Consider the following 112,376-nt stretch of genomic DNA (forward strand, 5'->3'; position numbering starts at 1 on the left):
GCGAACCCCACACCTCCCGGATCCCTCAAGCGCATCGTCACCGCCAGCCTCATCGGCACCACCATCGAGTGGTACGACAACTCATTCGGCCAGGGCTAGGACCTGCGATTCAGTGTTCATGAAAGGACCGGAACGCGCTCATGGCGGCGAGGTAGTCGGGGCGGGCACTGTCGTCGGCAGGGAGGGACGCAAGGGCCTCGACTGCCAGTTGTTCTGATGCTCGGAGAACTGTCTCCGCCAGCTCCTGTGCGCTGGCGGTGCCGATGGGGCCCGCTGCCGATGCGACTGAGACGTGCCGCTTCTCCTTGCGGAAGGTGAGGCCGAAGGAGGTGTCGGCGCCGATGAACTCGAGTGTCTTGGTCTGGCCTCGCAGCCATTCCCTGAGGCAGTCGAGCAGCAGGGGGACGGACAGGTAGATCATCATGCCCTGGTCCGGGGTGTGGCCGGTGGAACGGGCCTCCCCGAGCTCGCCCGAGCAGACCATGTCGCCCAGGTCGAAACCGCTGGCTTCGCCCTGACCCGGCCGCACTGAGAACTTCATGGTGATCACGGGGTGTAGCTCTTTCCTACCGGGAAGAAAGGTGATAATTCGGTTGCCGTCCTCGGAGTCGACGATGAGCCAGTAGCGAGCCTGGTGCCCGTTCGCGATCATGCGCTTCTCGAACGTCTGCATTCTGCGGGACGCATCTGGGGATGTGTCCTAAATCAATGAATCGACCGCAAGTTCGGCCAGCTGGACGTAGTTAACACCTCGTCCGCCCGACCTGGATGCCAGATTTCTGACGAACGTCGACACCCCGGGACGTGACGGACGTGATCCGTGCCCCGCGCTCCGTGAGGAGCACGACATCCATGCCGTACGAGTGGCGCCGGGGCCGAGCACCGGCTGGTCAGTCCAGGTGTAGTCGCCGTTCAGGCCGAGAGTGACGTCGACCGAGCCTTCGGCACCAGCGGGATGCCTGCCTTGCCACCAGCCTTCAGCGATAGCGCCCAGCCGAACTTGTCGGCGAACTGCCCCATCGCCGCGTACATGGCGGCATAGGTGTAGGTGAAGGTCACGGACTGGTCGTCGCCGACCCGCCGGACGTTGGCACCGGTCGAGTTGTCGGTCCACACGTCCTGGTACGTCACGATGGTGTCCGAGTACAGGACGTCCTGCCCGCCGTCGGGCACGGTGACTCCCGTGGACATCTTGTGCAGCAGCGGCATGCAGCCGTCTGGACCAGGTCGCCGGTGCCGCAGCCGGCGTCCAGCGCTCGGCCGCCACCGCCGGGGGCCGGGACGCGCCGGGTCAGCAGCTCCTGCTCTTCGTTGCTGATCAGCCGGACCCCCTGCCGTCGGCATAGTGCTTCTCCCACTCGGATCGCACGACATACATCCGTCATCTCCTCACACGACAAGGTCAGTTCAGCTCGTGGTGGGGCTGGCGGGTGTCGGCCCGGCGGTCACCCGTCCCAGTCCCAGGTGTCGAAGTAGGCCGTCCCCCCTGTCCGGCGGGCTTCCACGACGGCGGTCAACCGGGCGAAGTCCCGCTCCGGCATCAGCCCCCGCCAGCCCTCAAGCGGCAGCACCCGGACCTCGTCGTGCTCGTCGGGCGCCAGGGCGATGCCCGCGAGCTGCCGGCCCGAGAGCCGACCGCCGTCGAAGACGAATCCCGAGGTCGCACACGGCCATGCCGCGCCGGGCAGTCCGAAGACCGCCGCAAGCAGACGCGGCGGGCCGGACACCACAAGCCCGGTCTCCTCGAAGGTTTCGCGGACGGCCGTCTCCCAGGGCCGCTCGCCCGGCTCGGCCGTACCGCCCGGCCACTGCCAGGGATGCTCCGCGCTGTAGACGGCGTGAAGGTGCACCGGACGGTCGTCCTCGTCGGTGAAGAACACGCTGCCGAACACCGTGGCCTTCGGCAGCGTCGCCGCGTACTCCTCGGGAGGCAGCCACGTCGAGCTCATGCCCTTCCCTCCCCAGATGCGGGGGAGAGTCGTGTCATCCGCATCAGAGCCGACTGGCTCACGAACCCGAACTCCTCATACAGCGGGGCCGCGTCCTTGCTCGCGTGCAGCTCGAAGAGGGTGACGCCGTCCCGTGTCAGGTGGTCCAGCAGCGCGGACACGGTCGCCCGGGCGAGCCCGCGGCGCCGGAAGTCGGGGTGGGTGGCGACGAGATGGATGCGGGCGGCCAGGCCCTTGGGGTAGCGCGGGCCCGGCAGAACGGGGTGGATGAGACCGAGAGCGCAGGAAGCGAGCCCACCGGTCGGTGCGTCGACGACGTACGCGCGGGCGTCGCCCGTGGGGCCGAGCCGCCCGGCGAGGTGATTGCGCGTCCTGTCGAGCCACTCCTCGCCGAGAGGTTCGGACAGGACATAGGCCGAGCGCAGCCGACTGATCTCGGCGGCATCGTCCGGCGTGGCCTGCCGAACGGCCAGAGCCATGGCGGCCGTGCTGGTGTTGAGTGTCATGTCGGGGTGTCTCCATCGAGTGGTGTCGGGGAAGGGCAGAGCGTGCCGGCGCGGCTGCGGGCAAGGGTGCGGCGACCGCGCTCCACCAGCTCGGGATCACCGTGGGCGGTGCCGTAACCGATGCCGGAGACGGCGTCCAGGACTGCCTCCGTCGCCAGATGAGCCTGCTCAAGGGCGGTGAAGGGTCGGCCGTATCCGTCGAAGAAGGCCTGGCAGAGATCCTCTCGGCCGTCGAAGTGGTCAAGGAGGCGGACAAGATCCCGCACCACGGGCTGCGGTTCGGAGCGCTCAAAGTCCACCACTCGAAGGCTCCCGTCGGCCGCACGCAGGATGTTGCGAATCTGGAAGTCCCCATGGGTCACCACCAGCGGCAGCTGTTCCAGAGCCACGGCCCGTTCCACGACCGCCCGCACGTGCTCCTCATCACCAGGCGCCAGATGAGGCCGCGCCGCCCCCAGGTGCCGGTCCACCTTCACGTACCGCTCCGCGCGGGTGACCGGGGCGACGGCCGGAGGGGACGAGGGAAGAGGGCTGGCGTGAATCCGGGCAGCGAGCACGCCGAGCGACCGGAACACGGAGTTCTCCTCGGCGCCCGTCAGGACCGCGCCGTGCAGGGGACGGCCCTCGACGGCGGTCACCACGATCGCCAGGTGATCGGGGTCGGTGGCCACCAGGCGGGGCCCGGCGCCGCCCAAGCCCGGGACCCATGAACGCAGTGCCGCGGTCTCCCGGGCGTGGAATTTGGTGTTCTGGTGCACCTTGACGAACCACATCCCGCCGCCGGCGCCGGTGACACGCCACACCTGGCTGGTGTCCCTGGCCCAAGAGGCGTCGGACCAGCGGGTGATCCGGCCGACCGCCCCTTCAACGAAATCCCGCACTTCCTTGGCAGGCTGCGGCCCGTCTGGCCCAGGCGCGGGTACGAGGCGAAGCCGGTCGACGGCCGGGTCGTAGCCGATCGGGTCGCCGGGCTCCTGGAAATGCAGCGCCATCCTGGCTCCGGCCCGGTACGCGTCCAGCCCGGCCCGGCAGTAGGCCACCATCGGCTCCGGCAAGGAATCGAACCCGAACCACTCCATCCGGTCACAGACCAACCGCTCCATGACCTCCGGCGTCCCGGACCAGGAGCGGACCTCGAAGAACACGCCGATCCGCGCGTCTCCGGCCGGCGCGCGGTGATGCACGGTGACCGCGGCGCGCGCGTCTTCCGGATCCACGACAAGGCCTGTCTCCTCGACCGTCTCGCGGACGAGCGCGGTGACCACATCCTCGAAGGGACCGTCGAGATGCCCAGACGGAAGATGCCAGTGCCCCGCGGCGTAGACGGAGCCGGCCCGGCGCGACAGCAGAACCTGCGGCCCCGCCGCGCCGTCACGGACGGCGACCAGATGGACGTCGACAGGAACCATGTAACGCTCGCCGCCGGTCAACGGGCACCTTCCGGAGGGCGCGCGAGCAGCACCTCGAACACCGCGTCCTCGATCAGCCCGCCGTACGTGGCGTGCTGCTGCAGCAGCGCCAGCGCCTCGGCCTCGAACCGGGCATGCCGGTCCTTGAACAGGTCGGCGCGGGCGAAGCTGGTGCTGCGCAGGTAGGCGACCCCGCCGTCCGGCGTCCAGGTACGGCGGACCGGGAACCGGAGCTTGGTGATGTCGCTGAAGGCCGACTCGGCGAGGTCGTCCTCGTAGGAGCGCTTCGGTGCGCCGTACACGCCCGTGGTGCCGGCTCGGCGGTCGGCGCCGAGGTAGGACTGGATCAGGCGCTTCAGCCCGGCCGCCCACGGAGCCGTGTAAGTCCACAGACTGCCGTCGCCCATGATCGCCGCATTGGCGTTGGGAGCAGCGACGCGGTCCGCCATCGCGAGAAGTGCGGGGCGCGGCATCCAGTGAAAGGCACGCGCGCATGTGATCAGGTCCGCCTGATAGCCCTCGTACGGCGGTGTGACGTCCTGGGCGTAGACCGGGTGGAAGGTCGGGGGGCGGTCGCCGAGAAGGGGAGCGAGTGCGGAGGCGGCCTCGCGGAGCATGCCAGGGTCGGCATCCACCAGATCCACACGGGCGATCCGCGACACCGCGGGCAACAGCGCGGCCGGCACCTGCCCGGTGCCGGTGCCGAGATCAAGCAGCACCGGCCGCTCGACCTCGTTCACCACGTCCGCGAGAAGGGCGACCGGCTTGGCGGGAATACCCAGCCGGTGTCGCCGGTAGTCGGCCGCCACCGACGTGAAGAGATCCCGGGGCTGCCTCCCCGCGCGGGCGGTCACGTGTTCTCCAGCAGGGCACGCAGGGCCGCGGCGTCGGCCTGGAGCCGTACCTCGTCCTGGCGGCCGTCGTCGAGGAAGTTCCAGGGGAGCGGCCCGCCCGGCGCCGGATCCACGTCGGCCTCGGACAAGTCCGTGGGCTCGGCCAGGTGCGGGGGTGCCGCGGTGGATGAGGACGCAGTAACCGCGCACCTGTCCCCTACGCCAGAGGTAGGCGTTGGAGGCCTCGCCGCGTCGCAGGAGGACACCCCGGCCGATGTCGTCGATCGCGGAGCCGTTTCCCCACATGGGGCATCCATGGCGCGTGGCGGAGGAAGCTCTCCGGCCATGTGGTCGGCGTTGTAGAAGTGCCAGCGGGGGCTTGTGAATCGTGCTGGTGGGGCACGGGCAACTCCTGTCGCAGGGAATGGGGTTGACGGACACTGGGCGCGGTCAGGGGAGGCCGTGCTGGTAGCCGAGGGCCACTAGTTGGGTCCGGTTCTTCACCCCGAGACGGGTCTGCATGACGTGGATGATGTTCTTCACCGTGCGCTCGGCGCAGCAGACTTTCGCTGCGATGGCGTTGGTGTTGAGTCCTTCCGCCAGCAGGCGCAGGAGCTCGAGTTCCCGGTCGTCGAGCTCTGTCAGGCGCTGAGTCAAGGGGCTGGGCAGGCGCCCCGAAAGGTCCCGAACGCTCCCAGGACGCTGCCTATGAGGTCGTCCGGCAGGTAGCCGGCCCCGCGGGCGACGGTCGTGATGGTGGACGAGCCGATCCGGCGTGGCCTGGGCTCGGCGGATGACACCTGTGGCTCCGCACTGTGCGGCATCGGCGAGTCTCGGTCCGTCGATGTCCGCCACGACCAGAACACTGCGCGCAGGGGAGGCCCGTTTGGTCGCCCGCAACAGGCGCAGGACCGGCTCATCCGCGGTGTCGACCACGACCAGCGTGACCTGGGCATCCGCGGGTGGGGCAGCCGTCTTGAGCAGGGTGATCTCGGGGCGGTGCCGGAGCAGGCTGTTCACACCTGCCTGGTGAATCGGGTCGTGCGTGTGGAGGGCGACGAGGATCCGTTCGGGCGTGATCATGGTGCCTGCCGGGGGACGGCGGTGAGGGGCGGCGGTGCCCAGGTCAGTGCGTGCGGCCCTGCGCCGGCCGTCACCACGTGAGGACCAGCGAGATCGGAGAGGTCGACCACGTACTGGTCCGGGCGGCCCGCCCCTTCCCAACGGGCTTGGACGTCTTCGAGTTCGGCCCAGACGTCGCGTGGCCCGTGCACGCGGACTGTGCCGTCGCCGGGGCCCGCTACGGCCCAGGAGTCGTCTTCGGGGGCCACGAGGGTCATCGTCTCGGCCTGGAAGTCCCGTACCACATTCGGCATCAGGTACGCCGCCGCGATCCAGAAGCCGTAGGCGTCGTCAGCCGGCGGCACGAGCCGCGTGGGGCGCGGCGTGCCCGGATCCTCCTTGATGCGGGCGCGATGACCAACCGCGTTCAGCCACCGGTATCCGAGCATGGGGCGGTATCCGCGCGGCCTGCCTGTGAGGACCGCCTCGATCCGGCCGGTCTCGGTGCGGGTGACGAGGAGCTGGCCGGGCCAGCTCGGGGTGCGGGTGGCGAGTGTTGTCAGCAGGCGTCCGCCCGGCGCGAGTTGCTCCACCCACGCCTGTGGGACGCGGGGGACGCCGATGCCGGAGTGGATCCGGTCGAACATGCCGCCGGCCGGATGCCCTTCGAGTGCGTCGCCCTGAATCACGGCCGCGTCCAAGCCGAGCCGGTCGAGGTTGTGTTGCGCAAAGGCGGCCATGCGTCCGTCGCGTTCGACGCCAGCGGCGAGTCCGGGGCCCGTGACGGCGGCGGCGAGCGCGAGGGAGACCCCAGGCCCTGGCCCGAGCTCCAGATACCGCTGTCCCGGCTCCAGCCGCATGGCCTGGAGGGTTTCGACCGTGGCGGGGGTGTAGGTGGACATGGACGTCATGTGTCCGCCGGTCACTGGCCCGCGGGGGAGAGCGTCGAGGGGTTCGCCGTCGCGCTGGAGCAGGATCGACTCGTCGCTGTGGATCAGCTCCAGCCACTCCTCCCGGTCGTCGGGGTGGGAGCCGTCGAGGAGGCGCCAGTCGATCGGATCGGCGCCCGGCCCGCTGACCCGGACGTACGCGTGGGGGAGGAGCACCTCCCGGCGCACGGACAGGAAGGCCTCCCGCAGACGGGGGTCGGTCAGACCGCTGTCGGTCTCGAGGCGGCGGACCATCGCGGCGCGTCGTGCCGCCGTCGGGGCGTGGGTGTCAGGGGACATGGGGACGGCCCTTCTGCGGGGTCGGCATCGGGGTGAGGCCCCCGGCCAGCGCCCGCCGGTCCGCCTTCCAGTCGGTACGCAGCACCATGCCCATCATGCGCGGCAGCGCGGCCACCATCTGGCCGAACCCCAGACTGGTCAGCGGGCCTTGATGGCGAACGCAGGACTGGTCGTAGCGAAGCCGCCCTCCGTACAGTTCACGTTCCGCAGCGGAGATAGCCTCCGTGGCCTGCTTCTTTTTCTCGTTCCGGGTCTCGTTGCTGCTGGGTCCGGCTGACGTCAACGTGCCTCCTTCTGGGAAGTCGTGGCGGTGTTGCCGGGTCTAACGACGCCGCCACGATTTCGAACGCATGTCTCTCGGTCAGGTTGCGGACCCCGGGGTTGAGCGGTTCGCTAAAGGTGCACAGTGCACCGACCCTTGCCGCGCAAGCGCACCTCGATGAGGCCCGGTTGGCCGAAACGTCGACGTTCAGGCCTCCCGCCCTCAAGTCGGTCAGTGGATGCACGGATCTTGAGGATCGTCTTGTCGGGCTTTGCCGGAAGGCGTCGGCGAGGGCGGCGTCCTTGAAGCTGTCGTAGAACGCGTAGTCCCATGCGTCGAACGCTTTGTTCGTCAGCTGGTGGGCGCGGACGGGTATCTGTAGTCGGCTGGCCAGGGCCTTGGGCTAGGTGCCGGTGCGCTGCGCGGTCAGCATGACCGCCGCGAGGGTGCCGGCTTCGGTGATCTGGCCGTTGCCGCACATCGCTACGGCCTCCTCCAACGCGACCCAGCGCAGTTCCATGTCGGCCTCGCTCGCTTCCCGTTGGTGCTCGCCGAGGCTCAGGCCCCGGGCGAGGTACAGGTGCTCACGGGTTCGCGCGCCGGCAGGCATCCGCCACATCATCGTCAGCAGCTCGACCTCGGCGGCGCGGATGCCTGCCTCCTCGGCCAGTTCCCGGCGGGCCGCCGACAGCGGGTCCTCGCCTGGGGCGCATCCGCCACCGGGACACATCAGCAGCCGCTGACCGCATGCGTAGACGTTCTCTTCCACCAGGGCGACATGCCCCCGGTCGTCGAGGGCGACGACGCGCACGCCGTCGACGGACTCGGTGTACTCGTAGGTTCCCAGGCTCTGGTCGGCGCGCCGGACCGAGTCGCGGCGCACCACCACCCGGACTCCTGTGTACTCGACGGTCGACGAGACCGTACTCCAGCCGTCGATCATGCTGAATCCTCCTTCAGACTGTTCTGTGCCGACCGGAGGCACAAGGCTCCTTGGAGCCCGTCCGCACGGCGGAGCCGTTCTGATCAGGCAGGGCGGTTGGTGATGCGGAGCAGGGCTGGGGGGTGGCGGCGGCCGTTGACCTGGAGGGCAAGCTGGTAGCTGCCCGGGGCGAGGGTGGAGGCTCCGCTGGACCTCAGGGTGTGGGTCTTGGCCAGGTGCAGTGGCGAGCCCGCCTCGACGGTGGCCCGGGTGAGGTGGGCGACCTTCTCTCCGGCCGTGGTGTCGGGGTCGGTGCGGGTCAGGACATACATCACGTGCACCGGGGTGTCGGTGGGGGCGGTGAGGTCGGCTTCGAAGGTGAGGCCGTCGCCGAGTCGGTACGGCGGTGAAGGAGACGGCGTCGAAGCCGGGGCAGGCGGCCTGCATCTCGCGCCCGATCCGGGCGATCCGGTCGGGGTTCAATGCCCGCTCTTTCATGGGCACTTGGGTACTCATTGGTCCACCTTAGTGGCGGTTTGATCCGGAGGAGGGTGGATCGGCTGCGATTCCCCCGTCGGGGGTATGGGAGCGGTGTGCCTGATGGCGGACGGCGGCGCGCACCAGCAGCCGAGGGTGGTGTGAGCTGTCGCACGGAGAGGCGGTGCAGGACGGTGAGGTTGTCCCAGACGACCAGGTCGCCCTGCCTCCAGCGGTGGGTGTAGAGGTAGTCGGCACCTGTGGCGTGGGCGAGGAGTTCGGCCAACAGCGTCTGGCCGTCGGCCTGCGGCAGTCCCTCAACTCGGCCACAGGCAAAGGGGAGTTGTCGAGCTAGGGAGTTGCTGGGCTTCTCGGAGCGCCTCAAGGTGGCCGCACGCCGCCGAAGGGCATAAGACCGGGCAACCAGCCGAGCGGTCCAATGGCGGTAGGTGGCCGCGATTCCGGCGGCTCGCAGGGCGTTTCCCCAGGTCAGCAACAGGGCGGACGCAACGGATTCGAAACGTCCCGACGCACCAGGCGCAACGCCATGCCCCGTTGCCGCTGCCCTTGGTGCGGCGCTCCCAGCGTCGGGCTGCGGGACGTCGCGTGCGATGTCGGTGTGACCGTCGCAGCGGCGCTGGTTGGTTCCCCGGTCGGGCACATCGTCGGGCCGCCACTCGCGGTGCTGTACATCGGGGTGCGCCAGCGGCACCTGTCAAACCTGGCGCATGAGGGCGTCGACGCGAGACTTCTGGCCACGTCGCGCGGAATCCGTCTGGTGGGTGCTGACCGGGATGCTCGGTAAGGGACTTCGGCCCTACCGGGTCACCAGCGACCTCCGTCTGCGCCCCGCATGGTGCCCGCCCGCACCCTCGCGCCCCGAACTATGGTGTCCCACCACATACGCGCCTGACCTGCCCGTTCCTACGGTGTGGCGACACGAACTCGTCCCCCTCACCGCTCGGAAGTGGTGCACATGGCCGCCGCAACACACGCCCCCGCGAACCCCACACCTCCCGGATCCCTCAAGCGCATCGTCGCCGCCAGTCTCATCGGCACCACCATCGAGTGGTACGACTTCTTCCTCTACGGGTCGGCCGCCGCGCTGGTGTTCAACAAGCTGTTCTTCCCGGAGTCGGACCCGCTCGTCGGGACGCTGCTCTCCTTCCTCACGTATGCCGTCGGCTTCGCCGCGCGGCCGCTCGGGGCGCTCGTGTTCGGGCACTACGGGGACCGGTTGGGGCGGAAGAAGCTGCTGGTGCTGAGCCTGCTGATGATGGGTGGGGCGACGTTCGCGATCGGGTTGTTGCCGACGCACGCGAGCGTGGGGTCCGCGGCGCCGGTGCTGCTCACGGTGTTGCGGCTGGTGCAGGGGTTCGCGCTCGGTGGGGAGTGGGGCGGGGCCGTACTGCTGGTGTCGGAGCACGGGGACGCGAAGCGGCGCGGGTTCTGGGCGTCGTGGCCGCAGACCGGGGCGCCGGCGGGGCAGTTGCTGGCGACCGGAGTGCTGTCGGCGCTGACGGCGCTGCTGTCGGACGAGGCGTTCGGGTCGTGGGGCTGGCGGGTGCCGTTCCTGCTGTCCGGCGTGCTCGTGATCGTGGGTCTGTGGATCCGGCTGTCCGTCGACGAGTCGCCCGTCTTCAAGGCCGCGCTCGCCGCCGCCGAGCAGCGCAAGGCGGACGCCGGCAAGCCGGCCGAGAAGCTGCCGCTCGTCGCCGTGCTGCGGCACCACTGGCGTGACGTGCTGATCGCGATGGGCGCCCGGATGGCCGAGAACATCTCGTACTACGTCATCACCGCGTTCATCCTCGTCTACGCGATCACCCACGCCGGCCTCTCCAAGCAGACCGCCCTCAACGCCGTCCTCATCGGCTCGGCCGTCCACTTCGCCGTCATCCCGCTCTGGGGCGCGCTCTCCGACCGGATCGGGCGCCGGCCCGTCTATCTGATCGGCGCGGTCGGCGTCGGGCTCTGGATGTTCCCGTTCTTCGCGCTCATCGACCGTGCTTCCTTCGGCAGCCTGCTGCTCGCGGTCACCGTCGGGCTGGTCCTGCACGGCGCCATGTACGCCCCGCAGGCCGCGTTCTTCTCCGAGATGTTCGCGACCCGGATGCGCTACTCGGGAGCCTCCATCGGCGCCCAGTTCTCCTCCGTCGCCGCCGGCGCGCCCGCCCCGCTCATCGCCACCGCGCTGCTCGCCGACTACGACAGCTCCACGCCGATCGCCCTCTACGTGATCGCCGCGGCGCTGCTCACCGTCATCGCCCTCGCCTGCGCCCGCGAGACCCGTCACCGGGATCTCGCCGAGGTCGCCGAGGACGCTCCGGCCGCGGCCCCGGCGCGCGCCGAGGTCTGACCCGCACGCACAGCGGAAAGGGCCCCTCCGCACGGAGGGGCCCTTCGTCACACGCGGATCGGCCTACTCGCAGATCACCTTGTCGCGCGGCGTGTAGTGCGTGCTGAACGTCTCCCGCTTCACCTCGGCGCCGCCGTTCTTGAAGACCCGGTCCACCTTGATGTCGAAGCCCTCCAGCGGATCCTGCACCTCGCACTTCTCACCCAGCTTGCCCTTGCGTTCGCCGGGCGGCGTGATGTTCGTGCGCGGCCCCGCGACCGCCTCCACCGAGTCGTACTTCTTGGTGCCGAGGAAGCTCACCGTCACCGACGAGTCCGTCGCGCTCGCCTTGATGTAGATCGGGTGGCCCGAGTCGTTGCGGAACTTCAGGTCCAGCGTGCCCCAGGCCACCGTCGCCTCCCGGCCGGCCGGGTAGCGCTCGATGTAGAAGGAGTGCGCGCCGTGCTCGACCGGCTGCACGCCCGCGAAGAACAGCGCGTTGTAGACGGTCGTGGCCACGGAGGAGACACCGCCGCCCGGCGCCTTCTGGTACTGGCCGTCCATGATCATGGTGCCGTCGACGAAGCCGTTGGCCTCGGTGCGCTCGCCGACCGTGCGGTTGAAGCTCCACACCTCGCCCGGCTGGACCAGGGAGCCGTTGATCAGCTCGGCCGCGCGGCCGATGTTGACCGTGCGGTACGGCGCGGTCGGGAAGTGCACCGTGAACGTCGACATCTGTTCCTTGATGCCGAGGTCGGCGAGGCTCTTCGCGGTCACCTTGGGCTCGGTCAGGGTGGTGGCGACCGGGGCGGTACGGGCCGCGGTGCCCTCCTTGACGAGCAGCGGCTCCACGGCCTCGCCCAGCGCCTTCGCCGAGACCTGGCGGCCGGTGCGGCCGTCGCGTTCCACGACGACCTTGCCGTCCTTGACGCCGAGGCGGGCCTCGACCGGGCCGCCGGTGAAGGCGTGCAGCGGGCGGGCCACGTCCGGGTCGCGCAGCAGCGAGCGGGAGTCGAGCGAGGGCGTGAGCCGGCCGCCGTCGGCCGTCACCTTGAGGTGGTCGCCGAGCGTGGCCGCCGGGATGGCGAGCCGCTGGTCACCCGAGGTGAGGGTGACCGGGCCGGACATCGCGGGGGCCGCGAAGTCCCGTACGAAGCGGGACACTTCGGCCGCCGACACCTTCGGCTGCGTGAGGGAGACCGGCAGCGCGACGGCCGCCGAGCCGCCCGAGCCGACGCCGGTGCCGGTGCTGGTGCCCGTGTCCGTACCGGTGCCGGTTGCGGTCCCGTCCCCGGAGGCCGTGCCCGTTCCGGAGCCGGCGGGGTACGCGGCGCGCAGCGCCTCCACCGCCTTCTCCGTGTCCAGCTTCTGCCCTGTCCGTGGCTGGGTCACGACCGGCTTGCCGTCCGCGAAGGAGACCGCGCCCTCGCGGGCCGTGCGGTCGTGCTGCTTCGCCGCCTCCGCGACCACGGCGTGCGCCTTCGCGCCGTCGAAGGAGACGACCGGCTCGATGTCCCGGCTGCCGGAGGAGAACAGCCGGCCGATCACGGTGAACGGGTCGCGGGACGGGTCGGCCGCGCGGTCGGCGGTGGCCTTCACGTCGACCGTGAGGCCCGCCGTCGCCGGGTCGACCGTCGTCGCGGCGTCGCCGATGGTGACCCGGACCGGGTCCTTCCAGGCGGCCGGCGCGGCGGAGGTCAGCCTGGCGGCGGCCTCGGCGCGGCTCAGACCGCCGATGTCGATCCCGCTCACCCGGGTGCCGTCGGAGATGTCGTTCCCGGTGGCGACGAGGCCCGCCACATACAGTCCGCCGGCGGCGGCCGCGACCGCGCCGGTCGCGAGCGCCGCCTTCCGTATGTGGCCGCGGCGCCCGTTCGGGCCCGCGGCGGCGTGGTCGGTGGTGGAGCGGCGCACACAGCCTCCCGGTGCGGTGAGGAACAAGGGGAAAGCAAGGGAAAGCAAGGGAAAACAAGGGAGAAAATCCCGATGAGCCCCTTTCGGGGCATCCCTCGACGGTACGCCGAATAGGGCAAAGGGTCTATAAGATCCCTTTTCTTCCTGTGGTGAGACTGCTCTCATCCCTCGTGAACCAAGGCGGATCCTCGTGAGCGAAGGTGGATCCTCGCGAACTAAGGTGGATCGGTGCCCACCCCCGCCACCGGCCCCCAGTCCGTCGACCGCGCGCTCGCCCTGCTCGACGCCGTCGCCGACGCCGGTCGGCCCGTCGGGGCCAAGGTCCTGGCCCGCACCCTCGGCTGCGCCCTGTCGACCGTCTACCACCTCGCCGGCCCGCTGATCGCCCGCGGCCACCTCGTCCGCACCCCGGAGGGGTACGCGCCCGGGCCGCGCGTCCCGGCCCTGCACCGCGTCTACCAGCGCCACCACGGCATCGCCGGCGGTACGGACCACCCCGGCGCCTCCCTCGCGTCCCTCCCGTCCCTCACCGGACTCCTCGGGCACCTGCGCCGCACCGCCGGCGCCGAGGCGTACTTCACCGCCTACCGGGGCGGCCGGATCACCGTCGTCGACACCACCGCACCCGTCACCGACACCGCCCACCCCTTCACCCCCGGCCCCGAGCCGCGCGCCCACGCCACCGCCCACGGCAAGGCACTGCTCGCCGGACTGCCCCGGGAGCGGCGCCGCCGCTACCTCGACGAGCACGGCATGGCCCGCTTCACCGACCGCACGATCACCAGCGCCGAGCGCTTCGAGGCGGAGCTGGCCCGGGTGCGCGAGCGGGGCTTCGCGGTCTCGGTGGGGGAGGCGGACCCCGCGTACACCTGCCTCGCCACCGTGCTTCCCGAGCGCGGCGACGGGATCGTGCAGGCCCTGTCCGTCTCCCTCCCCACCGCCGACTTCCGGCGCCGGCACGGCGAGGTCCGAGCCGCGCTCGCCCGCGCCGTTCCGCTCTTCGCCGCGGTGGCCGGGGACGGGATTCCGGCCCTGCCGGAATCCTGAGCCGCCGCGCTGGCCGGATCCGGCGGCCGCGGCCACCCTGGACGCATGATCTTCATCGCCGTGCGTTTCACCGCCCGCCCCGAGTACGCCGACACCTGGCTGGAGCGCGTCGCCGACTTCACCCGCGCCACCCGCGCGGAGTCCGGCAACCTCTTCTTCGACTGGTCCCGCAGCGTCGACGACCCGAACCAGTACGTCCTCCTGGAGGGCTTCGCCGACGCCGAGGCCGGCGCGGTGCACGTCGCCTCCGACCACTTCAAGGCCGGTCTGGAGACCATGGCCGGTCTCATCGCCGCCACCCCCGAGATCATCAACGTCGACACCCCGCAGCAGGGTTGGGGCCCGATGGGCGAGCTCACCGTCTGACCTCCCCGCCCCCGGTCCGGGGCACCGCGCCCTGTGGCATGATCACGCCGAACGGGCGCGGTGCCCGGACAAGAGGGGGACGAACGTGTCGCCGTACATCGCCATGGCCAGCGCCGTCGTCGGGATCGCCCTGGCGATCTGCGGCACCGCCGCGCTCAGTACCGGCTGGATCCTCCCGTGGCTGCGCGGCCAGGTCGTGCGCCCGAGGCTGCACGGATCCGCCCAACTGGTCATGGCCGCCGCGCTGCTGACCCAGGCCGGCAGCGCACTGGCGGACGATCCCGACCTCCGCGTGAACGCCTCCGTCATCGGGACGGGCACCCTGCTCGTCGGCCTGCTCCTGCTCTTCGCCTCCCAGCTCAGGCCCTTCCGGCGCTGAGGCACGTCCGACGCTGACCCACCCCGGCCCGCCGCCGCGCTCCCACCCCGTCCCGCCCACGCGTCCCCACCCCGGGCCCGCGCCCCCGCGTCCCCTCCCAGCCCGCCGCCACCTGCGCCGTTCGGGTGCCTCCAGCGGGCGCCCCGCGGTACGGCGGGGTCGAATCGAGGCATGGCACCCTTCGACAGGCCCCGTACCGGCGGCGCCGCGCGAAGCATCGCCGCCGGTGACACGTGGTGGTACGCCGCCATCGCCGGTGAGGCCGCCGGATCGTTCAGCGCCCGCATACGCATACGCATGCGGCGCGCCTGCCTCACCGCGACGCTGCTGCTGACCCTCACCTACGCCGGACTCGTGCTCACCGCCACCGGCCGGCGCTGGGGCGAGGCCGCGATCGCCGGCCGGCTCGCCGATCCCGTCGTCGCGCGCGTCCTGCGCGAGCATCCCGTGCTCCAGGGCGTCTCGACGGCCTCTCCGGTCCTCGCCGTGCTGCTGCTCGCCGGCATCGGCGCCCTGCGCAAGCGGTACGCGCTCACCGGCGCCGCCCTCGGCACCCTGGCCGCCGCCCTGCTCATCGCCGAGCTCCTCCAGCGGTACGCGCCCGGCCCCCGGCTCGTCGACTCCTCCGGCGCCGCCCTGGAGAGCGGCTTCCCCGGCAGCGCCTCCGTGCTCGCCACCGGCGCCGCCCTCGGTCTCGTCCTCGTGGTCCCGCACCGGCTGCGCAGCGCCGTCGTCGGCCTCGCCGCCCTGTGGGCCGCCGCACTCGGCGCGTACACGATCGCCGCCGGACACCACCGCCCCGGCGACGTCATCGCCGCCGACCTGCTCGTGCTCGCCGCCTTCGCCGCCCTGATCGCGCTGCTCGCCCGCAGGGGCAAGGTGCGGCCCGCACGCCGGCGCGGCCTGCCGGCGCAGCGGTTCCTGGTCACCGTGCCGCTGGCCGCGCTCGCGCTCGGCGGGCTGGCCGCCGGCGCGTACCTGCTCGTCCACTGCCTGCCCGGCACCGGCCCGCTCCCCGCCGAGCTGCCCCGGATCGCCCACCGCTGCGGCCAGGCCCTCGCCGCCGGCACCGGCGCCGCCGTCGCGCTCGCCCTGCTCGGGCTCCTGCGCCACGTCGACCTGGACCCGGGCCCCGCCCCGTACCGCCTCGCGGGGCTCGTTCCCGAAGATCGGGAGGACCCCTTTCCCGAGGAGCCCGATCACGAGATATCTTGATGTCGAGCAATCTTGAGACGAGACGCAGACGTGGAGCGGAGCACACCCGGTGACTGACTCGACCATCATCTACACGCACACTGACGAGGCGCCCGCCCTGGCGACCTACTCGTTCCTGCCCGTGATCCAGGCGTACGCCTCGACCGCCGGCGTCAACGTCGAGACGCGTGACATCTCCCTGGCCGGGCGCATCATCGCCTCCTTCCCCGAGCGTCTCGAGGAGGGCCAGCGCATCGCCGACGCCCTCGCCGAGCTGGGCGAGCTGGCGAAGAAGCCCGAGGCCAACATCATCAAGCTGCCGAACATCTCGGCCTCGATCCCGCAGCTGAAGGCCGCGATCGCCGAGCTCCAGGCCCAGGGCTACGCGCTGCCGGACTACCCGGACGACCCGAAGTCCGACGAGGACAAGGACGTCCGCGCCCGCTACGACAAGATCAAGGGCTCGGCCGTCAACCCGGTCCTGCGCGAGGGCAACTCCGACCGCCGCGCGCCCGGCGCCGTGAAGAACTACGCCAAGACCCACCCGCACCGCATGGGCGCCTGGACCTCCGAGTCCAAGACCAACGTCGCCACCATGGCCGAGAACGACTTCGCCTCCACCGAGAAGTCGACGGTCATCGCCGAGGACACCACCCTCCGCTTCGAGCACGTCGCCACCGACGGCACCGTCACCGAGCTGCGCGGCCCGCTCAAGGTCATCGCCGGCGAGGTCGTCGACGCCTCCGTGATGCGCGCCGCCGCCCTCAACACCTTCCTCGCCGAGCAGGTCGCCCGCGCCAAGGCCGAGGGCGTGCTGTTCTCCGTGCACCTCAAGGCCACCATGATGAAGGTCTCCGACCCGATCATCTTCGGCCACGTCGTGCGCGCCTTCTTCCCGCAGACCTTCGCCAAGTACGGCGAGGTCATCGCCGGCGCCGGCCTCTCCCCGAACGACGGTCTCGGCACCATCCTCAAGGGCCTGGAGACCATCCCGCACGGCCTCGGCGACGAGATCAAGGCGTCCTTCGACGCCGAGATCGCCGCGGGCCCGGCCCTCGCCATGGTCGACTCCGACAAGGGCATCACCAACCTGCACGTGCCGTCCGACGTCATCGTCGACGCCTCGATGCCGGCCATGATCCGCACCTCCGGCCACATGTGGGGCCCGGACGGCCAGGAGGCCGACACCCTCGCGGTCCTCCCGGACCACTCCTACTCCGGTGTCTACCAGGCCGTCATCGAGGACTGCCGCGCCCACGGCGCCTTCGACCCGGCCACCATGGGCTCCGTCCCGAACGTCGGCCTGATGGCGCAGAAGGCCGAGGAGTACGGCTCCCACGACAAGACCTTCGAGATCGCCGCGGCCGGCACCGTCCGCCTCGTCGACCCCGCCGGCAACACGGTCCTGGAGCAGGAGGTCGCCGAGGGCGACATCTTCCGCTCCTGCCAGACCAAGGACCTGCCGATCCAGGACTGGGTCAAGCTCGCCGTCACCCGCGCCCGCGCCACCGGCGCCCCGGCCGTCTTCTGGCTGGACGAGAACCGCGCCCACGACGCCCAGCTGATCGCCAAGGTCAAGACGTACCTCGCGGAGCACGACACCGAGGGCCTGGAGATCAAGATCCTCTCCCCGGTCGAGGCCACCAAGTTCTCCCTGGAGCGCATCCGCCGCGGCGAGGACACCATCTCGGTCACCGGCAACGTCCTGCGCGACTACCTGACCGACCTCTTCCCGATCCTGGAGCTGGGCACCAGCGCCAAGATGCTCTCCGTCGTCCCGCTGATGGCGGGCGGCGGCCTCTTCGAGACGGGCGCCGGCGGCTCCGCCCCGAAGCACGTCCAGCAGCTCGTCAAGGAGAACTACCTGCGCTGGGACTCGCTCGGCGAGTTCTTCGCGCTGGCCGCCTCCTTCGAGCACCTGGCCACCACCACGGGCAACGCCCGCGCCCAGGTCCTCGCCGACACGCTGGACCGCGCGACCGGCACCTTCCTCAACGAGGACAAGTCGCCGACCCGTCGCCTCGGCGGCATCGACAACCGCGGCAGCCACTTCTACCTGGCCTTCTACTGGGCCCAGGAGCTCGCCCAGCAGACCGAGGACGCGGAGCTCGCCAAGGCGTTCGCCCCGCTCGCCGAGGCGCTCGCGGCCAACGAGCAGAAGATCGTCGACGAGCTGATCGCCGTGCAGGGCTCGCCGGCCGAGATCGGTGGCTACTACCAGCCCGACCCGGCCAAGGCCGCCGCCGTGATGCGCCCGTCCGCCACCTTCAACGAGGCCATCGCGTCCCTCGCCTGAAGGCCCGTGCGACGCCCATCGTGACGTCGCGCGCGAACGTGGCGCCACGGTGAAGTGACGCCGCGGTGACGCTCGACCGCCCCGGCCGGACCGCTTCCGGCCGGGGCGGTCGTGTCGGTGGCGCATCCGCCGGACGGGTGTGACTCTGGATGGATGAGCTGGGCATCATGGACGACCGCCGGTGTCTACACCGGGCGTGGCGGGGTGCTGACCGACGAGGCGGGTGTGCTCACGGGCGATCTGACCGTGCACACCACCTACATCGACGGCGAGGCACGCGTGGCCGTGCAGTACAGCGGCGCATCCGACTGGTTCACCATGTCGGGCAGTCCGGTCCCCTGCGGGTCGGAGGAGGAGAGCCGAGACCTGCACGACATGGTGGTCGCGGCCGTGAGGGAAGGGGGCGGGGCGACCGTCCCGACCCTGCCGCACCTGTCGGGGTAGGAAAAAGTGTTGTCGTGACCGCTCCCGGTGGTCTCCTGACCGGCGGGCCGCACCCGGCGGCCGGCGCGGTGGGAGACCAGGGGAGAGTCGGGACATGAAGAACGCGGAGGACCGCGCTGCCGCACTCGTCGAAGCGGCGCGGGCGGGTGACGAACGCGCCGGTGACGAGCTGGTACGGGCGTTCCTGCCGCTCGTCTACAACATCGTCGGCCGCGCCCTGGACGGCCACGCAGACGTCGACGACGTGGTCCAGGAGACGATGGTCCGCGCCCTCGACGGCCTGCCCGGACTGCGCGACCCGGCCCGCTTCCGGTCCTGGGTCGTCGCCATCGCCATGAACCGGATACGGCACCGCTGGCGGGAACGGCAGCAGGCACCGCTGCCCGGCCTCGACCGGGCCGCGGCCCTCGCCGACCCGGCCGGCGACTTCACCGGTCTCGCCATCCTGCGCCTCGGCCTCAGCGGCCAGCGCCGCGAGGTCGCCGAGGCCACCCGCTGGCTCGACGAGGACGACCGCGAGCTGCTCTCGCTGTGGTGGCTGGAGGCGGCCGGCGACATCGGTCGCGCCGAACTGGCCGCCGCCCTCGACGTCCCGCCCCGGCACGCCGCCGTCCGCGTCCAGCGGATGAAGGAGCGCCTGGAGACCGGCCGCGCCGTCGTACGGGCACTCGCCGCCGTGCCGCCCTGCCCCGCGCTGGCCGAGACCACCGCGGCCTGGGACGGCCGGCCCTCCCCGCTCTGGCGCAAACGCCTCGCCCGCCACCTCGACGGCTGCCGCCACTGCGCTCCGGCCCGCAGCGGCCTCGCCCCGGCCGAGGGCCTGCTCGTCGGCCTCGCGCTGGTGCCCCCGCTGGTGGCGTGGGCCGGGCGGGGCGGGCCGGCGGTGGGGACGGTGGCGTACGAGGCGATGCCGGCGTCCGCCCAGCCGCAGCCGCAGCCGCCGGCGTCCGCTCAGCCGCAGCCGCCGGCGTCCGCTCAGGCTCCCGCCCAGACTCAGGCTCCCGCCCAGACTCCCGCTCCCGATTCGCCTCCGGCGCCGGTCCCCGCTCAGGCTCAGCCTCCCACCCCGGCTCAGACGCCCGATCCCGCTTCCGTTCCGGCCGCCGTGCCCGCGAAGGCCGGGGCCGGCGGCGGGGGCCTCGGGGCGCGGCGCGGGCTGCTCGTCGTGGCAGGGGCGGTCGCGGTGCTCGGCGCGGTCGTGCTCCTCGTGCCCGGGACCGGGCCCGCAGAGCGCGGCGCGCAGCGGGCGGCGGCGGTGCCTGAGCCCGCCGTCGTCGCACCGTCGACCGTGCCCGTCCCGACCCCCCGGCCGTCGACCACCCCGCCGCCCTCGCCCCGGCCCACGCCCCGCCCCAGCCGGACCCGGGCGCCGGAGCCGAGTCCTGAGGAGCGGGTGAACCAGCTGGTCAACCGGCACCGGGCGGCCGCCGGATGCGGCCCGCTGCGCGCCGATCCCGAGCTGACGGCCGTCGCCCGCGCGTACGGCGGGGAGATGGTCCGGCGCGGCTTCTACGGGCACGAAGGCCCCGGCGGCTCGGACCCGGGCGGCCGGATGACGGCCGGTGGCTACACCTGGAGCGCCTGGGCCGAGAACCTGGCCCGGGGCCAGGCCGACCCGACCTCCGTCGTGGCCGACTGGATGGCCGACCCGCCGCACCGCGCCAATCTGCTCGACTGCCGGTTCCGGGACACCGGTGTCGCCGCCGTGCCCGGGCCCGACGGCACGGTCTGGGTGCAGGAGCTCGCCACGCCGCTCGGCTGACCAGGCCCGTCAGCCCCATCGGCCCCATCGGACCCATCGGCCCCAGCAGTCCCACCAGGCCCATCAGCCCCGTCGACCCCGTCACCCCTATCGGCCTCATCTGCCATCAGCGCGCGGAGTGGCGAAGTCCTGCACCCACCAGGGGCCGTCCCCGGACAGGTTGACGCCCACGCCGACGTCCCGGAACGCGCAGTCGAGGATGTTCTTGCGGTGCCCCTCACTATTCATCCAGTCGTCGACCACCTCGTCCGGCGTGTGCGGGCCGCGATGGATGTTCTCGCCCCAGGTCTCCCAGGCGTAGTGGGCGGCGGTGATCCGGTCGCCCCCGTTCCGGCCGTCCGGGGTGTCATGGGCGTAGTAGTCGTGGCCCGCCATCTCGTCGGCGTACGCCTGCGCCGCCTTCCGCAGCTCGGGGTCGGCGCGCAGCGGTTCGCAACCAGCCCTCTCGCGCGCGGTGTTGACCAGGCTGACCACGCGGGAGGCGTACTTCGCGACGGTCCCGGCGGCGGCCGTGTCCGGCGCGGACACCCAGGCGGCGACGGGGCGGACGAACGGCGCCCCGGGCTTCCCGGGCATCGCCGGCATCGCGGGCATCCCGGGTGCCGCGGGCCGCGGCGGTGCCGGGGCCGCGCCCGCGTCCGCCGGGGCGCCGAGCGTCATCACGTACACCCCGGCCGCCACGGTCAACGCCGCCGCCAGCGTCCCGGTCGTCGTCACGGCCGTACGGAACGGCAGGCCGCGCAGGACGGCACGCCGCCGGTGCCGGCCGCGCCCGGCCCGTCTGCGGGCGGGGGACGTGTCGTCGGGGGTGGCGTCGGGGTCGTGTGCGTCGTGCCGCATGGGGCTCCGTTCCCGGTGTCAGACGGATCGGACGGATGAGACGGCGATATCACTTTCCGGTCCCGGCGGGCGCGACACCGTTCGTCAACCGCACGTGTCAATCCCGCACGTCAAACCCGTGCGTCGAACGCACGGATCCAACCCACGCCGAACCCTTCCCCGCGCCCCTCCTCCGTGCCCCTCCGCCGGGCCGCCTCAGGCCTCCTGGTGCGGCACGACGACGACCGGGCAGGGCGCCAGGTGCAGCGCCGCGTGGGCCACCGAGCCGATCCGCTGTCCGAGTGCCCCGCGCCGTGCGCGCCGCCCCACCACGAGCAGCCGGGCGGCCCCGGACCGCGAGAGCAGCACCTGCCCGGCGCTGCCCAGCTCGACGTGCTCGGTCACCGGCACGTCCGGGAAGCGCTCCCGCCACGGCGCCAGGGCCTCGCCCAGCGCCTTCTCCTCGAAGGGGACGAGTCCGCCGGCCTCGTCGGCGAGCGCGAGCGACGACGGGCTGTACGCGATCAGCGGCGGCAGGCTCCAGGCCCGTACCGCCTGGATCGAGGCCCCGCGTGCCGCCGCCGTCTCGAAGGCGACCTTCAGGACGGGCGCGCTGTCCTCGGGGCTGCCGTCCTGGCCGACCAGGATCTCCCCGGGCGTCTCCTCGACGGCCTCATCGCCCGCCGCGCCGTCGGTCGCCGGCCCGGTGCCGCGGGAGCGGACGGCGACGACCGGCACCGGAGAGGCGGCGATGATCTGCTGTCCGTACGAGCCGAGCAGGAAGCCGGCCAGCGCGCCCTGGCCGCGGGAGCCGATCACGAGCAGTTCGGCCTCGTCCACCGTGCCGAGCAGCGCGGCCACCGGCGTGTCGCCGATGACCTGCGCGGACAGCGGCAGCCCCGGATGGCGTCCGGCGACGGCGTTCTCGGCCTCGCGCAGCACCTCGCGCGCCACTTGCTGCTGCGCGGTCGGGTCCTGGTCGAGCGGCAGGGCCAGCGGCTCCCAGCGCCACGCGTGGACCAGCCGCAGCGGCAGGCCCCGGTGCGCGGCCTCGCGCGCGGCCCAGTCCGCCGCGGCGAGGCTCTCCGGGGAACCGTCCACTCCCGCGACGATCTCACGACTCATCAGGCTGCCTCCGTCGGTCCGGCGTCGGGCCCGCCCGGGTGCGGGCCTCGTCCGACTCCAGCTTGGGGCGTCGGACCGGGCGGCGAGAGGGCCGGACGTCCCGACTTCACCCGCCGTCCGGCCCTGATCCGCCAGGTGGGTCACGCCAGCAGGGTGAGCCGGGCGTGGGTGCCGTGCAGGTAGTGGTCGCCGATGTCGCGCAGCCGGTGGTCGGGGGAGACCGGGGCGGTGAGGGCGCGGACGTTGCGCCAGAAGCGGTCGAAGCCGGGTCCGCCGGGTGCGCTGCCGTGCGGGTCGGCGGCGGTGCCGGTCACGGTCCGGTCGCCGCCGGGCGGCGGCGCCTGGTCGACGAGTTCCAGGATGCGGGTGGTGATGTCCATGGCCGCGCGGTTGGCGACCGTCTCGGCCGCCGCGACCAGGACGGCGATGTCGGCGCGCTCCTCGACGCCGAGGTCCCCTTCGGCGAGCAGCCCGTGCGCGAGGGCGTCGGTGGCGCGTTCCACAACGGTGGCGGCGGTGTGCGCGGCCGTCGCCAACTCCCCGTAGGCGAGCAGGAGGTACGGATCGTCCCCCGGCCCCGGCTCGACCGCACCGTCCGGCCGCCCGGCCCCGGCGACGGGCGGCGGCCCGGCCTGGCCGGCCCGGCTGATGTCCCGGGCCTCGGCGAGCGCCCCCTCGGCGATCCCGAGCCCGACGTGCACCAGGAGCAGCCGCAGGGCGAGCGGGGCGAGCGTGGCGTACGGGGAGACGGCGTGCTCGTCGGTGGGGAGCGCGCCGAGCACATCGGCGGCCGCGACCGGCACCCGGTCGAAGGCGACGGTGCCGGCCCCGGCGAGGCGCTGGCCCACCCGTTCGGCGTAGGGCTCCGTGAAAACCGCCGGGTGCGCCGGGTCCACCAGGACGAGCAGCAGGTCGCCGGTCTCCGTACAGCGCGCCCCGACGACGAGCCGGTCGGCGACCGTCACGCCGGAGGCGAAGGCGCGGCGCCCGTCGAGGACGTAGGCGCCGCCGCCGGCGGGGGTCAGGTCGAGTCCGGCAGGGCCGGGTTCGACCGCCCCGGCGAGCAGCCAGGCCCCGTCGACGGTGCGGGCGGGCAGGTCCGTGGCGGCGGTCCCGGGGCCGGGGCCGAGGAAGCGCGAGGTCCAGGACAGGACGCAGTGGTGGGCGAGGAGTTCGCCGATCGAGCCGTCCGCGGCCGAGATCTCCCGGACCACCCCGCACGCGGTGTGCCAGTCCGCGCCGCGCCCGCTGGGTCCCGGCGCCGTGAGCAGGGCCGGCAGGCCCGCCTCCTGGAGCCGGGCCACCTCGTCGAACGGCGCCTTGCCGGCCCGGTCGCGGGCGAGCGCGTCGACGGCGAGGTCGTCGGCGAGCTCGCGGGTGACACGGGGCCAGATGGCGTCGTCGCCGGGGCGGCCGAGCGGTGCGGAGGCGGTTCGTCGCGTGGACTTCTTCGGCGTTCTCACGTCACCTCACCGGATCCCCTCGTATCCCCACTGGATTAGTAGGGATAGTGACAGAGGGGCGTCCCGACCCCCAAGAGGCGTCCGTATCGCGGACATCGAGGTCTCAGTGGATGGATGTAACGCTCATGACCTGGGTGTTTCCAGGGACTTGACGCTCAGGGGTTGGTCCAGGCGTCCGGGGCCTCCGCGAGCGCGACGACCTGCGGCGGCAGCTTCGCCGCGGCGATGTCGGCCAGCGAGACGCCTTCGAGCACCTGGCGGACGTTCGCCCGCAGCGCCACCCACAAGGTCAGCAGCGACTCGGCCGGACCCGTGTACGACAGCTCCGGCGGCCGCACCCCGCGCACCGACACCAGCGGCCCCTCCACGCACCGGATCACGTCGGCGACCGAGATCTCCGAGGCGGGCTTGGCGAGCCAGTAGCCGCCGTTGCCGCCGCGCTGGCTCTGCACCAGACCGCCCTTGCGCATGTCGCCGAGGATGCCCTCCAGGAACTTGTGGGAGATCCCCTGGTTCTCGGCGATGGCCTCGGCCTTCACCGGCCCGGCGTCCTGGGCCGCGGCGAGCTGGAGCGCGGCGCGCACCGCGTAGTCGGCCCTGGCTGAAATGCGCATACGCGCATTATGACTGGCCGTCCCGTTCCGCACCCTTGACGAGCGCCACGACCGCTCCCACACTCGAAGACGGGAATCCGAGCGAACAGGTAGGGAAGCATGAGCGCCAGGCCCGCACCGGACACGGCAGCCGCCGTCCGGCCGCCGCGCCCGCTGGCCCTGACCTCCCGCCGTCACATCGACCTGCTGCGGGTCTGCGCCCAGGCGTAGCCGCCCCCGTACGACCTCGCCCGCACCCGGCCCGCCGGCATCCCCCGTCCATCGGCCTTCCCGCCGGCCGGCACGCCTTCCCGTACCTCTGCTGCCTCCCGGCGCGCGCAGACCTCTGCCCGCGCCCCGGCGACCCAGCACCGAGCACCCAGGGAGAACCATGTCCGTCGTCCCCGTCCGCACCGCCACCCCCGACTTCCGGGGCCGCATCGGCAGCGACATGAGCAGCGGCCACTACGCCGTGCCGCACCGCTACCGGCTCCATCTCGCCGCCGCCGACCCCGGCTGTCTGGGCGTCGCCGTGACCCACGCACTCCTCGGCCTCGACGACGTGCTGCCGCTGACCGTGCTGCCCGCGCGCCCCGACACCGCCGACGGCGGATACGACGTGCTGCGGCCCCTGTACGAGGCCAGCGCGCACCTGTACACCGGACCGGCGGCCGCGCCCGTGCTCAGCGACGGCTGGACCGGGCGCATCGTCACCACCCATGTGCCGGACATCCTGCGCGACCTCGCCCTGCGCTTCCGCGGCGAAGGGCCCGAGCTGCTGCCCGAGGGCCGCCAGGACGAGATCCGGGCCGTCGCCGACCTGTGCGAGCACAGCGTGCAGGCCGCCGCCCAGCGTGCCGGGGAACTCGGGCTCGACGACACGGCGGCCCACCGCGACCCGCTCACCGTGCTCTTCGCCGCCCTCGGATCGCTCGAACGGCGCCTCGCCCGCCACCCGTACGTCCTCGGCGACACGCTCACCGCCGCCGACGTCACCGTCTGGGTCACGCTCGTCCAGCTCGACACCGTGCACCGCTGGCACCTCGACGCCGCCGCCATGGAACGCGTCGCCGGCCACACCGCCCTCTGGGCCTACGCCGGACGGCTCGCCGCCCGCCCGGAGTTCGGCCGGCACCTCGACGTGGCCGGGCTGCTCGCCCGGCACCGGGCGCACTGCCGGGGCCGGGAGGCGGCGGGTGCCGCGATGCGGATCGTGGACTGGGACGCCACGCGCGGCTGAGCGGGACCGAGGACCGCGCGGGCCGATGGGGAGGGAGCCGCGCGGCCCGGGGCGGAGCTGCGAGCCGCGCGGGCCGAGCGGGTCGAGGGAGAGGGAGCCGCGCGGCCCGGGGGCGGGGCTACGGGCCGCGCGGGCCGAGGAGGGAAGGGCCCGAGCCGACCGGGAGTGGGGCCTGAGAGGGCCGGAGGGCCGAGGGAGGAAGAGCCCGCGCGGACCCGAGCGTTGGGGCCGAGCGGGGCAGGAGGTACGGGGAGGGCGGTGCGGTCGGTTCGGGCCGGGGGAGGGCGCTCGGCCGGTCAGCCGAAGCGGCGGCCGGCCAGTGGCCCGGTGGCGTCGCCGCCGCCCGCCCGGGCGCCGCGCAGAAAGGCCTCCAGGGCCTCCACCGAGGTCCTGGACGGCGCCCAGCCCAGCTCGTGCCGCGCCCGCTCGGTCGCGAGCAGCGGCAGCCGCAGCACCGCGTCGAAGAGATCCGGCGACGCGGGCACCGCCCGCAACCGCCAGGCCGCCGCGAGCACGCCGCGCACCGCCGAGCTCGGCACCTTCACCGGCTTCGCGTCGAGCAGCCCGGCCAGCACCTCCGCGTCGACGACCGGCTCGGCCGCCAGGTTGAACGCGCCCCGCACGTCCCGCAGCAGCGCCCGCCGGTACGCGTCGGCGGCGTCGTCGGTGTGCAGGGCCTGGAAGGTCAGCCCGGACAGCTCCGGCACGAGCGGCAAGAGCTCCGGCCGGAACAGCTGCCCCGGCACCCAGCGCCCCGCGAAGAGCCGCCGCTGCTCGCTCGCCGCCTCCTCCTTGAACAGGAAGCACGGCCGCATCCGCACCACCCGCGTCTGCGGATGATCGCGCTCGAAGGTGTCCAGGACCCGCTCCAGATACGCCTTCTCCCGGGTGTACGCGGCCCCCGGCCAGCCGTGCGTCGGCCACGCCTCCGACACCGGCGCGCCGCCCGTCGGCCCCGGGGAGTAGGCGCCGACCGAGGAGGCGTGCACCAGGACCGGGACGCGCGCGGCGGCGACCGCGTCGAAGACCCGTACCGCGCCGAGCACATTCGTCCGCCAGGTCTCCACCGGATCGTGCGTCGGCTGGAACCGCCAGGCCAGATGGACCACGGCATCCGCGTCCGCCACGTACTGGGCGAGCCGGGGCTCGTCGCCGTCCCGCGACAGGTCCACCTCCGCCCACTCGGTCCGCTCCAGCGCCAGCCGGGGCCGGCGGCGGGCCAGGCCGAGCACGGACGTGACCCGCGGCTCCCGCTCCAGGGCCCGCAGCAGGCTCGTCCCGACGTTCCCGGTGGCACCGGTGACGACCACGCGCAGCCGCTCGCTCGGACTCATGTCTCGACCTTCCGCCATCGCGGCCGTCCCCGCATGCGGGAACCCCGCCGCGGCCGCGCCCGGACGGCACCGATGACCCAACGTGACGGCATCGGTCGCGCGCGTGAGCGGCTGACCCCACGATGGACGGGCCGGGGAACCGGTGGGCCGTACGGCCGCACGACGACGTGCCCGTACGCCCGCGTGGCCGTACGGCGTCCCAGAAGGACCGAAGGACCGGAGGACCGGATGCTGCTCCCGGACAGAACCACGATCGACCGCCTGCTGCGCACCTTCCGCGAACAGGAGCGGATGGTCCTCGCCAGGCCGTACGACCTGGCGGCCCGGAGACGGTTCGAGGACACCGCGTACACCTTGTGCGTCCTGATGGGGGAGCGCAGCGCACGCCGGGCGGTGCACGCCGCCGAGCGCTACACGGCGGACGCCGGGTCCGGCCTCGGCGTGTGCGGTTCGCCGAGCGTGAGCGGGGTAACCGCCGAGTAGGCCGGACGGATCGGGCGGGAGGTGCCGGTCATGGACGGATCGGGTGCGGGGCTCTCGCCGCGCGAGCGGCGGATCCTCGACGAGATCGCGCACGACCTCGGCGCGGACGCCTCCCTCGCCCGGTCCCTCGGCGGCCGCGGGACGCGGATCCGGTTCCGCGGCGGCCGGCTCACGGGCCCCGCCGCGGTCTTCCTCGGCTCACTGGCCCTCGCCCTCTTCGTGGCGGCCGTCGCCTCCGGATCCCCGGTGCTCATCTGGGTGTTCGCCGCGGTCTGGGCGCTCACCCTGGTGTGCCTGCTGCGGCTGCTGCTCCGCTGGTCGCGCCGCCATCTGACCGGTGACGAACGCCCCCGCCCCGACGCGGACGACAGCGTCTGACCAGCGGTTCTCTCACCGTACGGCCCGTCAGTTGCCGCGGGCGCCGAAACGGCGCCACAGCCACAGCGAGAGCGCCGCGCCGAGCGCCGAGCCCACCAGGGCCAGCGGCAGCCCGGCCGCGCCGCCGGACGGGGCGGCGTCCCTGGCGGGGGGCTTCGCACCGGTCGCCGCCGCGGCCTGCACGCCCGCGCCGGGCTCCGGTCCCGCCTTCGCCTGCACCCGGTCCTGGGCCGTCCCCTGGGCCGACGCCCGGACCGTCGCCGGCACCGGGGCGCGCACCGGCTCGGGCGACGGCGGGCGCTGCGCCTTGGCCAGGTCCTTCGCGGGCTTCAGGGAGCCCACCGGCTGCACCCGCCCCCACGCGTCGAAGCCCCAGTCGAGCAGCTCCCGCGCCTCCTCGTACACGGCGAACCCGCCGCCGCCCTGCGGGTTCATCACCGACACCACGAGCGTCCGCGAGCCGTGCCGGGCGGCGACCACCAGGGTGTTGCCCGCGCCGCTGGTGTAGCCGTTCTTCACACCGATGAGACCCGGATAGCGCGCGACCCCGTCCGCGCCGGTGAGCAGCCGGTTGGTGTTGGCGATGCCGTACGACCACCCGCCGGCCGGGAAGTCGGCGTACGCGGTCGAGCAGTAGCGGGTGAACTGCGGGTCCTGGAGACCCGTACGGGCGAACACCGCCAGGTCGTAAGCGGAGGACACCTGGCCCGGCGCGTCGTAGCCGTCCGGCGAGACCACCCGGGTGTCGCGGGCGCCGAGCGAGCGGGCCTTCTCCTGCATCTGCTTCGACATCGACCGCCAGCCGCCGTTCATGGCGGCGAGCACGTGCACGGCGTCGTTGCCCGAACTGAGGAAGACCCCGTTCCACAGGTCCGACACCTTGTACGTCAGGCCCTCCTTCACGCCCACCATGCTGCTGCCCTCGCCGATGCCCTCCAACTCCTCGTCGCGGACGGTGTGACGCTCGCCCGGGGCGTGGTGGGGCAGCGCCGTCAGCGCGAACAGCGTCTTCAGCGTGCTGGCGGGCGGCAGCTGCTTGTGCGCGTTGCGCGCCGCGAGCACCTCGCCCGTGGCCGCGTCGGCCACCAGCCACGACAGCGCCGAGACGGACGGCAGCTCCGGGGCCCCGCGCAACGGCTGCACCTGGCTGCCGGAGCGGTCGAGGCGGGCGGGATCGACGAAGGGCCGCGCGGGCGGCGTGGGCTCCGCGACGGCGGCGGCCGAGGCCGCCGGGACCGGCAGGGCGAGCAGCAACGCCGCGGCACCGGCGGCGGCATGGCGGACAGCTGGCATGACGATCATTCAGCCACCGTAGGAACGCCGCCCGCGGCCCGCAGATCGGACTGCGCCGACCGGCGTAGACGGTCACGCGACCGGGGTGCGCCGGGGTGGGGCCGCGGCGCGACCGGCGTGGGGCCGGGGCGCGACCGGCGTGGGGTCGGGGGCGGGGCCGGGTTGTGGGGGTGAGCGGGACGGCGGGGCGCCGGCGTGCCGGTGATCCGGGCGCCGTACGTCCGCCCCTCCGCCCCTGCGGCCGCCCCCGCGGCCCGCGCCGCCCCGGCCACCGGTCCGGCCGTCAGTGGGGCAGGGCATGCTGGTGACGTGTCCTCATTCCCGTACCAGAGCAGGCCCGTTGCCCCGACGGGTGCCCCGCCGCCGTCCGAGCACATGATCGTCTGCGGTGACGACGTCCTCGCCCACCGGCTCTCGGCCGAACTCAACGAGATGTACGGGGAGCGGGTCACCCTGCTCGTCCCGCCGCCCGGCGAGCGGCCGGGCCGGGGCGGCCGGGTCGTCGGGCGGCCCGAGGCGCGCACCGGGCGGGCCATGGCGCTCTTCGGACGGGTGACGGCGGCCGTCACCCGCACGACCGGGACCGGGAGTGGAAGTGGGAGCGGTGGCGCGCCGACGGCGGGTGCCGCGGAGGAGCGGCCGGCGGTGCGGGTCGTCGAGACCGCGGAGGTCGACGACACCGCGCTGCTCGACGCGGGCGTCGAGCGGGCCGCCGCGCTCGCCCTGGTGCACGAGGACGACGAGCGCAACATCCGTACGGCGCTCGCCGCCCGCCGGCTCAACCCGCGCCTGCGGCTGGTCATCCGGCTCTACAACCGCAGGCTCGGCCAGCACCTGGCCACCCTCCTCGACCAGGCCGCGGCCGTCGTCGAGCCGGGCCTCGACCCGGGCAAGCTGGACGCCGCCACGACCGTGCTCTCCGACGCCGACACCGCCGCTCCGGCGCTCGCGGCCACCGCCGTCGCCGGCAGCAAGAAGGTCATCCAGGCCGGCGGGCTGCTGCTGCACGCCGTCGATCGCACCCCGTCCGCGCCGGGCGAGGCCGCCGACCCGGGCCTGTGTCCGCTCGCCCTGCTCTCCGCGACCGCCGGCGACCCGGCCGGCTGCGAGGGCTCCGAGCGCAGCGGAGATCAGGGCCCGCGGCTGCTGCCCGCCGAGGCCGAGGTGGCGGCCGCCACCGGGCGCGGAATCGTCGCCCTGGAGACGCTCCGCTACGAGGGTCCCGCGCAGACCTCCGGCTGGCTCGGCGCGTCCGGGCTGCCCGTCGGCTCGCTGTTCTCGCGGCGGCTGCGCTGGTCGCTCGCCGGGGTCGCCGCGGCCGTCGTCGCGCTCACCCTCGCGTCCACGCTCACCACCGGCGACCATCCGCTGCACGCGGCCTATCTGATCCTGCTCGACATCTTCGCCATCGGCGATCCGGCCGTCGGGCAGCCGACCAGCCGTCAGGTGCTGCAGATCCTCGCCGGATTCGTCGGACTGCTCCTGCTGCCCGTGGTGATCGCCGCGCTCCTGGAGGCCTTCGGCACCTTCCGCAGCGCGACCACCCTGCGCCGGCCGCCGCGCGGACTGTCCGGGCACGTCGTGCTCCTCGGCCTCGGCAAGGTCGGCACCCGCGTGCTCGCCCGGCTGCGCCGCATGAACATCCCGGTGGTCTGCGTCGAGGCCGATCCCGAGGCCCGCGGGCTCGCGCTCGCCCGGCGGCTGCGGGTGCCGACCGTCATCGGCGACGTCACGGAGGAAGGCGTCCTGGAGGCCGCCCGCATCCACCGCGCCGGCGCCCTGCTCGCCCTCACCAGCGTCGACATCACCAACCTGGAGGCCGCGCTGCACGCCCGCTCGCTCAGCCCCGGGCTGCGGGTCGCGCTCAGGCTGTACGACGACGACTTCGCCACCGCCGTCTACCGCACCCTGCGCACCGCCTACCCGCACGCCGTCACCCGCAGCCGCAGCGTCTCGCACCTCGCGGCGCCGGCCTTCGCCGGATCGATGATCGGCCGCCAGATCCTCGGCGCCATCCCCGTCGAGCGCCGGGTGCTCCTCTTCGCCGCCCTCGACGTCGCCGACCATCCGCTCCTGGCCGGCCGCACCACCGCCGAGGCGTTCCGCCCGGGGGCCTGGCGCGTGATCGCCCGCGGTGACGCCGGCGTGCCGCACGACCGCTCCGGCTACGTCCCGGTCTGGGAGCTGCCGCCCGGCACGGTCCTCGGCCCCGGCGACCGCGTCGTCCTCGCCGCCACCCGCCGCGGCCTCGCCGAACTCCACGGCCGCCACCCGAGGCAGCCGGGGGAGGACGCGCCCACCGAGCCGGCGGGGGAGCACGTCGGCTGAGAGGCGGCGGCGGGCCCGTGGAGCCCGCGTCCGCGCGCCGGACCGTCGGGGAGACGGATCACGACCGCGTGCCACGGACCCCGTGCCGCACGCGAAAGGCCGGCTCAGCGCGGTGCCGCCGCCCTCGGCGACCCGCGCCGACGACCCTCCCGGCGCTCACCCCGCCCTCCCCCGTTCGGCGGCGGGGGAGGCCCGCAACGCCGCCACCAGGCCGAGCAGCCGCGCCTCGTTCCCGGAAAGCCCCGCTTCGCGCAGCGCCGCGTCGGCCTCCGCCATCGGATGCGTGAGCATCGCCGCCGCGTACGGCTCCAGGTGCGGGTCGGAGAGCACGGCCTGGGTGGATTCCAGCAGCCGCAGATACGCCTGGGCGGCGGCGCGCTCGCGGCCGGTGATGGTCGTCATGTCGGGCTCCCTGTCCGATGGTTCGAGACTGACGCGTCCACCCTCTCGTACGGGTCTGACAATCAGGCCCCGGCGGCGTCCAGGCGGTCCGCGAGCCGGGTCAGGAACACCCGCTGACCGGCCACCAGAAGCGGTTCGGCGTCCGCGAGTCCGTACCAGCCGACCCGGTCGACCTCCGGGAACTCGCGCTGTGTGCCCGAGCCGCGCGGCCACTCCATCGTGAAGGTCCCCGGCACCACCGCCGCCGGGTCGAGATCCGCCTCCACCGCCCAGACGGTGACGACCTTTCCGCTGCCCTGCCGGGCCTCGCCGAGCGCGATCCACTCCCCGTCCGGCGCCGGCAGCCCCAGTTCCTCCTCGAACTCCCGGCGCGCCGCCGCCTCGGGCGGCTCCTCCTGCCCGTACTCGCCCTTGGGGACCGACCAGGCGGCCTCGGACCGGGAGGCCCAGAACGGGCCGCCCATGTGGGCGATCAGGACCTCCGTCCCGCCGTCCGGGGTGCGGCGGAAGAGGAGCAGACCGGCACTGCGCTTCTCGGGCATGGCGCCCAGTGTGGCGGACCGGTCGGCCCGATGCGACCGGTCCGCCGTCCCGCGCCGCGCCCCCCATGCGACCGATCCGGCTTCCCGCGCCGCGCCCCCGATGCGACCGGTCGGCCATCCCGCGCCGCGGGCCTCGACGCGTCGGAAAAGATTGACGCGTCGGAGAATCCCGACGTAATGTGGCGGCATGCCCACCGACGTGTTCGGCGTGCTGGCCAATCCGGTGCGCCGCAAACTGCTCGAAACCCTGCGGGAAGGACCGCGCTCCACCGGCGAGCTGGCCGCGATGTTCGCGCTCGGCCGGCCGGCCGTGTCCGAGCACCTGGCCGTGCTCAGGTCCGCCGGACTCGTGCAGGAGGAGCCGCGCGGCCGCCATCGCTACTACCACCTCCGGCCGGCCCGCCTGGTCGAGGTGAGCGACTGGCTCCACCCCTTCGAGCACTACTGGAACCGGCGCCTCGACGCCCTGTCCGACTTCCTGGACGAACAGAAAGAGGAGAACGAGACATGACCGATCAGTCCGCGACCGACACCATCCACTGCGCCAAGTTCCTGGCCCACCCGCCGGCCGCCGTCTGGGCCGCGCTCACCGAACCCGGGCTGCACGTCCGCTGGTGGGCCGCCGGGGACGTCAAGCCGGTCGTCGGTCACCGGTTCACGCTCGACATGGGCGACTTCGGCGTCCAGCCCTGCGAGGTCACCGAGGTCGAGGACGAGCGGCTGTTCACCTACCGCTTCGCCGAGGGCACCCTCGACACCACGATCACCTGGCGCCTCGAACCGGAGGGCACGGGCACCCGCCTCTTCCTCACGCACGCCGGCTTCGACCTCGACTCGCCGCTCGGCCGCCAGGCGTTCGCCGGCATGACCGCGGGCTGGCCGCACGTCATCGACCGCCTCGTCCCGCTCCTGGACGAGGAGTCGGGCGCCTCCGCCGCGGAGTGACGCCCGATCGACGAGGCACCCCTCAGGCCGGACCGGCCGCCACCCGGAAGCCGATGTTGCCGGTCGAGCTGTCGGGCGTGTTCGAGCTGCGGGCCGCGACACGGTAGCGGTTGCAGTAGGAGTCGTGGCAGAGGTACGAGCCGCCGCGCATCGCCCGGGACGTCTCCTCGCCGGGAGCGAACCGGTCCGCGCACCACTCCCAGACGTTGCCGACCGTGTTGTAGAGGCCGAAGCCGTTGGGCCGGAAGGACTTCACCGGAGCCGTGGAGACATGGCCGTCGGCGGCGGTGTTGACGTCCGGGAAGTCGCCCCGCCAGATGTTGCAGAGGTGGCGGCCGCCGGGCGCCAGTTCGTCCCCCCACGGGTAGCGTCGCTGCTCCAGGCCGCCGCGGGCCGCGTACTCCCACTCGGCCTCGGTGGGCAGGCGGGTGCCCGACCAGGCGCAGTACGCCTGGGCGTCGTTCCAGGACACATGGACGACGGGGTGGTTCTGCCGGTCGGTGACGTGCGAGCCCGGGCCCTCGGGGCGGCGCCAGGAGGCGCCCTCCACCGCCCGCCACCACGGCACGGCCGCCACGGGCCGGGAGGCCGCCGCCACCTCCTCGGCGAGGAAGGCCCCGAAGACGAAGGAGAAGCCGAAGCGCTCCGCCTCGGTGGTGTGGCCCGTGGCCTTCACGAAGGTGGCGAACTGGGCGTTGGTGACGGCCGTGGCCGAGATCCGGAACGGTGCCACCGCGACCTCCCGCACCGGCCCCTCGGCATCCGCGGGGAAGCCGTCCGGGTCGTCGGTGCCCATCAGGAAGCGGCCGCCGGGAAGGCGGATCAGCTGCCGGGCCACCCGTGAGGGCGGCGGCGCGGGAGGCGGGGGTGCGAGGGTGAGCGCCGGGCCATGGGCGTCGGCGCGGCCGGGGGTGCAGCACGAGGACATGGCGGCTCCGTCGGGACGGCGGGCGGCGCGGGGGCCCCGGGCGCGGGGGGCGGGGGGCCCGGCGGGGGGGGCGGGGGGGGGGGGGGGGGGGGGGGGGGGGCCGGGGCGGGGGGCCCCGCCCCCCCGGCCGGATCTTCCGTGAGGGTGCGTTTCGGTGCGGTCGGGCCCGAGTGGTCGGGTGGAGCGCTCGGCCCGAGTGGTCAGGCCGTGCGGTCGGCGGCGAGCCGCGCGGCGAGGGCGGGGATCCCGAGGGCCTGCTCGTCGGCCGGCGTGGCCTGGTAGAGCTTGTTGGTCAGCTGGTACGGGTCGTTCACCAGGTCGTAGTACTCGCGGAAGGTGACCTGGCCGGTGCCGGAGACGGTGCCGTTCCCGTCGGTCGTCAGGTCGTAGTACTCCGTGTACTGCTTGTCCTTGGCGACGTACGTGGACCAGGTCGGCACCCCGCCGGCGGCCGTGCCCTGCTTCCACCACTCCACGAGCAGGTGGTCACGGCTCGCGGACGACAGCAGGGACTGGCCGTCCTGCGGGGTGTCGGGCGTGATGCCCGCCGCGTCGAGGATGGTCGGCGCGATGTCGATGTTCGCGACGATGCGGTTGTCCACGGTCCCCGCGGCCCGTCCGCCGGCCGGCCAGGAGAGGTAGAACGGCACCTCGTGGGCCGGGCGGTAGGGCACCGACTTGGCGGTCCAGCCGTGGTCGCCCCAGCTGAAGCCGTTGTCGCCGATGTAGATGACGAGGGTGTTGTCGAGCTGGCCCAGGGCCTGGAGCTTGTCCTTGAACGCCTGCACCGCGTCGTCGACGGAGAGCAGGGTGCGCAGCTGCTCGGCACGGATGGTCCGGCCGTCGGCGAGGGTGCCGGTGGCGTTCTTGATGTAGGGCGGCTTGTCGCTGCGGTCGTTCTCGGGGACCGAGGGCCGGCCGTTCCAGTCCGGGACGACGGTGTCCGCGTACTTCGCCTCGGGCGTGCGCGGACCGTGGGAGGCGTACGGGGTGACGTAGGCGAACCAGGGCCGGGAGTCGGTGGCGGCCTTGTCGAGGAAGTTCAGCGTGCGGTTCTTGATGATGTTCGTGGTGTAGCCGTTGATCGTCTGGACGGTGCCGTCGACGTTCCACTGGGCGTTGACGTAGGCGGGCTGGAGGAGGGCGAACTCCTCGAAGTGCGGCGGGTTGTCCGACAGCGTCCAGGAGTTGAGGTACTTGCCGAACAGGCCGGTGCGGTAGCCCGCCTGCTTGAGGTACCGCTGCACGGTGGTGTTCTGGTCCAGCGCGTACGAGGCCTTGTTGTTGCGCACACCGTGGTTGTGGGCGTGACGGCCGGAGAACACGCTGGAGCGCGAGGGCGCGCACAGCGGGGTGGCGACGTGGCCGTTGGAGAACCTGACGCCCTGGTCGGCGAGCCAGGCCAGGGTCTTGGGCAGGGCCCAGTCGGTGTGCTTCGGCTGGTCGTCGGTGACGATCAGCAGGATGTTGGGGCGGCCGGCGGCAGCGGCCGGGCCGGCGGCGGCGACCTGCGCGAGGCCGGGTACGGCCGTGGCGGCCGCGACGGCGGCGGCGCCGCCGAGGAAGCCGCGGCGGCTCACCGGGTGTCGTCTGTTCTCGCTCATGATGTCCACTTCTCCTGGAGCTCGACGCAAGAGGGCACGGCGGACGGGCGGCTGCGGGCCGCCGACCGCCGCGGTGCGGAAGGGGAAGAGACGGGAGCCGGGCGGAAGCGCCGGGTGGGGATCCCGTGGGAGAGGAGGGCGCGTTCAGCGCGCCGGGGCGACCGTACACAGGGCGCTCGCCGTGTGCCCCTGGTCGACGTGGCGGCGCGCAGTGAGGATTCCTGCTGCCATGTCCATGACGATAGAGGAAGCGGAACCGCCGCTCCATGTACGGCGGATGAAATGGCGGACCGCCCCGTGGTCCCCGCCGCGGTCCGCCCTTGGCCGGTCTGCCCCTGGCCGGTCCCCGCCGCGGTCCGCGACCGGCCGGACGACGCCCGCTACGTCTTCCGGATTCCGCGCCCGTCGAGCCGTACCAGCACCGGTCCGCCCGACGGATCCGCCTGCGCCGCCCACGCGGCCGTGTGCCGCAGCGAGCGGTGCGGTTCCACAAGTGCCGGGAGGCGCTGCTCGTGGAGCAGCCGGTCGTCCTGGCGCACCGTCAGGACCGGCCGGAGGAGACGGGTCGCGGGGCGGAGCAGCAGCGTGGCGGCGGGGGCGGTGAGCCGGCCCGGCGACAGCCAGCGCAGCTCGCCCGCCGGTACCAGCGCGAGCCCCGGCGCCGGCCAGGGCTCACCCGCCAGATGCGCCAGGACCGCCGCGGCCGCCGCGCGGCCCTCCGCCGCGGCCACCACGGCCGGTTCGACGCCCCGCAGCAGGTTGCCGGCCGCGAAGACGCCCGGGACCGGCGTACGGAAGGCGGAGTCGACCGACGGGCCGCGGGTGGCGCGGTCCAGCGGGACGCCCGCCGAGCGGGCCAGTTCGTGGTCCGGCAGCCAGTCGCCGGTGAACACCACCGTGTCGCACCGCAGCAGCCCCGTCCGGCCGTCCGCACCGCGCACCAGGACGCCCGACAGCCGCCCGCGGCCCACGAGTTCGGTCACCGTCGCCCCGTGCAGGACGGGCGTGTCCGGCACCCGCGGCCCCCGGGGCCGGTCCGCGACGACGGCCGCCACCGCGACCCCGGCCCGGCGCAGGGTGCGGGCCGCGTGCCGGGCGACCGGGTCGGCGCCGACGACGACCGCACGGCGTCCGATCCGCTCCCGGCGCAGCCCGAACAGCTCCACGGACTGCTGGAGTTCACCCGTGCTCAGCACGCCGGCCGGCCGCGATCCCGGCACCAGCCGGGCGCTGCGCGGCCGCTCCCGCGCGCCCGTGGCGAGGAGCACCGCCCGGGCCGTGATCCGCTCCGGCCCGGTGGGAGCCGTGACCTCCACCGTCAGCGGGCCGGCCCAGCCGGTCGCGCTCACCCCGGTCCGCACGACCGCCCCGGCCCGCACCGCGGCCCGCACCGCCCGGCGGGCGTAGGCCGGACCCGGCCAGGCCCCGAAGCCGGGGCGCGCGCAGTGCCGCGGCACCCCGCCCGCCGCCGTCTCCCGCTCCAGGACCTCCACCCGGCCGGCCCCCGCGGCCGCGAGCCGCGCCGCGGCGGCGAGCCCCGCCGGGCCGCCGCCCACGATCAGCACGTCCACCGAACGGTTCACCGCGCCCCCTCCTCGAACAGTGCCCGGACCGCCGCCCCGCAGGAGAAGCCCTGGCAGCGGCCCGCCCGCGCCCGGGTACGGCGCCGCAGCCCGTCGAGGGACGCGGGCGGCACGGTGGAGGCGAGCGCGTCGCGGATCTCGCCGCGGGTCACCCGCTCGCAGTGGCAGACGATCGCGCCGTACGCGGGGTCGCGGGCGATCAGCCCGGCGTCCCGGTACGGGCGGGGGAACGCCTCGCCGAGGTTCGGCATCCGCACCGGCGCGAGAGGACGCCCGGCGCCCAGCTCCAGACCCGCCGCGGCGAGGAGTTCCACCGTGTGCCGGCCGAGGGCCATCGAGGCCGTCAGGCCGGTGGAGCGGATGCCACCGACCGTCACGTACCGCAGCTCGGGATGGGCGGCGATCCGGTAGTCCTCGGCGCCGGTGGCGGCGCGCAGGCCCGCGTAGACGGCGGTGACCTCCTCGTCGAGCAGCGCGGGCAGGATCCGGCCGCCCTGCGCGCGCAGCGAGGCGAGCCCCTCGGCCGTCGAACCGGTCGCCGCCTTGTCGTCCAGGTCCTCGGCGGTCGGCCCGAGCATCACGTTGCCGTACACCGTCGGCGCGATCAGCACGCCCTTGCCGAGCGCGCCGGGCACCGGAAGCAGGATGTGCCGGACCAGGCCGCGCGCGAACTTGTCGAAGACCATGAGCTGTCCGCGCCGCGGGGTGACCGTGAAGTCGTACCGCCCCATCAGCGCGTCGAAGGCGTCCGCGTGGAGTCCGCAGGCGTTGACCAGGAAGCGGGTGCGCAGCACCCCGCGCCGGGTGATCAACCGGTGCGGGGCGCCGTCGTCACCCGGCCGGATCCGCTCCACCGGGCAGTCCAGGTGCAGGTCGACACCGGAGCGCACGGCCTGGGTGGCGTAGGCGAGCGGGGTCGTCCACGGGCAGATGACGGCCTCGCCCGGCACGCCGAGCGCGCCCAGTGCCCCCGGACCCAACTCCGGTTCGCGGGCGTACAGTTCGGCGGCCGTGAGCGGCCGGGTGCCGTGGTGCCCGTTGCGTACGGCCTTGTCGGCGAGGCGGGGCAGCGCCGCGAGCTGCTCCTCGTCCCAGGCGACGAGCAGCGCGCCGACGGGCTCGACGGGGATGCCGGTCTCCTCGGCGTACGCGGCGAGCAGCCCGGCGCCCTCGCGCACGAGCCGGGCCTCCAGGGAGCCGGGCACCGCGTCGAAACCGGTGTGCAGGATGGCCGTGTTGGCCTTCGAGCTGCCCTCGCCGATGTCCCCGCTCGCCTCCACGAGCGCGACCCGCAGCGAGTGGCGCGCCAGCTCGCGGGCGATGGCGCAGCCCACCACGCCCGCGCCCACGACCGTGACGTCGTACGCGGCCCCGGGCGCCGAGCTGTCCGGCAGCGCCCCGCGCCGGGTGACGCTCATGCGCCGGATCCGTCGCCGTCGGCGAGCAGCGACGCCACCGCCGTGCGGAACCGGCCCAGCCGGTCCGCCGCCTCGTCCGCGGTGATCCGCGGCTCGTAGACCGCCGACGGCTTCCACACGGGCACGGCCTCGTGGAGAGGGAGTCCGGGGGAGTGTCCGAGGCGGGCGACGGCCGCGACGCCGAGGGCGGTGGCGTCGGGGAGGGCGGAGACCTCGACGGGGCGCTGGAGCAGGTCGGCCTGGGTCTGCATGAGCAGGGCCGAGCGGGTGAGGCCGCCGTCGACCCGCAGGGTGGTGAGCGGCGTGCCGAGGTCGCCGCCCGCGGCCGTGGCCAGCTCGGCCACCTGGGCGGCGATGCCCTCGCACAGGGCGCGGACCAGATGGCCGGGCCGGGTGTCGAGGCCCAGGCCGGTGAGCGAGCCGCGGACGTCGCCGCGCCACCAGGGGGCGGCCAGGCCGGCGAGGGCGGGCACGAAGGTGACGCCGCCGCTGTCGGGGACGGCGCCGCCGACCGGGTCGAGGTCCCGGGCGCCGCCGATCACTCCGAGGTCGGTGAGCCAGCGGACCGCGGAGGCGGCCGTGTAGACCTGTCCGTCCAGGCAGTAGCTGGTGTCTCCGGCGAGCCGCCAGGCGACACAGGCGACCAGGCCGGAGTCGCCGCGGCGCGGCGCGGGCCCGGTCTGGGCGAGCAGGAACGCCCCGGTGCCGTAGGTGCACTTGGCGGTGCCGGGTGCGGTCACGTCCTGGGCGAGCAGGGCGGCCTGCTGGTCGACGAGGAGGCCGGTGAGCGGGAGCGGCGGCCCGAAGGCGGTCGTGGTGCCGACGGGCGTGTCGCAGTCGACGACCCGCGGCAGCCGCTCCGCGCCGAGTCCGTAGACGTCGAGCGCGGCCTCGGACCAGGCGACGGTGTCCAGGTCGAGCAGTCCGGTGCGGCCGGCGGTGGCGGCGTCGGTGACGAAGGCGCCCGTGAGCCGGTGCACCAGCCAGGCGTCGCTCGTCGTGACCACGCCCGCGCCGGTCAGACTGCGACGGATCCAGGCCATCTTCGGAGCGGCGAAGTAAGGATCGAGCGGCAGGCCGGTGATCCGTGTCAACTCCGCGGCGTCACCGGCGAGTTCGGCGCAAACGGAAGCCGCCCGGCGGTCCTGCCAGACCAGCGCGTCGCCGAGCGGCTCACCGGTCCGCGGATCCCAGGCGAGCACCGTCTCGCCCTGGTTGGCGAGGCCGACGGCGACGGCGGGCTCGCCGGCCTCGCCGAGCGCCGCGCGTCCGGCCGCGACCACGGAGTCGTACAGCTCACGGGGGTCGACCTCGACGAGTCCGCCGGGCAGGGCGCGGGGGCGCACCGGGGCGAAACCGGCGCCGAGGACGCCGCGTTCGGGGCAGACGACGAGCGCCTTGGTGCCCGACGTGCCCTGGTCGACGGCGAGTACCGGGCCCGTCATGTGCGCGACTCCCTGTCGTCGGTCTGGCGTCGATCCGTGGAAGGCGGACCGGCGGGGTCCGCCGGGCTTCCTTGATCGTGGAACCGGTCAGCCTGATGCAGCCGTGACCGTCCGTCAAGACTTCCCGGCCGAGGTCGTCAGGTTCGTCCGCTTCGCTGACATCAAGTCAAATCCGGTCGCTGGCTGATTAGTTACGGTCACGGAGAAAAGTGGATCGGTCACGTCCGGCGACCTCTATAGTGATCGCCGTTCAAAGGCCGGGACGGACACGCCCTCCATCCCAGGGGACTGACCATCCCCTTCACCGACCCCGACCCCACGAGGAACCATGTCGCCCACCCCCCGACGCGTCGCCTGATGGCGGCGCAAGGCTTCCGGCCCGTCTACCACCCGGCGGGCCACGACCACGCCCTGCGCGGCGCCGTCCAGGACCTGCGGACGGGCCGCTGGGTGGCCATGGCCCGATTACTCGACGAGACCTCCGGTTGGTCCGGCTGGACCCGCCGCACCCAGGTGCTCGCCGCCGTCGCCGCCGGAACCGACGTCGTCGAGACCTGGCGCGCCGAGCAGCCCGACTCCGCCGCCGCCACCGTGATGCACTCCCGGGTCGCCGTCGAGCGGGCCGTACGCGCCCACCGCACGACCCACGCCCGCACCCGCGAACTGTGGCAGGAGGCGTGGACCGCCTGCCTGGCCGCCGCCGAGCGCGCCCCCGCCGACCCGGTGCCCTGGGTGGGCCGCCTCGCCCTCTCCGTGCTCGACGCCCAGCAGCGCATGGAGGAGCACCGGCTCGCCCCGCCCGCCCCCATGCTGCCGCCCGGACCCTGGGGACTGCTCGCCGAGGCCGAGAAGCGCGACCCGTACAACCGCGAGGCGCACCACCGGATGCTCCAGTTCGTCTACGCACGCCGCTCCGGCCCCCTCTCCGAAGCGGTCAACTACGCCCAGTGGGCGGCGTCGATGGCCCCGGTCGGCTCCGCCCTGCACGCCCTGCCGCTCTACGTCCGGGTCGAGCGCTACCGCCGCGAACGCGGCCACGAGCGCGCCCTCGACCTGCACTGGGTGGCCGAGGACGCGATCCGCGACACCCGGCGCGCCATGGACAGCTGGTTCCTCTTCTGCGCCACCGAAGAGGCCAGCCTGCTCGACCTCAACTACCTGGCGCACGCGCTCTACGGCGGCCTGCGGTTTCCCGACGCGGCCCGCGTCTTCGAGTCGCTCGGCCCGTACTGGACCCCGCAGCCCTGGTCGTACCGCACCGACCGGCCCGACGAGCGCGGGCCCGCCGAAGACGTCTTCCTGCGCGCCCGGGCCCGCTGCCTCGGCGCCGCCTCCGAGGGCCGCACCGGCCCCTGAGCGCCCCCACGCCCCCCCGCACCACCCCGTCCCCCTCTCCCCCCGGAGGAACCCATGTCCCGCCCCGCTCCCACCGACGCGATACGCAAGCCGCCACCGCCCCACAGGGACGAGGAGGCCCGGCTCAGAGAACTCGGCTACCAGCCCGTCCTGGCCCGCCGGATGGGCGGCTTCGGCAACTTCGCCATCAGCTTCTCGGTCATCTCCGTGCTCTCCGGCTGCATGACCCTCTACGGCTTCGGCCTCGGCACCGGCGGCCCGGCCGTGATGCTCTGGGGCTGGGCCGGCGTCGGCCTGTTCGTCCTCTGCGTCGGCCTTGCGCTCGCCGAGGTCACCAGCGCCTACCCGACCTCCGGCGCGCTCTACTACATGGCCGACCGGCTCGGCGGCCGCCGCTGGGGCTGGTACACCGGCTGGCTGAATCTGCTCGGTCTGCTCGGCGCCATCGCGGGCATCGACTACGGCGCCGCGCTCTTCACCGGCGCCTTCCTGAACCTCCAGTGGGGCATCGTCCCCACCCCCGAGTCCACCTTCGTCACCTTCCTGGTGATCCTGCTCGTGCACGCCGTGCTCAACCTCTACGGCGTCCGGCTGGTCAGCGTCCTCAACTCGATCAGCGTCTGGTGGCACCTCGGCGGCGTCGCTCTCATCGTCGGCGCCCTCGCGTTCGTCCCCGACCACCACCAGTCCGCGGCCTTCGTCTTCACGAAGTTCGTCGACGACACCGGCTGGGCCAACCCGCTCTACGTGGCCGCGATCGGCCTGCTCCTCGCCCAGTACACCTTCTCCGGCTACGACGCCTCCGCCCACCTCTCGGAGGAGACCGCCAACGCCTCGGTGGCCGCCGCCAAGGGCATCGTCCGCTCCATCTGGGCCTCCTGGATCGCCGGCTTCGCGCTGCTCGCCGGACTCACCTTCGCCATCAAGGACTACGCGGCCACGCAGAACACCCCCACCGGCGTGCCGCCCGCCCAGATCTTCCTGGACGCGCTCGGCGAGGGCGGCGCCAAGGCCCTGCTGCTCGTGGTGATCGTCGCCCAGCTCTTCTGCGGCAACGCCGAGGTCGCCGCCGCCAGCCGCATGGTCTTCGCCTTCAGCCGCGACAACGCCCTTCCGGGATCCTCGATCTGGCGCCGCGTCAGCAGCAGCACGCACACCCCGGTCCCCGCCGTCTGGCTCTCCGTGGCCGTCGCCGCCCTGCTCGCCGTGCCCTCGCTCTACTCGGCCACCGCGTACGGCGCCGTCACCGCGATCAACGTCATCGGCATCACCCCGGCCTACGCCATCCCGATCCTGCTGCGCCTGCGCGCCGGCAAGGACTTCGTCCCCGGCCCGTGGAACCTGGGCCGCTGGAGCCGCCCGATCGGCTGGATCGCCGTCGTCTGGGTGGCCTTCGTCACCGTGCTGTTCTGCCTGCCGCAGCGCTCGCCGGTCACCGTCGACACCATGAACTACGCGGTGATCGCCCTGGCCGTCGTCCTCGTCCTGGCCAGCGTGTGGTGGTACGTCGCCCGTCGCTCGTACGGCACGCCGCAGTCGTACGGCACGGCGCGCGAGGAGGCGGAGATCGCCGAGGGAATCGTCTGACATCCCTGCCGGCAGCCGCGACCGGCCGGCGGGCGCCAGGGGTGTCCCGCCGATCACGCCGGGCTCGCGGCTCCCTGATCCGGGCTGACCGGCGAGACGCCCCCTGGTGTCGGCCCGTGCCGGGGCCGGTCAGCCCGCGAACTCGTAGGTCCAGGCCCCCGTACGGGCCGGGAGGTCGATGTCCGTGACCTCCAGGGCGTGCCCGTGCTGGTCGCTCACCACCCGGTGCACGCTGAGGGCCGTACCGCCCGCCGCCTCCGCGGCGCCGCGCTCCGGGGCCGCCCGGTCCCGGACCGCGGCCGCGGCCGGCACGCCGACCGACTCGCGGTGGGTGGTGCGCAGGCCCGCCTGGTGCATCCAGTGGTAGAGCAGCCGCAGATCGGGCTGCCGGTACCGCTCGACGACGCGCCGGTAGCGGCCCAGCTGCGGGATCTCGGCGAGCGCGGGCCGCGAGAACCAGGAGACCGAGCGCTGCAGCGAGGCGCCGGCCGGGGTCAGCACCACATGGCGGTGCACCAGCGTGGGCTCCCCGGGCGCCAGTGCGAGCCGCCGGGCGAGCGACACGGGCGGCGCCTCCCAGGACAGTGCCGCGCGCACCAGGGCGTCGGCGGCCCGCGGGCCGCCCGGGAAGAACTGCCGCGGCGCGGCGGGCGGACCGGGTGGCCCGTCCGCCGGGCCCGCGAGCGGATCGGCGGGCGGGTCGGCGGCGAAGGTGCCGCGCCGGTCGGTGACCACGAGGCCTTCCTCGCGCAGGAGTTGCAGTGCGCTGCGGACGGTCTGCCGGTTGACGTGGAAGCGGAGCGCGAGATGGCGCTCGGACGTCAGCCGGCTGCCGGGAGGAATGCGGCGATGGGTCAGGTCGTCACGGAGTGCGGCGGCGACCCGGAGGTAGAGCGGAAGCTCCGCCCTCGGCCCCTGCTCGGGAACGGGCTCGGCCATGTCTCGGACCCTCTCTGTCGTGCTGGGTTCAACCATTGCTCGGTGTGACCAACCGAGCCGTGTGGGTGATCAATTCCTATCATTGGTCTAAACCATTTCGGAAGTCCCGTCGGCGAGAGTGGCCGAAACGAGCGGCGCGCCTTGTAATGGATCGCATCAGGAACAGCGGCGACAGCGGCGTTCACAGCGGCGGCCGCGGCGGTGCGAGGAGGCGGTGAGGCCGGATGACGACGCCGTCCGAACGGGCCCGGCGGGGCAAGTCCGCCCGCGAGCGGGTCCCACGGTCCTCGCACGGCCGCTGGATACCCTCCTCCCAGCGCCCCGACCCGATCGCCCTGCTGGAGCGGGAGGCCGTCGACCGGCTGCCCGAGCTGGCCCCCATCCGCTACGGCCGGATGGCCGTCTCGCCCTTCGCCTTCCTGCGCGGCGCCGCCGCCGTGATGGCCGCCGACCTCGGCGCCACCCGCAGCACCGGACTCAACGTCCAGCTCTGCGGCGACGCCCATCTGCTCAACTTCGGCGTCTACGCCTCACCCGAACGGACGCTCCTCTTCGACGTGAACGACTTCGACGAGACGCTCCCCGGACCCTTCGAATGGGACGTCAAGCGGCTCGCCGCCTCCGTGGCCGTCGCCGCCCTCCAGAACGGCTCCGCCAAGTCCAAGGCCCACCGAGCCGCCCTCGTCGCCACCGAGTCGTACCGCACGACCATGCGGCGCCTCGCCGGACTCGGCGAACTCGAGGTCTGGTACGAGCGGATCGCCGCCGACGACCTCTCCTCCCTGGTCCGCGGCGCCAACCGGGCCCGCGTCGAGAGCCGGCTCGCCCACGCCCGCCGGCGCACCAGCCTCCAGGTCCTCGACAAGCTCACCGAGAAGGGCGAATCGGGGCGGCGCATCGTCGACGACCCGCCGCTCCTCGAACGGGTCACCGACGTCGACCGGATCTCCATCGGCAAGATCTTCAGCGACTACCGCAGCTCGCTGGCCGAGGACCGCCGGGTCCTCCTGGACCGCTACCGCTTCGTCGACGCCGCCCGCAAGGTCGTCGGCGTCGGCAGCGTCGGCACCCGCTGCTTCATCCTCCTCCTGGAGGGCCGCGACGACGCCGACCCGCTCTTCCTCCAGATCAAGGAGGCCGGCCCGTCGGTCCTGGAGCAGTACCTCCAGCCGAGCGCCTTCACCCACCAGGGCCACCGGGTGGTCAGCGGCCAGCGGCTGACCCAGGCCGCCAGCGACATCTTCCTCGGCTGGATGACCGGACCCGAGCGCCGTCACTTCTACTGGCGCCAGCTGCGCGACATGAAGGGCTCCGCAGAGGTCGAGACCATGTCCCCGTCCACGCTGCGCGAATACGCACGGCTGTGCGGCCGGGCCCTCGCCCGCGCCCACGCCCGCTCCGGCGACCGCATCGCCATCGCCGGCTACCTCGGCGGCTCCGACGTCTTCGACCGCGCCGTCGCCGACTTCGCCCTGCGCTACGCGGGCCAGAACGCCGACGACTACGCGGCGCTGAGCGCCGGCATCGCCGCCGGGGTGGTGGCGGCCGCCCCGGGCGTCTGAACCGCCGGCGGTCACGCACTGCTCCGACTGGCGCCCATGAGTGGTGGACCTCTCCCCACGACCGCAGGCTGACGAGCACAGCCTCGCCCCGCCGTGACGTGGCGGGCCCAGCCACGCGGCGTCGCCCCCGAAGGGGCCGCCGTGGTCCACAGAGAGATACCACCCCATGACGGAAGCAGGTCCCGTCCGGGCGCCCGCCCGGCGCCCGGACGGTCGGCGGCGCGCTTCGGCGGCGCGCACCGCACTCGCGCTCGTCGCGGCCGGACTCACCCTGCTGGGGGCGGCCGGCCCGACCGCGGCAGGCCCCCCGGCGACCGGAAGTCCACCGGCGCCGGGCAACACGGTGTCACCACCCCGTCAAGGGCCACACCCGGGAGGTCCGGCGCGCTTCGTGCCCGCTCCCTGCCCGAAGACGTCCGAGCCGGTCCCCGGCCGGTGCGGATTCCTGGAGGTGCCCGAGAACCGTTCCCACCGCGGTGGCGGCCGGACCGTCCGGCTGGCCGTGGCGATCATCCCGGCGGCCTCGGCCCCGCCCGCCGGCGACCCGGTGGTCTTCATGGAAGGGGGCCCCGGGGGCGACGCCTTCGACAGCATCCCCTTCCTCATCGCCTCCGGCGTGAACCGCGACAACGACCTGATCGTCATGGCCCAGCGCGGCACGCTCCACTCGCGGCCCAACCTCGCCTGCCCCGAGATCGACCGGTTCAACGTGAAGGCCGTCGGGCTGCGCTACGACGCCCCCTCGACCGGGCGGCTGCTGGTGCGCGCGGCCAAGGAGTGCCGGGACCGCCTCGCGGCCGAGGGAATCGACCTCGGCGCCTACAACACCACCGAGAACGCCGCGGACTTCGCCGCCCTGCGCGGGGCCCTCGGCATCGACCGGTGGAACGTCTACGGGTATTCGTACGGCACCAACCTGGCTCTCACCTACCTGCGCAGCCACCCCGAGGGCATCCGCTCGGTGGCGATCGACTCGATCGCACCCCCTCCGGTCGTGAACCTGCCGTGGACCTGGGACAGCGCCGGGGAGGGCATCAGCGAGATCTTCGCGGCGTGCGAGGCGCAACCCGCCTGCAAGAAGCGCTACCCGCACCTGAGGCGCACGCTCGACGAGCAGGTACGCCGCCTTGAGGAACACCCCCTGACCCTGACGGCGCGGCCACCGAGCGGCGGGAAGCCGGTCAAGGTCGACCTCGACGGCGGCGCGCTGATCAACATCCTCGTCGCCAACACCGTCAAGGCCGTCGACGTCCCCGCCGCGCTCGAAGAACTCGCCCACGGGAACCCGACGCGCTTCGCGCAGGCCCGCGCCCTCGATGTCGGCACCGTCGTCGGCGCCTTCGCCCACGGCCTGACGCAGTCGGTGGCCTGCGCCGAATGGGCGCCCGGCTTCGGCGAGGACGACATCCTGAAGGCGGGCCGCCGGAACTTCCCCGGCTGGCCGGACACGGTCCTGGCGCAGCCCCCGCAGCTGCCCTTCGAGCACCACGTGTGCGACGTCTGGAACGTCCCGGACCGCACCGCGATCCAGCGCGTGCCCACCTTCAGCAGGGTGCCCGCGCTCCTCCTCTCCGGCACCTTCGACGCGAAGACCGGCGCGAGCTGGGCCCGGGTCGCGGCCCGCACCCTGCCCCGCTCGACCTCCGTGCGGATCCCCGGCATCGGCCACTGGGTGGTGCCCCAGTCGCCGTGCGCGGCGAGCGTCCTCGCCTCGTTCCTCGCCCGGCCGACCGCGCCCGACACCGGCTGTGTGGCAGGACTCAAGCCCCGACCGTTCACCATCATCCCCTGATGTGGAGACCGAATTGACGTCCCTCAGACCACCCCGCCACCAGAGACCACCCCACGACCGGAGCACCGCGCGACGGCTCCCGGCCGCGCTGGCCGGCGTCACCGCCGGTGTCCTCGCCGCCGGCCTCGTCGCGGCACCCGCCCAGGCCGAGTCCGGCCCTGCGGCGCCGCTCGGCACGGTGGCCCGGACGGCGGGCCACTCCCGCTTCGTACCCGGGCCCTGCCCGAGGACGGCGGATCTGATCCCCGCCCTGAAGACCGCTCACTGCGGCACACTGACCGTCCCCGAGACGCGCCACCGGCACGACGAACACGATGAGCACGGCGAGCACCACGAACACGGCGAGCACGACGGACATGGCGAGCACGGCGGGCACAAGGGACAGGGGCGCCGCATCACCCTCGCGGTGGCCATCATCCCGGCCGCCACGAGCAAGAAGTCGGGTGACCCGATCGTGTGGCTCGCCGGCGGACCCGGCGACGACGCCGTCTCCGAGATCCCGCTGGCCCTGAACGGCCACCTGAACCGCGACCGGGACGTGATCTTCATGTCCCAGCGGGGCACCTACTCGGCCGACCCGCAGCTCACCTGCCCGAATGTCGACCAGTTCGCCGCGGACTCCCTCGGCCTCGTCTTCGGCGCACCGTCCACCGGGCGTCTGCACGTCGAGGAGACGCGGAAGTGCCGCGACCGGGTGGTGAGCCGCGGGGCCGATCCCAGCGCCTACTACGGCCCCGAGAGCGCCGCCGACTACGACGACCTGCGCAAGGCGCTGGGCATCAGGCAGTGGAACGTGTTCGGCATCTCGTACGGCACCAACCTGGCGCTCCACTACATGCGCCTGCACCCGGAGGGCATCCGGTCGGTCGGCATCGACGGCGTCCTGCCGCCGGCCCTGGCCGGCGGGGCGGTGACCTGGAAGGCCGCGCGAGAGGGCTACGACGGCCTGTTCAGGGCATGTGAGCAGCAGTCCGCCTGCAACACCCGCTATCCGCACCTCAAGGCCACGTTCGAGCGCCTCGTCGGCGAGGTCGAGGCCCATCCGGTCACCACCACCGTCACGGTCCCCGGCCGACCGCAGCCGGTGAAGGTCGTGCTGGACGGCGGAGTCCTCGTGAACTGGCTGGCCTCGGCGACCCATGTGGCGGCCGGAGTGCCCCGCTCCATCGACGAGCTGGCCCACGGCAACCCGCGGCGGGTCGCCGAGCAGTGGGCGGGCGGCAAGCTCAGCCCGCAGGCCATCGGGAGGACCGGGCACGGGCTCGCCTACGGCGTCTTCTGCAGGGAGTGGACCCCGTACGAGAGCGAGGACGAGGTGGTCCGGGCAGGCCGGCGCCTGTTCCCCTCGTTCCCCCGCTCGGTGCTGGTCAACGCTCCGTTCCTCACCTGGCTCCACCAGGACTGCGACGCCTGGGACGTCCCCCCGGCCGACCCCTCGATCCGGGACAGGACGGTCAGCGACATCCCGACCCTCGTCCTGTCCGGCGGGTTCGACGCCCAGACCGCGCCGAGCAGCGGGCCGTACGCCGCGCGGACGCTGAGCCGGTCCATCGCCGTCACGGTGCCGTACGTGGCCCACGTGGTGTTCGCCGACTCGACGTGCGCACAGACGATGACCGTCTCGTTCTTCGACGACCCGGCCGCTCCGGACACCAGCTGTCTCGCGGGCCTCAAGCCGCCCACGTTCGAGATCGGGCCGTGAGGGACTGCTCCTGAGGGCTGCGAGGGGCGGCGCCGAGTGCGGCGCCGCCCCTCGCCCTTCTAGCTCTCCGCGCGGCGCACCGGCGGCTCGGCCGGCGTCTCGGGCACCGGGCCGAACAGCACCTCGCGGGCGACCGCCGGGGCGAACAGGACCGTCAGCGGGGCGCTCAGCGTCAGCGCGGAACGGAAGGCCGCGCCGACCACCGGGTTGCCCGCGGTACGCGCCTGCACCCGGCCCAGGTACCAGCCGGAGAACTTGTCCATGACGCCCGTGCGCGCCGCGTCGCCCTCGGCGCCCGGCATCTTCTTGTCGGCTCCGGCCGAGATGTCCCACGCCTGCTTCGAGGCGTCGAGCAGCGCCTTCTGCACCCGCCGCGTGCTCGGCGCGTGCTTCGGGTCCGCCAGCGCCGCGCGCAGCGCGACCGCGCTCAGCGCGGCGACCGCCATGCCCTGCCCGTAGATCGGGTTGAAGGAGCACAGCGCGTCGCCGGTGGCGAGGAAGCCGGCCGGGCGGCGGCCCGGACGGTCGTACCGGCGGCGGATGTTGGCCGTCTTGCGGAAGCCGTACACCGGCGACATCGGCTCGGCCTTCGCGATCCAGTCGCCGACCACCGGGTGCGGCAGCTTGCGCGCGTACTCCTCGAAGAGGTTCTCGTCCGTCGGCGGCGGGTCGTCGCGCAGCCCGGAGAGCGTGACCAGGTGGCGCCCGTCGCCGAGCGGCAGCACCACGCCGCCGTACGTCTGGGCGGGGTTGGGCACGACGTAGTAGCCGAGCGCGTCCACCGACGGGTCGTCGGCGGGCGAGCGGTACATCCGGGTCGCGTAGGCCAGGCCGGTGTCGAGGGTCTCCTCGTGCGGGGCCTCGGCGCCGATCCCGGCCAGCCAGTCCGCCGCGCGGGTCGAGCGCCCGGAGGCGTCCACGACCAGATCGGCCTTCAGCTCGCGGGCCTCCTTGCCGGCGCCCGCGCCGCGCTCCCGCAGCAGCACGCCGCGCACCCGGGAGGAGTCGCCGAGCAGCCCCACCGTCTCGGTGCCCTCGACGAGTTCGATCCGCGGATCGGCGAACACCCGCTTGCGCACGAGCCATTCGAGCTGGTCGCGCGGCCCGGTGTAGAAGTGGGCGGTGGCCGGGGTGCGGGCGAACCACTGCCCGTTCTGCCACTGCACCATGTCCTCGGGGATGCCGACCTTCGGCGCGCCCAGGGCGTGCAGCTCGGCCATGAACCCGGGCAGCAGCTCGTCGAGCGCGCGCTGTCCGCCCTCGATCAGTACGTGGAGGTGCCGGCCCTGCGGGACACCGGGGCGGGCGTCCGCCTCCGCGGGATAGCGGTCGCGCTCCACGACCGTGACCCGTTCGGCGTGCTCGCTCAGCACCCGCGCGGCCAGCAGACCCGCGAGACTTCCCCCGATGACCACCGCGTGACGCGACTTGCGTGCCCTGCGGGATCCCAACTCGTCGGCCATCCTCGCCCTTTCGCGTGGGTGGATCCACCCCCGTGGATCCGTCAGGTCTGGGACTGACCAGTATCCACGCCGGTACGCGCCACGTCGCGGGCGCCCAGCCGCAGATGCTCGATGTGGTACACGGCCTCGTCGAGGAGTTGGGCGACATGGTTGTCGTACAGGCTGTACTCGATCCGGCGGCCCTGCCGCACTCCGGTGACCAGGCCCAGCGCGCGCAGCAGCCGCAGCTGGTGGGAGACGGCGGACTGCTCCATGCCGACGGCCTCGGCGAGCTCGGTGACGCCGCACGGGCCCTGCCGGAGCTTGGTGAGGATCATCAGCCGGGACGGGGTGGCGAGGGCCTGGAGCGTCTCGGCGATCGTGGCCGCGGACTCGGCGTCGAGATGGGTCGCCGCGGTCGTGCGGTCCGCCGCCTGGCCTGTCACTACGTGTCCCATGCGCTCATCGTATCGGCGCGGACCAGTCGATGCATGAAGAGCTCTTCATGTGTTCGGGTATGGTGGAGCGGCCGGCGCGGTCCCGCACGCCCGCGCCCCCTCCCCGAACCCCGAAAGGCAGTGCCGCCATGGCCTTCCCGGCCCTCGACACCCCCGCAGCACCGGCCAGGACCGGCCCGCCGCCCGGCACCCGCCGCCCCGGGTTCCGCGGCCTGTTCCGCGGCCCGCTCCTCGGTCTGCCCGAGGTCCGCTGGGCCGCGCTCGCCACCCTGGCCTTCCTCGCCGCCCTGCCGCTCGACCTGACCGGCGCGCCCGCCTGGGCCTGGGGTCCGCTCTACGCCGTCGCGTACGCCGCCGGCGGCTGGGAGCCGGGCCTCGCCGGACTCAAGGCCCTGCGCGAGCGGACCCTCGACGTCGACCTGCTGATGGTCGTCGCCGCGATCGGCGCCGCCGCCATCGGCCAGTACCTCGACGGCGGCCTGCTCATCGTCATCTTCGCCGTCTCCGGCGCCCTCGAAGCGCTCGCCACCCGCCGCACCGCCGACTCCGTGCGCGGCCTGCTCGACCTCGCCCCCGCCACCGCCGCACGCCTCACCGCCACAGGCGAGGAGACGGTCGCGGCCGCCGCGCTGACGGTCGGCGACACCGTGCTCGTACGCCCCGGGGAACGCCTCCCGGCCGACGGCACCGTCCTGTCCGGCACGAGCGACGTCGACCAGGCCACCATCACCGGCGAACCCCTGCCCGCCGCCAAGGAACCCGGCGACGAGGTGTACGCCGGCACGCTCAACGGCACCGGAGCGCTGCGCGTCCGCGTCGGCCAGGAGCCCGGCGCCACCGTCCTCGCCCGGATCGTCACCCTCGTCGAGGAGGCGAGCGCCACCAAGGCGCCCACCCAGCTCTTCATCGAGAAGATCGAACAGCGCTACTCCGTCGGCGTGGTGGCCGCCACCCTCGCCCTCTTCACCGTCCCGCTCGCCCTCGGCGCCGACTTCACCGCGACGCTGCTGCGCGCCATGACCTTCATGATCGTGGCCTCGCCCTGCGCGGTCGTCCTCGCCACCATGCCGCCGCTGCTCTCCGCCATCGCCACCGCCGGCCGCCACGGCGTCCTCGTGAAGTCCGCCGTCGTCATGGAACGCCTCGGCGCCGCCGACCGCGTCGCCCTCGACAAGACCGGCACCCTGACGGAAGGCGCGCCCCGGGTCACCGCCGTGCACGGCGACCCGGCCGCCCTGGCCCTCGCCGCCGCGGCCGAACGGCCCAGCGAACACCCGCTCGCCCGCGCCGTCGTCGCCGAGGCCCGCGCCCGCGGCCTCGCGATTCCGGAGGCGACCGACTTCGCCTCGGTGCCGGGGCAGGGCGTCCGCGCCCGGGTCGACGGCCGCGAGGTCGAGGTCCGCCGGGCCCCCGGCGCGCACGCCGACACCGCCGTCGAGGTCCTTCTCGACGGCGAACCGGCGGCCGTCCTGGAACTCTCCGACCGGCTCCGCCCCGACGCCCCCGCCGCCGTCGCCGCCCTCACCCGGCTCACCGGCACCGCCCCCGCCCTGCTGACCGGCGACAATGCGGGCGCGGCGGAGCGCGTGGCACGGGAGGCCGGCCTCGCCGACGTACGGTCAGGACTGCTGCCACAGGACAAGGCCGCGGCGGTGCGCGACTGGGAGGCGGCCGGCGCACGCGTCCTCATGGTCGGCGACGGCGTCAACGACGCCCCCGCGCTCGCCGCCGCCCACACCGGCGTCGCGATGGGCCGCACCGGCTCCGACCTCGCCCTGGAGACCGCCGACGCCGTCGTCGTACGCGACGAACTCGCCGCCCTCCCGGCCGTGGTCGCCCTCTCCCGCCGCGCCCGCCGCCTGGTCGTGCAGAACCTGGTCGTCGCCGGCGCCTGCATCGGCGCCCTCGTCCTGTGGGACCTGCTCGGCGAGCTGCCGCTGCCGCTCGGCGTCGCGGGCCACGAGGGCTCCACGGTGCTGGTGGGGCTCAACGGGCTGCGGCTGCTGCGGGACGCGGCCTGGCGGAAGGCGGCCGAGGCCTAGGACTGCAACCGTCACCGCAAAGCCCGTTGCAGTACTAGGACTCGCCCAGCTCCGTGATCGCCTGGGTCAGCCACTGCACCCAGAACCGTTCGAGCTCGATCCCGCCCCGCAGCACCAGATGGCGCAGCCGGTCCGGCTCCGCCGCCCGCCGCGCGGGCGGGAAGTCGCGTACCTCGATCTCCAGGTACTCGTCCAACTGGGCCCGGTGCAGGCCCAGATGGCGCTCCAACTCCTCCCGCAGACCGCGGCCGCCGACCACCGCCGCCGCGCGCATGCGCAGCAGCAGCGCCGAGCGCCAGGGCTTCGGATCCTCCGTCGTGTCGACCCAGGACACGAGCTCGGCGCGCCCGGCGGGCAGCACCTCGTACTCCTTCTTCTGCCCGCGCGCGGGCACGGCGGCGGGCAGGGCACGGATGTACCCCGCCTGCTCCAGCTTGCCGAGCTCGCGATAGATCTGCTGGTGGGTGGAGGACCAGAAGTAGCCGATCGACCGGTCGAAGCGGCGGGTCAGTTCGAGGCCGGAGGACGGCTTCTCGAGCAGCGCCGTGAGGATCGCGTGCGGGAGGGACATGGACGCATCCTAGGTTCGACCGGTCGGAGGCCGGCCGGACCGGCGGCGCGGCGGCGCCGGTCCGGCCGGCCGGACCGGCGGCACAGCGGTGCGGGCGCCGCCGGTCCGTGCCTAGAGAGCCGCGGCGAGCCGCGTGCCCTGGTCGATGGCCCGCTTGGCGTCCAGCTCGGCGGCGACGTCCGCGCCACCGATCAGATGCACCGAGCGGCCGCCGGCGACCAGCTCCTCGTACAGACCGCGGCGCGGCTCCTGGCCGGTGCACAGGACCACGGTGTCGACCGGGAGGAGCTGCGCCTCGCCGTCGATGGTCAGGTGCAGGCCCTCGTCGTCGATCCGGTCGTACGAGGCACCGGCGACCATCGTGACGCCCCGGTGCTTCAGCTCGGTGCGGTGGATCCAGCCGGTGGTCTTGCCGAGGCCCGCGCCGACCTTGCTGGTCTTGCGCTGGAGCAGGTGGACCTGGCGCGGCGGCCGCGGCCGCTCCGGGGTGCGCAGGCCGCCCCGGGACTCGTAGGAGGTGTCGACGCCCCACTGCCGGAAGTACGTCTCGGGGTCCTGGCTCGCGCCCTCGCCGCCGTCCGTGAGGAACTCGGCCACGTCGAAGCCGATGCCGCCCGCGCCCAGGATCGCGACCCGCTCGCCGACCGGCACGCGGTCGCGCAGCACGTCCAGGTAGCCGACGACGCTCGGGTGGTCGACGCCCTCGATCTCGGGGGTGCGCGGGGTGACGCCGGTGGCGACGACGACCTCGTCGAAGTCCGCCAGGTCGGCCGCCGACACGTGGGTGTTCAGACGGACGTCGACACCGTGCTCGGCGAGCTGGACCCGGAAGTAGCGCAGGGTCTCTTCGAACTCCTCCTTGCCCGGCACCTGCTTGGCCACGTTCAGCTGGCCGCCGATCTCGGAGCCGGCGTCGAACAGCGTGACCCGGTGGCCGCGTTCGGCCGCCGAGACGGCGCAGGAGAGGCCGGCCGGGCCGGCGCCGACGACGGCGATCCGCTTGGCGAGGCGGGTGGGGGAGAGGACCAGCTCGGTCTCGTGGCAGGCCCGCGGGTTCACCAGGCAGGAGGTGATCTTCAGGCTGAAGGTGTGGTCCAGGCAGGCCTGGTTGCAGCCGATGCAGGTGTTGATCGTCTCGGCGCGGCCGGCCGCGGCCTTCGCGACGAACTGCGGGTCGGCGAGGAACGGACGGGCCATCGACACGATGTCCGCACGGCCCTCGGCGAGGATCTGCTCGGCGACCTCGGGGGTGTTGATGCGGTTGCTGGTGACCAGCGGGACGGAGACCGCGCCCATCAGCTTCTTCGTCACCCAGGTGTAGGCGCCGCGCGGCACGGAGGTGGCGATGGTGGGGATGCGGGCCTCGTGCCAGCCGATGCCGGTGTTGATGATGGTGGCGCCGGCCGCCTCGATCTCCTTGGCGAGCGCGACGACCTCATCCAGGGTGGAGCCGCCCGGGACCAGGTCGAGCATGGAGAGCCGGTAGATGACGATGAAGTCCTCGCCGACCCGCTCGCGGATCCGGCGCACGATCTCCAGCGGGAAGCGCGTCCGGTTCTCGTACGAGCCGCCCCAGCGGTCGGTGCGCTGGTTGGTGGCGGAGGCGATGAACTCGTTGATGAGGTAGCCCTCGGAGCCCATCACCTCGACGCCGTCGTAACCGGCCTCCTTGGCCAGTTCGGCGCAGCGGGCGTAGTCCTCGACCGTCTGCTCGACCTCGGCGTCGGAGAGCTCGTTCGGCACGAAGGGGCTGATCGGCGCCTGGATGGCGCTGGGGGCCACCAGCTGGGGGTGGTACGCGTACCGGCCGAAGTGCAGGATCTGCATCGCGATCCGGCCGCCCTCGGCGTGCACGGCGTCGGTGATCAGCCGGTGCTCGGCGACCTCCTCGGCGTCGGTCAGCTTGGCGCCGCCGTCCCACGGCCGCCCGGCCTCGTTGGGCGCGATGCCGCCGGTGACGATGAGCCCGACGCCGCCGCGGGCGCGCTCGGCGTAGAACGCGGCCATGCGCTCGAAGCCGTGCTCGGTCTCCTCCAGACCGACGTGCATGGAGCCCATGAGCACCCGGTTGGGCAGGGTCGTGAACCCGAGGTCCAGCGGGCTCAGCAGGTGCGGGTACGGGGTGTTCGGGGCCATCGGGGCGCCTCCTCGCGCGGGGTCGTCACGCACTGTTGTAGACGACGCGCCAAGGCTTCTGCAACAAGTTGCATAAAGGTGGGCGGGTGATATGCGCCATGCCTCGTGGGGCGGCCTCGTGGGGTGGCCCTCGTGAGGCGGCCCTCGTGACGGGGCCCCGTGACGCGGCCCTCGTGAGGCGGCCTCACGTGAGGCGTCCCCGGTGACACGACGCATGACGAATGACGCATGACGAATGACGCATGACGCACGCTCGTGCGACACGGGAACGATCACCCAGGACGGCCCGTTGACGCGTCATGGCGATGACCTTGAGTCTGCTCCTGATGGGAGCCCTGATGCTGGTGCTCTTCGCGCTGGCGTTACTCCGGCGGTTCATCCACCGCACCGGCCGTCCACGGGCCCTGGCCAGACGGCTCGCGGCCCGCACCACCGGAGGCAATCCGGCGGCGATGGCCGTCGACGAACTCTTCGCGCTCCTCACCCCGACCAAGCACGTGCGCCTGGAGCAGCAGCGGACCGACATGGTCCTCAGGCACGACGCGGAGGACGGCGCGCCGCCCGCGATGGGCCTCGACCTGGACGCGGGCCGCGCGGTCGTGCGACGGCCCCCGCCCACGGACCGGGCCGACGGCTGAGCCTGCGGGAGGCGCCGCGACGGCTGAGTCTCCGGGAGGGAGCGATGATTGAGCCCGCGGACCGGATCGACGGCTGAGCCCCCGGGAGGGACCGACCGGCGCCGTCCCCTCCCGGGCGGCCGGGAGCGTCACTCCTTGCGGTAGGCGTACGCCTCCGAGGCCGCGGCCGCCACCGCGTCCAGATCGCCCCCGGCGCTCGCCGTCACCAGCGCCGCCACCGCGCCCTCTACGAACGGGGCGTCCACCAGGCGCGCCCCCTCCGGGAGCTCGTCACCCTCCGCGAGCAGGGCCTTCACCGTCAGGACCGCGCTGCCCAGGTCGACCAGGAGCGCGACCCCGGCGCCCCCGTCGACGGCCCTCGCGGCCTCGGCGATCAGCTCGGCGCTCGTACCGAGACCGCCGTCGGGCGTGCCGCCCGCCGGGAGGACCGGCGCAGTGACGCCGCCACCCGCGAGGCCGCGGGCGAGCTCGGCGACGGCCGCCGCGACGGCGGCGCTGTGCGAGACGAGGACGATCCCGACGCGGGCCGCCGGAGTGTCCGTACCGCCCGCGCTCATCCGGCAAGCTCCGGACCCGCCGCGTCGGGGTCCGGGGCGCCGGGACCTGCCGCGCCGGGACTTGGGGCGTCCGGACTTGCCGTGCCGGGTCCGGGGGCGACCGGACCTGACGTGTCGGCGTCCGGGGAATCCGAGCCTGCCGCGTCGGGACGTGCCGCGAGCGAAGGCGTGGCGTCAGGAGCTGCGGCGTCCGGATCGGCCCTGCCGGCTCCTGAGGTGGCCGGACCTGCCGCTCCGGGTCCGAAGGCTTCCGAGCCTGCCGCGTCGGGACCTGCCGCGAGCGAAGGCGTGGCGGCAGGAGCCGTGGCGTCCGGAGTGGCCGCGTCCGCGTCCGCCGTCTCCGCGAGCGTCGCGAAGAGCAGCGCCGACGAGGTCGCCCCCGGGTCCTGGTGCCCCGCGGACCGCTCGCCGAGGTAGCTGGCCCGGCCCTTGCGGGCGACCAGGGGCACGGTCGCGAGCGCGCCTGCCTCCGCCGCCTCGCGGGCCGCCGCGAACGAGGTGCCGAGCGCCCCGACCGCGGGCGTCAGCGCGTCCAGCATCGTCTTGTCGCCCACCGCGGCCCCGCCCAGTTGGGCCACCGCCGCGACCCCGGCCGCCAGTGCCTCGGCGAGCGCGGCCCGCGAGACCCGCTCCGCCTCGCCCAGCGCCTTGCCGGTGCGGCGCAGCAGCGTCCCGTACAGCGGACCGGACGCCCCGCCCACCGTGGAGATCAGCTGCCGGCCGGCCGTGGCGAGGACCGCGCCCGGCGTGGCCGGCGGTTCCTTCTCCAGGGCGGCCGACACGGCGGCGAAGCCCCGCTTGAGGTTGGCCCCGTGGTCGGCGTCACCGATCGCCGAGTCCAGCTCGGTCAGCAGGTCCGCCTCCCGGTCCACGGCGGCGGACGCCGCCGACATCCAGGCGCGGAAGAACCCCGCGTCGTACGTCGTCTCCTGGTCGCTCATCGTCGTCCCCTCACCGTCCCCAGCGCAGCGCGGGCGTCTCGACCGGCGCGTCCCACAGCCGCAGCAGCTCCTCGTCCGCCTCGCACAGCGTCACCGAGCAGCCCGCCATGTCGAGCGAGGTCACGTAGTTGCCGACCAGCGTGCGGGCGACCGGCACGCCGCGCTCGCCGAGCACCCGCCGCACCTCGGCGTTGAACCCGTACAGCTCCAGGAGCGGTGTCGCCCCCATGCCGTTGACCAGCGCGAGCACCGGCCCCTTCGGACGCAGATCGTCCAGGACGGCGCCGACGGCCACGTCCGCGATCTCCCGCGCGGTCATCATCGGCCGCCGCTCCCGGCCCGGCTCGCCGTGGATGCCGATGCCCAACTCCAGCTCGCCGTCCGGGAGATCGAAGGTCGGCGAGCCCTTCGCGGGCGTGGTCACGGCGCTCAGCGCCACGCCGAAACTGCGCGAGCCCTCGTTCACCCGCCGGGCCACCGCCGCCACCCGGTCGAGCGGGGCGCCCTCCTCGGCCGCCGCGCCCGCGATCTTCTCCACGAAGAGCGTGGCGCCGGTGCCGCGCCGCCCGGCCGTGTACAGGCTGTCGGTCACCGCCACGTCGTCGTCGACGAGCACCTTCGCGATCCGGAGGCCCTCGTCCTCCGCCAGCTCGGCGGCCATCTCGAAGTTGAGCACGTCACCGGTGTAGTTCTTCACCACGAACAGCACGCCGGCGCCGCTGTCCACCGCGGTCGCGGCCCGCACCATCTGATCGGGTACGGGACTCGTGAAGATCTCGCCGGCGCACGCCCCCGTGAGCATCCCCGGCCCCACGAACCCCGCGTGCAGCGGCTCGTGCCCCGACCCGCCGCCCGACACCAGGGCCACCTGCCCCGGCACCGGCGCGTCCCGCCGCAGCACGACGCGGTTCTCCACGTCCACGGAAAGACCGGGGTGCGCGGCGGCCATCCCGCGCAGCGCGTCCGCGACCACCGAATCCGGACCATTGATCAACATCTTCACAGGCGTCTCCTCGGAGGCTGGCAGATGGGCTCATGAGCTGGGTTTCGCAGGTCATTGCTGGTGTGCATGATTCATGGCCTCGGCGCTCCACCGCGGCCTGCGGCGTCGTGCGTCGGTGCTGATGCCGACTCGATGCCGGCTTGGGTGACTGGGCGACAGGTGGGGGTCGTGGTTCGACAGGGGAGTCGGCGGGTGTCCTCTTCGGCAGTATCGACCTAACGGAAGGGAAGTTCACGCAGATCCGAGAGTTGCGCGGCCGGGTTCGGGGACGCGCAGGAAAGCCCGTGCTTTACGAGACACGGCTCGCGTGCCGGCTGCACCGAGCCGCTGTACGCGGCGGACTTGGCGGCCAACGCTGCGCGTCCGGGCCCACATGCGGCGATGAGGTCGACCCGGGGCTGCCCGTCCAGGGCCTCCTGGGCGCGGGGTGGGATTGGCTCGGGTGGCGAGGACGGTGCCGCTGCGTGGGTGCTCCTGGTGAACCTGGACCTCGTGCCCGGCGAGGCTGCGCGCGATGTTGATCACTTCGAGCAGGGAGCGCCCGAACCGCCGCCCACGTTGATCACGCCCTGCACCGTCGGGACGGTGGCCGTGGCGATGGTGGCGGAAACCGCGTCGTCGACGTACGTGAAGTCCCGGCACTGGTGACCGTCACCGTAGGTGATCGCCGTGCGCGCCGGCCGGGGCCGGGCCTGACGGTCACCGCCCTGCTCGCCGCCGCGGCATGCACCATCCCTGCGGCCAGGCGGGCACGGAGGCTGCACGCCGCGCCCGCGCCCGCGCCCGCGCCCGCGCCCGGGCGCGGCCGGCTGAGCGCGGGCAGCCCGGCCGTCCAGTCCGGCATCTTCCCAAGAAATGAACCGGTCTGACCGTTCATCAGGGGCCCGGCTCCCGCGCCATCGGAACCCGCGAACGCCTGCGTCCCGAACCGGGAATGCCAGCCGCCGGTCGCCGCCTCCGGCCGGATCCGGCCGGACGGATACAGCCATTGAGGGTGCCCTCGCCGACTCTCTCGTCCCCGACCCAAAACCACCCTCGACCAGCAAAGAGACCCTCCCGAATGAAGGCGAAGGAATCTGCCAGCCTTCTGCACTTCCACGATCATGGCCGAGCCGACCTCGGCAGATGACTGCCGTGGCGGCTTCACTGCGGCGCGGCGGTGCCCGCCGCTTCTCGTCAGGTGATGCGGTCTGCTGGCGAGCGAGAGAGGTAGCCTGTGACTTTGGCCCGGCTGGCGCCGACCGCTGCTTCTGCGGAGCCCGCTCGGGCAGGTCCGGGTGATGCCCATACTCCAGATAGAAGCGCCCCGCGTCGGTGAACTCCGCCCGCCACTTCCCACTGTGCTTCGGCATGGTGATCAGACCACGACCCTTGAGGGCACGGGCCATAGCGAGCTCGGGGCTGTCCGACGTGACGGGGTCGGCCCCTTCCCCGATGCGGGCACCGTTCTCGCCGATCCCCGCACAAGCGGAACGATGATTCGGCTGGAAATCATCGCATTGTCCGACCTTGAGCAGGGGAGGCATCCCCGGTCGTCGCTGTCGGTGGAGAGGGAGTTGCATGGCATGGCGATCGGTCGAGAAGACGGACAAGGTGCTTAGCCAACTGGAAGTTATACGCAGAGAACTTGAGGACCCGGCCACGGGTTTGAGTGCTCTCTACGTGACCCTGGACCAAAGCCGCCAGAAGGTCTTGGAGTCCGTGGCACAGGGCACGCTTGGGCTGCGTGAGGAGAACCGCGAGCTTCGTCGGAGGCAGGAGCGGATGCTCACCGACTTGGCTGACACCCGCAGCATTGTGGAGGCGCTGAGCCAGCGCGTGGAGCAGAACGCCAAGGCGTCCCTTGATCCGCGGGCTCTCCCGGCGCCAGTTGCCGCCGCAGAGCCTGCGGAGCAGCCGGGTGTTGTTGAGGACCCGCACGCGCTGGAAGCGCCGACGGCGCCGTTCAAGGCCGTCGAACCGGTTGAGAAGGAGGAAGCCCAGGTGGATCCGCTCGAAGAGGTCCGCACAACTCACGGCCGATCCGGTGCCACTGGGGAGAGCGGCGCGCCTCCCCAGGCGCCCGTCGAGAATCCTCGCTACGAGACTTCTGCGGCAGGTCCGGAGGACGACCGGGCTCACCTGGGGCGGCTGCTGTCCGCAGCGTCCATCGCGTCCGCACAGCTGATCTGCCATCGCGAGACGTGGGACTTCATTGCCGAGCAGACCAGCGGCCGCCCCCACTTCCGCCTTCCGGAGCAAGTTGACGATGTGGACGACGGGCGCATCGAGACCTCACTGTCGGGCAGGTCCCTGCTCGCCCTGCTCACCACCATGTGGCAGGTGATTCGCGACCACGAGACGAATGCCGCGTCCGGGAAGGACCAGGATCTGGCGACCTGGGCCCTGGCCGCGGCCGTGTACCGCAGGACCGCTCTTGCGGTGGATCAGGTGACCCACGAGGCGGAGAAGGAGAACGGTCCCGCCGTCATCGTCCTCGACGACCGGAGCAGGCGTACGCCTGCCACCCCCTGATCGGCTCCCTGCGGGGAGTAGGATCCTGAAGTCGGCTCGGCTCCCAAGATGCCTGGAAACCACTCAGGGGCCTGATCCGATTTTCGAATCAGGCCCCTGACCTGGTCTTACGGCTGTGGGGGTGGCGGGACTTTTTGGAACCCACACTCTTTGCGTCCCGACGTAACTTCGACGGAAGAGCTGCGTGGCGCTGATGCGGCCCTCGCCAGCACTAATGGTGCGCAGACGTGCGTGCTCGTCCGCGCTGTTCGTCGGGTTTTCACGCAGTTAAACTCACCGCCTCCCTGCAGCTGTCTAAGGGCTGTTTCGTAAAGATCTTCGAGTCGGTGGGGCCGTGATCGGCTGCTGCCCGCTCTGCTCGCCTATCGGCCGAGTTCGAGGTTGTGCAGGTGGGCGATTCCGTTCATCGCGTGATAGACGCCGTCGCCCTTCAAGCGGCAGTCGCGGAGGATCTTCCAGGTCTTCATGCGGGCAAAGGCGTTCTCGAAACGGGCGCGGACCTGGCGGTGAGAAATGTTGTGCTCTTCCTTCCAGGCCGGCAGTTCGCTCTGCCCGCGCTCACGGCGGTGCGGGATGACCAAGCCGGTGCCCCGGTAGCCGCCGTCGGCGATCACGGTGGTGCGGCCGACTGCATCCTTGGCACCGGACAGTGCCCCTGCCTTGCAGTCGTTGCGGTTGCCGGGCAACGGCCGGCCGACCACGACGACGCGCCGGGTGTCGGCATCGATGACGACCTGGTGGTTGGTGGAGTACCGATAGTTCTTCGACCGCTCGGCCACCGTGTGGTCGCGAGTGGGAACCAAGGTGTCGTCCACGATGAGGACGGTGCTCTTGCGGAACCGTCTGTGGGGCGTGAGCGCGAGCAGGGGGCCGAGGTGGCTGACGATGCGGTTGGCTGCGGACTTCGAGACGCCGAACAGCGGAGCGAGCTGCCGTAACGTCAAGTTGGTACGCCAGTAAGCCGTCAGCAGCACCCGGTCCTCCAGCGGCAGGCTCCACGGCCGGCCTCTGCGGACCGCGTCAGCTCCTTCACGCCGCAGCTGTGTCACCAACGTGCTGAAGCAGTGAAGGCTCAGCCCGGTGAACGGGGCTATCCAGGAAGGCTCCTACGCCGTAATCTCACCAGACACCGCAAGATCTTTTCACGGGCCGCAGTGCCGGTCTGCGGGCAGTCAGGAAGGACGTTGCTGCGGTTCCACAGCCCTGAGCAGGCACTCGCGGTCGTCCACGCTGATCAGTCCGTCCGGAAGGGTCTCATCCTCTAACAACGCGCGCAGAGCGGAAGCGTGTGCAGCGAAGGCGGCCCTGCACCACTCGCGTTCCGGGTGATCGGAGTCCCTGCCGAACAGCAGCACCTGGCGTTCATCGTCGGCGTCGACGGACGAAGACAGTTCCGCGGCAACTACCAGGAAGTCGACCAATCCGGACCGCACCGCGATATCGGGGACGGCTGCCAGGCGGATCAGGAAGGGCAGAACGGCCGGCATTACGGCGCTCACGTGGAAGACACTGTTCATCAGGACGTTCCCCAGCACGGGCAGAGCCGCAGGGCCGGCTACCTCATCCAGGAGACCACGGAGCAGGACCGGAACCCCGGCAGGGCACCCGGAAATCCGCCAGCAGCCGCCACCTCCCGCCCTGGGGTAGCAGCGCCCCAGGGCGGCAGTGGATTCCGGGACAGCCCTTAGGGTGACTCGAGAGGGTCAACAGGTTCTTGCATGATGATCCTTCCGAGCGCCTCCCGTCGGGAAGGCGGATGGGGCCCCCGTCGTGCTGTCTCAGCGGACCGGGACGGGGCCTTCTTTCGGCCAGGAACGTAGCAGCGGATCAACCATGCACCGGAAGAAAAGCGCCCAGGTTGACCGCCTCCATGAGGCGCTTGCTCAGCTCGCAGCGAGCCCTCGATCATCAGCTCCGCTAGTCGACTAGCGGAGCTCTGACCAGCATCTTCCGCGCCTTTGTTTCACACGTGAAACGTAGTGTCCATTCGCTGCCACAGCTGAAAGATGGACTGCCGCACCCGTCCTGCCTACATTCCGCTTCACCGTGGGGAATGCGTTCCCGGTTCGTCGGGCTGGTGGCGCCACTGAATACGAGGAGTGGAGCCATGACGCGCCTGTACAGGTCGATCGCAGTGTCGGCCGCCCCCAGGTCGTGGCTGCCGAGCCCGATCGCGACCGAGCACGGCCGGGGTGTGTGGCTCATCTGGTGGTAGTCCCACAGGCGCTGCGTGTCTGCCCAGTCGGCCACCAGGGGGCGAAGCTCGTCGACGTCGCCTACCGCACCGGCGTATCCACGGGCACGGTGTCGAACGTCCTCACCCCCCCCGGACTGCGTGGAAGAGTCCACAAAGGGGAAGGTGGAGCAGGCCATTGCTGACCTCGGGTTCGTACGCGGCGGCACCGTATCGGGACACGCGCCCAATGGCGCCGCAACGGCTTCGCCCCGGTCTCCGGCTGGGACCCAAGGAAGGCACCTCAAGAGGCATGCCTCGTGCCGATGCTCGGCGAGCCCTGGTCCGGCGTCCCGGCCCGAGGCCACAGCGCTACCGACCGAGCGGATGACTGCTGGGTCCCTATCGCCAGGGGCCTCACACCCCACGGCCCTCGCCACACCCACCGGACGATGACGGAGGACCTCGGCACCAAGAAGGTCCTCGTGGACGAGCGCGTGCAAGTGGCTGCTGGGTGGTCGGTAGCCCTGGAAGATCACACTCGCTTGCAACTCGCGTGCCTGGGGACTTACCGGCGCCAGCAGTTCTGCCACACCGCCCTATCCGATCCTGAGTTCTGCCTCAGAAGAACCTGCGCGTCTTGGGGTCGACCTTGCCCAAGGTGCACAGGGCGAAAATGAGATCGATGGAGGCGCACATGAGCCACATCGACATTTTGATGAGGCTGGCTGCGAGGCCGATCACGTCGGCTTCCTCTCTATGACGGGACACTGGCGAGCCAGACGGCCACGCCACCGTGATGTGAGCAGGTGCCTCGCCGGTGTGCGGAATAGCTGTACGTACCGTCGTTGCATTGGGCGGTGGCACCTGTGGGTGCTTGCGAAGTGCCACCCGAGGACGAAGAAGAACTGGAGTCGCTTCCCGACGATTCGGAGCCGCCAGTTGATGAGCGGGAGCCGCTGCTGGATGAATCGTTGCTGTAGTTGTCCCCGGTGCCTGCGGTAGTGGAAGAACCGCCGCTGCTGTAGTTGCCTTCCGTGCCGGGGGCAGTTGAGGAACTGTCTCCGCCGTCCGTATCGCTGCTGCCAGACCCCGTGGGGTCGTTGCAGGTCTCGCCCTCGCTGGACTTGACGGTGTCGAACGTGAGCGTGTCAGTGGTGCTCATCGTCGCGCCGGCCGCAGGTGTCTGAGAGCAGACCGTCCAGTTGCGGTCGAAGAGCTGCTGGCGGCCCTGGCCAGTGGCATCTGTTGAGTCGAGGTGGTAGATGCCGTGGTCTTGTGCTGCGTCCTGCGCTGCCTGAAGTCCCATGCCGACGAAGTCCCCGACCCTGATGGTCGTCGTCTTCCCGTCGTACGCAGATGTCGAGGACGACGAACTGGACGATGAGTCGTTGTCGTCGTTGATCAGGGCATTGCATCCGCCGATCGCGAGAAGCGCGGCCAGTATGACTCCGCAGCCAACTCGGAAGTTCTTCTTGTCCTCCGCCGTCGGCTGAGGTCTCTGATTTTGGGCCAATGCGGTCCCCCCCTTGCTCCCATGACTTGCGCGCTCCCCAGCACGCTTTGCCCTGCGCCCTGTCACGAACCGATGCCCGCCTCAGCTGGGAGCAGGTGCTGTCAGCGCGATGACTCTAGTCTCGTGCCGTCTGCGTAGATGACCGTTCAATGAAAAAGCTGAGAAGGAGGGCAACTTCGTGGGAACGGTCAGGCTTGATCGCCGATCGGCTCCCGCCAGACCGACCGCGTCGTCTCTTCATCGCTTCGGAGCGCTTCCTTGCGAATGATCAACCACCGCACTGGCGGTGAAGCGAGGGCCGGCAGGCCGGCGGCCGGTGCGACGCCCAGGGCGGCGGGGTCGTCGTGCGCGGTGAGCGGGGCCCAGTGGCCGAGCGCGGCGACGGCCGAACTCCGGAGTCACGGGCCGCAGTCGTTCGCGTCAGCCGATTCGGATGACGGTCTTGCCTCGGGTGCCTCCCGCGGCGAGGCGTCTGATGGCGGCGGGGACCTCGGCGAGTTCGTACTCGGCGGAGATGTCGATGTGGACCTGTCGGTCGGTCAGCAGCCGCAGGGCCTCTGCCGCGCTGGCGGCGAGGCGTTCGGGGTGGGTCCGGCTGAGCAGGTTGCTGTTGTAGGACAGGACGGAAATGCCGTTCATGAGCAGTTCGTTGGCGTTGATCCGCACGGGTTCGAAGGTGGCCATGTTGCCGTAGACGGCGAGGCGGCCGTGCCGGGCCAGCCGGTCGAGGTTCGCCAGGCGGGCGGGGCCGCCGACAGGGTCGAGGATGACGTCGAACTCCTCGTCGGCGAGCGCATCGGGAAAGTCGGTGCGGGAGATCAGGTGGTCGTAGCCGAGTCCGGCCGCGTAGTCGGCCTGCTCGGCGCCACCGCCACCGCCACCGCCACCGCCGACGCCGACGATGCGGGCGGCGCCGGAAGCTTTCGCGAACTGGGCCGCGAGTGAGCCGACGCCTCCGAGCGCCGCGTGGATGAGCACGCGGTCTCCGGGGCGAACACGGGTGACCGTGTTGATCAGGTCGTACGCGGTCGGAGTGGCCCAGCCGAAGGCCGCCGCGGGACGGGCATCAAGGCCGTCGGTGCAGAAGGCGAGCGCGGCCGGAGCGGTGACGAACTCGGCGAAGGCGCCGGAGGCGGTGAGTGCGGTGACGGGCCGGCCGATGCGAGCCGTGTCGACGCCCTCGCCGACGGCGACGATGCTCCCGGCGGCTTCGAAGCCGGGGATGAAGGGGCGCGGTGCGGGGAGGTGCCCATTGCCGACGAGGACGTCGCCCCACTGCAGGCCCGCGTACTGGACACGGATGGCCACCTCGCCGGGGCCCGGGGCCGGCGCTTCGGCGGTGGCGAGGGTGAACCGGTCGTCGGACCCGAGCACGATGGCCTTGATCAATACGCTCCCTGGGTTGAATCAGTATCCTGACACTGGAGACGCTATGAGTATCAGGTGCCTGAGTCAAGACAGGAAGCTGAGTTTGGAGTGGGTGACGTGGTGGAGATCCCCGCGGAGGAGTACCTGTGCATGCGCATCCGGCGCACGGAACAGGCGCTGATGGCGCACCATGAAGCGGTGCTGCGCGGCTACGGGTTGACGATGACCCAGTACACGGTGCTGCTCACGCTGTCCCGGGAATCCGACGGCCTGTCCGGGGCCCAGCTGGCACGCGCCTGCGGCGTCACCCAGCAGACCATGGCCCCGGTGCTCGCCGGACTGCAGAACAAGGACCTGATCACACGGGAGGCCTCCCCCGTACACGCGAAGGTCCTCATCGCCTCCCTCACCGATCCGGGCCGGAGCTTGCTGGATCGCGCATACCAAGAAGTGATCGTGCTTGAGCGCGCCCTCTCCCAGGCCTTCACGCCCGCCGAGCACGCCGCCCTGTGCGACCTCCTGGAACGCGCCCGCGAAGTGCTCACGGAACAGACCCACCGAGCCGCCGCCGAGCGGCGAGAAGCGCCATGACGGTGCCGGGCCCGGCCTGGTCGTCCCCAGCGGTATCCGTGGTGAGCGGCTGCGCGCCCCGTGCGCGGCGATCACCGCGCGGCGGCGAGCCGGGGCACGGGGGCGAGGCGTGGCGCCCGGCGAATCGTGGCGGGATCCTGGAAGGAGACGGCCGCGCGGCGGTCTCGCGTGGCCGCAGGGCACGAGGAGGCAGGCCATGACACGACATCTGGAGTGGAAGGTCGGCCTGGATCTGGTCGAGGACAACGGCAGGACCAAGGCGGAGGCCCGCCTGGACACGGGCACGTCGAAGATCACCGGCCACGGCTCCGCGCGGTGCAATCCGACGGACGTGGACGTGCCGGTGATCGGCGACGACCTCGCCGCGAGCCGGGCCATGACGGATCTGGCCGGAAAGCTGATGAGGGAGGCCAACCGGGAGATGGAGGCCGTGGGCGCGGACACCGTGCCCCAGCGCACCGGACCCGGATACGGCTGGCCGGAGGCGGTCCAGTAACCGGCCGCCGCGCGTCCCGGGTCCGTCGACGGCGACGGGCCCGGGACGCATCACGGCGGGCCGAAGGCCCCGCGTGACGGGTCCCCGCTGGCCGCGCGTGCACGGTTCTCAGCGGCCGTGCGTGGCGCGTGTTCCGGGGGGCGCGCATACCAGGTGCGCGGTGGCCGGGCGTGACGGGTGGTCCGAGCCCCGCGCCGCGGGGGTCCGGGGCCCCGTATGACGGTGTTCCGCCGCCCGTGTGTCAGGTGTTCTGGGCTCGCGGACGGGCTCCGGCTCAGTCCTCCGTCGTGCCGGCCTCGTCCTCGTACGCCAGCCGGTCCACGACCTCGACCACTCCGTCCACGTCCTCGCAGAGCCGTACGAAGATCGGCGCGAGGCTGCGGCGCGGCAGCGTGCCGGTCAGGGTGACGCGGCCCTCGGAGACGTCGATGTGGAGGGACGCGGGGGACAGGCCCAGGATGCGGGTGACGACGTCCTCCACGATCTCCTCCTGGATGGCGCGGTCGCGCCGCAGGAACAGCTGGAGCAGGTCGCTGCGGCTCAGCACGCCGATCAGCTGCCCGCCCGCGTCCACCACCGGCAGCCGCTTCACCCGGTGCCGCTCCATGACGCGGGCCGCCTCCACCGCCGTCCAGGACGGGCGGGCGACGACCGCGGGGCTGGACATCATCGCCTCGGCGGTGCTCGGACCGTCCTTGGCGGTGTGCCGCTTCAGCAGGTCCGCCTCGGAGACCACGCCCACCGGCCGGTTCGCCTCGTCGACCACCGGCACGGCCGTGATGCCGTACTCGTCGAGCAGCCGGGCGATCTCCTTGAACGGAGTGCCCGGCTGCACCGTGACCGCCGTGGGCGTCATGAGGTCGGCGACACTGCGGTGCCTCATCGTTCGTCCCGTCCCTTCTCGACTCCTTTGTCCATGATCCCTCACGGGCGCGAGCCGGGGGACGGGGGGGCCGGGCGAGGCCTCAGGAACCGGGCGAGGACGGGGAGGCCGGCGAGGAGGCCGAAGCGTGCGGCTCGGTCGACTGCGGCAGGTTGAACACGTGCTGCGGGCTGACGATCTGCGTGATCGCCTGTCCGAACAGGGTGCTCGGCTCGACCCCGTTGTGCACGATGTCGGTGTTGAGCAGCACCACCAGTGTCGCCTGGTGTTCCGGCAGATAGATGGTCAGCGACTCGTAGCCGGGCAGCGAACCGTTGTGGCCGATCCAGCCCTGGACGTTGAAGATGCCGAGACCGTAGCCGGTGCCCGGGATGCCGGACGGCCCGGTCCGCAGCCGCTGCGCCTGGGTGTCGGCGGTGAGCAGGGTGCCGGTGGCGACCACCTTGGCCCAGGTCCGCATGTCCTGGAGGTTGGAGATCATCGCGCCGGCCGCCCAGCCCCAGGACGGGTTCCAGTCCGTCGAGTCCTCGATCTGCCCGGAGGCCGTCTGGTTGGTGTAGCCGTGGGCGTGCGGCTCGGGGAACGCCGCGTCCGTCGGGAAGATCGTGTGCCGCAGCCCGGCCGGCGCCGACACGTTCTTGGTGATGAAGTCGTGCAGCGGCATGCCGCCGACCTTCTCCACGACCAGGCCGAGCAGGATCAGATTGGTGTTGCAGTACTCGAACTGCGCGTTCGGCTGGAAGTTCACCGGATGCCGGAACGAGAACGCCAGCAACTCCTGCGGAGTGAAGGGGCGGTCGGGGTTCGAGGTGAACGCCTTGTAGAAGTCCGGGTCCGCCGAGTAGTTGAACAGGCCGCTGCGCATCCCGGCCAGCTCGCGCAGCGTGATGCGGTCCCCGTTGGGCACGCCGCTCACGTACTTCCCGATCGGGTCGTCCAGGCCCAGCTTGCCCTCGTCGACCAGTTCGAGCAGCGCGGTCACGGTGAAGGTCTTCGTCTCGCTGCCGATCCGCATGTAGAGGTCCGGGGTCATCTGCTGCCCCGTCGTCTTGTTGGCGACGCCGAAGGTGCGGATGTACTGGCCCTTGCCCGGCGCGGACACCGCCACGATGACGCCCGGGACGTTCGCCTCCTGCATGACCTGCCGTATCGCGTCGTCGAGTTGCGCGTCGACGGCCGGCGTGAGCTGCGCGAATTCGTCGTCCGAGGGGGAGGGCGACGGTGTGGTGTTCGCGGGGCTCGCCGGGCCCGCTGCCGCTGTGGTGCCGGGTGGGCCGAACGGGCCGGGCGCCGCCGCGCCGTACGCCGCTCCCGCGAGCGCCGGTACCGACAGCGTGCCCGTCAGGGCCACTCCGATGCAGAGCCTGCGCCAACGCGCCTGTGACTTCCTCACGGCAGCCTCCTGCCGGCCGAGGGCGATACTCCTCTCCCAGGCTAGGCCCGCCGCCGTGCCCCCGCACGGCGAGCCCGCGCCCGCTCAGATGCGGAAGACACCCCGGAGGTACGCCTCCAGGGACGCCGCCGCGGGCGGCCGCAGCCGGGCGCCGAGATAGCCATCGGGCCGTACGAGGAAGGCGGTTGGCGTCCCTGCGGCGTACTGGCGGGCGAACTGGCCGTCCGCGTCCCGGTACACGGGCATCGCCGGCCCGCCGCGGCCGTCCCCGGCCGCCCCCGGGCCACCCGGAAGCACCGCGCAGGCCCGCACCGCGCCGCCCGACAACTCGGCGGCTCGCTCGGCTAGTTCGGCTAGGCCGTCGGACTCGGCGGCGCCGTAGAGCAGCAGCACATGGCCGCGGTCCCGCAGCACGTCGTACAGGCGCAGGGGATACGAGGCGAGCGGCTCGGTGAGCCCCGTGCAGTCGGGTGCCCGGTCGCCGGGCCGGGGTCCCGCGCCGTCGTCCGCCGGGTCCGGGGCGGCGACGACCGGGCTGTCGCGGTAGCCGACGAGCAGCTGTGCCTCGCGCAGCAGCAGCGTGGCCGGGGCCTCCGGATCGGCCTGCACGCCTTCCTTCGCGTGCCGCACCGTGCGGCCGACGACCTCGGCGCCGACCGGGCGGCGCTCGGCGTCGTAGCTCGCGAGCAGGTCCGGTCCCGCCGAGCCCGCGGCCGCCAGGGACAGCTTCCACGCCAGGTTGTAGGCGTCCTGGATGCCGGTGTTCATGCCCTGGGCGCCGGTCGGCGGATGGATGTGGGCGGCGTCCCCGGCGACGAACACCCGCCCCACGCCGTACCGGTCGACCAGCCGGTGGCTGATCCGGAACACCGACGACCAGCGCAGTGCGGAAGCGGTGACGGGGCGCGGTGACAGCCGGTCGAGCACGGCCTGGATGTCCGACAGCGACGGTGTGTGGCCGCCGCTGTCGAGGCCGTGCGTGACCTCGTCGGCCACGGCCTCCACCGTGGCACCGGTCCCGTCGGCCGCGGTGAGTTCGGCCCGCCGGGCCGCGGTCAGTTCGGGCGGGACGGTCATCGACATCCGGTACCGGCCGCGGCCCGGCAGCGGGATGCCCACCAGCGCCTCGTCGGGGTGTCCGGCCGCGCCGCGGTGCGTGGAGCGCACGCCGTACCCCGGTGGCAGGTCCCAGTCCACCTCCACGTCGCCCAGCATGAACTCCTCGGGGAACGCGCCGCCCTCGAAGCCCAGCCCGAGTCCCTTGCGCACCGCGCTGTGCGCGCCGTCGCAGCCCACCAGATACCGGCAGCGCACCTCCTCCTCGGCCGGCGGCCCGCCCTCCACGGCCCTGGCGAGCCGGGCGGTCACCCCGTCCTCGTCCTGCTCGAAGCCCACCAGCTCCGTGCCGCGTTCGATCCGGGTGCCGAACCGTGCCAGGAACTCCTCCAGGATCCGCTCCGTCTCGTACTGCGGCAGCGCCGCGAAGCGGTACGGCACGTCGTCCGGCAGCGTCAGCTCCAGCCGGGGCCGTTCGACGCCGTCCACGTACACGAGCTGTCCGCGCAGCGGCACCGCGGCCTCCAGGGCCGCCCGGACGAAGCCCATCCGGTCCCAGATCTCCAGCGTGCGCGGCTGGATGCCCACCGCCTTGGCGAAGGGCAGCCGGGCCGGCAGCCGGTCGACGATCCGCACGGTGGTGCCATGCCGGCGAAGCTCGGCCGCCGCGGTGAGCCCGACGGGGCCCGCGCCGACGATGAGCACGTCCAGGACGGGCCGCCCTGACGTGCCACGGAGCGTGTCACGGTCGTTGCGCATCGTCGGTGCCTCCCGGCGGGCGGACGGCCCCTCCTCCATGGTCGGCCGCGTTCCCGGCGGACGCACCCGGTCGCTCCCGTCACTCCCGACGCTGCCGTCACTCGCGCGCGAGTACCTCGCGCAGCGCGCTGACGGCGTGGCGGCGGTGCTCGTCGAGCCAGTGGAGGGCCGCGGCCGTGTCGAGCTCGCGCACGGCCGAGATGACCGCCCGGTGCTCGTGGACGGCGACCTCGCGGTGCGCGTCGTCGGCGTAGTACAGCGAGCGGTACGCGTCGGTCGCGTCCCACAGGGTGGCGATCAGGCGCACCAGGCGCGGCAGGCCCGAAGCCTCGACCAGAGTGAAATGGAAGCGCCGGTTCGCCTCGGCCATGGCCGACACGTCGCCCGCGTCCGCCGCCCGCTCAACCTCCGGCTGGATCCGCTCCAGGGCGTCGAGCACGTCCTCCGGCATGCGGGCGAAGGCGGCGGTCACCGCCTCGGTCTCCAGGAGCGCGCGGATCCGGTAGATCTCCTCCAGGTCCGCGAGGGACAACTCGGCGACGAAATAGCCCCGGTGGACGTGGTGCACCACCAGGCCCTCGGCCTCCAGCGTCTTCAGGGCCTCGCGCAGCGGCACCCGGCTCACGTCGAGCCGCGCCGCCAGCGTGTCCTGCCGTATCGGGTCGCCCGGCCGCAACTCCCCGCTGGTGATGGCCCGTCGCAGCTCCTCCAGGACGAACTGCTGGGCGGTCGGCGGCCGCTTCCTCTCCACCGCGCTGCTCATCGGCGGTGCCCCTTCCCTCGACTGCGTGGCGTACATCTTCCTACGGCCCGCCGACACACCGTCGTGGCCTGTGGACAACCTGTCGTCCGGCCCCTCCCGCCCTGTGGACAACCGTCGCCGACCGTCAGGGCCCGTCCGGTCCGGCGGGGCGTCGGCCCAGCTCGGCCAGGACCTCGGCGGTGTGCTCGCCCAAGCGCGGCGGAGCGGAGCGGTAGGCGGCCGGGGTGGCGCCGAAGGAGACCGGGTGGGCCACCTGCCCGGGTCCGGCGGCCCGGTCCGGCACCCGCGGGTCAAGGCCGAGGCGGTCGGCGAGCGCGAAGGCACCGGCCAGGTCGTTGATGGGGCCGCAGGGCACCCCGGCCGCCGTCAGCTCCTCGAACCAGGCGTCGGCGGTGCGCCCGGCGAGCCGCTCGGACAACGCCGCCACCAGCTCCTCGCGGTGCGCGACCCGGGCCGTGTTGGTGGCGAAACGGGCGTCGTCGGCCAGAGCGGGGCTGCCGATCCGGGTACACAGCGCCCGGAACTGCCGGTCGTTGCCCACGGCCAGGACGAGTGGACGGTCGCTCGCCTCGAACACCTCGTACGGGGTGATGCTCGGGTGCCGGTTGCCCAGGGCGCGCGGCACGACCCCCGCGGCGAGATGCGCGGCGGCCTGGTTGGTGAGCGCGGAGAGCAGCGAGGTCAGCAGCGAGACCTCCAGACGCTGGCCCTCGCCGGTGCGTTCGCGGTGCCGGAGCGCGGCCAGGACGCCCATCCCGGCGTGCAGCCCGGTGATGACGTCGACGAGCGCCACACCCGCCTTCGTACCGGGGCCGTCCGGGTCGCCGGTGACGCTCATCAGCCCGCCCATGGCCTGCACCAGCAGGTCGTAGCCCGGCAGGTGGGCGCCCTCGGCCGAGCCGAAGCCGGTCACGGAGCAGTAGACGAGACCGGGGTTGGACGCCCGCACCCGCTCGTAGCCGAGGCCGAGCCTGTCCATGGTCCCGGGCCGGAAGTTCTCGACCAGCACGTCGGCGCGGTCCACGATCGCCCGGGCCGTCTCCAGGTCCGCCGGGTCGGTCAGATCGAGCGCCACGGACCGCTTGTTGCGGTTCACGCCGAGGAAGTAGGTGGCCTGGCCGTCGGCGAACGGCGGGCCCCATGCGCGGGTGTCGTCGCCCGCGCCCGGGCGCTCGATCTTCACCACCTCGGCGCCGAGGTCGGCGAGCAGCATCGTCATGTACGGGCCGGCGAGCACCCGGCCGAAGTCCGCGACGACGATCCCGGACAGGGCGCCGGGCGGGGCGGCCCCGGGCTGTTCCGCGTGCATACCGCTCCTCCCGGACATCGGATCCCGGACATCGGATCCCAGAGGTGGGATCCCGGACATCGGATCCAAGCGGACCGTATGCAGAGGAGATCAGATATTCAATACTGGATCCAATATCCAATCTAGGGCTACGCTTCCGCTCGCCGAGTTGCCACAGTCGCCAGGAGGCCGTCCGTGAAGTCGTCGCCGCAGCCGACGCGTTCGTCGCAGTCGTCGCCCGTCCACCCTCTCGATCTGCTCGCGATCGACGGACTGCTCACCGACGAGGAGCGGGAGATCCGCCGCACCGTGCGGGCCCTCGCCGACCGCGAACTGCGTCCGCACATCGCCGAGTGGTTCGAGTCGGGCGCCATCCCCGCCCGCGAACTCGCCCGCACCCTCGGCGGGCTCGGCGTCCTCGGCATGCACCTGGAGGGCTACGGCTGCGCGGGCACCAACTCCGTGGCGTACGGCCTCGCCTGCATGGAGCTGGAGGCGGTCGACTCCGGACTGCGCTCGCTCGTCTCCGTACAGGGCTCGCTCGCCATGTACGCGATCTGGAAGTTCGGCTCCGAGGAGCAGAAGCAGCGCTGGCTGCCGGGGATGGCGGCCGGCGAGTACATCGGCTGCTTCGGCCTCACCGAGCCGGACGCCGGCTCCGACCCGGGCGCCATGCGCACCAACGCCAAGCGGGACGGCTCCGACTGGGTGCTCAACGGCACCAAGATGTGGATCACCAACGGCTCCGTTGCCGACGTCGCCGTCGTCTGGGCGCGCACCGAGGACGGTGTCCGAGGCTTCGTCGTGCCCACCGACACCCCCGGCTTCAGCGCGCCCGAGATCAAGCAGAAGCTGTCCCTGCGCGCCAGCGTCACCAGCGAACTCGTCTTCGAGGACGTACGGCTGCCCGCCGACGCCGTGCTCCCCGGGGCCCGCGGTCTGTCCGGCCCGCTCGGCTGCCTGAACGAGGCCCGCTTCGGCATCGTCTTCGGCGCGCTCGGCGCCGCCCGCGACTGCCTGGAGACGGCCATCTCGTACGCGGGCGACCGCACCGTGTTCGCGCGGCCGCTCTCCTCGTACCAGCTCACCCAGCAGAAGCTCGCCGACATGGCCGTGGAGCTCGGCAAGGGCATGCTGCTCGCCCTCCACCTCGGCCGGCTCAAGGACCAGGGCACGCTCGCCCCCGAGCAGATCAGCGTCGGCAAGCTGAACAACGTCCGCGAGGCCATCGCGATCGCCCGGGAGTGCCGCACCATCCTGGGCGCCAACGGCATCACCCTGGAGTACCCGGTGCTGCGCCACGCCAACAACCTGGAGTCGGTCCTCACCTACGAGGGCACCAGCGAGGTCCACTCCCTGGTCATCGGCAAGGCGCTCACCGGCGAGCAGGCCTTCCGCTGACGTGCGGGATGAGGGGTGACGGCCGCTAGCCGGCCGTCACCCGGTCCACGAAGGCGTCGAGGTTGCCCGTCATCCGCGCGACCTGTTCCTCCACGGTCAGCGACTCCTCGTGCCGGCGGCCGCGCAGCTTGGGCTGCCGCAGGCCCCGCACGTACAGCGGGCAGGCGAGGTCGGCGCAGAGGTAGGTGCCGACCGTGTTGCCCTCGCGGCCGCGGGTGCCCGCCAGCGGCGCGGCCAGCAGGGTCACGCCCGAGGAGGCGTGCGAGGTCAGACAGATCTGGCACATGCTCGACTTCATCGCGCTGGTCCGGCCGACGGCCGGCACCCGCAGCGTCACGCCGACCGGGCCCTCGGCACGCGGCACGACGAGATGGGCGCGCAGCGGCGCGCCCGGGTCCACCCAGCCCAGGAAGTCCAGGTCGGGCCAGGGCAGCTCGGCGAAGTCGAGCGGCAGCTTCAGCCGGGCCGCGTCACCCTTCGTGCAGTTCACGAAGGACGCGCGGATCTCTTTGTCGGTCAGTGGTTCCACTCGTACGACCGTACACAGGCCCGTTGCCCCGGGCATCCGATTATCGGTGTGATCCGCCTCAGGCCACCCAGTCGGGCAGGCCCGGGTCGGCGAACCGGGCCGGGGCGCCCTCCAGGGCCGCCGCGAGCCGTTCGGCCGCCGTCTCGTACACCTCGGCGGGCAGCGCGTACGGGATCCGCAGCCGGTGCTCGTGCGTGCCCGGGTCGACGCCGAACCGGCCGCCGCCCTCCACCCGCACACCGTGCCGCAGCGCCCGCGCCGCGAGCTGCGAGGCGATCGGCCGGCCCAGGTCGATCCACAGGCAGAGGCCCCCGGGCGGCAGCGTCCAGTGCCACTCCGGCACGTGCCGGGCGAGCGCCGTCACCAGCGCGTCCCGGCGCCGCCGCAGCTCGGCCGCGCGGGACGGGAGCAGCGGGTCGACGCGGTCCATCAGGGCGACGGCGACGAGCTGGTCGAGAACCGAACCGGCGAGGTCGTGGGTGATCCGCACCCGGGCCAGCTCGGTCACCACGCGCGCGGAGGCCCGCGCCCAGCCCACCCGCAGCCCGCCCCAGCAGCTCTTGCTGAGCGAACCGACCGTGATCAGCTGCTCGCCGCTGCCGGGCCCGGCCGTGGCCGCGAACGGCGCCGGGGCCGGCACGTCCAGGGCCGTGTCGGTGAGCGTCTCGTCCACGACCAGCCAGGTCCCGGTGGCCCGCGCGGCCCGGGCCACCTCCCGCCGCTGCTCCGGGGGCATCAGCCGACCGGTCGGGTTGTGGAAGTCGGGGATGAGGTACGCGAGCCGCGGCGCGGTCTGCCGCAGCGCCGCGTCGATCAGCCCGCTGTCCCAGCCGGTCTCGGTGACCGGCACGGGGGTGATGCGCAGCCGCCGGCCGCGCATCGCGTCCAGGGCGTTGGGGTACGAGGGGTTCTCGGCGAGCACCCGGTCGCCCGGCCCGCCGAGCAGCGCGAGGGCGAGCGCCACGGCCTGCTGGGCGCCGGTCGTGACCAGGATCTGCTCGGGCCGCGTGGGCAGTCCGCGCGCGGTGTACCGGTCGGCGATGGCGGCCCTCAGCTCCGGGATCCCGTACGGGTGGTAGCCCTGCGCCGTCGCGAACCGGGGCAGCTCTTCGGCGGCCCGCGCCAGCGCCTCGGCCAGCAGACCGGCCGGAGCCTCGGGCGCGGCCAGCGCCAGGTCGATCAGCGCGTCGGAGTCCCCGTGCAGGGCGGCGGGCCCGGTCGGCGACTCGCCCTCGGGCAGCGCGGTCCAGGTGCCGGCGCCCTGCCGGCTGTGCGCGTAACCGCTCTCGCGGAGGAGGTCGTAGGCGGCGGTCACGGTCGTCCGGCTCACCCCGAGCGCGGTGGCCAGCTCGCGCTCGGCGGGCAGCCGCATCCGCAGCGCGACCCGCCCGTCGAGCAGCGCCTGCCGCACCGCCCGGGCCAGTTCGCGGTAACCGAACCGGCCCTCGACGGGCGGCGTGAGCAGCGCCGCCAGCTGCCGCCCGCTCAGCATGCGGTCCGGCAGGGTGACCACGCTGCGGATCACTCGACCCTCTGCCATGCCAATCACTCCCTATTGGCTGTGCTGTCCAGGCCAATAAGGCTACAGACTCCTTTTCAGTGGCCTGGTGGCCCTGGGGAAAGGAGCGTGGGGAGATGGCTGAGCACTTCACCGACCGTGACGAAAGGACGTGGCAGCGGCGCGCCGAGGAGCCGATCCTGCGGCGGTGGGGGAGTGGATCCCCCATACGGGATATCGGATCCAAGGTCCGGGATGGTGGATCCACCACGCGGGCCGTGGGATCCAGGACTTCGGATCCTGGATCCAGGACGCCGGACATCGGATCCAGCGCGCGGGATATCGCCTATTGGATCCAGTCCCTGCGCCGGGCGCTGCGCCGCGGAGCGCGGGCATGACCAGGATCGTCGTCGGCGTCAGCGGCTCGCTCGCCTCGCTCGCCGCCCTCCGCCACGCCGCCGCGCTCGCCCACCGCGAAGACGCCGCACTGCTGGCGGTCCTCGCCTGGGAACCGCCCGAGGGGGAGTCCCTCCACGCGCGCAACCCGGACCGTGCCTGGGCCCGGATGTGGGCCGGCGAGGCCCGGCAGCGGCTCGCGCGGGCCTTCGACGACGGGCTCGGCGGCCTGCCCGAGGCCGTCGCCGTGGAGCGCCGCATCGTGCGGGACGCGCCGGCCGCCGCGCTGCTCGGGGCGGCCGGGCGGACCGGAGACCTGCTGGTGCTCGGGACGAGCCCGCGCCGGGGCCGGTTCGGCCGGCTGGGGCGGCGGCCGGTGCTGCGGGCGGTCATGGCCGGGGCCCGGGGCCCCGTACTGGTGGTCCCGGGCCCCGCGTTGCGCCGTGGTGAGGCGCGGGTGCTGCGGCGGCACGCCCGTAGCGGCGTGCCGGAGGCCGGGGCGTACGCCCCGCCCACTCAGATCAGCGGCTGACTCCCCGGCCGCGTCGCCGCATTCGAGAACCCCGAGAACTTCGAGGACACTGACGCGGACGGCGACGAGGACGTGGAGCCCGAGGCGCTCGGCGGGGGCAGCACGGCCGCCGACTGGGGCTGCGACTCCGGTGCCGAGGACACCGTCGAAGGCCCGGCCGACGACGCGGACTCGGACGCCGGTGCCGACGCCGAGGCCGGCTCCGACGCCGGTTGCGACGGCGGCTCGGAGGTCGAGGGGGATGACGGCGGCGGGCTGCTCGACGAGGACGACGCCGGCGGCGAGGACAGGCTGGACGGGCAGGGCGAGGGGGTCACGCTGTTGGTGGGCGTCGGGGTCTCGGTGCCCGTCACCGTCACACAAGGCACCGGGCTGCTCGGCGACGTGGACGGCGAGGTCGACGGGGACGTCGTGGGCGAGGTGGACGGCGAGGGCGGCGGCGGGGGAGTCGTCGGCCGGTCGTGCTCATGGCCCGCCGAGCCCGGCTTCCGGGCGATCCAGCCGTCCGTGTTCGGGTCGAAGATGATGAAGACGTTGATCACCGTCACCGACGGGTTCACGACCACCACGTTGCTCGTCCGGAAGCCCGGCCAGGCCGTGCCGACCTGCTTCGGTGCCTTCTGCGCCACCGGCGGCGTCAGCGGATTGCCGCAGGCGCACCGCACCCTGGGCACCCCGTGGCCGTCGACCAGGACCGCCGTGCCGGCCTGGAGCACCGACTGGAAGGCGACCGGGGAGCCGTCACGGAAGCCGTGGTTGGTCACCCGGGTGTCCACCCGCAACTGAACCGACGTCAGCGAGCGCAGGAAACTCGGCACCTCACCGGCCGAGACGCCCATGACCGAGGCGAAGGCCGCGTTCTTGGCGGGCTCGTCGGCGAGGAAGCGGATCTGCTGCTCGACGTCGCAGCTCGCGGTGTGCCGCGTCCCGCCGTAGAGGCCGGGGGTCGAACCCGTCACGGTGCGCGCCGCGTTGGTGTCGCCGCCGCTCTCGCTCGGCAGTGCCGGCGGGGAGATCGTGGCTCCCGTCGTGCGGGCGGTCGAGCGGGTGAACGGATCGGGGCCGGTGGCGGCGGCGTTCTGCAGGAAGACCTCGCCGCCGCCCGAACCGGCCTGGTTCGAACCGCCGTTGTCACCCCGCTGGGTCAGCACCACGATGAGCGCGACCGCCGCCACCAGCACGGCCGTCAGCGAGGCGACCTTGGGCACCGAGCGCCACCACGGGCCCCCGCCGCCACCGCCGCTCGCCGCGCCTCCGCCCGTACCGCCGCCCCCGCCGCCGGATCCACCGCCCCCGCCGCCGGATCCACCGCCCCCGCCACCCGAACCGCCGCTCGAACCGCCGCTCGGCGGGCCGGTAGGAGGTGGGGGAGTGGTCTGGCCGGGGCGCGTGCCGGGGCCCGAGAGAGGGCCCGAAGGCGGGCCGGTGGGAGGGACCGAGGGCTGCCCGGACGGCGGGTGGGAAGTCACGTTGTTTCCCTTTCTTCCGTTCCGCGCCCATTGTGTGCGTCAACCGGGTGCAGCCCGCAAGCGGACCGCACCCGCCGGTACTAGCGTGGGCAGGGTGAGCACGCGGCTCCCCACCTCCCCCCGCCCGTCCGCCCCCGGTGACCTCGGCGAACACCTCGCCCGCGACCTGGCGGCGGCGCTCGGCACCGTCGTCGCCGGCTTCCTCGCGATGGGCGTCACCGCCGTCCTCGGCCTGTGGGCCGCGGGCGCCGCCGACCTGCCGGGCGGCGCGGGCGCGTTCGCGTCCGTCGCCGCCGCGGTCGTCGTGATGGCCGCCGGCGGCCAGGTCGGCCTCTCCGGCCAGGCCGGATCCCTCGCCGGCACCCAGGCCGAACTCACCGCCATGCCGCTCACCGTCACCCTGGTGGGCGCACTCGTCGCCGGATTCCTGTTCCTGCGCCCGCTGCGCCACCACGCCGTCGCCCGCGGACGGCGGCTGCTCGCGCTCGCCGTGCCCACCGTAGTGCTCTGGCTGGCCGCGCTCGCCGGCGTCTCCGCGCTCGCCCGCCACGACTTCCCGATCAGCCTCGGCGGCGCCGACCAGGAAGCCACGACGACCGGCGACCTCGCCGACCTGTTCAAGGGCCTCCTCGACGCAACCAACCCCAGCGTCGGCTTCCGCACCGACGTCGGCCCCACCCTCTTCTACGGACTGCTGTGGATCCTCGGCGTCCTGGTCATCGCCCTGCTCGTCTCCCGCCGCACGCCGCTGCCGCCCCGGCTCGTCCGGCACCACCAGGCCGTCCGTCCCGCCGCGTCCGCGCTGCTGCTCCTGCTGCTCGCGTACGTGGTCCTCGGCCTCGTCATCGGCCTGGTCGTCGCGGCCACCAAGGGCCATGTCCCCCAGACCTTCGCCGTGCTGCTCCTCGGCCTGCCCAACGTCTCCTGGCTCGCGCTCGGCATCGGCATCGGCGGCTCCTGGCAGGGCCGCGCCGAGGGCCCGTTCGGCCTGCCCATGCCGCAGATCCTCGACGAGGTGCTGCGCGGCGGGAACGGCGGCAAGGACCTGTCGACCGTCGACCTGTCCACCCTCGCCTCCTACGACGCCCGCGCCTGGTGGCTGCTGCCGGTCGCCGTTGTGCTCGTGCTCGCCGCCGCGTTCGTCATGGCCGCCCGCTCACCCGCCCGCATCCCGCCCTGGCGGCACGCCCTCCACCTGGGCATCGGCTTCGCCCTCGCCATGCTGGTCGTCACCCCGCTGACCCTCGTCGAGGCCCACTTCGGCCTGTCGGTCATCGGCATCGGCGACCTCGACGCGCTCGGCGCCACGGTCGTGCTGCGCCCGAACATCTGGGCCACCGTCGGCCTCGCCCTGCTCTGGGGCCTGGTCGCCGGCTTCCTCGGAGGGCTCCTCGCCAGGCCCGTGCACCGCCGCGGCGAGGTCGAGACCCCCAAGACGACGCCCCCGGCGACGCCTGACGAAACGACGCCCCCAACGACTTCCTGACAGCACGACACCCGACGAAAAACGCCCCCCAACGGCGCCTGACGGCACGACGCCCGACGAGCCCGCGCCTGACGCCCCGAAGCGGCTCACAGCTCCCGGAACACCGGACGCGCCCACGCCGGCGGCTCCGGCGGCGGCCCCTGCGGCCACTTCCCGCTCACGGCGTTCGCCACGCTCCCGCCGGACACGGCCGACCTCGACCGCCGGCCCCGCTCCACGGCCGCCCGCAGCTCGGCGACGAACTCCAGACACGTCCCGTACCGCTCCTCCGGCGTCTTCGCCAGCGCCTTCGCGAAGACCGCGTCGGCCGCCTCCGGCAGCCCCGGCCGCTCCTCCGACAGCGGAGGCGGCGGATCGTACTGATGCGCCCACAGCAACGCCATGTCGTCGTCGCGGCGGAACGGCGGCACGCCCGTCAGCGTCTCGAAGACCACGCACGCGAGGCTGTAGACGTCGCAGCGGCCGTCCACCGGCTTGCCGGAGATCTGTTCCGGCGCCACGTAGTCGAGCGTCCCGACGAACTGCCCCACCGTGGTGAACCCGGTCAGCGACAGCGACTTCTTCGTCAGCCCGAAGTCGGTCAGGTAGACGTGCTCCGGATGGTCCCGGTCGGTGCCCTCGGCCACCAGGATGTTGCCGGGCTTCACGTCCCGGTGCACCAGGTCGTGCGCGTGCGCCGCGTCGAGCGCGGAGGCCACCTGGACCGCGATCCGCCCCGCCGTCACCGGCTCCAGCGGCCCCTCCCGGTCCAGCAGCGCCCGCAGGTCCTGCCCCGGCACGTAGCGCATCGCGATGTACAGCACGCCCTCCGTCTCACCCGCCTCGAAGACGGGCACGATGTGCGGGTGGTCGATGGCCGCCGCCACCCGTGACTCGTGCGTGAAGCGCTTGCGGAAGGTGTCGTTGCGGGCCAGCTCCGGCGCCAGCAGCTTCAGTGCCACCGTGCGGTCGAGGTTCAGGTCGTGCGCGCGGTAGACGACGGCCATGCCGCCGCGCCCGATCTCGGCCTCGACGACGTACCCGGCGATCCGCTTCCCCGCGAGCCCGGACTCCCGCCCGGCCGGCAGCGCGCCGTCGGCATCGGCCCCACGGCCACGGCCACCGCCGGCGCCGCGCCCGGCGGCCCCGTCGGCGCCGCCACCGTTCGCACGCCCGGCGCCGCCACCGTTCGCAGGCCCGGCGCCGTCGCCGGTGCCGCTCACGGTGCCGTCACCGGGCGCCCGCGTCATCCGGCGTCACCCGGCCCGGCCGCCGGCTGTTCCTGCACCACCTGGGTGGCCCCGGGACCCTCGGCGTCCAGCCGCGGCACCACCTGCGTCGGCTCGTGCACCGCCTCGGCGGGCGGCGTCGCGGCCGAAGGGGCCGCGGAGGCCGCGTAGGTGCTCAGCCCCGTGCCGTCGCAGAACACCCAGCGCTCGTGCTCCGCGTCGTACAGCCACACCGACTCGCCGTCGACCACCATGCCCACCCGCAGCCCGCGGGTCCGCTGCCGGAACGTCTCGCCGTCCGCGTGCCCCGCGGCCAGCTCCTCGGCCGCCCGCCGGTAGCGGCCGAGCGCGTCCTCGGCCCGCGCGATCAGCGGGCGCGGATCGGCGGTCCGGGCGAGGGCCCGGCCGGCGGCGGGCGGATCGGCCGGCACGGAGACGAGCAGCCGGGCGTCGACCCACGCCGACCAGCCGTTGGAGCACAGCACCTGGCCCCAGTCGCCGACCCGGTCGAGCAGCTGCACCGGCAGCAGCGCGTCGAGCGGCGCCGTCGGCACGGCCGGATCGGGCGCCTCCCAGGCGGGCAGCCCGTCGCGCGGCACCACATGCGTGGGCCGGAAGTCCGGCACGTACTCCGGCACGCCATCCACAGCGACCACAGCCACCTCCGCCGTCTATTTCCGCATCACGACCGGCTCGTGCCGGCGCAGCAGCCGCGCCACCAGGAGTCCGAGCACGACGGACAGCACGACCAGCATCCCCATGTCGAACAGCCAGGCGCCGACCGTGTGGTTCATCAGCGGATCGGCGGTTTTCTCGCCCGGCACGATCGCGCCGATGTCGATCGTCGCGCCCATCGCGGCGAACGCCCACCGTGACGGCACCAGCCACGCCAGCTGCTCCAGGACCGGCGTGCCGCGCACGTTCAGGAGCGCGCCGCAGAACACCACCTGGACGATCGCGAGGAGGACGAGCAGCGGCATCGTCACCTCCTCCTTGCGCACCAGCGCCGACACGAAGAGGCCGAGCATCATCGCCGTGAACGCGAGCAGCGCGACGGCCAGTGTCAGTTCGAGCAGCGGCGGCATCAGCACGCCCTTGCCGCCGGGCGCGCCGAGCGGGACGCCGATCAGCGCCACCAGGGTCAGCACCACCGCCTGCACGACGGTGATGACGCCGAGGACGACCACCTTGGACATCAGATACGCGGAGCGGGACAGGCCCACGGCTCTCTCGCGGCGGTAGATGGTGCGTTCCTTGACCAGCTCGCGCACCGCGTTCGCCGCGCCGGTGAGAACGGCGCCGACGCAGAGGATCAGCAGCACGTTCAGCGTGGACTCGGGATTGAGCTTCCCCTCGGACAGGGCGCGGGCCATCGCGCCCATGACGAACGGCAGCGCGACCATGATCGCCAGGAAGGTCCGGTCGGCGGACAGGGCGGCCGCGTACCGCCGGACGAGCGTACGGAGCTGGGCGCCCCAGCTCTGCGCCTTCGGCGGCGGGGGCGGCGCGGGCTCGTGCTCCGCCGCTCCCGCGCCGGGTGCGGGCGGCCGTACGGTGGCCTCCTCGATGTAGCGGTGGTGGAAGCGCGAGGACCGGTACCGGCCCGCCCAGTCCCGCTCCCGGTCGTTCTCGAACGCCTCGAACGCCTCCGGCCACTGCGCGAAGCCGAAGAAGTCCAGGCTGTCGCCGGGCGGACCGTAGTAGGCGACGCGGCCGCCGGGCGCGAGCACGAGCAGCCGGTCGCACACGTCCAGGCTGAGCACGCTGTGCGTGACGACGACGACCGTCCGCCCGTCGTCGGCGAGCCCGCGCAGCATGTGCATGACCGAGCGGTCCATGCCCGGGTCGAGCCCGGACGTCGGCTCGTCGAGGAAGAGCAGCGAAGGCTTCGTCAGCAGTTCCAGGGCCACGCTCACCCGCTTGCGCTGACCGCCGGACAGGCTGTGGATCGGCTGCCCGGCCCGCTCCTGCAGGCCCAGCTCGTCGATCACCTCGTCGACCCGGGCGCGCCGCTCGGCGGGCGCGGTGTCCTCCGGGAAGCGCAGCTCGGCTGCGTACCCGAGGGCCCGGCGCACGGTCAGCTGGAGGTGCAGGATGTCGTCCTGCGGGACGAGTCCGATGCGCTGGCGCAGCTCCGCGTAGTCCCGGTACAGGTCACGGCCGTCGTAGAGCACGGTGCCCCGGTCGGCCGGCCGCTGCCCGGTCAGGGCGTTCAGGAGCGTCGACTTGCCCGCGCCGGACGGGCCGACGACCGCGAGCAGGCACTTCTCGCCGACCGGGAACGACACCGCGTCGAGCAGCGTCTTGCGGCCGTGGTCGACGGTGACGGCCAGCTCCTGCACGTCGAGCGAGATCTCGCCGGTGTCGGTGAACTCGACGAGGTTCCCGCCGATCAGGCAGAACGCGTGGTGCCCGATGCCGATGACGTCCTCGGCCGTCACCCGCGCCTCGGTGACCGGGTGGCCGTTGAGGAACGTGCCGTTGTGGCTGCCGAGGTCATGGATCCAGTACGTGCCGTCCGGCGCCGCCCGCAGCTCCGCGTGCCGGCGCGAGACCGTCAGGTCGTCGACCACCAGGTCGCTGTCGGCGGCCCGGCCGATGCGCACGGTGTGCACGGGCAGCGGACGCACGGAGGTCGGCTGCCGGAAGGTGCCGGTGAGCGCGGGGTACGAGACGGCGGAGGGACGGGGCGGCGGCGGGGGGCCGGGGGACGCGGGCGCGGGGTGCGGGGGCGAGGGCGGTACGGGTCCGGGGTGCGGGGGCTGCTCCTGTACGGGGTCCGGGGGCGCCGGTTCTTGTCGTACGGGCTCTTGCTGGCCAGGTTCCGCCGGCGCCGGCGCCGGGTCCTGGCGTACGGGCTCCGGTGGCGCCGGTTCCTGGCGTGCGGGCTGCGGTCGTACGGGCTCCGGCGGCGCGGCCGCGAGCAGGACCGCCATCGGGCCCTCCGTCGGGTGGCCGAAGCGGATGACCGTGCCGGGGCCGACCATGCTCAGGCCCACCCGGTGGTCGTCGGCGAAGGTGCCGTTCGTACTGCCGGCGTCTTCGAGCGTCCAGTGGTCGTCGACCGCGCGCAGCACCGCGTGGTGCCAGGACGCCCGGGCGTCGGCCAGCACGAAGTCGCTGGTGGGGTCGCGCCCGATGCGATAGACGCGGCTCGGGTTCATCAAGGTCGCGTCCCCGTCGATCTCGAGGACCAGCTCGGGTGCGGCGGGCGCGACGGGCCGCTCTCCCATGCGATGAATCCTATCGTCGGCGGCCGGACCGCGCCCGGGCGAGCCGCCGGTATCGTGGACGGCCGACCGACCCCCGGCCGCCCGGCGCGGGGGCCCGAAGGAGGAACCACCCGTGCCGAAAGGTGTCACCAAACGCCGTCCCCGCACCCGCGCGGCCCTGTTGCGGGCGGCTTTGGAGACCTTCGCCGAGCACGGCTTCCACGCGGTGTCGATCGAGCAGATCTGCGAGCGCGCCGGGTTCACGCGGGGCGCCTACTACTCGAACTTCGCCAGCAAGGAAGAGCTCTTCCTCGCGCTCTTCGACGAGCACGGCGAGCAGATCGTGCGGCGGCTCGCCGAGTCGATCGACGCGCTCGGGCCGGAGGAGTACACCCTGGAACGGCTAGCCGGACTCGCCGCGCGGGTCGAGCCGGACGAGCGCGACTGGTACCTGGTCAGCATGGAGTTCACGCTGCACGCCATCCGCGATCCGCAGGCGGCCTGGGTGCTGGCCCGCCACGAGGCCCGGCTCCGCGCGGAACTCGCCCGCGGCCTGGAACTGGTCCTCGGCCGCGCGGGCCGCGAACTCACCGTGGACGCCGACCGGTTCGCCCGGCTGATCGTGGCCCTGCGCGAGGGCGGCCTCGCCCAGAGCTACGTCGAACCGGGCGAACTGCCGCCGGGCAGCCTCGAACGCGACTTCCTGGCACCGCTGTTGGAGGCTTCCACCCGCCCGGCCCGGGCCGTCTAGAAGACCTTCGGCTCAGTCGAGGAGGTCCGGGTCCGAGGCCGTGATCTGGTCCCAGAGCGGACGGGCCTGGAACCAGCCGGCCAGCGGCGAGCCGATCTGACCGCGGGTGAGCAGCGCCGTCTCGCGGTCGATGAGCTGCGGGGTGCCCGCCGCCATCGCCAACAGCTGGGCCTGGCAGGAGCGTTCCATCGTGACGAACCACCAGACCGCCTCGGCGACCGACTGGCCGACCGTGAGCAGTCCGTGGTTCTTGAGGATGACCGCCTTGTACGCGCCGAGCGCCTTGGCGACCCGCTCGCCCTCCTCCAGCTCGTTGACGACGCCGCGGTAGTCGTCGTAGATCCCGTGGTCCTCGAAGAACGCGCAGGCGTCCTGGGTGATCGGGTCGAGCGGCACGCCCAGGCTGGAGAACGCCTTGCCGTGCAGCGAGTGCGAGTGCGCGGCGGCGATCGCGTCCGGCCGGGCCGCGTGCACCTGGGAGTGGATGACGAAGGCGGCACGGTTCACCGGGCGACGGCCGTTGATCACCCGGCCGTCGTGGTCGACGCGGATCAGGTCGGACGCCTTGATCTGGGTGAAGCTCATGCCGAACGGGTTGACCCAGAAGGTGTCCGGATCCTCCGGGTCGCGCACGGTGATGTGCCCGGCGACGCCCTCGGAGAAGCCGAACCGGCCGAAGATCCGGAAGCCGGCGGCCAGTTGCTCCTTGCGGTACCGCCGCTCCTCCTCGACCGAATCGAAGCGCGGCGGCAGCGGCAGCGTGACCCCTTCCGGGAGCGGGCCGACGGCGGCGGCGAGGGCGGGCGGCAGGGTGCTCATGGAGGCCTCCGGGCGGGGACGGGAGTGCGGGGCGTCGGGGGTGCGGGCGCGCCAGAAGATACAGAGATGTATCCGATACGGCAATGACCTCACCGCTCACCCGCGGCGCCCTACGCGTCGGGCGCCCCGAACCGGGCCAGCAGGTGCCACACCCGCTTCACGTCCTGCCGGTCGTACCGCCCCGACTCCGCCGCCTCCTGCACGATCCGCGGATCCAGCCACCCGTCCACGGCCAGCGCGGCGCCGAGCTCCACGAACTCGGGGCCCCGGAACTCCGGGTGCCGCCGCAGCTCGGCCACCGACAGCCGGAAGCCGGCGTGCCACTCGACCGGGCAGGGCAGCGCCCGGGCCGCGGCCTCCACCTCCGTGCCGCGGAACGACGGGTCGAGGACGAGCGCCTCCACGTCCCGCGCGAGCTCGACCGGCCCGTGCACCTGGGCCTCCACGTAGTCGTCGAGCGCGTCCTTGCCGTCGGCGAGCGCGAGCGCGATCAGCGGCGCCGTGCGCTCCACGACGCCGAAGTCCGTCGGCTCCAGGACGCTGTCCGGATAGCAGAAGGTGGTCCGGGACAGCGCGGCGGCGGCGAGCCGCAGATGCGCGGAGCCGTAGCGCGGCGCGGCGCCGAAGGGGCGGCGCCGGTGGTCGAGCGCGCCGTACACCGGCCGCTCGTGCGCCGGGGCGTCGTCGTACGCGCCCCCGAAGATCCGGCTCTCCCAGCGCCAGCGGTCGCCGCCCGGGTGCGCGGTGAGCCCGCCGTTGCTGGTGCCGGTGACGAACTGGGAGCGGTAGACGCCGTCCTCGGCGAGGCGGGCGAGGAAGGTGGGGTGGAAGTTGAGCGTCACGCGCAGCGCCGGGTCGAGCGGGCCGCCGGTGGCACGGGCGGAGACATGGGCGAGGGCGCGGTGCGGCCGGGTGAGCAGGTCCATCGGCGCAGTCTGCCGCAGGCCGGGGCCTTGCGGCGCGGCGTTTTCGCTGGCTAGGGTCGCGGGAGAAAGCGCTTTCCGAGTGGCGGGGGAGAATGCGTAGCGTGCCCGGCAACGACACCGGCGGCGGCCGGGACGTCCTGCTCTTCACCCGTACCACCGGCTACCGCCACGACTCCATTCCCGCCGGCACCGCCGCCCTCGCCGCCCTCGCCCGCACCGCCGGCCTGACCGCCGAGAGCACCGAGGACCCCGCCGCCCTCACCCCCGCCCGGCTGGCCCGCTGCGCCGCCGTCGTCCTCCTCTCCACCACCGGCACCGTGCTCACCGACGAGGGCCGGTCCGCCTTCGAGGCGTACGTGCGGGGCGGGGGAGGCGTGCTCGCCGTGCACGCGGCGGCCAACGCCGAACCCGACTGGCCCTTCTACGGCGAACTGCTCGGCACCCGCTTCGGCGGCCACCCCGAGATCCAGCCCGGCACGGTCCTCGTGGACGACGCCGGGCACCCGGCGACGGCCGCGCTGCCGGCCCGCTGGGAGTGGACCGACGAGTGGTACAACTTCACCGCCAACCCGCGGGCCGCCGGCGTGCGCGTCCTCGCCCGCGCCGACGAGACCCGCTACCGCGGCGGCACCCTGGGCGCCGACCACCCGCTGGTGTGGTGCCGGGAGGCCGTGCCGGGCCGGGGCCGGGTGCTGTTCACCGCGCTCGGCCACACCCCGGAGTCGTACGCCGATCCCGTCTTCCGCGCCCACCTGGCGGGCGCCCTGCGCTGGGTGGCCGGAGTCGCGTGACCGGGCGCGGGTCACCCCGCCGTCCCGCCCCGATTGCGGCCGGACCCGGTCCGCGAGACGTTGACCGTGGGGGAGAACGTCTGCGGGGGCTCCAGGCAACGAGGAGACGACATGGGCATCGCCACCGTGAACCCGGCGACGGGCGAGACGCTGCGCACGTACGAGGCCCACGGGCCCGCCGAGGTCGAGCGGCGCGTCGACGCCGCCCACGAGGCGTACCGCCAGTACCGCACCACTTCCTTCGCCGAGCGCGCCCGGCTGATGCGCGCCGCCGCGGTGCTGCTCGACGAGGACACCGAGGACATCGCCCGCACCATGACCACCGAGATGGGCAAGCCGATCGTCGCGGCCCGCGCCGAGGCGGCCAAGTGCGCCAAGGCCATGCGCTGGTACGCGCAGAACGCCGAGGCGCTGCTCGCCGACGAGCAGCCCGCCGAGCGCGACGTGCAGGACTCGGGCGCCGACCTGGCCCGGGTGCACTACCGGCCGCTCGGCCCGATCCTCGCCGTCATGCCGTGGAACTTCCCGCTCTGGCAGGTGATCCGGTTCGCCGCGCCCGCGCTGATGGCCGGCAACACCGGCCTGCTCAAGCACGCCTCCAACGTGCCGCGCACCGCCCTCTACCTCGGCGACCTCTTCCGCCGCGCCGGCTTCCCCGAGGGCTGCTTCCAGACCCTGCTGATCGGCTCCGGCGCCGTCGAGGGCGTGCTGCGCGACCCGCGGATCGCGGCCGCCACGCTCACCGGCAGCGAACCGGCCGGCCGCTCCGTCGCGGCCATCGCCGGCGACGAGGTGAAGAAGACCGTCCTGGAGCTCGGCGGCAGCGACCCGTACATCGTGATGCCCTCGGCCGACCTGCCCCGGGCCGTCAAGACCGCCGTCACCGCCCGTGTGCAGAACAACGGCCAGTCCTGCATCGCCGCCAAGCGGTTCATCGTCCACGAGGCCGTCTACGACGACTTCGCCGAACGCTTCACCGCCGCCATGAACGCCCTCAACGTCGGTGACCCGCTCGACGACGACACCGACGTCGGCCCGCTCGCCACCGAACAGGGCCGCGCCGACCTGGAGGCCCTCGTCGACGACGCCGTAGCCGTCGGCGCGACCGTGCTGTGCGGCGGCGCCCGCCCGGACGGGTTCCCGCGCGGCTGGTTCTACCAGCCGACGGTCCTGACCGGCATCACCCCGGCCATGCGCATCCACCGCGAGGAGGCCTTCGGCCCCGTCGCCACGCTCTACCCGGTCGCCGACATCGAGGAGGCCGTCGCCGTCGCCAACGACTCGCCCTTCGGCCTCAGTTCGAACGTCTGGACTCGCAACGACGAGGACATCGCCTTCTTCGTCCGCGACCTGGAGGCGGGCGGCGTCTTCGTCAACGGCATGACCGCGTCCCACCCCGCGCTGCCGTTCGGCGGCGTGAAGCGCTCCGGGTACGGGCGCGAGCTGTCCGGGCACGGCATCCGCGAGTTCTGCAACGTGACCACGGTCTGGCAGCGCGCCTGACCTCCGCTTGGTCCCCTTTCCGCCGCTCCGGGCGGCATGAGTGCTCTCTCCCTTTCGGCCTCCCGTGTGCCGTGAATTAGCCAAAATCCGGTCATCTGCTCATCTAGCCTGACGTAGTTCGACGGACTGGTCCCTTCCGGTGATCGGAGCTGCATAAGGTCCCTCGTGCATCCGCCGGAACAACTGGACTGGAGAGGAAGCCTCATGGCCGACATCGATCTCGGACTGGCGACGGACTGGGAAGAGGGCGACACCCACGGTCGGGTCAAGCTGCGGGACAACCAGGTCTACCCGAACTCGCCCAAGAAGGACGTGCTCATCAGCTCGCCGGTGAGCATCGAGCTCTCCGTGAACACGAACTTCTCCACCTCCCAGGAGGCGGACAAGATCTACTTCACGACCCACCACGGCTCCACGAAGAAGATCATCGGGATCCTGGACTCCGACGGGAACCTGTACATCGCCGGTCGCGTGATCACGGACCAGAAGGACCTGCGGTACTGAAAGGCCCGCGGTACTGAAGGCTGAGGCACTCCGGCTCGCCTGATGACCCGCTCGGGGGCGGTGGCGGATTCCGCCACCGCCCCCGTTCCCGTCCGGCGGTCATCACGGTCATTCCCGCGTCCACGCCAGCAGCCGCTCCGCCGGCCACGTGTTGATCACCCGCTCCGCCGGCACCCCGCACTCCTCCGCCCGCGCGCAGCCCAGGATCTGCCACGCCAGCTGGCCCGGCGCGTGCGCGTCGGTGTCGACCGCGAAGTACACGCCCGCCGCCACCGCCTCGCGGAGCAGCCGGCGGGGCGGGTCGAGGCGTTCCGGGCGGCTGTTGATCTCGACCGCCGTGCCGGACTCGGCGCAGGCCGCGAAGACCCGTTCGGCGTCGAACTCCGATTCGGGGCGCAGTCGGCCGCCGGCGACCAGCCGGCCGGTGCAGTGACCGAGGACGTCCATCAGCGGATCGCGCACCGCGCGTTCGAGGCGCCGGGTCATCGCCCGGGCGTCCATCCGCAGCTTGGAGTGCACCGAGCCCACCACCAGGTCGAGCCGGTCGAGGAGTTCGGGCTCCTGGTCGAGCGAGCCGTCCTCCAGGATGTCGCACTCGATGCCGGTGAGCAGCCGGAAGGGAGCCCACTGCTCGTTCAGCGCGGCCACCACGTCCAGCTGCTCGCGCAGCCGGTCGGGCGACAGCCCGCGCGCCACCTTCAGGCTGGGCGAATGGTCCGTCAGAACGGTCCACTCGTGGCCGAGTCGCAGTGCCGTGCGCCCCATGTCCTCGATGGTGCTGCCGCCGTCCGACCAGTCCGAGTGCACGTGGCAGTCGCCGCGCAGCGCGGCCCGCAGACGCTCGCCGCCGGCCGTCTCCCCGGGGACTCCGAGCGAGTCCTCCAGCTCCTTCTCCAGGTCCCGCAGATACGCGGGCACCTGCCCCGCCAGCGCCTCGCGCACCACGGCCGCCGTCTTCGGCCCGATGCCCTTCACCGACTCCAGGCTGCCCGCGGCCGCGCGCCGCGCCACCTCCCGCGGGCCGAGCTCCGTGACCGCCGCCGAGGCCGTGCGGAAGGCCCGGGCCCGGTAGGCGGGTGCCTGTGAGCGCTCCAGGAGGAACGCGATCCGCTCCAGGGCCGCCACCGGATCCATCGGCCGCACCGTCCTTCGCTCAGTCCGCCACGACGGGGAATCCGCCGGCGGAGCCGTCCGCCGGCTCGGGCCCGATCTCGCACCACACGGCCTTGCCCTCGCCGCGCGGCTCCACGCCCCACCGCGCGGCGATCGCGTCCATCAGGAGCAGCCCGCGCCCCGACGTCGCCGCCTCGCCCGGGGTGCGCCGCCGCGGCCAGGCGCTCGACCGGTCCTGCACCGAGAGCCGCACCCGGCGCACCGGCTCCGGCAGCACCTCCAGGGTGAGCACGGCGCCGCCCTCCGTGTGCAGCAGCACGTTGACGAGCAGCTCGCCGGTCAACAGCTCGGCGTCGTCGGCGAGTTCGGGCATGCCCCAGTCGACGAGCGCCTGCCCCACCGCCGCCCGGGCGTCCGACAGGCCCTGTGGATCGGCCTGGTGGATGTACTGGTGGATGCGCGGCGCCCGGGGCGTGCCCGGGTCGGGGGTGCGGCGCAGCACGAGCAGCGCCACGTCGTCGCCCGAACCCCACCGCTCCCACAAGGTCTCGGACAGGTGGTCCGCGAGCGCCTCCGCCTGCGGCGGGCCGCTGCTCACCGCCTCCGCGAGCGCCTCAAGCCCCGACTCGATGTTCGTGCCGGGCTGCTCGACCAGGCCGTCCGTGTACAGCACCAGCGTCTCGCCCGGCACCAGGTCGAGCCGGGTCTCCGGGAACTCCTCGTCCCCGAAGACCGTCGCGAGCCCCAGCGGAAGTCCGCCGCGCAGCTTCGGCCGGCCCACCCGGCCGTCCGTGTGCCGGATCAGCGGCCCCAGGTGGCCCGCCCGCACCCCGCGCACCGTGCCGCCGGCCAGGTCCACCTGCGCGTACGTGCAGGTCGCGAAGCGGTTGGTGTCGAGCTCGGCGAGGAAGCGGGAGGCCCGGGCGAGCACCGTCGAGGGGGCGTGGCCCTCGCCCGCGTACGCCCGCAGCGCGATCCGCAGCTGCCCCATGATCGCGGCCGCGTGGGTGTCATGGCCCTGGACGTCGCCCACGACGACGCCGACCCGCCCGCGCGGCAGCGGGATCACGTCGTACCAGTCGCCGCCGACCTGCCGACCGCTCCACGCCGCGTGATAGCGCACCGCGATCTCGCCGCCCGCGATCTGCGGGATCCGGCGCGGCAGCATCGTCGCCTGCAGCCCGGTCGCCAGCTCCCGCTCCTCGTCGAAGAGGATCGCCCGCTGGAGCGACTGCGCCACGATCGCCGCCAGACCGAGCAGCAGATTGCGCTCGTCGGCCTTGAACGAGCTGGGCCGGCGGTAGAACAGCACCATCCCGCCGAGCGCCCGGGCCTGGGCGATCAGCGGCAGGTAGCAGGCCGAGCGGAACGGCATCCGGCTCACGTACGGGGTCAGCTCGGGGAAGTCCCGGCCCAGGTCCTGGAACGAGTTCACGAACCGCGGCCGGCCGCTCAGCACCGCCTCGGCGAGCGGCAGCCCGCGGTCCAGGCGGCGGCTGCGGAAGTCGTCGAGGACCTCCAGGGACTCGCCGCTGAGCGCGATGAGATTGAGCGAGCCGTTCTCCGCCAGGCCGAGGCACAGGCCGTCGGCGCCGAGCCGCGCCAGCCCGCCGGGGCCGGTCAGCGACGCCGTCACGTCGTCCACGGTCACCGCCCGCGACAGCGCGTGCGTCGTCCGCTCCACGATGCTCGTCTGCACCTCGCGGCGCTTCTCCAGGTCCATCACGAAAGCCGAGTGCGTCACCTCGGCCGTCGCGTCCCGCGCGATCCCCACGATCCGGTGCGCCCGGCCGTCGTCCCGGCGCAGGATCCGGGCCTGCACTTGCGTCCATTGGGGTGTCCCGTCGGCCGCCTCGACCCGTACGTGCGCAGAGTACGAGTTCTCGCCGCCGGTGATCGCGTGCCGGACCACGCCCTCCAGACGGACCCGCTCCTGCGGGTCCAGGCCGCGCAGGAGCGTCGCGGGCCGCCCGTCGAACTCGTCCGCGGCAAGGCCGAACACCAGCAGGCCCGCGTCGTCGACATCGATGTGGCCGGTGTCGAGGTCCCAGTCGAAGCTGCCGGTGCGGTTCATGGCGAGGCGCTCGGCCGGCCCGATCTCGCCGCCGTGCGCGCTCAGCTCGTCATCGGTCATCTTCCCCATTGTCGAACCGGCACCCCCCGCACGCCATGGCGGCGACACCGCCACACGGGCGGATTCGGCAGAATGGCGCGGTGCAGCCGCCCCCGCCCTACCGCATCCTCGGCCCCGTCCGGGCCCCCGGCGCCGACGGCCCGGACGCCGCCCTCAGCGGCGCCCGGCTCCGCGCCCTGCTCACCGCCCTCGCCGCGGCGGGCGGCCGCCCCGTGCGGACGGACGACCTGATCGCCCAGGTGTGGGCGGAGGAACCTGGCGGCGGGCGGGCCGGCCGGCTGGCGGCGCTCCAGGCCCTGGTGGGCCGGCTGCGCCGGGCCCTCGGCCACGAGGCCGTCGCCTCCGTGCCCGGCGGCTACCGGCTCGCCGCCGCACCCGAGGACGTGGACGCCTTCCGCTTCGAGCGGGCCGCGGACGAGGCGGCGCGGGAGCTGGCCGCCGGCCGGCCGGAGCGCGCGGCGGCGCTCCTCGACGAGGCCCTCGCGCTGTGGCGCGGCCCCGCCCTCGCCGACCTGCCCGGCCATGCCACCGACCCGCTCGCCGTCCGGCTCGAACAGCGCCGCTCCCGCGCCCGCCGCGACCGCCTCGCCGCCGCCGTCGCGCTCGGCGAGGCGACGGCCGTCCTGCCCGAGCTGACCGAGCTGCGCGCCGGCCACCCGCTCGACGAACCGCTCCAGGCCCTGTGGCTGCGCGCCCTGCGCGCCGCCGGGCGCCCCGCCGAGGCACTCGCCGCGTACGAGACGGTGCGCCGCACCCTGGCCGAACGCCTCGGCACCGAGCCGGGCCCCGAACTCAAGGCCCTGTACGAGGAGTTGCTGGCGGGCGAGCAGCCGCACCGGCCGCCGGCGCGGCCGCCGCTGCCCGCGCCGCTCACCTCGTTCCTCGGCCGCGACACCGAACTGGCCGAACTGGGCGAGGCGCTGGACCGTGCCCGGCTCGTCACCCTGACCGGCCCCGGCGGCGTCGGCAAGACGCGTCTCGCCCTGGAGGCCGCGCGCGCCCGCCCGGGCGAGGCGGCCGTCGCCGAACTCGCCTCCGTGCGCGCCGAGTCCGACGTCCCCGCCGCCGTCCTCACCGCCCTCGGCGCCCGCGAGACCCATCTGCGCGCCACGCCCGCCCTCACCGACCCCGCCACCCGCGACGCCCTCACCGTCCTCGTCGAACACTGCTCCCGGCGCCGCCTGCTCCTCGTCCTCGACAACTGCGAGCACGTGGTCGGCGCCGCTGCCGAGCTGGCCGAGACGCTGCTCGCCCGCTGCCCCGGTGTCACCGTCCTCGCCACCAGCCGCGAGCCGCTGGGCGTCCCCGGCGAGGTGCTGCACCCGCTCGGCCCGCTGCCGGTGGCCACCGCGCTGCGGCTGCTCGGCGAGCGTGGCGCGGCTGTGCGTCCCGGCTTCCGGGTCGAGGACGACCCCGAGGCCGCGGCGGAGATCGTCCGCCGTCTCGACGGCCTGCCGCTGGCGATCGAGCTGGCCGCGGCCCGGCTGCGGATGCTCACCGCGCGTCAGATCGCCGACCGGCTCGACGACCGTTTCCGGCTTCTCACTTCGGGCGCGCGGACGGTGCTGCCGCGGCAGCAGACGCTGCGTGCGGTGGTCGACTGGTCGTGGGACCTCTTGGACGAGGGCGAGCGGGCGGTGCTGCGGCGTCTGGCGGTGTTCACGGGTGGCTGTGATCTGGAGGCGGCGGAGGCGGTGTGCGGTGAGCCGGGGGAGGGTGGCGGTGTCCTCGATCTGCTCGGTTCGCTGGTCGACAAGTCGCTCGTCGTCGCCACCGAGGCCGGGTCGGAGGCAGGGGCCCGGTTCGGCACCGGCATGCGCTACCGGCTTTTGGAGACCGTCGCCGAGTACGCCTCCGAGCGGCTCGACGAGGCCGGGGACCGGCCGGCCGCCGAGCGGCGCCACCTCACCCACTACCGGGAACTCGCCCGCCTTGCCGATCTCGAACTCCGCGGCCCCCGGCGGGCGTTCGCGCTGCGGCGGCTGGAGACCGAGCACGACAACGTGCGCGGGGCGCTGCGAACCGCCGTGCGGGGTCGGGACGAGCAGGAGGCGCTGTGTCTCGTGCACGCCATGAGCTGGTTCTGGCAGCTGCGGAACCACCTGGACGACGCGCGGACGTGGCTCGGCGAGGTGGCCGGGATCGGGGTGGATCCGTTCGAGGAGCCAGTGCGGGAGGCGACGGCGTTCGACGGGCGGTGTCACGAGGTGGCGCCGCCGTGGACGGGGGAGCGGCTGTGGGAGGCGCGCCGGGGCGGGCGGCTGCTCGCGCTCGCCACCCAGGGCGGCGACGTCACCGGGGCGGGCATGCAGGGGCGGCTCGAACCGGTCGTCGCCGCCTACCGGCCCGGACTGCCGCAGAACTGCCGGCACCCCGGCTTCATGTGGTTCTTCGCGCGGCTGATGACGGGCCGGTTCGCGAGCATGGACGACACGCTGACCGAGCTCGTGGCCGCGGCCCGCGCGCACGGGGACCGCTGGGACCTCGCCTTCGCGCTGCTCATGCGGGCGCGGCTGCTCGGCGGGCGGCCCGACGACGCGGACGAGGCGCTGAGCCTGTTCGAGGCGGCGGGGGACTCCTGGGGCGTCGCCGAGGCGCTGGCCGCGCGCGGTGAGACGTACGAGCGCGCGGGCCGCGCCGACGAGGCCGCCGCGGACTTCGCGCGGGCGATGGACGCGGCCGCGCTCCTCGGGGCCCGCTCCCAGATCCCGGTGTTCAAGGCGCTGCTCGCCTCCGTCCGGCTGCGCACCCCGGCCGTGGCCGCCGACCCGGCCGCCCGCGCCGACGCCGAACGCCTGCTGGCCGAGGCCGCCGAGGAGTCGGGCGAGTCCGGCGCCGAGGCGGTCAGCACCGCCCGGCTGCTGCTCGCCCAGCACTACGGCGGCACCGGCCGCACCGCGCTCGCCCGCGAGCAACTCCACCGCATGCACGCCGAGTTGGGTCACACCACCCCGGGCCTCTTCCCGGGCGTGCTCGGCGGTCTCGGCGCCTGGCTCGACTGCCTGGACGGCGCGTTCGAGCAGGCGACGGCCCGGCTCGCCCGCGCCGTACGGGAGATGGAGCCGCTCGCCCACATGGTCGCGCCCCACCTGCTCGTCACCCAGTTCGCGACCGCGGCCTGGGCGCGGGCCGGGACCGGCGCCGCCGAGGCGGGCGCGCGGCTGCTCGGCGCGTACGACACCCACCGCGGCAACCCGGCCGGCGCCGGGATCCGTCCCCTCTCCGCCCACACCGAGGCCGCGATCCGCGACCGCGCCGAGCGGGCCCTGCGCGCCGCCCTCGGCCCCGCCGGCTACGCCGACCGCCACGCGGAGGGCCGCGCCCTCACCGTCAAGGAGGCGGCCGCCCTCGTACGGGAGTGACTACCCCTCCATGCCAGCCAGCCGCTCCCGCGCCTCCGCCAGGTCCTGCGGCGTCGGCGCGTCGTCCTGGGTCAGGCGGCGCCGCCAGTATCCGGCGAAGTCGACCGCCCGCCGGTCGACGCCCCGCTCCTCCACCAGGTGGCGGCGCAGCGCCCGCACCGTCCCGGCCTCGCCGGCCAGCCACACGTACGGCGAGCCGTCGGGGAGGACGGCCGCCCGCACCGCGTCGAGCAGCGACTGCGTGCCGTGCAGCCAGTGCACGGTCAGCGCGCCCGGTGAGGCCGGCGGCTGCTCCTCCGCCGCGTCGGCGACCTGGACGTACGCGACGGCCCGGTGACCCGGCGGCAGCGCCTCGGCGAGCGTGGCCAGGGCGGGCAGCGCACAGGCGTCCGCGACCAGCAGCGTCCAGTCGCCCGCGCCCGGGTCGACGGGCGCGGCGAACAGGTCGGACGGCCCGAACATCCCGAGGACGTCCCCGGGCCGCGCGCCCCGCGCCCACCGCGTCGCGGGCCCCTCGCCGTACCGCTCTCCCTCCTCCTCCGTCCGTTCCTCGCCGTACGCCTCGCCGTGCAGCAGGAAGTCGACGTCGACCGTCCCGGCGGCCGGATCGTGCGCCCGCACGGTGTAGCTGCGCATCCAGGGACGCCGCTCCTCCGGGAGCGCGCCGTACGCCGCGTACCAGCGCATCACGTCGCCGTCCGGGTCGGGCGCGGGCAGCTCGGGCTCGGTCTGACCGGCGCGCGGGAAGTAGAGCTTGACCTGCGCGTCGGGCCGGGCGAGCGGAGCCCCGACCAGGGACGGGTCGCCGAGGGTGACGCGGACCATGCGCGGGGTGAGCGGCCGGACGGCGGTCACCCGGACACGGCGCAGCGGGAATCCCGAAGAGGGGGAGGCAGGGGGCATGGGGTGGCTCCTGAGCTGTCGTGATGGCCGGGCCGTCAGCCTCTCCGGCGCCGTCGACACGGCGCCGACACCGCACCGACATGCGGGACCGGGACCCGGCCACGAGAATGGCCAGTGCCTGCAGAAATGCGCGGAACGAGGAGGCGGCATGAACGGAGAAGCCGACAAGACGTCCAGGGGGGACACGCCGACGCCCGACAGGCTGCTGCACGCCGGGTCCGAGGGCGAGTTCACGGCCGAGGACCTGATCCTGGCCTCCGGGCGTGACGTGAACAAGAAGAGCCTTGCCTGGGCGGAGCGCCGTATGGCGGAAAAGGGAGCCCGCGCGTCCATGGACGAACTCCTCCCCTGACACCTCCCGACCTCTCGATCTTCCCCACACGTCGGACACCCGCCCGTCCAGCGGGGCGGAAGGGCCCGTACGCCGCCGAGCGGCGCACGGGCCCTTCCACATTTTTGGAACACGTTCTACCGTGGCCGCCCCAAGCTCCGAGCCCCGAGCCCGCGCCACGGGAGACGCCATGCACCTCGAGTACACGCCCGCCCAGCACCGCCTGCGCGCCGAGCTGCGTGCCTACTTCGCCGAGCTCGTCCCCGAGGACGTCCACGCCCGGTACGCCGACCCGGCCGCCCAGAAGCGCTTCTACCGCGAGACCGTGCGCCGCCTCGGCACGGACGGCTGGCTGGGCGTCGGCTGGCCCACCGAGTACGGCGGACGCGGCCTCACCCCGATGGAGCAGTTCATCTTCTTCGACGAGGCCGCCCAGGCCGGCGTGCCGCTGCCGCTGATGGCCCTCAACACCGTCGGCCCGACGATCATGCGGTTCGGTACCGACGAGCAGAAGGCGTACTTCCTGCCCCGGATCCTCTCCGGCGAGATCGACTTCGCGATCGGCTACAGCGAGCCCGACGCCGGCACCGACCTCGCCGCCCTCAAGACCCGCGCGGTCCGCGAGGGCGACGAGACCACCGGGCACTACCTGGTCAACGGCCAGAAGATCTGGACCACCAACGGCGACACCGCCGACTGGGTCTGGCTCGCCGTCCGCACCGACCCCGACGCCCCGCCGCACAAGGGCATCACCATGCTGCTCGTGCCGACCAGCGACCCCGGCTACTCCTGCACCCTCATCAACACCCTCGCCTCCCACGACACCACCGCGAGCTACTACGAGGACATCCGCGTTCCGTGCTCGCGCCGGGTCGGCGACGAGAACAAGGGATGGCGGCTGATCACCAACCAGCTCAACCACGAGCGCGTGACCCTCGCCGCCCACGGCACCATGGCCATCCGCGCCCTGCACGACGTGCAGCGCTGGGCCGCCGGCACCAAGCTCGCCGACGGCCGCCGCGTCCTCGACCTCGGCTGGGTCCGCCGCACCCTGGCCCGCACCCACGCCCGCCTCGACGCGATGAAGCTGCTCAACTGGCAGATGGTGAACGCCGTCGAGCAGGACACCCTCACCCCGCAGGACGCCTCCGCCGTCAAGGTGTACGGCTCCGAGGCCCGCCGCGACGCCTACGCCTGGCTCATGGAGGTCACCGGCTCCGCCGGCGCGCTGAAGGAGGGCTCGGCCGGCGCGGTCCTGCACGGCGAACTCGAACGCGGCTACCGGTCCGCCGTCATCTTCACCTTCGGCGGCGGCAACAACGAGATCCAGCGCGAGATCATCTCCTGGATCGGTCTGGGCATGCCCCGCGTCCGCCGCTGAGCCGTGACGAGGCGGGGGCGCGGGGGGATCAGACGGGCGGCGAAGGCCGGCCGCCGGTGGGCAGGAGGTGGTGCGGGAACGCGTCCAGCAGTTCGCGGGTGTAGGGGGCGGCCGGTGAGTCGAAGACGGTGTCCCTCGGGCCCACCTCCACCAGTTCGCCCTGCTTCAGGACCGCGATCCGGTCGCAGAAGTGCCGTACCACCGCCAGGTCGTGGGAGATGAAGAGCAGCGACAGGCCGAGCTCCTCACGCAGGTCCATCAGGAGGTTCAGGACCTGCGCCTGGACCGACACGTCCAGCGCGGACACCGGTTCGTCGGCGATGACCAGGCGCGGCCGGAGGGCCAGTGCGCGGGCGATGCCGATGCGCTGGCGCTGACCGCCGGAGAACTCGTGCGGGTGACGGGAGAGGTGCGACGAGGACAGGCCGACCTGTTCCAGGAGTTCCGCCGCCCGCTTCCCGCGTTCCGCCCGGTCCAGGTCCGTGTGGATGCGCAGGGGCGTGGTGACGATCTGCTCCACGGTGTGGCGTGGGTTCAGCGACGCGTACGGGTCCTGGAAGACCAGTTGCACGTCGCGGCTCAGCTCGCGGCGCAGACGGGTGTCCGTCGCCGCCCCGGAGACGTCCCGGCCGTCGAAGAGGACCTCCCCGCTCGTGGGGCGGCGCAGGCCGGTCAGGGCTCGCGCGATGGTGGACTTGCCCGAGCCCGACTCGCCCACCAGGCCCAGGGTCTCCCCGCGTGCCACGTGGAGGCTCACGCCCTTCACCGCGGGGTGGGGGCTGGCGCGGCGGCGGCCCGGGTAGTCCACGCGCAGGTCGCGTACTTCGGCCAGGACCCCGGGATCGGGGGCGGCGCGGAGGCGGGCCCTGGGGCGTGACTTCGGCTCCGGGTCGTCGACGGTGGGCAGGCGGGTGCCGGGGACGGTGTCCAGGGTGGGGGCCGCTCCGATGAGGGCCTTGGTGTAGGGATGGGCGGGGGAGGTCAGGAGGCGTTCGGTGGGGCCTTCTTCGAGTGCCTCGCCGTCGCGCATCACCAGCATGCGGTCGCATGTCCGCGCCACCACGCCCACGTCGTGGGTGATGAGGAGCATGGCCGTCCCCGCCTCCGACTGGAGTTCGCGGATCAGGTCGAGCACCTGGTGCTGGACTCGGGCGTCCAGTGCCGTGGTCGGTTCGTCGGCGATCAGGACGCCCGGGTCGTTGATCAGCGCCATGGCGATGACGACGCGCTGACGCATGCCGCCGGAGAGGTGGTGGGGGTGGTCGGCGGCGCGGGCGGCCGGGATGCCCACCCGCTCCAGCATCGCCGCCGCGCGTTCCCGTGCCTCCCCGCGGCCGGCCCGCGGATGGTGGATGCGGTACGCCTCCGCGATCTGGGCGCCGATGGTGTGGTACGGCGACAGCGCGTCCAGGGCGTCCTGGAAGACCATCGCGACACGGGCGCCCCTGACCTTCCGCAGAGCCGCTTCGGGCGCGCCGACCAGATCGAGGCCGCCGTCGCCGAGTCGGATGCCGCCCTCGACGCGGGTACGCGCCGGATCGTGGAGGGCCAGGGCGGCCAGGCCGATCGTCGACTTGCCCGACCCCGACTCCCCGACGAGACCCAGGACTTCGCCCGGGGCCACGTCGAAGGAGACGTCACGGACGGCGGAGACCGGGCCGCGCACGGTGTGGAAGGTGACCGCCAGATCGCGGACGCTCAGTGCGGGTCGATCGCTCATGCGAGCCTCACTCGGGGATCCAGCCAGGCCACCAGCAGGTCGGCCACGGCCACGAACACGACGACGAAGAAGGCGGCGACGAGGACGGTGCCGACGACCGTGGGCAGGTCGTTGCCGGTCACCGCGTCGACGGCCAGCTTGCCGACGCCGCCGAGGCCGAACACGGTCTCGGTGATGAACGCGCCCCCGAGCAGGGCCCCGACCTCCAGGCCGAGCAGCTGGACCAGCGGGCCGGCCGCTCCGCGCGCGGTGTACTTCAGGTGGGTGCGCAGGGTGCCCAGGCCCTTGGCGCGCGCCGTGCGGACGTACCCGTGGTGCATCGTCTCCAGCATCTGCGAGCGGGTGAGACGGGCGTAGACGGCGGCGTTGACGAAGCCCAGCACCAGCCACGGCAGGACCAGGCCGAGGGCCCACTGGCCGGGCTGATCGGCGAAGGGGACGTAACGCGGGGGCGCGAAGAGGCCCGTGGAGTAGACGAGCAGGAACTGGAGCACGTAGCCGAGGAAGTAGATCTGCACGCTGGCGCCCAGCAGGTTGAATCCGGACAGCAGGCGGTCGGTCGGCCTGCCCCGGCGCAGCGCCGACGCCAGGCCCGAGCCGACACCGAGGACGAGGATCACCGCGAGGGCGCCGACCGCGATCGAGACGGTCACCGGGAGGCGGTCCTCGATGGCGGCGAGTACGGGCTGGTGGAGCGTGTAGGAGTAGCCGAGGCAGGGGGCGGGGCAGGGGATCGGGGTGCCGTCGACGTCCGGGATGGTGCGGCCGCCGGCGATGCCGCCGACGTAGTCGGTGAACTGGGAGGCGATCGGCCGGTCGAGTCCCATGCTCGTCCGTACGGCTGCGAGCTGCGTGGAGTCGCACCTGGGGCCGCAGGCGATCAGGGCCGGGTCGGAGGGGGCGGCGTAGAAGAGCCCGAAGGTCGTGGCGGTGATCGCGAGGAGCACCGCCACGGCCTGCGCGACCCTCTTGAGGAGGTATCGGGTCATGGTCGCGGGGTCAGGAGTTCTTCACGTACACGTCGGCCAGGGCCGTGACGCCGTAGATCGGGTGGATGGCGGCGCCGCCGATCTTCTCGCCGCGGAACTGGGAGATGCTCTTGTAGAGGAAGGGCACCAGGGGGACGTCCTTCATGACCGTCTCCTCCAGACCGATCAGCTCCTCCGCCTTCTTCCGCGCGTCACCGATCTTCGAGATGCGGGCCAGTTCCCTGTCCACCCGCGGGTTGCCGTAGCGGATGGGGTTGGACACCGCGTCCAGGTGGCTCTCGTAGCCGAGGGGGAGCAGGGTCGACGGGGTGGGCCAGTCCACGGAGTTGGTCGACAGGAACAGGTCGTAGGGGTTGTCGCCGCCGCCGAAGACCACGTCGTTGAACGCGCCGGGCGGAAGGCCCTTCAGGACGAGCTTGATCCCGGCCTTGGCGAAGGCGTCGGCGAGGACCTGTGCGACCTGGTCGTCCTGCGGGCTCTCGGTGGGGTACGCGTACGTCAGCTTGGTGACCTTCGTCCTCGCCTTGGCCAGGTGCTCCTTGGCCTTGGCGATGTCGCCGGTGGGGGCGACGGGGTAGGGGTCGTACTTCTTCCATCCGACGACGGCCGGTGAGGAGAGGGTGGCCGCGATGTCGCCGGCGTAGCGGCCGCCGAGGACCTGGCGGGCCTGCTCGCGCGGGAAGACGTAGTGGATGGCCTTGCGGACCTCGGGATCGGTGACCCGGTCGTTCCTGATGTACAGGTCCTGGGTGTAGGCGCCCTGGCTGCCGGAGACGACCAGCTTCCGCTTGGCGGGGTCGCGTTCGACCGTCGCGAACAGCTCCGGCGGGAGCCTGTCCTTGGTGGTGAGCGTGGTCGCGCCGGTGCCCTGGCCGTTGAGCACCTCCTGTGCGGTGTTGAGGGCGGCCTTGCCGAAGGTGAACTCGAAGCGGTCCGGGTAGGCGTGCCGGATCGAGTCCGTCTCCGGCTTCCAGTACGGGTTGCGCTCCAGGGTGAGGCTGCGGTTCTGCTTGTGCTCGACGATCTTGTACGGCCCTGTGGCGAAGGGCCTGACGTCGTAGCCGGTGCCCGTGTCCTTGTCCTCGCGGACCGGCGAGGAGGAGGACTGGGAGGCCATGTACGGCACGTCGGACTGCGGTTCGGGGAAGTGGAAGACGATGGTCCTGTCGTCGGGCGTCTCGATGGCCTCGAGGTCGCCGTCCTTCTTGGGCCCGCCGTACTTCTTCACGGCCTCGGCGCGGTCCGCGGAGCCGGTGAGCCACTGCGGCCAGTAGGTGGGGCCGAGCTCGAAGCCCGGCCCGAAGGTGCGCTCGATGCCGTACTTGACCTGCTGTGCGGTGACGGGCCTGCCGTCCTCCCAGGCGATGCCGTCCTTCAGGTGGTACGTCCAGGTGCGGCCGCCGTCGGCGGAGGTGCCGGTGTCGGTCGCCAGGTCGCCGACCAGCCTGGGCCTGCCGTCGATGATCTGGTACTGCGTCAGCTGCCTGCCCCACAGCAGCGAGGTGCTGTACCTCTCGCCGGCGTAGATCTTCTGCGGGTCGAGGTGGGAGAAGTCCTGCTCGTTGGCGACGGTGACGGTGCCGCCCGCGCGGGCGCCGGGGATCTCGGCGGCGGGGCCCTGGCTGTCCTTCGCGGTGCCGAGGGTGGTGGTCAGCCGCTGACCGCTGGTGGCCGCGGCGCTGTTCTTGGCGTTCCCGGAACCCGCACCCGCGGAGCAGGAGCACAGCAGCAGGGCGGCGGTGGTGGCGAGAGCCGGAACGGCTGTGGCGCGCAGTCTGGTTGCGGGCATGACGAACTCCGTTGTGTCGTGCGGGTGTTGCTGATGAGGGTGAGTGGCGTTGGGCGGGCTCAGCGGACGGTGTGCGGATCGAGTGCGTCCCGTACGGCGTCGCCGAGGAGGTTGAAGGCGAGGACGAAGACGAGGAGCGAGGCGCCGGGGAAGACCATGTAGGTGGGGTCGTCGTAGAAGACGTCGGCGCCCCGGGAGATCATGTGGCCCCAGTCGGGGACGGGCTCGTTGACGCCGGCCCCGAGGAAGGACAGCGCGGCCTCGGTGGTGACCATCGCGGGCACCGTGAGGGTGAGGTGCACCAGGACCGGGGCCCAGACGTTGGGCAGCAGCTCGCGGAAGACGATGTGCCGCCGGCTCGCGCCGAGGGCCCGGGCCGCCTCGACGAACTCCCGCTCGCGCAGGGACCGTACGACCGTGCGCAGCACCATCGCGAGCGGCACCCAGCCGAAGGCCGAGAAGACGAGGACGAGGACGAGGAACTGCATCCAGGTGGGTTCGTTCTCGCCCGGCCCGACGAAGCGCGTCTGGACGACCGGGCCCAGCGTGATCAGGAACAACAGGGCCGGGAAGGCGAGCAGGACGTTGCAGACGAAGGTGAAGGCCCGGTCGGCGAAGCCGCTGAGGTAGCCCACCGCCACCCCGACGACCACGCCGATGACGGCGATGACGGCGGCCGAGGTGCCGGCGATCAGCAGCGAGGTGCGGACGCCGTACACCAGCTGGGCGAGGACGTCACGGCCGAGACCGGGCTCGATGCCGAACCAGTGCTCGGCCGATATGCCGCCGTTGGGCAGCAGGGGCAGGCCCTCCGGACTCAGCAGACCGGCCCCGTTCTGGCCGTAGTGCTCGGTCGGGTTCTTGCCGTAGAGGGCGGTGACCAGGGGCGCCGCGAGGGCGAGGAGCACGAAGAACCCGACGACGAAGAGCGAGACGATCCCGACCCGATCACGCCGGAACGCATCCACCATCGATACCGCTGCCACGCTGCCGCACTCCCGCTCGTTCGGGGCGCGCCGACTGTGGGGGAACGCCCTGGACCACTTCGGAGACGGGGTCACCGCTCCGGACATCAGGCATTAGATCGAAAGATCGACATGGCTGCAACGCATCGGAATCGAAGGTTGATCAGGGATATTGCCTTGGATTACTGGAATGTTTCGCTGTTTGTATTGCCGTAACAAAAATGCACATCAATGGGTGTGAATCGCCGTTTGGCGAGAGACGGGCATCACAGTGCGCACACTGCGTGGCGCGCGGCGCCGAGCGGTGCTTTGCTGAGGGTGAGGAGGGGTCCCCTTCCGAGAGGACGCGGAGAAGCGGCTTCGAGCCGTGCACCGCACAATCAGGATCCGCGAGAAGCGGATGGGTCCCCTCCTCCTTCGCTGCTCCGTCCGCGCCCGTGGTCGGCCGCGTACGCCGCGAACACGCCCTCCGGAGCCCCGCCCGTCCGCAGGAAGCGCGCGTCGAGCACCCCCGCCAGGTCGTCCAGGGCCGTCCGCAGCGCCGCCCCCGCCACCCGGACGTCCGGATGCCGGGCCTGGGCCGCCTGGGCGGCCAGACGGGTGGCGTAGGGGAGCTGGGCGGGCAGCGAGATGTGCTCCTCGCCGTCGTAGAAGTAGTACGACTCGGCGTACTGGAGGAAGTCGACGGTGACGGTCGCGAAGGCCGTGGCCAGGGCGTCGATCAGCGCGGCGCTGCCGTCGGTGTCCAGGGCCCGGGCGGTGGCCCGGCTGCGGCGCAGATGGGACAGCCGCAGGGCGAGCGCCCGGCGGCGGGCGAGGGCCGGATAGACGCCCAGGATCCAGGCGACGGTCGCGGACAGCAGGGCGAAGCCCACCAGGGCCTCGATCGGGGCGAGCACCCGCAGCCAGCCGGAGGTCGGCACGATGTCGCCGAGCCCCAGCGTGGCCAGCGTGACGAGGGAGACGTACAGCGCGTCGAGCGGGCCCGCGTGCGAGGAAGGGGCGAGCCCGGAGGAGTACGAGAAGTCCCCCGGCATGTGCGGCCAGTACATCAGCGCACAGCCGACGGCCACCAGGAGCGACCAGATGGCGACCACCGTCATCATGCCGGTCGGCCCCGCGAGACTCACCCGCCGCACGGTCGCCCCGGGCCGGGCCCACAGCCGCCACACGGCCCGCATCACCAGCCGGCTGAGCCCGCCGTGCCGGGTCGGGTGCCAGAGCGTGTGGAAGACGTCGCGCAGCACGAACAGCACCAGGCCCGCCCCGACGAGCGACAGTGCCCACGTCATGCCGTCACACCCCCCGCGGCCTCAGTCCGGCGCGCCGCGCCCGGCGCCGGTCCGCGCGCCCGTCCGGTGCCGTACGACGGCGGTCAGGGCGGCCAGACGGGCCGACACCTCGGGCACCGGGGCCACCGGATCCTCGATCCGGCGGGCCTCCTCGGGCAGCGCCGCGACGTCCGCCTCGAAGCGGGCGCGGGCCGCCGCCAGGGTGTCGGGCGGTCCGGTGCGCAGCCCGCCGCGCATCACGGTCACCAGCAGCGGCTCCATGCCCCCGGGCGGCTCCTCGTTCGCCAGGCCGATCACGTCCCGCGCGCCGGGCCCTCGGAAGACCTGCTTCGGCCCCGGCGCCGTCGCCTTCGCCGCCGACAGCTTCATCACCGGCCGCCCGTCGTACTCGACGAGCTTGTACGCCGCGTCCAGATACGGGGCGTCGGCGGCCGTGCCGACCTTCGTCCCCACCGCGTACGCGTCGACCGGCGCCCCGTCCCGCACGAGCCGGTCGACGGCGTACTCGTCGAGCCCGCCGCTCACGATGATCCGCACGTCCCCGAGCCCCGCCGCGTCCAGCGCGGCCCGCGCCCGGCGGGCCTGCGCGCCCAGGTCCCCGCTGTCCAGGCGGATCGCGCACCCGGGACCGAGCCCCAGGTCGGCCAGCACGCGCGCGGCCGTCGCCACCCCGAGGCCGGTGTCGTAGGTGTCGACCAGGAAGGTCACCGGCCCCGGGTGGGTGCGCGCGAAGGCCCGGAACGCCGCCTCCTCCGAGGGGAAGCTCTCCACGTACGAGTGCGCCATGGTGCCGGCCGCCGGGATGCCGTAGCGGTGGGCGGCGGCGACGTTGCTGGTGCCCGCGAAGCCGGCCAGGGCGCCGAGCCGCGCCGCCTGCAGGCCCGCCTCGGCCCCGTGGGCGCGGCGCAGCGAGAAGTCCACGAGCGGCCGCCCCGCACCGGCCAGCACGCACCGGGCCGCCTTGGACGCCACCGTCGTCTGGTGGCAGAGCAGGGACAGCAGGTACGTCTCCACCAGCTGGGCCTGCGGCAGCGGCGCGGTCACCTCCAGGAGCGGCTCGCCGGCGAGGACGACCCGCCCCTCGGGCACGGCACGGACCTGCCCCTCGAAGGACAGGCCGTGCAGCGGTTCGAGGTCGGCGGCGGGCCGGCGCAGCACCTCGGCGAACTCCCGCACGTCGGAGCGGCCCACCCGGAAGCGCGAGAGGTAGTCGAGGGCCGGTTCGAGCCCGGCGGCGACGAGGAACCCGCGGCCCGGCGGCAGGTCGCGCACGAACAGGCTGAAGGTGGCCGGCGCGCGCATGTCCTCGCGCAGGTACGACAGCGCCATGGTGACCTCGTACAGGTCGGTGGTGGTGACCTGGGACATGCTTCGAGCATGCGCGGCCGGCCGGCACCCCGCACGGGGACGGCCCGGAGCCCGCCTCAGGTGCCGAGCGCGCGGGCGAGCAGCGCCCGCCTGCTGTGGGTGCCCGTCTTGGCGAAGACCGACTTCAGATGGTCCTGCACGGTGTGCTCGGACAGGAACAGCGCCCCGGCGAGCCGATGGCTGTCGGCGCCCTCGGCGAGCAGCCCGAGGAGCCCGGTCTCGCGCGCGCTGAGGCCGTACGCCCGGCAGAAGACGTCCAGCCGCTCCGCCGGGGTCGACTCCTCGATGGTCACCGCGATCTCCCGGTCCTCGGCCCGGCCCGTCACCGGCTCCTCCTCGCCGCCGATCCTGGCCGCGCGCAGGGTCAGCCACAGCCCGTCGGCGAGATGGACCCGGGCGCGCGGCGGATGCGGGTCCACGCCGGCCTCGCGGGCGAGGAGCTGCGCCGCCACGTTGTAGACGGCGGCCGGCACCGGGGCCTCCCCCGCCTTCGGCGGAAGCAGGCCGGCGAGATACGCGTCCGAACCGGGCGTCCGGCCGCGCACCCGCAGCCCGGGCGAGAGCAGCAGGACGAGCGGGCCGGGCCGGACGGCGCCCGGTGGCCGGACCGTGAAGGCCGCCGCCTGCCCCGCGCGCAGCGCCGCCGTCACGGGCCCGGCGATCCGGTCCAGGAAGCCCAGCTCGGCGGGGCCGAAAGGCCCGGCCACGCCGCCGGTGCCGTCGCCGTAGCGGGCCGCGGCCCGCGTGCCGTACCGCCACAGGTCCAGGAACCCCCAGCAGCCGTGCCGGTCCCGGAACACCACCGACGCCAGGTCCCGCACCCCGAGCGGGGCCAGCGCCTGCGCCCACATCGCGCCGCGTGCCCCCGGCGCGTACCCGCTCAGCGCGGCCGCCCCGGACAGGCCCGTCCAGCGGTTGACCGGCGTCAGGTACTTCAGCCGCACGATCCGCGGCAGCTCCGCCAGGTCCGGGACGCGGGCCACCGGGGCGCAGCCGACCTCCGTCACGGGATCGGTCAGCAGGAAGGCGAAGGCGTCGAAGCCGAGCACGGCGCGCAGCTCGCGCAGCAGCCGCACCCGCAGCTGCCGCGGCTCGCCGCCGGCCGCACAGACCCGCGCGATCCGCTCGTACGCCCGGTCGTACGCGAGGCGGGACGGATCGGGGGACGGGGACGGGGAGGGCATGGCGTGGAGCGTACGGCGCGGATCCCCCGATTCCTGGGATACCGGCGCCGTGCCGCCCCGCCCCACGCTGAAGGGGAAAGCCGCGGAGGAGAGCGGCGAGGGGGGCCGGGCAGGAGGAACCACGGAGGAGGAGCCATGATCACCCTGCGCATCGAGCACCCGATCACCGACTACGCCGTGTGGAAGCGCGCCTTCGACCGCTTCGCACCCGCCCGCGCCGAGGCCGGCGTGCTGCACCACTGCGTCCGCCGGCCCGTCGACGACCCGGCTCGTGTGGTGGTCGACCTCTCCTTCGCCGAGGCCGCGCAGGCGGAGCGTTTCCTCGGCTTCCTCACCACCCGAGTGTGGACACAACCGACGAACTCGCCCGCGCTCGCGGGCCGCCCGGAGACCCGCGTCCTGACCGTCGAGGAGGAGGTTTGGCACACTGACGCGGTTCGATCATGAACAGATCACATCCGAGCCGCCGCATTCTCACGAGGAGCGCGCCGTTGAGCGTCACCATCCCAGGACAGATAGACATCGCGGGCCCGGTGGGCAAGCTGCTCCACCGGCGCCCGCTGCAGAACGGCACCGTCATGCAGTCGTTCGCCTTCGACCCCGTCACCGCCGACGTCTACGTCCTCCAGGTCATGGACGGCGGGATCCTGCTGCCCGGCGAGACCACCGCCCCCGACTGGCCCACCCGCCTGAACAACGGCGACCTGTGCCTCACCCGGCTCGGCCCGTCCGGCACGATCCTCGGCCACATGTACCTGCGCGGCTTCGGACACGGCGTCAACCTCGGCGTGGAGAACCGTGCCGGCGCCGTGTGGCTGTGGACGGAGACGGCGTCCCTGGCCAACTCCAGCCACGAGGGCTTCGGCACCGCCGTGACCAGCTTCGCGTACGCGGACGGCGACGTCGTCGACCACGGCACCGGGCGGCACACCCCGCCCTACACCCCCGACCCCGCCGCCCGCTGGATCACCCCCACCATCGACCACGGCGCGAACGAGCTGGTGCTCCGCTTCGGGCTCGGCGGAGCCATGTGCTACGAGCGGTACGACCTCGCGCAGGCCGCCGCCGGGGTGTGGCAGCCGCTCCAGCGGATCACTCCCGTCCTGCCGCCCGAGGGCGTCGACTTCCAGGGGTACACCTCGCACGCCGGCGTGCTCTACACGCTCCAGGGCCAGTCCCTGGCCAAGGTCCCGCTGCCCGGCAACACGTACCTCACCGCCTTCGAATGGGCCACCGGCAAGCAGCTCGACCGGCAGTTCGTCACCGCCGCGGCCGGCCTGGAGTACCGCGAGCCCGAGGGCATGGCGGTCTCCGTCCGCGACGGCGTCCCGCACCTCCACTTCGGCTACGCCTGCGAGGACCCCGGCCCGCGCACCTGCACCATCCTGTCGCTGTCCGGAGCCCCCGAGACCGACGGTGTGAAGGTCCTCGCCGACTGGCAGCCGATCGCCCTCGCCACCGGGGTGACGCCCGATCAAAGCACCCCGAAGGCCCGGCTGATCAGCCTCGCGGGCACCACCGTCCTCCAGCTCTCCGGCGGCGTCGCGGGCCCCTTCACCGCCGACACCGTCCTCGGCACCCTGCCCGACGCGCTCACCCCGAGCATCACCGCCCGCGCCACCGTGCCCCGCGACAACGCGGCCGGCGGCCCCGCCGTCGCCCGCGTCGAGATCGGCACCGACCGGGCCGTGCGGCTGTACGGCGGACGCACCGCCAACCCGATCGCCTGGGCCCAGCTCGACAGCTTCAGCGCCGTCTGGCGCTGACCTCACGTCACTTCCCGTCCCTGCCAAGGAGCCGACCACCGATGTCCCACAACCGCCGCAGCGTCCTCGGCGCGGCCCTCGCCCTGCCCGCCGCCCTCACCGCCGGCAGCCTCGCAGGCGCCACCCCGGCGGCCGCCGTGACCGGCACCGTCGACGCCGGTGCCTGGACCGCGCTCGTCCTGGAGCCCGGGATCACCTCGAGCGCCGGCGCCACCCCCGAGGTCCGGCTCGTCACGATCGCCGGCACCACCTTCCTCCAGGCCCGCGGCCTGGTCACCTGCAGCCTCACCGCCGACGCCAAGATCGGCCGGCTGCCCGACGGCTTCGCCCTGCCCACCGGCTACGTCCGCGCCGCCGCGCCCCGCAACAACAGCCAGGGCGTCAACGCCTGCCGCTTCGAGATCAACCCGACCGGCTCGGTGAGCGTCTTCGGCGCCACCACGGGCAACGCGATCACCTGGGTCCAGTTCGACTCCGTGCAGACGATCTGGCGCTGACGCTTCGCGCGGGCGGCCGCCCGGGGTCCGTCCGGCGGATCAGGGCCGGGCCCGCCGGACAGGCCCTAGCCTTGAGGCATGGCATCCGGCTCTCTGGCGCCACCCGACCCCGACCCGGGGCTCTTCGGCCCCGGGTCCGTCACCTGGCAGCTGCACGCCGACCCCGTCATGTGGATCGGCGGGGTGCGCGCCCTGTACCTCCAGGCGCTGCATCCCGTCGCCGTCCGCGGCGTCATGATCAACAGCGACTTCCGGCGGGACGCCTGGGGCCGGCTGATGCGCACCGCGAGCTTCGTCGGCACGCTCACCTACGGCACCACCGAGGCCGCCGAGGCCGCGGGCGCCCGGGTCCGCAAGATCCACCGGCTGCTCGGCGTCGACGACCCCGAGCTGCTGCTCTGGGTGCACTGCGCCGAGATCGACTCCTACCTCCACGTCGTCCGCCGCTCCGGCATCCCGCTCACCGACGCCCAGGCCGACCGCTACGTCGACGAACAGCGCACCTCCGCCCGGCTCGTCGGCCTCGACCCCGGCGCCGTGCCCGGCAGCACCTCCGCCCTCGACCGCTACTTCGAGGACATCCGGCCCCGGCTCGCCGCCGGGGACGACGCCCGCACCGTCGACGACTTCCTGCGCCGGCCACCGGTCGCCCCGGCGCTGCGCCCCGCGCGCGAGGTCCTCTGGCGGCGCGTGGCCGCCCTCGCGTACGACTCCCTGCCTCC

Annotated in this window: 102 protein-coding genes and 3 pseudogenes (2 of these 105 running past the window's edge); 41 read left to right on the forward strand and 64 right to left on the reverse strand. The window is 73.3% G+C overall.

Going from position 1 to position 112,376, the window contains the following annotated elements:
• Positions 1–99 carry the 3' portion of a hypothetical protein gene (locus tag ACFYU9_RS16800; protein WP_389345320.1) on the forward strand. It extends 24 nt beyond the left edge of the window, so 99 of the gene's 123 nt are visible here — the last part of the coding sequence; its start codon lies beyond the left edge, outside the window; its stop codon occupies positions 97–99.
• 10 nt (positions 100–109) lie between these two features.
• Here ACFYU9_RS16800 and ACFYU9_RS16805 read toward each other — a convergent pair whose 3' ends face one another.
• The 13 genes from ACFYU9_RS16805 to ACFYU9_RS16865 form a co-directional block, all read right to left on the reverse strand.
• Positions 110–673 carry a hypothetical protein gene (locus ACFYU9_RS16805; protein ID WP_389345196.1) on the reverse strand — a complete coding sequence of 188 codons (564 nt, stop codon included), beginning with the start codon at positions 671–673 and terminating at the stop codon, positions 110–112.
• Positions 674–912: 239 nt separating this feature from the next.
• Entirely contained in the window at positions 913–1,209 is a 297-nt protein-coding gene (locus ACFYU9_RS16810; RefSeq protein ID WP_389345197.1) for a hypothetical protein, read from the reverse strand.
• A gap of 236 nt (positions 1,210–1,445) precedes the next feature.
• Positions 1,446–1,949, reverse strand: a complete 504-nt coding sequence (locus tag ACFYU9_RS16815; protein WP_389345198.1) for an NUDIX domain-containing protein — start codon at positions 1,947–1,949, stop codon at positions 1,446–1,448.
• Complete coding sequence (locus tag ACFYU9_RS16820) at positions 1,946–2,455, reverse strand: GNAT family N-acetyltransferase (protein WP_389345199.1); 510 nt, start codon at positions 2,453–2,455, stop codon at positions 1,946–1,948. The genes ACFYU9_RS16815 and ACFYU9_RS16820 overlap by 4 nt, the downstream gene beginning before the upstream one ends.
• On the reverse strand, positions 2,452–3,885 hold the full coding sequence (locus ACFYU9_RS16825; RefSeq protein ID WP_389345200.1) for a phosphotransferase: 1,434 nt from the start codon (positions 3,883–3,885) through the stop codon (positions 2,452–2,454). The genes ACFYU9_RS16820 and ACFYU9_RS16825 overlap by 4 nt, the downstream gene beginning before the upstream one ends.
• On the reverse strand, positions 3,882–4,718 hold the full coding sequence (locus ACFYU9_RS16830) for a class I SAM-dependent methyltransferase (RefSeq protein WP_389345201.1): 837 nt from the start codon (positions 4,716–4,718) through the stop codon (positions 3,882–3,884). The genes ACFYU9_RS16825 and ACFYU9_RS16830 overlap by 4 nt, the downstream gene beginning before the upstream one ends.
• Positions 4,715–4,846, reverse strand: coding sequence for a hypothetical protein (locus tag ACFYU9_RS16835; protein ID WP_389345202.1), 132 nt, complete (start codon positions 4,844–4,846; stop codon positions 4,715–4,717). Before ACFYU9_RS16835 ends, ACFYU9_RS16830 begins: the two co-directional genes overlap by 4 nt.
• Before the next feature lie 301 nt (positions 4,847–5,147).
• The gene (locus ACFYU9_RS16840; RefSeq protein WP_389345203.1) at positions 5,148–5,780 is read right to left on the reverse strand and encodes a helix-turn-helix transcriptional regulator; all 633 of its coding nucleotides are present in this window, start codon (positions 5,778–5,780) and stop codon (positions 5,148–5,150) included.
• Positions 5,777–6,988: a protein-L-isoaspartate O-methyltransferase gene (locus tag ACFYU9_RS16845; protein WP_389345204.1), complete on the reverse strand. Its 1,212-nt coding sequence runs from the start codon at positions 6,986–6,988 to the stop codon at positions 5,777–5,779. The genes ACFYU9_RS16840 and ACFYU9_RS16845 overlap by 4 nt, the downstream gene beginning before the upstream one ends.
• A complete protein-coding gene (locus tag ACFYU9_RS16850; RefSeq protein WP_389345205.1) occupies positions 6,978–7,271 on the reverse strand; it encodes a hypothetical protein in 294 nt (97 codons plus the stop codon). Before ACFYU9_RS16850 ends, ACFYU9_RS16845 begins: the two co-directional genes overlap by 11 nt.
• A gap of 382 nt (positions 7,272–7,653) precedes the next feature.
• On the reverse strand, positions 7,654–8,193 hold the full coding sequence (locus ACFYU9_RS16855; RefSeq protein ID WP_389345206.1) for an NUDIX domain-containing protein: 540 nt from the start codon (positions 8,191–8,193) through the stop codon (positions 7,654–7,656).
• Between the two features lie 83 nt (positions 8,194–8,276).
• Entirely contained in the window at positions 8,277–8,513 is a 237-nt protein-coding gene (locus ACFYU9_RS16860) for a hypothetical protein (RefSeq protein WP_389345207.1), read from the reverse strand.
• Entirely contained in the window at positions 8,504–9,361 is an 858-nt protein-coding gene (locus ACFYU9_RS16865; RefSeq protein WP_389345208.1) for a TauD/TfdA dioxygenase family protein, read from the reverse strand. Before ACFYU9_RS16865 ends, ACFYU9_RS16860 begins: the two co-directional genes overlap by 10 nt.
• Before the next feature lie 264 nt (positions 9,362–9,625).
• Between ACFYU9_RS16865 and ACFYU9_RS16870 the strand changes: the two genes are divergently transcribed.
• Entirely contained in the window at positions 9,626–11,005 is a 1,380-nt protein-coding gene (locus ACFYU9_RS16870; protein ID WP_389345209.1) for an MFS transporter, read from the forward strand.
• Between the two features lie 63 nt (positions 11,006–11,068).
• On the opposite strand, the gene ACFYU9_RS16875 is transcribed toward ACFYU9_RS16870, so the two are convergent.
• Positions 11,069–12,898 (reverse strand): VanW family protein, encoded by a 1,830-nt coding sequence (locus ACFYU9_RS16875; RefSeq protein WP_389345210.1) that lies wholly within the window; start codon positions 12,896–12,898, stop codon positions 11,069–11,071.
• A gap of 228 nt (positions 12,899–13,126) precedes the next feature.
• Here ACFYU9_RS16875 and ACFYU9_RS16880 point away from each other — a divergent pair, with 228 nt between their 5' ends.
• From ACFYU9_RS16880 to ACFYU9_RS16910, 7 genes are all read left to right on the forward strand, one after another.
• Positions 13,127–13,945, forward strand: a complete 819-nt coding sequence (locus ACFYU9_RS16880) for an IclR family transcriptional regulator (RefSeq protein WP_389345211.1) — start codon at positions 13,127–13,129, stop codon at positions 13,943–13,945.
• 45 nt (positions 13,946–13,990) lie between these two features.
• Positions 13,991–14,311: a putative quinol monooxygenase gene (locus ACFYU9_RS16885; RefSeq protein WP_389345212.1), complete on the forward strand. Its 321-nt coding sequence runs from the start codon at positions 13,991–13,993 to the stop codon at positions 14,309–14,311.
• 85 nt (positions 14,312–14,396) lie between these two features.
• Entirely contained in the window at positions 14,397–14,690 is a 294-nt protein-coding gene (locus ACFYU9_RS16890) for a hypothetical protein (RefSeq protein ID WP_389213566.1), read from the forward strand.
• A gap of 171 nt (positions 14,691–14,861) precedes the next feature.
• The gene (locus tag ACFYU9_RS16895) at positions 14,862–15,905 is read left to right on the forward strand and encodes a phosphoesterase (protein WP_389345213.1); all 1,044 of its coding nucleotides are present in this window, start codon (positions 14,862–14,864) and stop codon (positions 15,903–15,905) included.
• A gap of 49 nt (positions 15,906–15,954) precedes the next feature.
• Positions 15,955–18,180 (forward strand): NADP-dependent isocitrate dehydrogenase, encoded by a 2,226-nt coding sequence (locus tag ACFYU9_RS16900; RefSeq protein ID WP_389213570.1) that lies wholly within the window; start codon positions 15,955–15,957, stop codon positions 18,178–18,180.
• A gap of 153 nt (positions 18,181–18,333) precedes the next feature.
• Entirely contained in the window at positions 18,334–18,624 is a 291-nt protein-coding gene (locus ACFYU9_RS16905) for a hypothetical protein (RefSeq protein WP_389213572.1), read from the forward strand.
• Between the two features lie 94 nt (positions 18,625–18,718).
• Entirely contained in the window at positions 18,719–20,386 is a 1,668-nt protein-coding gene (locus ACFYU9_RS16910) for a sigma-70 family RNA polymerase sigma factor (RefSeq protein WP_389345214.1), read from the forward strand.
• A gap of 96 nt (positions 20,387–20,482) precedes the next feature.
• On the opposite strand, the gene ACFYU9_RS16915 is transcribed toward ACFYU9_RS16910, so the two are convergent.
• From ACFYU9_RS16915 to ACFYU9_RS16930, 4 genes are all read right to left on the reverse strand, one after another.
• Complete coding sequence (locus ACFYU9_RS16915; protein WP_389345215.1) at positions 20,483–21,226, reverse strand: CAP domain-containing protein; 744 nt, start codon at positions 21,224–21,226, stop codon at positions 20,483–20,485.
• 195 nt (positions 21,227–21,421) lie between these two features.
• Entirely contained in the window at positions 21,422–22,330 is a 909-nt protein-coding gene (locus tag ACFYU9_RS16920; RefSeq protein WP_389345216.1) for a universal stress protein, read from the reverse strand.
• Between the two features lie 140 nt (positions 22,331–22,470).
• Positions 22,471–23,793, reverse strand: a complete 1,323-nt coding sequence (locus ACFYU9_RS16925; RefSeq protein ID WP_389345217.1) for an acyl-CoA dehydrogenase — start codon at positions 23,791–23,793, stop codon at positions 22,471–22,473.
• Positions 23,794–23,948: 155 nt separating this feature from the next.
• Positions 23,949–24,407 (reverse strand): RrF2 family transcriptional regulator, encoded by a 459-nt coding sequence (locus ACFYU9_RS16930; RefSeq protein WP_389213582.1) that lies wholly within the window; start codon positions 24,405–24,407, stop codon positions 23,949–23,951.
• Positions 24,408–24,777: 370 nt separating this feature from the next.
• Here ACFYU9_RS16930 and ACFYU9_RS16935 point away from each other — a divergent pair, with 370 nt between their 5' ends.
• Entirely contained in the window at positions 24,778–25,626 is an 849-nt protein-coding gene (locus ACFYU9_RS16935; RefSeq protein ID WP_389213584.1) for a glutathione S-transferase C-terminal domain-containing protein, read from the forward strand.
• 296 nt (positions 25,627–25,922) lie between these two features.
• On the opposite strand, the gene ACFYU9_RS16940 is transcribed toward ACFYU9_RS16935, so the two are convergent.
• A complete protein-coding gene (locus ACFYU9_RS16940; RefSeq protein WP_389213586.1) occupies positions 25,923–26,960 on the reverse strand; it encodes an NAD-dependent epimerase/dehydratase family protein in 1,038 nt (345 codons plus the stop codon).
• A 228-nt stretch (positions 26,961–27,188) separates the two neighbouring features.
• Here ACFYU9_RS16940 and ACFYU9_RS16945 point away from each other — a divergent pair, with 228 nt between their 5' ends.
• Positions 27,189–27,443, forward strand: coding sequence for a DUF5133 domain-containing protein (locus ACFYU9_RS16945; RefSeq protein ID WP_389213588.1), 255 nt, complete (start codon positions 27,189–27,191; stop codon positions 27,441–27,443).
• 30 nt (positions 27,444–27,473) lie between these two features.
• A complete protein-coding gene (locus ACFYU9_RS16950; protein ID WP_389213589.1) occupies positions 27,474–27,821 on the forward strand; it encodes a DUF3040 domain-containing protein in 348 nt (115 codons plus the stop codon).
• Between the two features lie 27 nt (positions 27,822–27,848).
• Here ACFYU9_RS16950 and ACFYU9_RS16955 read toward each other — a convergent pair whose 3' ends face one another.
• Complete coding sequence (locus tag ACFYU9_RS16955; RefSeq protein WP_389345218.1) at positions 27,849–29,123, reverse strand: serine hydrolase; 1,275 nt, start codon at positions 29,121–29,123, stop codon at positions 27,849–27,851.
• Positions 29,124–29,489: 366 nt separating this feature from the next.
• Between ACFYU9_RS16955 and ACFYU9_RS16960 the strand changes: the two genes are divergently transcribed.
• Positions 29,490–31,442, forward strand: coding sequence for an NAD-binding protein (locus tag ACFYU9_RS16960; RefSeq protein WP_389345316.1), 1,953 nt, complete (start codon positions 29,490–29,492; stop codon positions 31,440–31,442).
• A gap of 156 nt (positions 31,443–31,598) precedes the next feature.
• Here ACFYU9_RS16960 and ACFYU9_RS16965 read toward each other — a convergent pair whose 3' ends face one another.
• Together ACFYU9_RS16965 and ACFYU9_RS16970 are read right to left on the reverse strand one after the other, a co-directional pair.
• Complete coding sequence (locus ACFYU9_RS16965; protein ID WP_389213593.1) at positions 31,599–31,844, reverse strand: hypothetical protein; 246 nt, start codon at positions 31,842–31,844, stop codon at positions 31,599–31,601.
• Between the two features lie 62 nt (positions 31,845–31,906).
• A complete protein-coding gene (locus ACFYU9_RS16970) occupies positions 31,907–32,386 on the reverse strand; it encodes an NUDIX domain-containing protein (protein ID WP_389213595.1) in 480 nt (159 codons plus the stop codon).
• Between the two features lie 187 nt (positions 32,387–32,573).
• Here ACFYU9_RS16970 and ACFYU9_RS16975 point away from each other — a divergent pair, with 187 nt between their 5' ends.
• Both ACFYU9_RS16975 and ACFYU9_RS16980 read left to right on the forward strand, forming a co-directional pair.
• Complete coding sequence (locus ACFYU9_RS16975; RefSeq protein WP_389213597.1) at positions 32,574–32,897, forward strand: ArsR/SmtB family transcription factor; 324 nt, start codon at positions 32,574–32,576, stop codon at positions 32,895–32,897.
• Positions 32,894–33,331 (forward strand): SRPBCC domain-containing protein, encoded by a 438-nt coding sequence (locus tag ACFYU9_RS16980; protein WP_389213599.1) that lies wholly within the window; start codon positions 32,894–32,896, stop codon positions 33,329–33,331. Before ACFYU9_RS16975 ends, ACFYU9_RS16980 begins: the two co-directional genes overlap by 4 nt.
• A gap of 22 nt (positions 33,332–33,353) precedes the next feature.
• Here the strand turns inward: ACFYU9_RS16980 and ACFYU9_RS16985 are convergent, their stop codons facing one another.
• From ACFYU9_RS16985 to ACFYU9_RS17005, 5 genes are all read right to left on the reverse strand, one after another.
• Positions 33,354–34,259: a formylglycine-generating enzyme family protein gene (locus ACFYU9_RS16985; RefSeq protein ID WP_389345219.1), complete on the reverse strand. Its 906-nt coding sequence runs from the start codon at positions 34,257–34,259 to the stop codon at positions 33,354–33,356.
• A 200-nt stretch (positions 34,260–34,459) separates the two neighbouring features.
• A complete protein-coding gene (locus tag ACFYU9_RS16990) occupies positions 34,460–35,863 on the reverse strand; it encodes a sulfatase (protein WP_389213603.1) in 1,404 nt (467 codons plus the stop codon).
• Positions 35,864–36,243: 380 nt separating this feature from the next.
• Complete coding sequence (locus tag ACFYU9_RS16995) at positions 36,244–37,446, reverse strand: FAD-dependent oxidoreductase (protein WP_389213604.1); 1,203 nt, start codon at positions 37,444–37,446, stop codon at positions 36,244–36,246.
• On the reverse strand, positions 37,443–38,864 hold the full coding sequence (locus tag ACFYU9_RS17000) for an FAD-dependent oxidoreductase (protein WP_389345220.1): 1,422 nt from the start codon (positions 38,862–38,864) through the stop codon (positions 37,443–37,445). Before ACFYU9_RS17000 ends, ACFYU9_RS16995 begins: the two co-directional genes overlap by 4 nt.
• On the reverse strand, positions 38,861–40,309 hold the full coding sequence (locus ACFYU9_RS17005) for an FGGY family carbohydrate kinase (RefSeq protein WP_389345221.1): 1,449 nt from the start codon (positions 40,307–40,309) through the stop codon (positions 38,861–38,863). The genes ACFYU9_RS17000 and ACFYU9_RS17005 overlap by 4 nt, the downstream gene beginning before the upstream one ends.
• A gap of 357 nt (positions 40,310–40,666) precedes the next feature.
• On the opposite strand from ACFYU9_RS17005, the gene ACFYU9_RS17010 reads away from it, so the two are divergent.
• Together ACFYU9_RS17010 and ACFYU9_RS17015 are read left to right on the forward strand one after the other, a co-directional pair.
• Complete coding sequence (locus tag ACFYU9_RS17010; RefSeq protein WP_389213610.1) at positions 40,667–41,665, forward strand: hypothetical protein; 999 nt, start codon at positions 40,667–40,669, stop codon at positions 41,663–41,665.
• 54 nt (positions 41,666–41,719) lie between these two features.
• A complete protein-coding gene (locus ACFYU9_RS17015; RefSeq protein WP_389213613.1) occupies positions 41,720–43,252 on the forward strand; it encodes an amino acid permease in 1,533 nt (510 codons plus the stop codon).
• 129 nt (positions 43,253–43,381) lie between these two features.
• Here the strand turns inward: ACFYU9_RS17015 and ACFYU9_RS17020 are convergent, their stop codons facing one another.
• The gene (locus tag ACFYU9_RS17020) at positions 43,382–44,191 is read right to left on the reverse strand and encodes a GntR family transcriptional regulator (protein WP_389345222.1); all 810 of its coding nucleotides are present in this window, start codon (positions 44,189–44,191) and stop codon (positions 43,382–43,384) included.
• Between the two features lie 224 nt (positions 44,192–44,415).
• Between ACFYU9_RS17020 and ACFYU9_RS17025 the strand changes: the two genes are divergently transcribed.
• The 3 genes from ACFYU9_RS17025 to ACFYU9_RS17035 all read left to right on the forward strand — a co-directional run bounded on the left by ACFYU9_RS17025 (position 44,416) and on the right by ACFYU9_RS17035 (position 49,247).
• Complete coding sequence (locus ACFYU9_RS17025) at positions 44,416–45,753, forward strand: DUF2252 domain-containing protein (protein ID WP_389213619.1); 1,338 nt, start codon at positions 44,416–44,418, stop codon at positions 45,751–45,753.
• A gap of 451 nt (positions 45,754–46,204) precedes the next feature.
• Positions 46,205–47,545: an alpha/beta fold hydrolase gene (locus tag ACFYU9_RS17030; protein ID WP_389345223.1), complete on the forward strand. Its 1,341-nt coding sequence runs from the start codon at positions 46,205–46,207 to the stop codon at positions 47,543–47,545.
• Between the two features lies 1 nt (position 47,546).
• On the forward strand, positions 47,547–49,247 hold the full coding sequence (locus ACFYU9_RS17035; RefSeq protein ID WP_389345224.1) for an alpha/beta fold hydrolase: 1,701 nt from the start codon (positions 47,547–47,549) through the stop codon (positions 49,245–49,247).
• Positions 49,248–49,306: 59 nt separating this feature from the next.
• Here the strand turns inward: ACFYU9_RS17035 and ACFYU9_RS17040 are convergent, their stop codons facing one another.
• Entirely contained in the window at positions 49,307–50,710 is a 1,404-nt protein-coding gene (locus ACFYU9_RS17040) for an FAD-dependent oxidoreductase (RefSeq protein WP_389213628.1), read from the reverse strand.
• Positions 50,711–50,751: 41 nt separating this feature from the next.
• Positions 50,752–51,147, reverse strand: coding sequence for an ArsR/SmtB family transcription factor (locus tag ACFYU9_RS17045; RefSeq protein WP_389345225.1), 396 nt, complete (start codon positions 51,145–51,147; stop codon positions 50,752–50,754).
• Between the two features lie 128 nt (positions 51,148–51,275).
• Here ACFYU9_RS17045 and ACFYU9_RS17050 point away from each other — a divergent pair, with 128 nt between their 5' ends.
• On the forward strand, positions 51,276–53,189 hold the full coding sequence (locus ACFYU9_RS17050) for a heavy metal translocating P-type ATPase (protein ID WP_389345226.1): 1,914 nt from the start codon (positions 51,276–51,278) through the stop codon (positions 53,187–53,189).
• A 34-nt stretch (positions 53,190–53,223) separates the two neighbouring features.
• Here the strand turns inward: ACFYU9_RS17050 and ACFYU9_RS17055 are convergent, their stop codons facing one another.
• Positions 53,224–53,760, reverse strand: a complete 537-nt coding sequence (locus ACFYU9_RS17055) for a PadR family transcriptional regulator (RefSeq protein WP_389345227.1) — start codon at positions 53,758–53,760, stop codon at positions 53,224–53,226.
• 111 nt (positions 53,761–53,871) lie between these two features.
• Entirely contained in the window at positions 53,872–55,896 is a 2,025-nt protein-coding gene (locus ACFYU9_RS17060; RefSeq protein WP_389213638.1) for an FAD-dependent oxidoreductase, read from the reverse strand.
• Between the two features lie 311 nt (positions 55,897–56,207).
• On the opposite strand from ACFYU9_RS17060, the gene ACFYU9_RS17065 reads away from it, so the two are divergent.
• On the forward strand, positions 56,208–56,534 hold the full coding sequence (locus ACFYU9_RS17065) for a DUF6191 domain-containing protein (RefSeq protein WP_389345228.1): 327 nt from the start codon (positions 56,208–56,210) through the stop codon (positions 56,532–56,534).
• A 128-nt stretch (positions 56,535–56,662) separates the two neighbouring features.
• On the opposite strand, the gene ACFYU9_RS17070 is transcribed toward ACFYU9_RS17065, so the two are convergent.
• The 3 genes and pseudogenes from ACFYU9_RS17070 to dhaK all read right to left on the reverse strand — a co-directional run bounded on the left by ACFYU9_RS17070 (position 56,663) and on the right by dhaK (position 59,029).
• On the reverse strand, positions 56,663–57,091 hold the full coding sequence (locus tag ACFYU9_RS17070) for a PTS-dependent dihydroxyacetone kinase phosphotransferase subunit DhaM (protein ID WP_389345229.1): 429 nt from the start codon (positions 57,089–57,091) through the stop codon (positions 56,663–56,665).
• A gap of 320 nt (positions 57,092–57,411) precedes the next feature.
• Positions 57,412–58,032, reverse strand: a pseudogene (dhaL, locus tag ACFYU9_RS17075) (dihydroxyacetone kinase subunit DhaL); the annotation flags it as partial.
• A 10-nt stretch (positions 58,033–58,042) separates the two neighbouring features.
• Complete coding sequence (dhaK, locus tag ACFYU9_RS17080) at positions 58,043–59,029, reverse strand: dihydroxyacetone kinase subunit DhaK (RefSeq protein ID WP_389214001.1); 987 nt, start codon at positions 59,027–59,029, stop codon at positions 58,043–58,045.
• Between the two features lie 483 nt (positions 59,030–59,512).
• On the opposite strand from dhaK, the gene ACFYU9_RS17085 reads away from it, so the two are divergent.
• Both ACFYU9_RS17085 and ACFYU9_RS17090 read left to right on the forward strand, forming a co-directional pair.
• Positions 59,513–59,683 (forward strand): hypothetical protein, encoded by a 171-nt coding sequence (locus tag ACFYU9_RS17085; RefSeq protein ID WP_389345230.1) that lies wholly within the window; start codon positions 59,513–59,515, stop codon positions 59,681–59,683.
• Between the two features lie 912 nt (positions 59,684–60,595).
• A complete protein-coding gene (locus ACFYU9_RS17090; protein WP_389345231.1) occupies positions 60,596–61,549 on the forward strand; it encodes a hypothetical protein in 954 nt (317 codons plus the stop codon).
• Between the two features lie 362 nt (positions 61,550–61,911).
• Here the strand turns inward: ACFYU9_RS17090 and ACFYU9_RS17095 are convergent, their stop codons facing one another.
• From ACFYU9_RS17095 to ACFYU9_RS17105, 3 genes and pseudogenes are all read right to left on the reverse strand, one after another.
• Positions 61,912–62,643 (reverse strand): transposase, encoded by a 732-nt coding sequence (locus ACFYU9_RS17095; protein WP_389345317.1) that lies wholly within the window; start codon positions 62,641–62,643, stop codon positions 61,912–61,914.
• Positions 62,644–62,721: 78 nt separating this feature from the next.
• Positions 62,722–63,066, reverse strand: coding sequence for a hypothetical protein (locus tag ACFYU9_RS17100; RefSeq protein ID WP_389345232.1), 345 nt, complete (start codon positions 63,064–63,066; stop codon positions 62,722–62,724).
• Between the two features lie 520 nt (positions 63,067–63,586).
• Positions 63,587–63,754 (reverse strand): annotated as a pseudogene (locus ACFYU9_RS17105) (YdcF family protein); the annotation flags it as partial.
• Positions 63,755–63,793: 39 nt separating this feature from the next.
• Between ACFYU9_RS17105 and ACFYU9_RS17110 the strand changes: the two are divergent.
• Positions 63,794–64,222 (forward strand): annotated as a pseudogene (locus ACFYU9_RS17110) (LacI family DNA-binding transcriptional regulator); the annotation flags it as partial.
• Positions 64,223–64,343: 121 nt separating this feature from the next.
• On the opposite strand, the gene ACFYU9_RS17115 reads toward ACFYU9_RS17110, so the two are convergent.
• The 3 genes from ACFYU9_RS17115 to ACFYU9_RS17125 all read right to left on the reverse strand — a co-directional run bounded on the left by ACFYU9_RS17115 (position 64,344) and on the right by ACFYU9_RS17125 (position 66,627).
• Positions 64,344–64,466: a hypothetical protein gene (locus ACFYU9_RS17115; protein ID WP_389345321.1), complete on the reverse strand. Its 123-nt coding sequence runs from the start codon at positions 64,464–64,466 to the stop codon at positions 64,344–64,346.
• A 13-nt stretch (positions 64,467–64,479) separates the two neighbouring features.
• Positions 64,480–65,238, reverse strand: a complete 759-nt coding sequence (locus ACFYU9_RS17120) for a DUF3761 domain-containing protein (RefSeq protein ID WP_389345233.1) — start codon at positions 65,236–65,238, stop codon at positions 64,480–64,482.
• Between the two features lie 420 nt (positions 65,239–65,658).
• Positions 65,659–66,627, reverse strand: a complete 969-nt coding sequence (locus ACFYU9_RS17125) for a zinc-binding alcohol dehydrogenase family protein (protein ID WP_389345234.1) — start codon at positions 66,625–66,627, stop codon at positions 65,659–65,661.
• 96 nt (positions 66,628–66,723) lie between these two features.
• On the opposite strand from ACFYU9_RS17125, the gene ACFYU9_RS17130 reads away from it, so the two are divergent.
• Together ACFYU9_RS17130 and ACFYU9_RS17135 are read left to right on the forward strand one after the other, a co-directional pair.
• A complete protein-coding gene (locus ACFYU9_RS17130; RefSeq protein ID WP_389345235.1) occupies positions 66,724–67,197 on the forward strand; it encodes a MarR family winged helix-turn-helix transcriptional regulator in 474 nt (157 codons plus the stop codon).
• Between the two features lie 196 nt (positions 67,198–67,393).
• Positions 67,394–67,693: a DUF1876 domain-containing protein gene (locus tag ACFYU9_RS17135; RefSeq protein WP_389213650.1), complete on the forward strand. Its 300-nt coding sequence runs from the start codon at positions 67,394–67,396 to the stop codon at positions 67,691–67,693.
• A gap of 274 nt (positions 67,694–67,967) precedes the next feature.
• Here ACFYU9_RS17135 and ACFYU9_RS17140 read toward each other — a convergent pair whose 3' ends face one another.
• The 5 genes from ACFYU9_RS17140 to ACFYU9_RS17160 all read right to left on the reverse strand — a co-directional run bounded on the left by ACFYU9_RS17140 (position 67,968) and on the right by ACFYU9_RS17160 (position 73,856).
• Entirely contained in the window at positions 67,968–68,576 is a 609-nt protein-coding gene (locus ACFYU9_RS17140; RefSeq protein ID WP_389213653.1) for a CBS domain-containing protein, read from the reverse strand.
• Positions 68,577–68,658: 82 nt separating this feature from the next.
• Complete coding sequence (locus tag ACFYU9_RS17145; RefSeq protein ID WP_389345236.1) at positions 68,659–69,969, reverse strand: serine hydrolase domain-containing protein; 1,311 nt, start codon at positions 69,967–69,969, stop codon at positions 68,659–68,661.
• A gap of 84 nt (positions 69,970–70,053) precedes the next feature.
• The gene (locus ACFYU9_RS17150; protein WP_389345237.1) at positions 70,054–71,784 is read right to left on the reverse strand and encodes an FAD-dependent monooxygenase; all 1,731 of its coding nucleotides are present in this window, start codon (positions 71,782–71,784) and stop codon (positions 70,054–70,056) included.
• Positions 71,785–71,881: 97 nt separating this feature from the next.
• Positions 71,882–72,547: a GntR family transcriptional regulator gene (locus ACFYU9_RS17155; protein WP_389213662.1), complete on the reverse strand. Its 666-nt coding sequence runs from the start codon at positions 72,545–72,547 to the stop codon at positions 71,882–71,884.
• Between the two features lie 124 nt (positions 72,548–72,671).
• Positions 72,672–73,856, reverse strand: a complete 1,185-nt coding sequence (locus ACFYU9_RS17160) for a CaiB/BaiF CoA transferase family protein (protein WP_389345238.1) — start codon at positions 73,854–73,856, stop codon at positions 72,672–72,674.
• A 174-nt stretch (positions 73,857–74,030) separates the two neighbouring features.
• Between ACFYU9_RS17160 and ACFYU9_RS17165 the strand changes: the two genes are divergently transcribed.
• Entirely contained in the window at positions 74,031–75,236 is a 1,206-nt protein-coding gene (locus ACFYU9_RS17165; protein WP_389345239.1) for an acyl-CoA dehydrogenase family protein, read from the forward strand.
• A gap of 25 nt (positions 75,237–75,261) precedes the next feature.
• Here the strand turns inward: ACFYU9_RS17165 and ACFYU9_RS17170 are convergent, their stop codons facing one another.
• Complete coding sequence (locus ACFYU9_RS17170) at positions 75,262–75,765, reverse strand: FBP domain-containing protein (protein WP_389213669.1); 504 nt, start codon at positions 75,763–75,765, stop codon at positions 75,262–75,264.
• Positions 75,766–75,823: 58 nt separating this feature from the next.
• Positions 75,824–77,305, reverse strand: a complete 1,482-nt coding sequence (locus ACFYU9_RS17175; protein ID WP_389213671.1) for a PLP-dependent aminotransferase family protein — start codon at positions 77,303–77,305, stop codon at positions 75,824–75,826.
• A gap of 352 nt (positions 77,306–77,657) precedes the next feature.
• On the opposite strand from ACFYU9_RS17175, the gene ACFYU9_RS17180 reads away from it, so the two are divergent.
• Positions 77,658–78,191: a universal stress protein gene (locus ACFYU9_RS17180; RefSeq protein ID WP_389345240.1), complete on the forward strand. Its 534-nt coding sequence runs from the start codon at positions 77,658–77,660 to the stop codon at positions 78,189–78,191.
• Here ACFYU9_RS17180 and ACFYU9_RS17185 read toward each other — a convergent pair.
• On the reverse strand, positions 78,176–79,399 hold the full coding sequence (locus ACFYU9_RS17185) for a DUF6777 domain-containing protein (protein WP_389345241.1): 1,224 nt from the start codon (positions 79,397–79,399) through the stop codon (positions 78,176–78,178). The genes ACFYU9_RS17180 and ACFYU9_RS17185 overlap by 16 nt on opposite strands.
• 346 nt (positions 79,400–79,745) lie before the next feature.
• On the opposite strand from ACFYU9_RS17185, the gene ACFYU9_RS17190 reads away from it, so the two are divergent.
• A complete protein-coding gene (locus ACFYU9_RS17190; protein WP_389345242.1) occupies positions 79,746–81,146 on the forward strand; it encodes a streptophobe family protein in 1,401 nt (466 codons plus the stop codon).
• Between the two features lie 86 nt (positions 81,147–81,232).
• Here the strand turns inward: ACFYU9_RS17190 and ACFYU9_RS17195 are convergent, their stop codons facing one another.
• From ACFYU9_RS17195 to ACFYU9_RS17205, 3 genes are read right to left on the reverse strand one after another with little or no spacing between them, the layout of a single operon-like run.
• A complete protein-coding gene (locus ACFYU9_RS17195; RefSeq protein WP_389345243.1) occupies positions 81,233–82,375 on the reverse strand; it encodes a serine/threonine-protein kinase in 1,143 nt (380 codons plus the stop codon).
• Positions 82,372–83,010, reverse strand: coding sequence for a hypothetical protein (locus tag ACFYU9_RS17200; protein ID WP_389345244.1), 639 nt, complete (start codon positions 83,008–83,010; stop codon positions 82,372–82,374). The genes ACFYU9_RS17195 and ACFYU9_RS17200 overlap by 4 nt, the downstream gene beginning before the upstream one ends.
• A 15-nt stretch (positions 83,011–83,025) precedes the next feature.
• Positions 83,026–85,587 carry an FHA domain-containing protein gene (locus ACFYU9_RS17205; RefSeq protein ID WP_389345245.1) on the reverse strand — a complete coding sequence of 854 codons (2,562 nt, stop codon included), beginning with the start codon at positions 85,585–85,587 and terminating at the stop codon, positions 83,026–83,028.
• Between the two features lie 112 nt (positions 85,588–85,699).
• Here ACFYU9_RS17205 and ACFYU9_RS17210 point away from each other — a divergent pair, with 112 nt between their 5' ends.
• A complete protein-coding gene (locus ACFYU9_RS17210; RefSeq protein WP_389213689.1) occupies positions 85,700–86,317 on the forward strand; it encodes a TetR/AcrR family transcriptional regulator in 618 nt (205 codons plus the stop codon).
• A 12-nt stretch (positions 86,318–86,329) separates the two neighbouring features.
• Here ACFYU9_RS17210 and ACFYU9_RS17215 read toward each other — a convergent pair whose 3' ends face one another.
• Together ACFYU9_RS17215 and ACFYU9_RS17220 are read right to left on the reverse strand one after the other, a co-directional pair.
• Positions 86,330–87,136, reverse strand: coding sequence for a class II aldolase/adducin family protein (locus ACFYU9_RS17215; protein ID WP_389345246.1), 807 nt, complete (start codon positions 87,134–87,136; stop codon positions 86,330–86,332).
• Positions 87,137–87,246: 110 nt separating this feature from the next.
• Positions 87,247–88,062, reverse strand: coding sequence for a DUF3626 domain-containing protein (locus ACFYU9_RS17220; protein ID WP_389345247.1), 816 nt, complete (start codon positions 88,060–88,062; stop codon positions 87,247–87,249).
• A 101-nt stretch (positions 88,063–88,163) separates the two neighbouring features.
• Here ACFYU9_RS17220 and ACFYU9_RS17225 point away from each other — a divergent pair, with 101 nt between their 5' ends.
• The 3 genes from ACFYU9_RS17225 (at position 88,164) to ACFYU9_RS17235 (ending at position 90,860) form a co-directional block, all read left to right on the forward strand.
• A complete protein-coding gene (locus tag ACFYU9_RS17225) occupies positions 88,164–88,853 on the forward strand; it encodes a ThuA domain-containing protein (protein WP_389213697.1) in 690 nt (229 codons plus the stop codon).
• 111 nt (positions 88,854–88,964) lie between these two features.
• Positions 88,965–90,356, forward strand: coding sequence for an NADP-dependent succinic semialdehyde dehydrogenase (locus ACFYU9_RS17230; RefSeq protein WP_389345248.1), 1,392 nt, complete (start codon positions 88,965–88,967; stop codon positions 90,354–90,356).
• 204 nt (positions 90,357–90,560) lie between these two features.
• Positions 90,561–90,860, forward strand: coding sequence for a DUF6342 family protein (locus tag ACFYU9_RS17235; RefSeq protein WP_389213703.1), 300 nt, complete (start codon positions 90,561–90,563; stop codon positions 90,858–90,860).
• A 108-nt stretch (positions 90,861–90,968) separates the two neighbouring features.
• Here the strand turns inward: ACFYU9_RS17235 and ACFYU9_RS17240 are convergent, their stop codons facing one another.
• Together ACFYU9_RS17240 and ACFYU9_RS17245 are read right to left on the reverse strand one after the other, a co-directional pair.
• Positions 90,969–91,994 (reverse strand): PHP domain-containing protein, encoded by a 1,026-nt coding sequence (locus ACFYU9_RS17240; RefSeq protein WP_389345249.1) that lies wholly within the window; start codon positions 91,992–91,994, stop codon positions 90,969–90,971.
• Between the two features lie 19 nt (positions 91,995–92,013).
• Complete coding sequence (locus ACFYU9_RS17245; RefSeq protein WP_389345250.1) at positions 92,014–94,107, reverse strand: SpoIIE family protein phosphatase; 2,094 nt, start codon at positions 94,105–94,107, stop codon at positions 92,014–92,016.
• A 35-nt stretch (positions 94,108–94,142) separates the two neighbouring features.
• Here ACFYU9_RS17245 and ACFYU9_RS17250 point away from each other — a divergent pair, with 35 nt between their 5' ends.
• Positions 94,143–97,469: a BTAD domain-containing putative transcriptional regulator gene (locus ACFYU9_RS17250; protein WP_389345251.1), complete on the forward strand. Its 3,327-nt coding sequence runs from the start codon at positions 94,143–94,145 to the stop codon at positions 97,467–97,469.
• Here ACFYU9_RS17250 and ACFYU9_RS17255 read toward each other — a convergent pair whose 3' ends face one another.
• A complete protein-coding gene (locus ACFYU9_RS17255) occupies positions 97,470–98,372 on the reverse strand; it encodes a siderophore-interacting protein (protein ID WP_389345252.1) in 903 nt (300 codons plus the stop codon).
• A gap of 148 nt (positions 98,373–98,520) precedes the next feature.
• Here ACFYU9_RS17255 and ACFYU9_RS17260 point away from each other — a divergent pair, with 148 nt between their 5' ends.
• Both ACFYU9_RS17260 and ACFYU9_RS17265 read left to right on the forward strand, forming a co-directional pair.
• Positions 98,521–98,724 carry a hypothetical protein gene (locus ACFYU9_RS17260; protein ID WP_389213718.1) on the forward strand — a complete coding sequence of 68 codons (204 nt, stop codon included), beginning with the start codon at positions 98,521–98,523 and terminating at the stop codon, positions 98,722–98,724.
• A 169-nt stretch (positions 98,725–98,893) separates the two neighbouring features.
• Positions 98,894–100,084, forward strand: a complete 1,191-nt coding sequence (locus ACFYU9_RS17265; protein ID WP_389213721.1) for an acyl-CoA dehydrogenase family protein — start codon at positions 98,894–98,896, stop codon at positions 100,082–100,084.
• A 28-nt stretch (positions 100,085–100,112) separates the two neighbouring features.
• Here ACFYU9_RS17265 and ACFYU9_RS17270 read toward each other — a convergent pair whose 3' ends face one another.
• From ACFYU9_RS17270 to ACFYU9_RS17300, 7 genes are all read right to left on the reverse strand, one after another.
• Positions 100,113–101,804 carry a dipeptide ABC transporter ATP-binding protein gene (locus ACFYU9_RS17270; protein WP_389345253.1) on the reverse strand — a complete coding sequence of 564 codons (1,692 nt, stop codon included), beginning with the start codon at positions 101,802–101,804 and terminating at the stop codon, positions 100,113–100,115.
• Positions 101,801–102,793 carry an ABC transporter permease gene (locus ACFYU9_RS17275; protein WP_389345254.1) on the reverse strand — a complete coding sequence of 331 codons (993 nt, stop codon included), beginning with the start codon at positions 102,791–102,793 and terminating at the stop codon, positions 101,801–101,803. The genes ACFYU9_RS17270 and ACFYU9_RS17275 overlap by 4 nt, the downstream gene beginning before the upstream one ends.
• 10 nt (positions 102,794–102,803) lie before the next feature.
• Entirely contained in the window at positions 102,804–104,582 is a 1,779-nt protein-coding gene (locus tag ACFYU9_RS17280; protein WP_389213730.1) for an ABC transporter substrate-binding protein, read from the reverse strand.
• A gap of 59 nt (positions 104,583–104,641) precedes the next feature.
• Positions 104,642–105,568 carry an ABC transporter permease gene (locus tag ACFYU9_RS17285; RefSeq protein WP_389345255.1) on the reverse strand — a complete coding sequence of 309 codons (927 nt, stop codon included), beginning with the start codon at positions 105,566–105,568 and terminating at the stop codon, positions 104,642–104,644.
• 359 nt (positions 105,569–105,927) lie between these two features.
• Positions 105,928–106,839, reverse strand: coding sequence for a potassium channel family protein (locus ACFYU9_RS17290; protein WP_389345256.1), 912 nt, complete (start codon positions 106,837–106,839; stop codon positions 105,928–105,930).
• A 21-nt stretch (positions 106,840–106,860) separates the two neighbouring features.
• Entirely contained in the window at positions 106,861–108,207 is a 1,347-nt protein-coding gene (locus ACFYU9_RS17295; protein WP_389345257.1) for a nicotinate phosphoribosyltransferase, read from the reverse strand.
• A gap of 56 nt (positions 108,208–108,263) precedes the next feature.
• Entirely contained in the window at positions 108,264–109,391 is a 1,128-nt protein-coding gene (locus ACFYU9_RS17300; protein ID WP_389345258.1) for a helix-turn-helix transcriptional regulator, read from the reverse strand.
• A 135-nt stretch (positions 109,392–109,526) separates the two neighbouring features.
• On the opposite strand from ACFYU9_RS17300, the gene ACFYU9_RS17305 reads away from it, so the two are divergent.
• From ACFYU9_RS17305 to ACFYU9_RS17320, 4 genes are all read left to right on the forward strand, one after another.
• A complete protein-coding gene (locus ACFYU9_RS17305; RefSeq protein WP_389345259.1) occupies positions 109,527–109,838 on the forward strand; it encodes a hypothetical protein in 312 nt (103 codons plus the stop codon).
• A gap of 44 nt (positions 109,839–109,882) precedes the next feature.
• Positions 109,883–111,157, forward strand: a complete 1,275-nt coding sequence (locus tag ACFYU9_RS17310) for a hypothetical protein (protein ID WP_389213747.1) — start codon at positions 109,883–109,885, stop codon at positions 111,155–111,157.
• A gap of 41 nt (positions 111,158–111,198) precedes the next feature.
• The gene (locus tag ACFYU9_RS17315) at positions 111,199–111,654 is read left to right on the forward strand and encodes a hypothetical protein (RefSeq protein WP_389345260.1); all 456 of its coding nucleotides are present in this window, start codon (positions 111,199–111,201) and stop codon (positions 111,652–111,654) included.
• Positions 111,655–111,732: 78 nt separating this feature from the next.
• On the forward strand, positions 111,733–112,376 hold the 5' portion of the coding sequence (locus tag ACFYU9_RS17320; protein ID WP_389213752.1) for an oxygenase MpaB family protein. It continues 286 nt past the right edge of the window; the window shows 644 of its 930 coding nt (coding positions 1–644); its start codon is at positions 111,733–111,735; the stop codon falls past the right edge of the window.

The sequence above is a fragment of the Streptomyces sp. NPDC004327 genome (assembly GCF_042873935.1).
Lineage (GTDB): Bacteria > Actinomycetota > Actinomycetes > Streptomycetales > Streptomycetaceae > Streptomyces.

Bases quoted from the DNA above. Each gene is read 5' to 3' on its own strand.
- ACFYU9_RS16805 (WP_389345196.1), bottom strand. From the start codon at position 673: ATGCAGACGTTCGAGAAGCGCATGATCGCGAACGGGCACCAGGCTCGC.
- ACFYU9_RS16810 (WP_389345197.1), bottom strand. From the start codon at position 1,209: ATGCCGCTGCTGCACAAGATGTCCACGGGAGTCACCGTGCCCGACGGC.
- ACFYU9_RS16815 (WP_389345198.1), bottom strand. From the start codon at position 1,949: ATGAGCTCGACGTGGCTGCCTCCCGAGGAGTACGCGGCGACGCTGCCG.
- ACFYU9_RS16820 (WP_389345199.1), bottom strand. From the start codon at position 2,455: ATGACACTCAACACCAGCACGGCCGCCATGGCTCTGGCCGTTCGGCAG.
- ACFYU9_RS16840 (WP_389345203.1), bottom strand. From the start codon at position 5,780: ATGATCACGCCCGAACGGATCCTCGTCGCCCTCCACACGCACGACCCG.
- ACFYU9_RS16845 (WP_389345204.1), bottom strand. From the start codon at position 6,988: ATGTCCCCTGACACCCACGCCCCGACGGCGGCACGACGCGCCGCGATG.
- ACFYU9_RS16855 (WP_389345206.1), bottom strand. From the start codon at position 8,193: ATGATCGACGGCTGGAGTACGGTCTCGTCGACCGTCGAGTACACAGGA.
- ACFYU9_RS16870 (WP_389345209.1), top strand. From the start codon at position 9,626: ATGGCCGCCGCAACACACGCCCCCGCGAACCCCACACCTCCCGGATCC.
- ACFYU9_RS16885 (WP_389345212.1), top strand. From the start codon at position 13,991: ATGATCTTCATCGCCGTGCGTTTCACCGCCCGCCCCGAGTACGCCGAC.
- ACFYU9_RS16895 (WP_389345213.1), top strand. From the start codon at position 14,862: ATGGCACCCTTCGACAGGCCCCGTACCGGCGGCGCCGCGCGAAGCATC.
- ACFYU9_RS16905 (WP_389213572.1), top strand. From the start codon at position 18,334: ATGAGCTGGGCATCATGGACGACCGCCGGTGTCTACACCGGGCGTGGC.
- ACFYU9_RS16910 (WP_389345214.1), top strand. From the start codon at position 18,719: ATGAAGAACGCGGAGGACCGCGCTGCCGCACTCGTCGAAGCGGCGCGG.
- ACFYU9_RS16915 (WP_389345215.1), bottom strand. From the start codon at position 21,226: ATGCGGCACGACGCACACGACCCCGACGCCACCCCCGACGACACGTCC.
- ACFYU9_RS16920 (WP_389345216.1), bottom strand. From the start codon at position 22,330: ATGAGTCGTGAGATCGTCGCGGGAGTGGACGGTTCCCCGGAGAGCCTC.
- ACFYU9_RS16930 (WP_389213582.1), bottom strand. From the start codon at position 24,407: ATGCGCATTTCAGCCAGGGCCGACTACGCGGTGCGCGCCGCGCTCCAG.
- ACFYU9_RS16935 (WP_389213584.1), top strand. From the start codon at position 24,778: ATGTCCGTCGTCCCCGTCCGCACCGCCACCCCCGACTTCCGGGGCCGC.
- ACFYU9_RS16940 (WP_389213586.1), bottom strand. From the start codon at position 26,960: ATGAGTCCGAGCGAGCGGCTGCGCGTGGTCGTCACCGGTGCCACCGGG.
- ACFYU9_RS16945 (WP_389213588.1), top strand. From the start codon at position 27,189: ATGCTGCTCCCGGACAGAACCACGATCGACCGCCTGCTGCGCACCTTC.
- ACFYU9_RS16950 (WP_389213589.1), top strand. From the start codon at position 27,474: ATGGACGGATCGGGTGCGGGGCTCTCGCCGCGCGAGCGGCGGATCCTC.
- ACFYU9_RS16955 (WP_389345218.1), bottom strand. From the start codon at position 29,123: ATGATCGTCATGCCAGCTGTCCGCCATGCCGCCGCCGGTGCCGCGGCG.
- ACFYU9_RS16960 (WP_389345316.1), top strand. From the start codon at position 29,490: ATGATCGTCTGCGGTGACGACGTCCTCGCCCACCGGCTCTCGGCCGAA.
- ACFYU9_RS16965 (WP_389213593.1), bottom strand. From the start codon at position 31,844: ATGACGACCATCACCGGCCGCGAGCGCGCCGCCGCCCAGGCGTATCTG.
- ACFYU9_RS16970 (WP_389213595.1), bottom strand. From the start codon at position 32,386: ATGCCCGAGAAGCGCAGTGCCGGTCTGCTCCTCTTCCGCCGCACCCCG.
- ACFYU9_RS16975 (WP_389213597.1), top strand. From the start codon at position 32,574: ATGCCCACCGACGTGTTCGGCGTGCTGGCCAATCCGGTGCGCCGCAAA.
- ACFYU9_RS16980 (WP_389213599.1), top strand. From the start codon at position 32,894: ATGACCGATCAGTCCGCGACCGACACCATCCACTGCGCCAAGTTCCTG.
- ACFYU9_RS16985 (WP_389345219.1), bottom strand. From the start codon at position 34,259: ATGTCCTCGTGCTGCACCCCCGGCCGCGCCGACGCCCATGGCCCGGCG.
- ACFYU9_RS16990 (WP_389213603.1), bottom strand. From the start codon at position 35,863: ATGAGCGAGAACAGACGACACCCGGTGAGCCGCCGCGGCTTCCTCGGC.
- ACFYU9_RS17000 (WP_389345220.1), bottom strand. From the start codon at position 38,864: ATGAGCGTCACCCGGCGCGGGGCGCTGCCGGACAGCTCGGCGCCCGGG.
- ACFYU9_RS17005 (WP_389345221.1), bottom strand. From the start codon at position 40,309: ATGACGGGCCCGGTACTCGCCGTCGACCAGGGCACGTCGGGCACCAAG.
- ACFYU9_RS17010 (WP_389213610.1), top strand. From the start codon at position 40,667: ATGGCGGCGCAAGGCTTCCGGCCCGTCTACCACCCGGCGGGCCACGAC.
- ACFYU9_RS17015 (WP_389213613.1), top strand. From the start codon at position 41,720: ATGTCCCGCCCCGCTCCCACCGACGCGATACGCAAGCCGCCACCGCCC.
- ACFYU9_RS17020 (WP_389345222.1), bottom strand. From the start codon at position 44,191: ATGGCCGAGCCCGTTCCCGAGCAGGGGCCGAGGGCGGAGCTTCCGCTC.
- ACFYU9_RS17025 (WP_389213619.1), top strand. From the start codon at position 44,416: ATGACGACGCCGTCCGAACGGGCCCGGCGGGGCAAGTCCGCCCGCGAG.
- ACFYU9_RS17040 (WP_389213628.1), bottom strand. From the start codon at position 50,710: ATGGCCGACGAGTTGGGATCCCGCAGGGCACGCAAGTCGCGTCACGCG.
- ACFYU9_RS17045 (WP_389345225.1), bottom strand. From the start codon at position 51,147: ATGGGACACGTAGTGACAGGCCAGGCGGCGGACCGCACGACCGCGGCG.
- ACFYU9_RS17050 (WP_389345226.1), top strand. From the start codon at position 51,276: ATGGCCTTCCCGGCCCTCGACACCCCCGCAGCACCGGCCAGGACCGGC.
- ACFYU9_RS17055 (WP_389345227.1), bottom strand. From the start codon at position 53,760: ATGTCCCTCCCGCACGCGATCCTCACGGCGCTGCTCGAGAAGCCGTCC.
- ACFYU9_RS17060 (WP_389213638.1), bottom strand. From the start codon at position 55,896: ATGGCCCCGAACACCCCGTACCCGCACCTGCTGAGCCCGCTGGACCTC.
- ACFYU9_RS17070 (WP_389345229.1), bottom strand. From the start codon at position 57,091: ATGAGCGCGGGCGGTACGGACACTCCGGCGGCCCGCGTCGGGATCGTC.
- dhaK (WP_389214001.1), bottom strand. From the start codon at position 59,029: ATGTTGATCAATGGTCCGGATTCGGTGGTCGCGGACGCGCTGCGCGGG.
- ACFYU9_RS17090 (WP_389345231.1), top strand. From the start codon at position 60,596: ATGGCATGGCGATCGGTCGAGAAGACGGACAAGGTGCTTAGCCAACTG.
- ACFYU9_RS17100 (WP_389345232.1), bottom strand. From the start codon at position 63,066: ATGAACAGTGTCTTCCACGTGAGCGCCGTAATGCCGGCCGTTCTGCCC.
- ACFYU9_RS17135 (WP_389213650.1), top strand. From the start codon at position 67,394: ATGACACGACATCTGGAGTGGAAGGTCGGCCTGGATCTGGTCGAGGAC.
- ACFYU9_RS17140 (WP_389213653.1), bottom strand. From the start codon at position 68,576: ATGAGGCACCGCAGTGTCGCCGACCTCATGACGCCCACGGCGGTCACG.
- ACFYU9_RS17150 (WP_389345237.1), bottom strand. From the start codon at position 71,784: ATGCGCAACGACCGTGACACGCTCCGTGGCACGTCAGGGCGGCCCGTC.
- ACFYU9_RS17155 (WP_389213662.1), bottom strand. From the start codon at position 72,547: ATGAGCAGCGCGGTGGAGAGGAAGCGGCCGCCGACCGCCCAGCAGTTC.
- ACFYU9_RS17160 (WP_389345238.1), bottom strand. From the start codon at position 73,856: ATGCACGCGGAACAGCCCGGGGCCGCCCCGCCCGGCGCCCTGTCCGGG.
- ACFYU9_RS17175 (WP_389213671.1), bottom strand. From the start codon at position 77,305: ATGGCAGAGGGTCGAGTGATCCGCAGCGTGGTCACCCTGCCGGACCGC.
- ACFYU9_RS17180 (WP_389345240.1), top strand. From the start codon at position 77,658: ATGACCAGGATCGTCGTCGGCGTCAGCGGCTCGCTCGCCTCGCTCGCC.
- ACFYU9_RS17195 (WP_389345243.1), bottom strand. From the start codon at position 82,375: ATGACGCGGGCGCCCGGTGACGGCACCGTGAGCGGCACCGGCGACGGC.
- ACFYU9_RS17205 (WP_389345245.1), bottom strand. From the start codon at position 85,587: ATGGGAGAGCGGCCCGTCGCGCCCGCCGCACCCGAGCTGGTCCTCGAG.
- ACFYU9_RS17215 (WP_389345246.1), bottom strand. From the start codon at position 87,136: ATGAGCACCCTGCCGCCCGCCCTCGCCGCCGCCGTCGGCCCGCTCCCG.
- ACFYU9_RS17220 (WP_389345247.1), bottom strand. From the start codon at position 88,062: ATGGACCTGCTCACCCGGCCGCACCGCGCCCTCGCCCATGTCTCCGCC.
- ACFYU9_RS17230 (WP_389345248.1), top strand. From the start codon at position 88,965: ATGGGCATCGCCACCGTGAACCCGGCGACGGGCGAGACGCTGCGCACG.
- ACFYU9_RS17235 (WP_389213703.1), top strand. From the start codon at position 90,561: ATGGCCGACATCGATCTCGGACTGGCGACGGACTGGGAAGAGGGCGAC.
- ACFYU9_RS17240 (WP_389345249.1), bottom strand. From the start codon at position 91,994: ATGGATCCGGTGGCGGCCCTGGAGCGGATCGCGTTCCTCCTGGAGCGC.
- ACFYU9_RS17245 (WP_389345250.1), bottom strand. From the start codon at position 94,107: ATGACCGATGACGAGCTGAGCGCGCACGGCGGCGAGATCGGGCCGGCC.
- ACFYU9_RS17250 (WP_389345251.1), top strand. From the start codon at position 94,143: ATGGCGGCGACACCGCCACACGGGCGGATTCGGCAGAATGGCGCGGTG.
- ACFYU9_RS17255 (WP_389345252.1), bottom strand. From the start codon at position 98,372: ATGCCCCCTGCCTCCCCCTCTTCGGGATTCCCGCTGCGCCGTGTCCGG.
- ACFYU9_RS17260 (WP_389213718.1), top strand. From the start codon at position 98,521: ATGAACGGAGAAGCCGACAAGACGTCCAGGGGGGACACGCCGACGCCC.
- ACFYU9_RS17265 (WP_389213721.1), top strand. From the start codon at position 98,894: ATGCACCTCGAGTACACGCCCGCCCAGCACCGCCTGCGCGCCGAGCTG.
- ACFYU9_RS17270 (WP_389345253.1), bottom strand. From the start codon at position 101,804: ATGAGCGATCGACCCGCACTGAGCGTCCGCGATCTGGCGGTCACCTTC.
- ACFYU9_RS17275 (WP_389345254.1), bottom strand. From the start codon at position 102,793: ATGACCCGATACCTCCTCAAGAGGGTCGCGCAGGCCGTGGCGGTGCTC.
- ACFYU9_RS17280 (WP_389213730.1), bottom strand. From the start codon at position 104,582: ATGCCCGCAACCAGACTGCGCGCCACAGCCGTTCCGGCTCTCGCCACC.
- ACFYU9_RS17290 (WP_389345256.1), bottom strand. From the start codon at position 106,839: ATGACGTGGGCACTGTCGCTCGTCGGGGCGGGCCTGGTGCTGTTCGTG.
- ACFYU9_RS17295 (WP_389345257.1), bottom strand. From the start codon at position 108,207: ATGTCCCAGGTCACCACCACCGACCTGTACGAGGTCACCATGGCGCTG.
- ACFYU9_RS17300 (WP_389345258.1), bottom strand. From the start codon at position 109,391: ATGCCCTCCCCGTCCCCGTCCCCCGATCCGTCCCGCCTCGCGTACGAC.
- ACFYU9_RS17305 (WP_389345259.1), top strand. From the start codon at position 109,527: ATGATCACCCTGCGCATCGAGCACCCGATCACCGACTACGCCGTGTGG.
- ACFYU9_RS17315 (WP_389345260.1), top strand. From the start codon at position 111,199: ATGTCCCACAACCGCCGCAGCGTCCTCGGCGCGGCCCTCGCCCTGCCC.